This is a genomic window from Streptomyces mangrovi, from assembly GCF_900114215.1.
GTDB lineage: Bacteria > Actinomycetota > Actinomycetes > Streptomycetales > Streptomycetaceae > Streptomyces > Streptomyces barkulensis.
The window spans coordinates 55383-166203 of the sequence record NZ_FOSG01000007.1; the positions used below are offsets into that span (position 1 = coordinate 55383).

General features: G+C 74.3%; 104 protein-coding genes and 2 pseudogenes (1 of these 106 running past the window's edge). 47 read left to right on the forward strand and 59 right to left on the reverse strand.

Going from position 1 to position 110821, the window contains the following annotated elements; all coding sequences use genetic code 11:
• Positions 1-47: 47 nt before the first annotated feature.
• The 6 genes from BM237_RS11885 to BM237_RS11910 all read right to left on the reverse strand — a co-directional run bounded on the left by BM237_RS11885 (position 48) and on the right by BM237_RS11910 (position 8080).
• Positions 48-779, reverse strand: coding sequence for a polysaccharide deacetylase family protein (locus BM237_RS11885; RefSeq protein ID WP_093849730.1), 732 nt, complete (start codon positions 777-779; stop codon positions 48-50).
• Between the two features lie 88 nt (positions 780-867).
• Complete coding sequence (locus BM237_RS11890) at positions 868-2637, reverse strand: lipid II flippase MurJ (protein ID WP_093849732.1); 1770 nt, start codon at positions 2635-2637, stop codon at positions 868-870.
• Positions 2634-4076, reverse strand: a complete 1443-nt coding sequence (locus BM237_RS11895) for an O-antigen ligase family protein (protein WP_425443683.1) — start codon at positions 4074-4076, stop codon at positions 2634-2636. Before BM237_RS11895 ends, BM237_RS11890 begins: the two co-directional genes overlap by 4 nt.
• A gap of 1 nt (position 4077) precedes the next feature.
• Positions 4078-5637, reverse strand: coding sequence for an exopolysaccharide biosynthesis polyprenyl glycosylphosphotransferase (locus BM237_RS11900; protein ID WP_093849565.1), 1560 nt, complete (start codon positions 5635-5637; stop codon positions 4078-4080).
• A complete protein-coding gene (locus BM237_RS11905; protein WP_245793567.1) occupies positions 5634-6890 on the reverse strand; it encodes a glycosyltransferase in 1257 nt (418 codons plus the stop codon). Before BM237_RS11905 ends, BM237_RS11900 begins: the two co-directional genes overlap by 4 nt.
• Before the next feature lie 92 nt (positions 6891-6982).
• Positions 6983-8080, reverse strand: coding sequence for a hypothetical protein (locus BM237_RS11910; protein ID WP_175540976.1), 1098 nt, complete (start codon positions 8078-8080; stop codon positions 6983-6985).
• 294 nt (positions 8081-8374) lie between these two features.
• On the opposite strand from BM237_RS11910, the gene BM237_RS11915 reads away from it, so the two are divergent.
• A complete protein-coding gene (locus tag BM237_RS11915; RefSeq protein WP_093849568.1) occupies positions 8375-8791 on the forward strand; it encodes a chaplin in 417 nt (138 codons plus the stop codon).
• Positions 8792-8857: 66 nt separating this feature from the next.
• Here the strand turns inward: BM237_RS11915 and BM237_RS11920 are convergent, their stop codons facing one another.
• Positions 8858-9268 carry a hypothetical protein gene (locus BM237_RS11920; RefSeq protein ID WP_093849569.1) on the reverse strand — a complete coding sequence of 137 codons (411 nt, stop codon included), beginning with the start codon at positions 9266-9268 and terminating at the stop codon, positions 8858-8860.
• 129 nt (positions 9269-9397) lie between these two features.
• Between BM237_RS11920 and BM237_RS11925 the strand changes: the two genes are divergently transcribed.
• From BM237_RS11925 to BM237_RS11935, 3 genes are all read left to right on the forward strand, one after another.
• Positions 9398-10279: a DUF72 domain-containing protein gene (locus BM237_RS11925; RefSeq protein WP_093849570.1), complete on the forward strand. Its 882-nt coding sequence runs from the start codon at positions 9398-9400 to the stop codon at positions 10277-10279.
• Positions 10280-10325: 46 nt separating this feature from the next.
• A complete protein-coding gene (locus BM237_RS11930; protein WP_093849733.1) occupies positions 10326-10982 on the forward strand; it encodes an HhH-GDP family DNA glycosylase in 657 nt (218 codons plus the stop codon).
• Positions 10983-11254: 272 nt separating this feature from the next.
• Positions 11255-12658 (forward strand): transglycosylase family protein, encoded by a 1404-nt coding sequence (locus BM237_RS11935; protein ID WP_093849571.1) that lies wholly within the window; start codon positions 11255-11257, stop codon positions 12656-12658.
• Positions 12659-12737: 79 nt separating this feature from the next.
• On the opposite strand, the gene BM237_RS11940 is transcribed toward BM237_RS11935, so the two are convergent.
• Together BM237_RS11940 and BM237_RS29265 are read right to left on the reverse strand one after the other, a co-directional pair.
• A complete protein-coding gene (locus BM237_RS11940) occupies positions 12738-14279 on the reverse strand; it encodes an FAD-dependent oxidoreductase (RefSeq protein ID WP_093849572.1) in 1542 nt (513 codons plus the stop codon).
• Complete coding sequence (locus BM237_RS29265) at positions 14276-14938, reverse strand: hypothetical protein (protein WP_175540977.1); 663 nt, start codon at positions 14936-14938, stop codon at positions 14276-14278. Before BM237_RS29265 ends, BM237_RS11940 begins: the two co-directional genes overlap by 4 nt.
• A gap of 321 nt (positions 14939-15259) precedes the next feature.
• On the opposite strand from BM237_RS29265, the gene BM237_RS11950 reads away from it, so the two are divergent.
• A complete protein-coding gene (locus BM237_RS11950) occupies positions 15260-16396 on the forward strand; it encodes a carboxylate-amine ligase (RefSeq protein ID WP_217655844.1) in 1137 nt (378 codons plus the stop codon).
• Positions 16393-17463, forward strand: coding sequence for an iron-containing redox enzyme family protein (locus BM237_RS11955; RefSeq protein ID WP_093849574.1), 1071 nt, complete (start codon positions 16393-16395; stop codon positions 17461-17463). The genes BM237_RS11950 and BM237_RS11955 overlap by 4 nt, the downstream gene beginning before the upstream one ends.
• 29 nt (positions 17464-17492) lie before the next feature.
• Here BM237_RS11955 and BM237_RS11960 read toward each other — a convergent pair whose 3' ends face one another.
• Positions 17493-17777 (reverse strand): CDGSH iron-sulfur domain-containing protein, encoded by a 285-nt coding sequence (locus BM237_RS11960; protein ID WP_281253917.1) that lies wholly within the window; start codon positions 17775-17777, stop codon positions 17493-17495.
• Positions 17761-18426 carry a HemK2/MTQ2 family protein methyltransferase gene (locus BM237_RS11965; RefSeq protein WP_175540978.1) on the reverse strand — a complete coding sequence of 222 codons (666 nt, stop codon included), beginning with the start codon at positions 18424-18426 and terminating at the stop codon, positions 17761-17763. The genes BM237_RS11960 and BM237_RS11965 overlap by 17 nt, the downstream gene beginning before the upstream one ends.
• A 119-nt stretch (positions 18427-18545) precedes the next feature.
• On the opposite strand from BM237_RS11965, the gene BM237_RS11970 reads away from it, so the two are divergent.
• Entirely contained in the window at positions 18546-19727 is a 1182-nt protein-coding gene (locus BM237_RS11970) for a zinc-dependent alcohol dehydrogenase (protein WP_093849575.1), read from the forward strand.
• Positions 19728-19798: 71 nt separating this feature from the next.
• Here BM237_RS11970 and BM237_RS11975 read toward each other — a convergent pair whose 3' ends face one another.
• The 9 genes from BM237_RS11975 to BM237_RS29275 all read right to left on the reverse strand — a co-directional run bounded on the left by BM237_RS11975 (position 19799) and on the right by BM237_RS29275 (position 27393).
• Positions 19799-20101 (reverse strand): DUF6343 family protein, encoded by a 303-nt coding sequence (locus tag BM237_RS11975; RefSeq protein WP_175540979.1) that lies wholly within the window; start codon positions 20099-20101, stop codon positions 19799-19801.
• A gap of 203 nt (positions 20102-20304) precedes the next feature.
• Positions 20305-20760, reverse strand: a complete 456-nt coding sequence (gene mnhG / locus BM237_RS11980; protein ID WP_093849576.1) for a monovalent cation/H(+) antiporter subunit G — start codon at positions 20758-20760, stop codon at positions 20305-20307.
• A complete protein-coding gene (locus BM237_RS11985; RefSeq protein WP_093849577.1) occupies positions 20757-21023 on the reverse strand; it encodes an MrpF/PhaF family protein in 267 nt (88 codons plus the stop codon). The genes mnhG and BM237_RS11985 overlap by 4 nt, the downstream gene beginning before the upstream one ends.
• Complete coding sequence (locus BM237_RS11990; protein WP_093849578.1) at positions 21020-21613, reverse strand: Na+/H+ antiporter subunit E; 594 nt, start codon at positions 21611-21613, stop codon at positions 21020-21022. The genes BM237_RS11985 and BM237_RS11990 overlap by 4 nt, the downstream gene beginning before the upstream one ends.
• The gene (locus BM237_RS11995) at positions 21610-23256 is read right to left on the reverse strand and encodes a Na+/H+ antiporter subunit D (RefSeq protein ID WP_093849579.1); all 1647 of its coding nucleotides are present in this window, start codon (positions 23254-23256) and stop codon (positions 21610-21612) included. The genes BM237_RS11990 and BM237_RS11995 overlap by 4 nt, the downstream gene beginning before the upstream one ends.
• Positions 23253-23717, reverse strand: a complete 465-nt coding sequence (locus BM237_RS12000) for a Na(+)/H(+) antiporter subunit C (RefSeq protein ID WP_093849580.1) — start codon at positions 23715-23717, stop codon at positions 23253-23255. The genes BM237_RS11995 and BM237_RS12000 overlap by 4 nt, the downstream gene beginning before the upstream one ends.
• The gene (locus tag BM237_RS12005; RefSeq protein WP_093849581.1) at positions 23714-26659 is read right to left on the reverse strand and encodes a Na+/H+ antiporter subunit A; all 2946 of its coding nucleotides are present in this window, start codon (positions 26657-26659) and stop codon (positions 23714-23716) included. Before BM237_RS12005 ends, BM237_RS12000 begins: the two co-directional genes overlap by 4 nt.
• Positions 26660-26812: 153 nt before the next feature.
• Entirely contained in the window at positions 26813-27013 is a 201-nt protein-coding gene (locus BM237_RS29270; protein ID WP_175540980.1) for a DUF2180 family protein, read from the reverse strand.
• Positions 27010-27393 carry a hypothetical protein gene (locus BM237_RS29275; RefSeq protein ID WP_175540981.1) on the reverse strand — a complete coding sequence of 128 codons (384 nt, stop codon included), beginning with the start codon at positions 27391-27393 and terminating at the stop codon, positions 27010-27012. Before BM237_RS29275 ends, BM237_RS29270 begins: the two co-directional genes overlap by 4 nt.
• A 171-nt stretch (positions 27394-27564) precedes the next feature.
• Between BM237_RS29275 and BM237_RS12015 the strand changes: the two genes are divergently transcribed.
• Positions 27565-28164 (forward strand): hemerythrin domain-containing protein, encoded by a 600-nt coding sequence (locus BM237_RS12015; protein WP_093849582.1) that lies wholly within the window; start codon positions 27565-27567, stop codon positions 28162-28164.
• Entirely contained in the window at positions 28161-29294 is a 1134-nt protein-coding gene (locus tag BM237_RS12020) for an NAD-dependent epimerase/dehydratase family protein (RefSeq protein WP_245793569.1), read from the forward strand. Before BM237_RS12015 ends, BM237_RS12020 begins: the two co-directional genes overlap by 4 nt.
• A 42-nt stretch (positions 29295-29336) precedes the next feature.
• Here the strand turns inward: BM237_RS12020 and BM237_RS12025 are convergent, their stop codons facing one another.
• Both BM237_RS12025 and BM237_RS12030 read right to left on the reverse strand, forming a co-directional pair.
• Entirely contained in the window at positions 29337-30287 is a 951-nt protein-coding gene (locus BM237_RS12025) for a polysaccharide pyruvyl transferase family protein (RefSeq protein WP_245793570.1), read from the reverse strand.
• Positions 30288-30391: 104 nt separating this feature from the next.
• Positions 30392-30619: a DUF6480 family protein gene (locus tag BM237_RS12030; protein WP_093849583.1), complete on the reverse strand. Its 228-nt coding sequence runs from the start codon at positions 30617-30619 to the stop codon at positions 30392-30394.
• 83 nt (positions 30620-30702) lie between these two features.
• On the opposite strand from BM237_RS12030, the gene BM237_RS12035 reads away from it, so the two are divergent.
• The 12 genes and pseudogenes from BM237_RS12035 to BM237_RS12090 all read left to right on the forward strand — a co-directional run bounded on the left by BM237_RS12035 (position 30703) and on the right by BM237_RS12090 (position 43817).
• Positions 30703-31668: an NAD-dependent epimerase/dehydratase family protein gene (locus tag BM237_RS12035; RefSeq protein WP_425443690.1), complete on the forward strand. Its 966-nt coding sequence runs from the start codon at positions 30703-30705 to the stop codon at positions 31666-31668.
• A gap of 298 nt (positions 31669-31966) precedes the next feature.
• Positions 31967-33604: a carbamoyltransferase family protein gene (locus BM237_RS12040; protein ID WP_093849585.1), complete on the forward strand. Its 1638-nt coding sequence runs from the start codon at positions 31967-31969 to the stop codon at positions 33602-33604.
• Positions 33601-34674, forward strand: coding sequence for a glycosyltransferase family 2 protein (locus tag BM237_RS12045; RefSeq protein ID WP_093849586.1), 1074 nt, complete (start codon positions 33601-33603; stop codon positions 34672-34674). Before BM237_RS12040 ends, BM237_RS12045 begins: the two co-directional genes overlap by 4 nt.
• A pseudogene (locus BM237_RS29575) lies at positions 34671-35096 on the forward strand (D-glycero-alpha-D-manno-heptose-1,7-bisphosphate 7-phosphatase); the annotation flags it as partial. The gene BM237_RS12045 and the pseudogene BM237_RS29575, both read left to right, overlap by 4 nt.
• Before the next feature lie 282 nt (positions 35097-35378).
• Positions 35379-36428, forward strand: coding sequence for a glycosyltransferase family 9 protein (locus tag BM237_RS29580; RefSeq protein ID WP_093849739.1), 1050 nt, complete (start codon positions 35379-35381; stop codon positions 36426-36428).
• Positions 36425-37390, forward strand: coding sequence for a glycosyltransferase (locus tag BM237_RS12060; protein WP_093849587.1), 966 nt, complete (start codon positions 36425-36427; stop codon positions 37388-37390). The genes BM237_RS29580 and BM237_RS12060 overlap by 4 nt, the downstream gene beginning before the upstream one ends.
• Positions 37387-38607, forward strand: a complete 1221-nt coding sequence (locus BM237_RS12065) for a glycosyltransferase (RefSeq protein WP_093849588.1) — start codon at positions 37387-37389, stop codon at positions 38605-38607. Before BM237_RS12060 ends, BM237_RS12065 begins: the two co-directional genes overlap by 4 nt.
• Before the next feature lie 182 nt (positions 38608-38789).
• Positions 38790-39362: a D-sedoheptulose-7-phosphate isomerase gene (locus tag BM237_RS12070; protein ID WP_093849740.1), complete on the forward strand. Its 573-nt coding sequence runs from the start codon at positions 38790-38792 to the stop codon at positions 39360-39362.
• Between the two features lie 16 nt (positions 39363-39378).
• Entirely contained in the window at positions 39379-41010 is a 1632-nt protein-coding gene (rfaE2, locus tag BM237_RS12075; RefSeq protein ID WP_093849741.1) for a D-glycero-beta-D-manno-heptose 1-phosphate adenylyltransferase, read from the forward strand.
• Between the two features lie 53 nt (positions 41011-41063).
• Positions 41064-42023: a glycosyltransferase family 9 protein gene (locus tag BM237_RS12080; RefSeq protein ID WP_093849742.1), complete on the forward strand. Its 960-nt coding sequence runs from the start codon at positions 41064-41066 to the stop codon at positions 42021-42023.
• Positions 42020-42892 carry a glycosyltransferase family 2 protein gene (locus tag BM237_RS12085; RefSeq protein ID WP_093849589.1) on the forward strand — a complete coding sequence of 291 codons (873 nt, stop codon included), beginning with the start codon at positions 42020-42022 and terminating at the stop codon, positions 42890-42892. Before BM237_RS12080 ends, BM237_RS12085 begins: the two co-directional genes overlap by 4 nt.
• The gene (locus tag BM237_RS12090; RefSeq protein WP_245793571.1) at positions 42882-43817 is read left to right on the forward strand and encodes a glycosyltransferase family 2 protein; all 936 of its coding nucleotides are present in this window, start codon (positions 42882-42884) and stop codon (positions 43815-43817) included. Before BM237_RS12085 ends, BM237_RS12090 begins: the two co-directional genes overlap by 11 nt.
• Before the next feature lie 31 nt (positions 43818-43848).
• On the opposite strand, the gene BM237_RS12095 is transcribed toward BM237_RS12090, so the two are convergent.
• On the reverse strand, positions 43849-44250 hold the full coding sequence (locus BM237_RS12095; RefSeq protein ID WP_093849591.1) for a ChaB family protein: 402 nt from the start codon (positions 44248-44250) through the stop codon (positions 43849-43851).
• 175 nt (positions 44251-44425) lie between these two features.
• Here BM237_RS12095 and BM237_RS12100 point away from each other — a divergent pair, with 175 nt between their 5' ends.
• A complete protein-coding gene (locus tag BM237_RS12100; protein WP_093849592.1) occupies positions 44426-44857 on the forward strand; it encodes a DUF2267 domain-containing protein in 432 nt (143 codons plus the stop codon).
• Between the two features lie 179 nt (positions 44858-45036).
• On the opposite strand, the gene BM237_RS12105 is transcribed toward BM237_RS12100, so the two are convergent.
• A complete protein-coding gene (locus tag BM237_RS12105; RefSeq protein ID WP_093849593.1) occupies positions 45037-45387 on the reverse strand; it encodes a DUF8129 domain-containing protein in 351 nt (116 codons plus the stop codon).
• 193 nt (positions 45388-45580) lie between these two features.
• Between BM237_RS12105 and BM237_RS12110 the strand changes: the two genes are divergently transcribed.
• Positions 45581-46396 (forward strand): SAM-dependent methyltransferase, encoded by an 816-nt coding sequence (locus BM237_RS12110; protein ID WP_093849594.1) that lies wholly within the window; start codon positions 45581-45583, stop codon positions 46394-46396.
• Positions 46393-48588, forward strand: coding sequence for a putative bifunctional diguanylate cyclase/phosphodiesterase (locus BM237_RS12115; protein ID WP_425443685.1), 2196 nt, complete (start codon positions 46393-46395; stop codon positions 48586-48588). Before BM237_RS12110 ends, BM237_RS12115 begins: the two co-directional genes overlap by 4 nt.
• Positions 48589-48637: 49 nt before the next feature.
• Here BM237_RS12115 and BM237_RS12120 read toward each other — a convergent pair whose 3' ends face one another.
• Positions 48638-48982 carry a DUF3140 domain-containing protein gene (locus BM237_RS12120; protein ID WP_093849595.1) on the reverse strand — a complete coding sequence of 115 codons (345 nt, stop codon included), beginning with the start codon at positions 48980-48982 and terminating at the stop codon, positions 48638-48640.
• A gap of 118 nt (positions 48983-49100) precedes the next feature.
• Positions 49101-49562: a redox-sensitive transcriptional activator SoxR gene (soxR, locus tag BM237_RS12125; RefSeq protein ID WP_093849744.1), complete on the reverse strand. Its 462-nt coding sequence runs from the start codon at positions 49560-49562 to the stop codon at positions 49101-49103.
• Positions 49563-49616: 54 nt separating this feature from the next.
• Between soxR and BM237_RS12130 the strand changes: the two genes are divergently transcribed.
• Positions 49617-50345, forward strand: coding sequence for a thiamine pyrophosphate-binding protein (locus BM237_RS12130; RefSeq protein WP_093849596.1), 729 nt, complete (start codon positions 49617-49619; stop codon positions 50343-50345).
• A 32-nt stretch (positions 50346-50377) separates the two neighbouring features.
• Positions 50378-51328: a transketolase family protein gene (locus BM237_RS12135; protein ID WP_093849597.1), complete on the forward strand. Its 951-nt coding sequence runs from the start codon at positions 50378-50380 to the stop codon at positions 51326-51328.
• A 90-nt stretch (positions 51329-51418) separates the two neighbouring features.
• Here the strand turns inward: BM237_RS12135 and BM237_RS12140 are convergent, their stop codons facing one another.
• From BM237_RS12140 to BM237_RS12165, 6 genes are all read right to left on the reverse strand, one after another.
• Positions 51419-52009 carry a GAF domain-containing protein gene (locus tag BM237_RS12140; RefSeq protein ID WP_093849598.1) on the reverse strand — a complete coding sequence of 197 codons (591 nt, stop codon included), beginning with the start codon at positions 52007-52009 and terminating at the stop codon, positions 51419-51421.
• Positions 51990-52580, reverse strand: coding sequence for a GTP-binding protein (locus BM237_RS12145; protein WP_093849599.1), 591 nt, complete (start codon positions 52578-52580; stop codon positions 51990-51992). The genes BM237_RS12140 and BM237_RS12145 overlap by 20 nt, the downstream gene beginning before the upstream one ends.
• Entirely contained in the window at positions 52558-52932 is a 375-nt protein-coding gene (locus tag BM237_RS12150; protein ID WP_093849600.1) for a DUF742 domain-containing protein, read from the reverse strand. Before BM237_RS12150 ends, BM237_RS12145 begins: the two co-directional genes overlap by 23 nt.
• Before the next feature lie 3 nt (positions 52933-52935).
• A complete protein-coding gene (locus BM237_RS12155; protein WP_093849601.1) occupies positions 52936-53352 on the reverse strand; it encodes a roadblock/LC7 domain-containing protein in 417 nt (138 codons plus the stop codon).
• Positions 53353-53396: 44 nt separating this feature from the next.
• Positions 53397-55064, reverse strand: coding sequence for a sensor histidine kinase (locus BM237_RS12160; RefSeq protein ID WP_107415226.1), 1668 nt, complete (start codon positions 55062-55064; stop codon positions 53397-53399).
• A 438-nt stretch (positions 55065-55502) separates the two neighbouring features.
• The gene (locus tag BM237_RS12165; RefSeq protein WP_093849745.1) at positions 55503-56144 is read right to left on the reverse strand and encodes an alpha-ketoglutarate-dependent dioxygenase AlkB family protein; all 642 of its coding nucleotides are present in this window, start codon (positions 56142-56144) and stop codon (positions 55503-55505) included.
• Between the two features lie 216 nt (positions 56145-56360).
• Here BM237_RS12165 and BM237_RS12170 point away from each other — a divergent pair, with 216 nt between their 5' ends.
• Positions 56361-57155 (forward strand): tyrosine-protein phosphatase, encoded by a 795-nt coding sequence (locus BM237_RS12170; RefSeq protein ID WP_093849603.1) that lies wholly within the window; start codon positions 56361-56363, stop codon positions 57153-57155.
• Positions 57156-57243: 88 nt separating this feature from the next.
• On the opposite strand, the gene BM237_RS12175 is transcribed toward BM237_RS12170, so the two are convergent.
• The 11 genes from BM237_RS12175 to BM237_RS12225 form a co-directional block, all read right to left on the reverse strand.
• The gene (locus BM237_RS12175; protein WP_412719257.1) at positions 57244-58326 is read right to left on the reverse strand and encodes a polyprenyl synthetase family protein; all 1083 of its coding nucleotides are present in this window, start codon (positions 58324-58326) and stop codon (positions 57244-57246) included.
• A gap of 28 nt (positions 58327-58354) precedes the next feature.
• The gene (hpnE, locus tag BM237_RS12180) at positions 58355-59782 is read right to left on the reverse strand and encodes a hydroxysqualene dehydroxylase HpnE (protein ID WP_093849604.1); all 1428 of its coding nucleotides are present in this window, start codon (positions 59780-59782) and stop codon (positions 58355-58357) included.
• Complete coding sequence (gene hpnD / locus BM237_RS12185) at positions 59779-60750, reverse strand: presqualene diphosphate synthase HpnD (protein WP_093849747.1); 972 nt, start codon at positions 60748-60750, stop codon at positions 59779-59781. Before hpnD ends, hpnE begins: the two co-directional genes overlap by 4 nt.
• 5 nt (positions 60751-60755) lie before the next feature.
• Positions 60756-61679, reverse strand: coding sequence for a squalene synthase HpnC (hpnC, locus tag BM237_RS12190; protein ID WP_245793588.1), 924 nt, complete (start codon positions 61677-61679; stop codon positions 60756-60758).
• 488 nt (positions 61680-62167) lie between these two features.
• Positions 62168-63001, reverse strand: coding sequence for an ABC transporter ATP-binding protein (locus tag BM237_RS12195; RefSeq protein WP_093849606.1), 834 nt, complete (start codon positions 62999-63001; stop codon positions 62168-62170).
• Positions 62988-63935 carry an ABC transporter permease gene (locus tag BM237_RS12200; protein ID WP_093849607.1) on the reverse strand — a complete coding sequence of 316 codons (948 nt, stop codon included), beginning with the start codon at positions 63933-63935 and terminating at the stop codon, positions 62988-62990. Before BM237_RS12200 ends, BM237_RS12195 begins: the two co-directional genes overlap by 14 nt.
• Before the next feature lie 97 nt (positions 63936-64032).
• On the reverse strand, positions 64033-64941 hold the full coding sequence (locus BM237_RS12205) for a glycosyltransferase family 2 protein (protein ID WP_093849748.1): 909 nt from the start codon (positions 64939-64941) through the stop codon (positions 64033-64035).
• Positions 64942-64955: 14 nt separating this feature from the next.
• On the reverse strand, positions 64956-65741 hold the full coding sequence (locus BM237_RS12210; RefSeq protein WP_093849608.1) for a CDP-alcohol phosphatidyltransferase family protein: 786 nt from the start codon (positions 65739-65741) through the stop codon (positions 64956-64958).
• Positions 65719-66780, reverse strand: coding sequence for an iron-containing alcohol dehydrogenase family protein (locus tag BM237_RS12215; RefSeq protein WP_093849609.1), 1062 nt, complete (start codon positions 66778-66780; stop codon positions 65719-65721). The genes BM237_RS12210 and BM237_RS12215 overlap by 23 nt, the downstream gene beginning before the upstream one ends.
• On the reverse strand, positions 66768-67517 hold the full coding sequence (locus tag BM237_RS12220) for a phosphocholine cytidylyltransferase family protein (RefSeq protein WP_093849610.1): 750 nt from the start codon (positions 67515-67517) through the stop codon (positions 66768-66770). Before BM237_RS12220 ends, BM237_RS12215 begins: the two co-directional genes overlap by 13 nt.
• Positions 67514-69427 carry a DUF5941 domain-containing protein gene (locus BM237_RS12225; RefSeq protein ID WP_093849611.1) on the reverse strand — a complete coding sequence of 638 codons (1914 nt, stop codon included), beginning with the start codon at positions 69425-69427 and terminating at the stop codon, positions 67514-67516. Before BM237_RS12225 ends, BM237_RS12220 begins: the two co-directional genes overlap by 4 nt.
• A gap of 289 nt (positions 69428-69716) precedes the next feature.
• Between BM237_RS12225 and galE the strand changes: the two genes are divergently transcribed.
• The 8 genes from galE to BM237_RS12265 all read left to right on the forward strand — a co-directional run bounded on the left by galE (position 69717) and on the right by BM237_RS12265 (position 78715).
• Positions 69717-70724 (forward strand): UDP-glucose 4-epimerase GalE, encoded by a 1008-nt coding sequence (gene galE / locus BM237_RS12230; RefSeq protein WP_093849612.1) that lies wholly within the window; start codon positions 69717-69719, stop codon positions 70722-70724.
• 177 nt (positions 70725-70901) lie between these two features.
• On the forward strand, positions 70902-71840 hold the full coding sequence (locus BM237_RS12235) for a cation diffusion facilitator family transporter (RefSeq protein WP_093849613.1): 939 nt from the start codon (positions 70902-70904) through the stop codon (positions 71838-71840).
• A gap of 156 nt (positions 71841-71996) precedes the next feature.
• Entirely contained in the window at positions 71997-72557 is a 561-nt protein-coding gene (idi, locus tag BM237_RS12240) for an isopentenyl-diphosphate Delta-isomerase (RefSeq protein ID WP_093849614.1), read from the forward strand.
• Positions 72558-73110: 553 nt separating this feature from the next.
• Positions 73111-73905, forward strand: a complete 795-nt coding sequence (locus BM237_RS12250; RefSeq protein ID WP_093849616.1) for an enoyl-CoA hydratase/isomerase family protein — start codon at positions 73111-73113, stop codon at positions 73903-73905.
• A gap of 9 nt (positions 73906-73914) precedes the next feature.
• Positions 73915-74778, forward strand: coding sequence for an SCO6745 family protein (locus BM237_RS12255; RefSeq protein WP_093849617.1), 864 nt, complete (start codon positions 73915-73917; stop codon positions 74776-74778).
• 62 nt (positions 74779-74840) lie between these two features.
• Positions 74841-74966 (forward strand): LPFR motif small protein, encoded by a 126-nt coding sequence (locus BM237_RS30285; RefSeq protein ID WP_281253918.1) that lies wholly within the window; start codon positions 74841-74843, stop codon positions 74964-74966.
• A 90-nt stretch (positions 74967-75056) separates the two neighbouring features.
• A complete protein-coding gene (locus BM237_RS12260; RefSeq protein WP_093849749.1) occupies positions 75057-77501 on the forward strand; it encodes a Tex family protein in 2445 nt (814 codons plus the stop codon).
• A 233-nt stretch (positions 77502-77734) separates the two neighbouring features.
• Positions 77735-78715: an acyl-ACP desaturase gene (locus BM237_RS12265; RefSeq protein ID WP_093849618.1), complete on the forward strand. Its 981-nt coding sequence runs from the start codon at positions 77735-77737 to the stop codon at positions 78713-78715.
• Positions 78716-78797: 82 nt separating this feature from the next.
• Here the strand turns inward: BM237_RS12265 and BM237_RS12270 are convergent, their stop codons facing one another.
• A complete protein-coding gene (locus tag BM237_RS12270; RefSeq protein WP_093849750.1) occupies positions 78798-79493 on the reverse strand; it encodes an ester cyclase in 696 nt (231 codons plus the stop codon).
• A gap of 319 nt (positions 79494-79812) precedes the next feature.
• Between BM237_RS12270 and BM237_RS12275 the strand changes: the two genes are divergently transcribed.
• Positions 79813-80574, forward strand: a complete 762-nt coding sequence (locus BM237_RS12275; RefSeq protein WP_245793572.1) for a DUF1206 domain-containing protein — start codon at positions 79813-79815, stop codon at positions 80572-80574.
• Positions 80575-80674: 100 nt separating this feature from the next.
• Here BM237_RS12275 and BM237_RS12280 read toward each other — a convergent pair whose 3' ends face one another.
• From BM237_RS12280 to BM237_RS12295, 4 genes are all read right to left on the reverse strand, one after another.
• A complete protein-coding gene (locus BM237_RS12280) occupies positions 80675-81328 on the reverse strand; it encodes a hypothetical protein (protein ID WP_093849619.1) in 654 nt (217 codons plus the stop codon).
• 225 nt (positions 81329-81553) lie between these two features.
• On the reverse strand, positions 81554-83407 hold the full coding sequence (locus BM237_RS12285) for a vWA domain-containing protein (RefSeq protein ID WP_093849620.1): 1854 nt from the start codon (positions 83405-83407) through the stop codon (positions 81554-81556).
• A 381-nt stretch (positions 83408-83788) separates the two neighbouring features.
• Positions 83789-84439 (reverse strand): nucleoside/nucleotide kinase family protein, encoded by a 651-nt coding sequence (locus tag BM237_RS12290; protein WP_093849621.1) that lies wholly within the window; start codon positions 84437-84439, stop codon positions 83789-83791.
• Entirely contained in the window at positions 84436-85122 is a 687-nt protein-coding gene (locus BM237_RS12295) for a nitroreductase family protein (protein WP_093849752.1), read from the reverse strand. The genes BM237_RS12290 and BM237_RS12295 overlap by 4 nt, the downstream gene beginning before the upstream one ends.
• A gap of 418 nt (positions 85123-85540) precedes the next feature.
• Between BM237_RS12295 and BM237_RS12300 the strand changes: the two genes are divergently transcribed.
• Complete coding sequence (locus BM237_RS12300; protein WP_093849622.1) at positions 85541-87172, forward strand: ABC-F family ATP-binding cassette domain-containing protein; 1632 nt, start codon at positions 85541-85543, stop codon at positions 87170-87172.
• Between the two features lie 113 nt (positions 87173-87285).
• Positions 87286-88008 carry a MerR family transcriptional regulator gene (locus tag BM237_RS12305; RefSeq protein ID WP_093849623.1) on the forward strand — a complete coding sequence of 241 codons (723 nt, stop codon included), beginning with the start codon at positions 87286-87288 and terminating at the stop codon, positions 88006-88008.
• A gap of 391 nt (positions 88009-88399) precedes the next feature.
• Here the strand turns inward: BM237_RS12305 and BM237_RS12310 are convergent, their stop codons facing one another.
• The 6 genes and pseudogenes from BM237_RS12310 to BM237_RS30290 all read right to left on the reverse strand — a co-directional run bounded on the left by BM237_RS12310 (position 88400) and on the right by BM237_RS30290 (position 97991).
• Positions 88400-90610, reverse strand: coding sequence for a 3-hydroxyacyl-CoA dehydrogenase NAD-binding domain-containing protein (locus BM237_RS12310; protein WP_093849624.1), 2211 nt, complete (start codon positions 90608-90610; stop codon positions 88400-88402).
• Between the two features lie 90 nt (positions 90611-90700).
• A complete protein-coding gene (locus BM237_RS12315) occupies positions 90701-91927 on the reverse strand; it encodes an acetyl-CoA C-acetyltransferase (RefSeq protein WP_093849753.1) in 1227 nt (408 codons plus the stop codon).
• 48 nt (positions 91928-91975) lie between these two features.
• Positions 91976-93118, reverse strand: a complete 1143-nt coding sequence (locus tag BM237_RS12320; protein WP_093849625.1) for an acyl-CoA dehydrogenase family protein — start codon at positions 93116-93118, stop codon at positions 91976-91978.
• Complete coding sequence (locus tag BM237_RS12325) at positions 93115-94260, reverse strand: CaiB/BaiF CoA transferase family protein (RefSeq protein WP_093849626.1); 1146 nt, start codon at positions 94258-94260, stop codon at positions 93115-93117. Before BM237_RS12325 ends, BM237_RS12320 begins: the two co-directional genes overlap by 4 nt.
• A 418-nt stretch (positions 94261-94678) precedes the next feature.
• Positions 94679-97349 (reverse strand): annotated as a pseudogene (locus tag BM237_RS12330) (RHS repeat-associated core domain-containing protein); the annotation flags it as partial.
• A gap of 510 nt (positions 97350-97859) precedes the next feature.
• On the reverse strand, positions 97860-97991 hold the full coding sequence (locus BM237_RS30290) for a hypothetical protein (RefSeq protein WP_281253919.1): 132 nt from the start codon (positions 97989-97991) through the stop codon (positions 97860-97862).
• 168 nt (positions 97992-98159) lie between these two features.
• Here BM237_RS30290 and BM237_RS12335 point away from each other — a divergent pair, with 168 nt between their 5' ends.
• Together BM237_RS12335 and BM237_RS12340 are read left to right on the forward strand one after the other, a co-directional pair.
• Complete coding sequence (locus tag BM237_RS12335) at positions 98160-99035, forward strand: helix-turn-helix domain-containing protein (protein ID WP_093849627.1); 876 nt, start codon at positions 98160-98162, stop codon at positions 99033-99035.
• Positions 99032-99277, forward strand: coding sequence for a DUF397 domain-containing protein (locus BM237_RS12340; protein ID WP_093849628.1), 246 nt, complete (start codon positions 99032-99034; stop codon positions 99275-99277). Before BM237_RS12335 ends, BM237_RS12340 begins: the two co-directional genes overlap by 4 nt.
• Before the next feature lie 83 nt (positions 99278-99360).
• Here BM237_RS12340 and BM237_RS12345 read toward each other — a convergent pair whose 3' ends face one another.
• The gene (locus BM237_RS12345; protein ID WP_093849629.1) at positions 99361-99777 is read right to left on the reverse strand and encodes an MmcQ/YjbR family DNA-binding protein; all 417 of its coding nucleotides are present in this window, start codon (positions 99775-99777) and stop codon (positions 99361-99363) included.
• Between the two features lie 73 nt (positions 99778-99850).
• Here BM237_RS12345 and BM237_RS12350 point away from each other — a divergent pair, with 73 nt between their 5' ends.
• Positions 99851-100345 carry a DUF3515 family protein gene (locus BM237_RS12350; RefSeq protein WP_093849630.1) on the forward strand — a complete coding sequence of 165 codons (495 nt, stop codon included), beginning with the start codon at positions 99851-99853 and terminating at the stop codon, positions 100343-100345.
• A gap of 99 nt (positions 100346-100444) precedes the next feature.
• The gene (locus BM237_RS12355) at positions 100445-101635 is read left to right on the forward strand and encodes a saccharopine dehydrogenase family protein (RefSeq protein WP_093849631.1); all 1191 of its coding nucleotides are present in this window, start codon (positions 100445-100447) and stop codon (positions 101633-101635) included.
• A gap of 37 nt (positions 101636-101672) precedes the next feature.
• Here BM237_RS12355 and mmpA read toward each other — a convergent pair whose 3' ends face one another.
• Entirely contained in the window at positions 101673-101837 is a 165-nt protein-coding gene (mmpA, locus tag BM237_RS29285; RefSeq protein ID WP_175540984.1) for a morphogenic membrane protein MmpA, read from the reverse strand.
• A gap of 136 nt (positions 101838-101973) precedes the next feature.
• On the opposite strand from mmpA, the gene BM237_RS12360 reads away from it, so the two are divergent.
• Positions 101974-103416: a CoA transferase gene (locus BM237_RS12360; RefSeq protein ID WP_093849632.1), complete on the forward strand. Its 1443-nt coding sequence runs from the start codon at positions 101974-101976 to the stop codon at positions 103414-103416.
• A 16-nt stretch (positions 103417-103432) separates the two neighbouring features.
• Here BM237_RS12360 and BM237_RS12365 read toward each other — a convergent pair whose 3' ends face one another.
• Both BM237_RS12365 and BM237_RS12370 read right to left on the reverse strand, forming a co-directional pair.
• Positions 103433-104134, reverse strand: a complete 702-nt coding sequence (locus BM237_RS12365) for a DUF1707 SHOCT-like domain-containing protein (RefSeq protein WP_093849633.1) — start codon at positions 104132-104134, stop codon at positions 103433-103435.
• A gap of 64 nt (positions 104135-104198) precedes the next feature.
• The gene (locus tag BM237_RS12370; RefSeq protein WP_093849634.1) at positions 104199-105686 is read right to left on the reverse strand and encodes a glycine hydroxymethyltransferase; all 1488 of its coding nucleotides are present in this window, start codon (positions 105684-105686) and stop codon (positions 104199-104201) included.
• Between the two features lie 221 nt (positions 105687-105907).
• Between BM237_RS12370 and BM237_RS12375 the strand changes: the two genes are divergently transcribed.
• Both BM237_RS12375 and BM237_RS12380 read left to right on the forward strand, forming a co-directional pair.
• Complete coding sequence (locus tag BM237_RS12375) at positions 105908-106123, forward strand: dodecin (protein ID WP_093849635.1); 216 nt, start codon at positions 105908-105910, stop codon at positions 106121-106123.
• Positions 106124-106219: 96 nt separating this feature from the next.
• Positions 106220-106627 carry a GNAT family N-acetyltransferase gene (locus tag BM237_RS12380; protein WP_342746229.1) on the forward strand — a complete coding sequence of 136 codons (408 nt, stop codon included), beginning with the start codon at positions 106220-106222 and terminating at the stop codon, positions 106625-106627.
• Positions 106628-106679: 52 nt separating this feature from the next.
• On the opposite strand, the gene BM237_RS12385 is transcribed toward BM237_RS12380, so the two are convergent.
• Positions 106680-107930 carry a glycoside hydrolase family 16 protein gene (locus BM237_RS12385; protein WP_093849637.1) on the reverse strand — a complete coding sequence of 417 codons (1251 nt, stop codon included), beginning with the start codon at positions 107928-107930 and terminating at the stop codon, positions 106680-106682.
• A 705-nt stretch (positions 107931-108635) separates the two neighbouring features.
• On the opposite strand from BM237_RS12385, the gene BM237_RS12390 reads away from it, so the two are divergent.
• Positions 108636-110318 (forward strand): ABC transporter substrate-binding protein, encoded by a 1683-nt coding sequence (locus BM237_RS12390; RefSeq protein ID WP_093849638.1) that lies wholly within the window; start codon positions 108636-108638, stop codon positions 110316-110318.
• Between the two features lie 161 nt (positions 110319-110479).
• A protein-coding gene (locus BM237_RS12395; protein WP_093849639.1) for an ABC transporter ATP-binding protein crosses the window boundary here: on the forward strand, positions 110480-110821 show its 5' portion. The gene runs 822 nt beyond the window's last position; the window shows 342 of its 1164 coding nt (coding positions 1-342); the start codon lies at positions 110480-110482; its stop codon lies off the right edge, out of view.

The following is a 110821-nucleotide window of genomic DNA, read 5'->3' on the forward strand; positions in this document are numbered from 1 at the left end:
GGTCCGGGCCCGCCTTCCGGGCGGGCGGCCCGTTCCGCGCGCCGCCGTCACCGTCCGGCCCCGGTGAGGGATCCGGCGGCCGGGGCGGTGGGCCCGCTGGGCAGGGCCCGGCGCCGCAGGGGGTGCAGCAGTCTCTTGGCGTACAGCCGCGGCGAGGTGTCCTCCTCGCCGATGTGGACGCGGGGCAGGGCGTGCGGACCGGTCAGCGGGCCGGGGTCGATGGCGCAGGCGTACGCGTAGCCCGCCGCGCGCACCGCCCGCACCGCGCGGTGGTCGACCGTGCCGTAGGGGTAGCAGAAGCCCTCCGCCCGGCGTCCGGTGATCTCCTCCAGCAGCTCGCGGCTGCCCCCGGTCTCCCGGCGCAGGGTCTCGTCGTCGGCGGCCGTCAGGTCGAGGTGGAGCAGCCCGTGGGAGCCGACCTCCATTCCGGCGCCGACCGCGGCGCGGATCCCCGCCTCGGTCAGCAGCGGCTTGCGCGGGCCCAGCGGGTCCCACTCGTTGTCGCCGCCGAGCCTGCCGGGCAGGACGAACACGGTCGCGGTGCAGCCGTGGCGGCGCAGCAGCGGCACGGCCTCCCCGATGAAGTCCGCGTACCCGTCGTCGAAGGTCAGGCCCACCAGGCCCGCGCCGCGTCCGGCCGCTCTCTCCCGCAGCAGCTCGCCCACCCCCACGCCGCGCAGGCCGCGCCGCCGCAGCCAGCGCAGCTGGCGGTCCAGGCGGCCCGGCGAGACGGTGACGTTGTAGGGGTCCTCGGTGTGTTCGGCCACCGAGTGGTACATCAGTACCCAGGGGCGCACCGGCCGCAGCCGCGGCAGCGAGGCGGGGGGCGCGGTCGGGTCGGGGGCGGGTGTGGTCGTACGGGCCGGATCAGCGGGCATGGCGGAACCTTCGTGTGACGGCGGTGAGGAGCTGCGGTACTTCGGGCGCCCGGACGGCGAGCGCGGCGGCGGTGAAGGCGGCCGGGACGGCCAGCGCCCCGGCGGCGGCGGTGGGGAGCGGGGAGGGCAGGAGCGGTGCGGCGGCCAGGCCGGCCGCGGTGGCCGCGGCGGCGGCCAGCGTCAGCCGGACCAGACCTGCCGCCACCGTGCGCACCCGGACGGGCAGGACGCGGGTGCGCAGACCGCACAGGAGCAGCAGCGCGGTGGTGGTGATCCCGGCGGCGTTGGCCGCGGCGATGCCGTGGACGCCCCAGCGGGGGGCCGCCAGGGCACCGGCCACGACGGTGAGCAGCAGGCCGGCGGCCATCGCGGCGGCCGGGTACCAGACGGGCCGGGCGGTGGCGAAGAACGGCCGGACCAGGGCGCCGGCCAGGCAGTGGCCGAGCAGTCCGGTGGCGTAGACGCGCATGACCGAGGCGGTGGCGGCGGTGTCCGCGGCTCCGAAGGCGCCCCGCTCGAAGAGGAGCTGGACGATCTGGGGGGCGTAGGCGATCACGTACGCGGCCCCCAGCAGCACCACCGTCGCGGCCAGCACCAGATCGCGTTCCACGCGCCGCCGGGCCCGCTCGGTCCGGCCGTCGGCCATGGCCCGGGCGACCAGGGGGAAGGTGACCGTGCACAGCAGCAGGGAGAAGGTCATGGGCAGTTGGGCGATCTTCTGCGCGTAGTTCAGGTGCGAGATCGCGCCGGGCGGCAGCCCGGAGGCCAGGAAGCGCTCGACGAGCACCTGCGACTGGCGGGAGAGGGCGAAGACGGCCACCGGCGCGACCACGCCCCAGCCCACCAGCGCCGCGGCGCGCGGGACGCCTGCGGTGCGCGGGGCGCATACGGCACGTGCGGCGCGTACGGACCGGCGCGCGCGCAGGATTGCGACGGCGCGGAGGTGCAGGTGCCGCCAGAACGCCGGGAGCTGCACCAGGACCATCGCCAGGCTGCCCGCGGCCACCCCGAACGCGGCTGCGCGCACCCCCCACCGGGCGTGCAGGCCCAGCACCACGGCGATGACGGTGATGTTGTACGCGCAGTAGATCGCCGCCGGGGGCGCGAAGCTGCGGTGGGCGCGCAGGGCCGCGCTGAAGTACCCGGCGGTTCCGAAGCCCAGCACGGTGACGGCCGTCAGCCGGGTGCAGTCCGCCGCCAGGCCGGGGTCGGCCAGGCCGGGCGCGAGGGCTCCCACCAGCGGCGGTGCCAGCAGCGCCACGGCCGCGGCGGCGCACGCCAGTGCCAGGAGCAGCCGGGGAAGCGTGGCCGCCAGCAGCGCGCGCACCGGGTCGGCGGGGCCCGCGGGATCCTCCGGGAGGGCGCGGGCGTCCTTCCCGGTCTCGCGGACGGCGGCGCGGCGCGACAGCGCGAGGCTGAACGCCGGGACCAGCACCAGCGCCATGGCGTCCTCGATGAGGATCGTCGAGGCGAACTCGGGGACGGTCCAGGACACCAGGAACGCGTCCGTCTCGCTGCCCGCGCCGAACAGATGGGCGATGGTCTGGTCCCGCACCAGGCCGAAGAAGGAACCGGCGGCGGTGAGGACTGCGGTCGCCGCGGCGGCCCGGGCGACGAGCCGCCTGCCCGGCGCGGAACCGGAACCGGGCGCGGGTGCGGGTGCGGGTGCGGGCGGGGAGGCGAAGGGCCCGGAGGGCGGTGGGGGCGCGCCGGTCACGCCGGTCGCGGTGCTGGTGCTGGTGCTGGTGCTGGTGCTCACCGTGCGCCCGCCTCCTTCGCGCCCCGCGCGCTGCGGCCGGCCGCGCCGCCGACCGCCGCCGCGGGGGCCAGTGCCCACCAGGCGGCCAGGCCGAGTGCCACGGCGGTCAGCACCGTGGAGGGGCCCCCGATGTCGGCGTAGAGGAAGTCGACGCAGACCAGGACGAGCAGGCCGGTCGCGGCCGGGCCGCAGTCGGCGTCCCGCCCCGCCGCCCGCGCCCGCCGCAGCCGCCGCAGGCCCAGCACCAGCAGCGCGGCCCAGCCGCCCACGACGGCGACGGCGCCGGCCAGCCCCTGTTCGGCCAGGAGGAGCAGGTACATGTTGTGCGGGGACAGCAGGGGCTGGCGGTGGAAGTCCTGTCCGGCCCCGGCGGTGTCGCTCGCCGAGGACAGCGCGAGGGAGGCGTGGGAGTCGCGGTGCTCGGCGAAGCCCCTGGGGCCCACCCCGGTCAGCGGGTTCTCGCGCCAGATCCCCGCGGCGGCGGCCCACATGGTGTAGCGGTCGGTCACGGACCGGTCGGGCTCTCCGGCGACCTCGGTGATGCTGGCGGCGCGCTCGGCGACGAGGTCGCCGCCCACGCCGAATCCTCCGACCAGGACCACCGCGGCGGCCGAGGCGACCGCCAGGGTGCGCAGGGCCGCCCGCAGCCCCGTCAGGAGCAGCACGGTCGTGCAGGCGGCGGCGGTGGAGATCCACGTCCCCCGGCTGAAGGAGAGGGCCAGCGGCACCAGGAGCGCGGCGGCGGTGCCCAGCGCCGCCGGCCGCAGCCACCGGGGGGCTCCGGCCGGCGGGGCGAGCCCTGCGGCCAGGGCGACGACGACGCCGCAGGAGACGGCGGAGGCCATCCCCATGACGTCCGTCGGCCCGAAGGTGCCCACCGCCCGGACGTTCTCCCCCTGGTACGAGGCGCCGGTGCCGGTGAGGTACTGGTGGACGCCGACCGCGCCCTGCACCACGGCGACCGCCACCAGCGAGGCGGCGACCGCCCGGGTGTGCCGCGGCGAGCGCAGCGTGAGCACCAGGGCGGCCGGCACCAGGACGAACACCTGGAGCAGACGGACGAAACCGGTGAGGCCGGCCGCGGGGTCCTGGGCCGTCACGGCCGCCAGCGCCAGACCGGCGGCCGGGGCCGCCAGGACGACGGCGGCCGGGGCCGCCAGCGGGCGCGCGCGGGTGCGCAGCGCCCACGCGGCGCAGCACACGACCAGGACGCCCGAGGCGGCGTCGGCGAGGGTGGGGCCCGCGCCTCCCCCGCCGGGTTCGCGGTACGCGGGCACGCACACCAGCAGGACGGTGGCGAGTGCCGGCAGCACCGGCCGGTGGGCGGCCGCCGCCTTCGCGAGGCGGGCCCCGGGCTCTGCGGGCTCCGTGGGCTGTACGCCGGCCGCGCCGGCCGTGATGGCCGTGGTGACCGTGGTGACCGTGGTGGCCGTCGTCACCTCAGCTGCCCCCGAGCCGGAGGACGGAGCCCGCGGTGCGCAGCAGGATCGAGACGTCCTGCCACAGCGACCAGGTCTCGATGTAGTGGTTGTCGAACCGCACCCGGTCCTCGATGGAGGTGTCGCCGCGCAGTCCGTGCACCTGGGCCAGCCCGGTGATCCCGGCGGGCATCCGGTGTCGGGCCGCGTAGCCGGGGTGGAGCCGGCTGAAGTGCTGGACGAAGTAGGGGCGTTCGGGTCGCGGCCCGACCAGGCTCATGTCACCGCGCAGCACGTTCCACAGCTGGGGCAGCTCGTCGAGCGAGGTGCGGCGCAGCACATGTCCGACCGTGCTCATCCGGTGGTCGTCCGCGACGTTCCAGCGCGTCGCCGACTCGTGCTCGTCGCGGGGGCGCAGGGTGCGGAACTTCAGGACGGTGAACGGGCGTCCGCCCAGCCCGATCCGCTCCTGACGGAAGATCACCCCGGGCCCGTCGGCGATCCGGACGGCGAGCGCGCAGGCCAGCAGCACCGGGGCGGCGGCCAACAGAGCCACGGCGGCCACCGCGACGTCCAGGGCGCGCTTGCCGCGCGGTCCGGCCCGGTGGTGCCGGGGTCGCGGGTCCAGGCGGCGGCAGGGGAAGCCCCACAGGTGCTCGACCGTACGTCCGGCGGCGCGGGCGCCGGTGACGGCGGCGGCCGGGTGTGCGGCCGGGGACGCCGCGCCGACCACCCACACGGTGCAGTCCAGGTCCGTGAAGACCGGTACGAGCGCCGCGGCATCCGGGTCCGTGCCGGGGTCGCGGGTGAACACCGCGTCGCGCACGGCGTTCTGGATGGCGGCGCGGACGATGTCCTCGCGTCCGGTGAGCACCGGCACCGAGACGCCCTCGGCCAGTGCCGCGTCGGCCGGTTCTCCTCCCGGCTCGACCACCCCGACCGGGCGCATCCCGTACTCGGGGTGCTCGTACAGGGCGGTGGTGATGCGCCGTCCCGCCTCCCCGGCACCGACCACCAGGGCGGAGCGCGGTCTGCGCCGTCCGGCACGGCGGCGCGCCAGGTGGACGGCGCCGCGCGCGGCGCAGGCCAGGGCCGTGTGGGCGGCCACCGCGGCCACGAGGAGCGTCCAGCCCGGGGCGTTCCCCTCCCGGATCGCGGCCGGGACCGCGGCGGCCGCGCACCAGGCTGCGGCCGTACGGCCGAGCAGGGCGGGCAGTTCGCCGAGCGCGGTCGGCGCCAGGGCGGTGCGGTAGAGGCCGGCACGGGCGTTGAGCGGCACCAGGACGGCCAGCAGGACGGCACACAGCACCGCGGCCGCGAGCCCCCCCTCGTCCCCGCCCGCTCCGGGCGCCGCTGTCGCGGCGGTCACGGCGGCGGCCGCCGCGACGGCGGCGAGGCAGTCGGCCGCCGCGAGGAGAGCGGCGGCGCGGCGCCGGTGCGGGTTGCCGCGCAGAGCCGGCGGCAGCGGCCGGCGCGCCGGCGAGCGCGGCGGGCCGACATGGGCCGCCGCGGTGCGGGACTTGGGCTCCGGCAGGGGCAGGACCCGGCTCGGGTTGGATGTCCCGGTGTTGTCCGTGGTCATCGCCTGATGTGCTCCCTGGTATCGGGGTGGAGATCGGGATGGGGACGGGATGGGATTCCGGCGGCCGGCCGGGGAAGGCGGCCGGCAGCGGCGGGGGCCGGCGGGCGGATCCGCCGGCGGACGGGCGCGGCGGCGGACCGCTCGGCCAGCACCTCGGCGTACAGCCGCGCGACCCGCTCGGCCGTGTGCCGTACGTCGTGGAAGGCCCGGACGTGTTCGGCGGCCAGCAGCCCCAGGTCGTGCCGGAGCGGCGGGTCGGCCAGCAGCGAGGCCAGCGCGCGGGCCAGGGCGCGGGGGTCCTCCGGCGGGACCAGGAAGTCGGCGGCGCGGCCCGGCGGGAGGCTCTCGGCCGCGCCGGTCACCGCGGTCGTCACCACCGGGCGGCCGCAGGCCATCGCCTCCAGCGGGACGAGCGCCATCCCCTCCCAGCGGGAGGGCAGCACCACCGCGTCGGCCGCCGCGTACCAGGCCGCCGTGTCCTGTGCCGCTCCGGCGAACAGCACCCCCGCGGGCGCCGCCGAGGCCAGTTCCCGGCGCGACGGGCCGTCGCCGACCAGGACCAGCCGGGCGCCGGGGACGCGGGCGGCGACCTCGGGCCAGGCCCGCAGCAGCACGTCCTGCCCCTTCTGCCGGCACAGCCTGCCGACGCAGACGGCCAGAGGGGCGTGCGGCGGCACCCCGGCGAGCGCGGGCAGGGCGGTACGCGCGCGGGCGCGGGCGGCTTCGTCCGCCGGGCGGAAGCGGCCGGTGTCCACGCCGTTGTGGACCACCGCCCAGCGGGCGCGCACCCCCGACGCCTCGCCGTGCCGCAGTTCGTCGTCGGCCACGCACAGCACGCGGTCCGCCCAGCGGGCCGCCAGCCGCTCCCAGTACAGGGCCAGCCGGGCGGTCGTCCCGCCGACGGCGTCGAAGGACCAGGCGTGCGGCTGGTGGACGGTGGGGACGCGGCCCCGCAGGGCGAGCCGCAGGACCAGCCCCGCCTTGGCGCTGTGCGTGTGCACCAGATCGGGGCGGAGGCGCCGCACCAGCCGGGCGGCCCGCACCGCCTCGCCGTACAGGCCCGGTCCCGGTTCGCGCAGCGCCGGCCAGTCGGCCACCTCCGCGCCGGCCGCGGCGGCGTCCCGGCCCAGCGCGCCGCCGGGCGGGCAGGCCACCACGGCGCGCGCTCCCGCCGCGCTCTGGGCGCGGACCAGATCGGTGACGACCCTGGCCACTCCTCCGTCCACGGGCTGGGACAGGTGCAGCACCGTCATGGGAACCGCTTCCTGATCGCTGTGGGACACGCCTGAACTCCCCATTCGCCGAACCGTTCCGACATCGCGCCGAGGGCGCCGGCCCGCTGCCCTCAGCGGCGCGCGTCGACCTGCAGGAAGAGCGCTCCGAGCTGGTAGCCCTCGTCACGGGTGGTGAAGCGGAACGTCAGCGAGTCGCCGCCGCGCACCAGCGCGGGGGCGATGCCGTGGACGTCGGAGTCGTAGCCCAGCGTGTCGGGGTACGCGGGCACACGGCGGGGCGCGGGGCGGCCGTGGTCGGTGATCGTGGAGTTCATGGGGTCGTCGGCGGGGTTGGCCGCGTCGCGCACCCGGTGGGCGGGTGCGGTCCCGGTGCCCACCGTCAGCGTCTCCCCGCCCCGGCCGCGGTCGCCGTCGTAGGCCACCACGCCCGCGGCGCCGGACGCCCCGGGCGGCACCGGCAGGGCCTCGGCGGTGATCTCGAGGGCGCCCCTGGACGGGGTCATGGCCTCGTAGCCGTCCATGAGCAGCAGATGGCGCAGCGGCTCCCCGGGGTGGGCGTAGGCGGCCACCAGTGTCCAGCCGCCCCAGGCGCCGGCGGGCGAGCGGCCCGCGGCGACGTTGAGCTGGGCGACGGTGTAGGAGCCGCCGCCGGACCGCGCGACCAGACCGGTGACGTCGGCGGACGCGGTGTACCCGTCCATGACGCCGGTGCGGCGGTGGCCGACGACGGTGTCGGCGAGGACCTCCTTGTACCGGCCGCCCGGCTCGGCGATCAGCACCCGTCCGTTGTCCTCGGGGGGCTTCTGCTCGCCGACCCGGAGGTTGCCGCCCCAGTACAGCCGGGCGTAGGTGACGCGCGCCCCGGCGGGCAGGCGCAGCTCCGCGCCGCTGGAGTTGTAGGTGTTGGGGTCGTCGTCGATGTCGACGTAGGTCATCTCGTAGTCGCCGTTGTTCCCCTTCGCCGCTCCCTTCCGGGCCTGTGCGCACGGCGGCGTGCCGGTGGTGGCGGGGGTGAGGCAGGTGGCGGCCGAGTTGGCGGCGCGCACGATGCCGCCGTGCTGTGTGGCGCGGTACCGCTCCCCGAACGGGATGCGCGGCGCCTCGCCGGGCGCGGGCGCGGCCGCGGTCGGCGGCAGCGCCATCGCCAGGGCCGCGGCTGCCAGTGCGCACAGCACTCCTCGGCTGGTGAGCCCCAGGGAAACACGCATGGACTTTCTCCGATCGATACCGTTCAAATCGGAGCAAACCATGGCAGACGCGTGCACCTCCGCCGAGGGTGACGCGCGGGGGTTGCGCCGAGCGTGTGACCGCCCGGATCAGCCTCCGGCGCGTACGGCATCCGCTTGCGGCGGTACGGCCCACAGGAGAGCACCGGAACGGTGATCCCGCTGGGCCCTCCGGGTGGTCCTGCGCATCACCCCCGTTGGACCGCCTCCGGACAGGACAACCCATTCACAGCCCGGATCGACCACGGTTCGAAGAATCCCGAAAGGAGAACGGCGATGATCCGTATCGCCAAGACCGCCGCGATCACCGCGGCCGCCTGCGCCCTGGTTCTCGGCGGCGCGGGAGCCGCCTCCGCCGGCGGAGACCAGCCCGGCGGTCACAAGGGCGGTCACAAGAAGGAGCAGAGGAAGGACGGGAAGAAGGACGGCGGCAAGGGCCACAACAAGGGCCAGGGGAAGGGCCACGAGAAGGACCGGAAGAAGGACCACCGCAAGGGCGGGGACGACCGCCGCGGCGGTCATGGCGCAGACGGCGGTGCCTCCGCCGAGGCGGTGGCCTTCGGTTCCCCCGGTGTCCTCAGCGGCAACGTGGTGCAGGTCCCGGTCGACTTCGGCCTCAACTTCTGCGGCAACCAGCTGACCGTCCTGGGCGCGCTGAACTCCTCCTCCGGGAACGTCTGCGTCAACAGGTGACCCGGCGCCTCCGCCCCACCGGCGGGGCGGAGGCCGTCCGGTCCCGGGGGCGGCCCGCGAGGCCGCTCAGGGGCCGCCTTCCTCCTCCTGCTCCCGCACCGCGTCCCGCTCCCCCGCCGCGTCACGGGGCAGGTTGCGGCCCGCCGGCGGATCCACCTCCACCGGCGGGGTCCAGGGGCCGCGCTCCACGGTCTCGCCCGGCTGCATCCCCGGGGTCGGCCCCGCGGCGATCTCGGGCTGCTCCATGTCGTCGGCGGCCACGGCGTGCACATCGCCCTTGCCCAGCGGGGAGGCCCCCGGTTCCTCCTCGCCGCCGGGCTCCCAGTGGTCCTCGCCCGTGCCCGTGTCCTCGCCGCTCCGGGGCCGCCCCTGGCCCGGACCGTAGGTGGCGTTGCCCGGGTTCCGCGTCCGCTCGGCCTCCTCGGCGATCTCGCGGGCGCGCCGTTCCCTGTCCGTGCCCTCGTCCTCACCGGACATGGCCTCGCTCCTCTCCTCGGATCCCGGGGCCCCGGGATCCGAGGCGCGCCGCGCGCCCCGGGCGCCACGAGTGCCCCGAATGCTTCCTGACGGCGGATCTCGCCGACGCGGCGCGGGTACCCGGCGACCATGGGAAACATTCTGGTCGGCACCTGCTCGTGGACGGATCCCGCGCTGGTCGGCAGCGGGTGGTACCCATCCTCGGCCAGGGGGGCGGAGGGACGGCTGCGGTACTACGCCGGGCGTTTCGGCCTGGTCGAGGTGGACTCGACGTACTACGGACTGCCCAGTACGCGCAACAGCCGGCTGTGGGCCGAGCGCACCCCCGACGGGTTCGTCTTCGACGTCAAGGCGTTCTCCCTGCTCACCGGCCACTCCACCCGGGTCGGCTCGCTCCCGGCACAGCTGCGCCCGGCCGGCGCCACCGCGGGCGCCCGGGTGCGGGCCGGCGCGCTGGGGCCGGCCGCCGTGGAGGAGGTGTGGCGGCGCTTCGCCGGCGCGCTGGAGCCGCTGCGCGCGGCCGGGCGGCTGGGCGCGGTGCTGATGCAGTTCCCGCCGTCGCTGCGGCCCGGGCCCGGCGCGGAGGCGTTCCTGGAGCAGTGCCTGGGGCGCGCGAGCGCACTGGGGTGGCGCACGGCGGTGGAGTTCCGCGACCCGCGCTGGTACGCACCCGAGCACCGCGCGGACACCGCCGACCTGGCCAAGCGCCACGGCGCGGCGCTGGTCGCGGTGGACACCGCACGCGGCCTGCCCGCGTCCGTGCCGCCGGTCGCCGCCGCGACCGCGCCACAGCTGTCGGTGGTCCGCTTCCACGGCCGCAGCCCGCACTGGGGCACGGGTTCCAAGGAGGACTCCTACCGGCACCGCTACACCGGGGAGGAGTTGGCCGAGTGGGTTCCGCGGATACGGGCGCTGGCGGAGCGGACCGACCGGGTGCACGTGCTGTTCAACAACTGCTGCGGCGACGCGGCCGTCCGCGCCGCCGAGGCGATGAGCGAGCTGTTGGGGTGATGCGGCCATGACCGAGCCGGGCGGGAAGAGGAACACGCGGGCGGGCATGGGCCGGAGCGCGGGGGCGCGGGAGCGCGACGCCTCCGTGGTGCGCGCGCTGCTGGAGCTCCACGGACGCACATACGCGCGGGAGGCGGGCATCCGGCTGCGGAACACCCCCGTGCCGCTGTACCGGCTGCTGGTGCTCTCGCTGCTGCTGAGCGCCCGCATCCGGGCGGACACCGCGGTCTTCGCGGCCCGCGCCCTGTTCGACGCCGGGCTGGGCGACGCGCGGAGCATGGCCGAGTCGGCCTGGCAGCGGCGGGTGGACGCGCTGGGCGCGGGCGGCTACCGCCGGTACGACGAGCGGACGGCCACCCAGCTCGGTGACGGCGCGGAGCTGCTCCTCCAGCGCTACCGGGGGGACCTGCGCGGGCTGCGCGAGGAGAGCGGGGTGAGCGAGCGGCTCCAGCGCTTCCCCGGCATCGGGCCGGCCGGGGCCGACATCTTCCTGCGCGAGGCGCAGGGCGTCTGGCCGGAGTTCGCCCCGTACCTCGACCGCAGGACCCGCGAGGGCGCGCGGCGGCTGGGGCTGCCCGCCTCGTCCCGGGAGCTGGCACGGCTGGTGCCGCGGGAGGAACTGCCCCGACTGGCCGCGGGGCTGGTGCGCGCCGCCCTCGACCGGAAGGCCGCCGACGAGGTGCTCGCCGCGGCGGAGGCGTGAGTTCATTTCCCCGTTCTCACACCGTTCGCACACCTTTCTCGCCCCGTTCCCACGCCGCTGCGCGCCGTTTCCGCGCCGTTGTGCGCGGTCCCGTACGACACCGTGCCGTGCCGTGCCGCGCTGTGCCGTGTCCGGGGTTTTCACGGTGAGCGCCGAAGGCGGGCTCTTGCCGTCCTGCGGAAAGCGCGTCTATCTTTGGCGCGCTCGCCAACGGAATTGCGTGAAAGCTCAACTGACGGATCGCCGGATACGGCGTAGGGGAGGGACCGGCTGTGGCCGGAAGAGGGCGTCATCGCCGATACAAGCCCAACGCGGTTTCCCGCGCGTCGCTGACCGTCACCGCGGGAGGGGCCGGAATCGCCATCCCGTTGATCGGGGCCACCGCCGCTCACGCCGCGCCCGAGGAGATCTGGAACAAGGTCGCCGCGTGCGAGAGCAGCGGAAACTGGAATATCAACTCCGGTAACGGTTTTTACGGCGGATTACAGTTCAAGCAGAGCACCTGGCAGGAATTCGGCGGTACCGCCTACGCCCCGCGCGCCGATCTCGCCACCAGGGACGAGCAGATAGCCGTCGCCGAGCGGGTGCTCGACGGGCAGGGCCCGACCGCCTGGCCGGTGTGCTCGCCCCGAGCCGGTCTGACCTGGGAGCACCGGGGCTCCGGCACCACCGCGGACAGCGCGGCCGGGACCGCCTCCGATCCGGAGGGCAACCAGCCCCGCGTCCAGACGCACGCACAGGCGCAGGTGCGGGCACAGCCGCGGGCCGGGAACTCGAAACCGGACGCGAAGCCCGCCGACAAGCCCTCCGACAGCGGTCGGACGTACGTGGTGGCGGGCGGTGACACCCTCTCCGGGATCGCCGACGAGCACGAGGTGCGCGGCGGCTGGCAGGCGCTGTACGAGCGCAACCGCACGGTCGTGGGAGGCGACCCGGACCTGATCTTCCCCGGGCAACGGCTCAGCCTCCAGCAGGGCGGTGCGGCCCGGGCCCCGCAGGACGACGCGCCCGGCCGGAGCACCACCGTGCCCCGGCAGAAGGACGCGCCGAAGGCCGAGGAGAAGCCGAAGGAGCAGGGGAGACCAAAGGCGCAGGCCAAGCCCGAGGTCCGGGAGAAGCCGAAGGAACAGGCCAAGCCCGAGGAGAAGGCGGAGTCCCGGGAGAAGGCGGAGTCCCGGGAGAAGCCGAAGGAGAAGCCGCAGGAGAAGATCAAGGCGCAGACCGAGCCCGAGCGGGCCGAGCGCAAGAGCTCCAAGGCACAGGCCTCCCCCGGCTACGCCGCGCCCATCAGCGGCGTCTCGCCCACCACCGCGTACCGCCAGTCGGGCAGCGGCTGGTCCAGCGGCTACCACACCGGCATCGACTTCCCCGTCTCCACGGGCACCTCGGTGCAGTCCGTCAGCCGTGGGCAGGTCGTCTCGGCCGGCTGGGGCGGCGCGTACGGCTACCAGGTGGTCATCCGGCACTCCGACGGCCGCTACAGCCAGTACGCCCATCTGTCGGCGATCTCCGTGCGCTCCGGCCAGCAGGTCAACGCAGGCCAGCGGATCGGGCGTTCGGGATCCACCGGCAACAGCACCGGCCCCCATCTGCACTTCGAGATCCGCACCGGCCCCGGCTACGGCTCCGACATCGACCCGCTGGCCTATCTGCGCGCCAACGGCGTGCGCATCTGATTCACGCGCATCCGCCCTCCGCCCCGTCCCGCCCGGCATCGCGCCGGACGGGGTGGGGCGGGGCGGGACGGGGTGGCCGTCACCCGATGTCGCGCCGCTCCAGCGGGTGGGTCGCGGGGCCCTGGATCACCGAGCCGTCCGGGGCGAAGCGCGAGCCGTGGCACGGGCACTCCCAGGCCAGTTCCGCGTCGTTGAAGTGGACCAGGCAGCCCAGGTGGGTGCAGCGGGCCGAGACGGCGTGCAGCTGCCCGTCGGCGTCGCGGTGGACGGCGCAGCGGCTCCCGCCGACCCGTACGACCGCGCCGCCGCCGGGGACGATGTCGTCGACGGAGTCGGCGTGGGAGGGGCGCAGCCGGTCGCCGACGAAGTGCTTGGCGACGCCCGCCTGCAGGCCCAGTAGTGAGGGGGCGTCGCGGAAGCCGGGCAGCCGCCGGGGGTCGTACAGCTTCGCCCAGGCCGGCAGGTCGCCGCCGGTGACGTACCGGGCGAGCAGCCGGCCCGCCAGCACCCCGCTCGCCATCCCCCAGCCGCCGAAGCCGGTGGCGACGTAGGTGTGGCGCGCGCCGGGGTGGAAGGGCCCGATGTACGGCACGCGGTCGGTGGAGCTGTTGTCCTGGGTGGCCCAGCGGTGGACGATCCGGGTGCCGGGGAAGCGCTCGCGCGTCCAGTCCTCCAGCCTCCCGAAGCGCTCGGTGACGTCGGCCGTGCCGGGCGGGAACTTCTCGCCGGTGACGATCAGGAGCCGCTGCCCCTGGCCGTAGGGCGCGGTGCGCACCGAGCGGGTGTCGTTCTCGGGGGTCAGGTACATCCCGGCCGGGTCCCGCTCGGCGGGGATCGCGGCGGCGACGACCAGTTCACGGTGCGGCTCCAGCCGGGAGAACAGCAGCGCGCGGTCGAAGACGGGGTAGTGGGTGGCCACGACGACGGCGTTCGCGGTGACCGTGGCGCCGTTCTCGGCGGTCACCGTGCACGGCTCGCCCTCCTTCAGGTTCACCACCCGGGTGCGCTCGGCGATCCGCCCGCCGCGCCGCACCAGGTCCCCGGCGAGTGCCAGGAGGAACTTGCGCGGGTGGAACTGCGCCTGGTCGGCCACGCGTACCGCGCCCCGGACGGGGAAGGGCAGACCGGTCTCGGTGACGTAGGCGGCGGGCAGGCCGGCCTCGGCGGCGGCCTCGGCCTCGGCCCGCAGCTTCCGGGCCGTCTCCTCGGACTCGGCCCAGGTGTAGGCGGGCACGCGCTCCAGCTCGCAGTCCACGTCCAGCTCGGCGGCGGTCGCGGCCAGGTGCCCGATCGCGTCCTGCTGGGAGAGCGCGTACATCCGGGCGCCTTCCGCGCCGTGCTTGCTCCGCAGCTCGTCGTAGACCATGCCGTGCAGGGCGCTGACCTTGGCGGTGGTGTGGCCCGTGACCCCGGCGGCGATCCGGTCGGCCTCCACGACGGTGACCCGGCGGCCGGCGCGGGCGAGCTCCCAGGCGGTGCACAGGCCCGCGATGCCCCCGCCGACCACCACGACGTCGGTGTCGGTCCCGCTGCCGGGCTCCAGCGGCGGGTGGGCGGCCTCGGGGGTGACGGGGGCGGTCGCCAGCCAGTACGACTCGTTGTCGGCGGGGGAAGCGCTCACGGCCGGCGGCTCCTTCCGGGCTCGGGACGTACGCCGGTCCCCTCGCCCTCACCGGACGGGCCGACCTCGCCCACGCCCTCGGGCGGGCCCGTCCGCCCGGCCTCCTCCTCGCCCCTGAGCTGGCCGATGTCGCGGTCCTCCTCGACGGTGTGGACGGCCGACTCCTCCGGGGACAGTCCCTCGGCCGCGGACTCGTGGGAGAACACGTCCTGGTTGGCGGGCCGCTCCCCGAGGGGGTCGTCGCTGAGCTGGCCGGTCTCGTCCTCCGGGGGGCCGGAGGCCCGGGAGGTCTCGCCCACGTCGGGCTCCTCCTCGGCCAGCCGGTCGTCCAGGGGCTTGCCCTCCAGCTGCTCGGAGTAGGTGGTGCCCCACTCCTCGGCGGCCACCGGGCGCTCGCCGGGCACGGGCATCTGCTGCGGGTCGTTCGCCCGCTCCTGCCCGGGCATGCCGTTCTGCAGGTCGGGGATGCCCTCGTCCTCGGGGCGGCCGCCCGGGTCGTAGGGGGCGTCCAGTGCCGAGTCGCCGGGGCTGGGACCGGTGGCGGGTTCCCCCTCGGGCGGCAGGCCGGGGGTCTCGTCGTCGTTGACGGTGGCGTCCTCTTCGGCCAGTTCGGGCCTGCTCTCGTCGCCCGCCGCGGTGGGCTCGTTCTCGTCAGCCATGGTCGGTCTCCCTCCGGGTCCCGGTGTCGGTCAGGGGCGCGCACGCGTCGGTGATCCGGTCGGCTCTCATCGACCCGCCCGGTACCCGCCGGTACCGGGCGGAAACGCGCGGTGTGCCCCGGCTGCGCACCGATCGTGCTGTTTCCGGGACCAGGGCGCGGGTACCCCGGCGTATCGCGTCCGGTGCGGGAGAGGTGCGGGATACGGGAAACGCCCAGGGGGCCGCGGCGGCGCCCGGTGCGAGCGGTCGCGGTACCCGTGGCCTGGTCCCGGAAGACCCCCGCCCGTTTCGCCGGACGGGCCGGGGGTACCCACACTGCCGTGACCAGGGATGGAACCGCCGGGGGGCTGACCATGGGGGTCGAGGAGGAGTTCCTCCTGGCCGACCCGACGACCGCCCGCGCTGTGCCCGGTGCCCGGGCGGTACTGCGCCGCGCCCACCACGAGGCGTCCGCCGCCGACGGCTCCGGCTACAAGGCGGAGTTCCTCTCCAGCCAGGTGGAGTCCGCCACCGGGGTGTGCACCTCGCTGGAGGAGATCCGCGGGGAGCTGGCGGAGGACCGCGCCCGGCTGGTGGACGCCGCCCGGGAGGAGGGTCTGCTGCTGCTGTCCTCCGGGACGGCGGTGCTGAGCGACGGGCGTCCTCCGGTGGCCGAGGGGGAGCGCTTCCGCCGCATCTCGGAGCTCTTCGCCGACATCGTGGACGACTACCAGGTGTGCGGCTGCCACGTCCATGTGGGCGTGCCGGACCGGGAGACGGCGGTGGCCGTGGTCAACCGGGTGCGCCGCTGGCTGCCGACGCTGCTGGCGCTGTCGGTCAACTCCCCCTTCTGCGAGGGCCGCGACCGCGGTTACGCCAGCTGGCGCATGATGGAGCAGTTGCGCTTCCCCGCCGCCGGGATGCCTCCCCGCTTCCCCGACGCCGCCTTCCACGACGCGGAGGTGGCGCGGCTGGTGTCCTACGGGGCGCTGATCGACGACCGGATGAGCTTCTGGCTGATGCGCCCCTCGCCGTGGCTGCCCACGGTCGAGTTCCGGGTCGCGGACGCGGCGGCCACCGTCGACGACGCGGTGCTCCAGGCCGCGCTGGGGCGGGCCCTGGTGCGCCGGGCCCTGGCCGAGCTGGAGGCGGGGGTTCCGGAGCCGGAGCTGGACGAGCGGGCGGCCAGGGCCGCGGTGTGGTCCGCGGCGCGCTACGGGCTGCGGGGCGACGGCGTCGATCCGGTCACCCGCGCCCGCGTGCCGGCCGGCGAACTGCTCCAGGCGCTGCTGCGGCACGTCGCGCCCGCCCTGGAGGAGACCGGGGACACCGAGGCCGTGCGGCGGCTGCTGGAGACGGTGCGCGAGGACGGCACCGGGGCCGAGAGGCAGCGGCGTGCCTGGGCGCGGGGCGGCCCCCGGGCGGTGGTGGAACTGCTGGCCGCCCAGACCGACGCGAGGGAGCACAAGCGCGCATGACGACCACCACAGGTTCGGCCGCCGGCGCGGCCGGCTCCGCCGCAGGCGGCCCCTCGGGCGCCGTCACGGCCGACCTTCCCTCCGAGCGGGGTGAGGTGAGCGCGGCGGTGCTGGCGGCCCTGGCCGCCCCGCCGCCCGCGCGGCTGCCGTCGTCCCTCAGGGCGGCGGTGGAGAGGGCCGACCCGTACGGCGAGGACCTGCAACTGGCCCTGTACGTCTGCTACGAGCTGCACTACCGGGGCTTCGCGGGCGTGTCGGCCGAGTGGGAGTGGGATCCGGACCTGCTGCGGCTGCGCGCCGGTCTGGAACGGGTCTTCCTGAACGCCCTGCGCCGCGACACCCTCACCGGCACGGCCTCGGACTCGGACGTGAGCGCCGCGCTGGAACCGCTGCTGGTGGAGCCGGCCGAGGGCGGCGGGGTGTCGGACTTCCTGCTGCGCGAGGGCGAGTGGTGGCAGCTGCGCGAGTACATCGCGCACCGCTCGGTCTACCACCTCAAGGAGGCCGACCCGCACGCCTGGGTCATCCCCCGTCTCGACGGCCAGGCCAAGGCGTCGCTGGTGGCGGTGGAGTACGACGAGTTCGGCGGGGGCCGCGGGGAACGGGTGCACGCACGGCTGTTCGCGGACCTGATGGCGGGCGCGGGCCTGGACCCGTCCTATCTGCGCTACCTCGACGACGTGCCCGCCCCGATCGTCGCCGGGGTGAACCTGATGTCGCTGTGCGGGCTGCACCGGTCCCTGCGCGGCGCGCTGGTGGGCCACTTCGCGGCGGCCGAGATCAGCACCGCGCCCAGCGCCCGGAAGATGGCCAGGGCGCTGGAGCGGATGGGCGCCGCGCCCGAGTGCGTGCTGTTCTTCACCGAGCACATCGAGGCGGACGCCGTGCACGAGCAGGTGATGCGCCGGGACGTCATCGGCGATCTGCTGGCGCGCGAGCCGGAGCTGGCCGCCGACGTCGTGTTCGGCATCCGCGCCACCGAGCTGCTGGAGGAGCGGCTGGCGGACCGTCTGCTGGGCTCCTGGCGCGCCGGCGCCACCTCGCTGCGGCGCCCGCTGGAGGTCTGACGGGTATCCGGGGGCGGGGGAGGACCGGGTCAGCCCCGGCCCTCCCCCGCCTCCGGGTCCGTGTTCGGTTCCGTGTTCGGTTCCGTGTCCGCGGGCCTCGGGCGTCGCTCCCTGCGGCGGTGGCTGGTGTCGCACCACGGGTAGCGGCGGCTGCGGCGGCAGGTGCACAGGGCGACCGTGAAGCGGTCCGAACGGGCGATACGGCCGTCGGGGAGGACGACCTCCACCGGCCCCTCCATCAGCACCGGGCCCTCGGGGTCGATCACCACACGCCGGGCGCGGCCCTCACCGGCGGGTTCAGGGGCGGTCGGCACGGACCACCACCAGTTCCTCGGTGCGCTGCCCCGGTGCGATCAGACCCCGCTCCTCCAGCCAGGCGGCGCGCCCGCGCAGCACCGGGCCGAACGGGATGGTGGTGCGGGCCACCACGGAGGACTTCAGCCCCTGCCCGCGCAGCAGGGCCAGTGTGGCCCCGGTGCCGCACAGCCCGGAGTGGACCATCAGCATGGTGCCGCCCGGCGCCAGCAGCGCGGGCGCGTACGCGCACAGCCGGTCCAGCACCGCGCGGCCGTCCGGCCCGCCGTCCCAGCACATCGCCGCGCCCCCGCGGGGCGGTTCGCGCCGCGGGGAGGGCACGTACGGCGGGTTGGTGAGGACCACGTCGAAGGGGCGCCCGTGCTCCGCCTCGGTCAGGGCGTCGGCGAGGTCGCCGCGCCGTACCGCCAGCGGCAGCCGGTGCAGCCAGGCGTTGCAGCGGGCGGCGAGCACGGCCCGGGGCGAGGCGTCCAGCGCCACCGCCTCGGCCGCGCCCATCCGCAGGGCGGTCATGGCGAGCACTCCGGTGCCCGTGCAGAGGTCCAGGACGCGGGCTCCGGGAGCGAGCGCGGCGTCGTGCAGCGCCTGCCTCAGCAGCCAGGTGTCGTCCTGGGGCGCGTACACCCCGGGGGGCCTGAGCAGCAACATGAACACCGGATACCTCGTTTGCCGCTCCCCTAACGCACCCGTCCCGGGCCCGCGGGGCGGGACTGGCCGGCCCGCACCGGGGTACCCGGCCGGTCCCCCGCGAGGAGAGGTGGAGAACGATGAAGGCAGTGGTCTGGCACGGTCGGCGCGACGTACGGGTGGACGAGGTCCCCGATCCGGCGGTCCGCGAGCCGACGGACGCGGTGGTGCGGATCACGTCGAGCGGGCTGTGCGGCTCGGACCTGCACCTGTACGACGTGCTGACCCCGTTCATGACGGAGGGTGACATCCTCGGGCACGAGCCGATGGGCATCGTGGAGGAGGTCGGCCCCGAGGTGCCGGACCTCTCCCCCGGCGACCGTGTGGTGATGCCGTTCCAGATCGCCTGCGGCACCTGCTTCATGTGCTCGCAGGACCTCCAGACCCAGTGCGAGACCACCCAGAACCGCAAGTTCGGCACCGGAGGCTCGCTCTTCGGCTACACCAAGCTCTACGGTCAGGTGCCCGGCGGCCAGGCCCAGTACCTGCGGGTGCCACAAGCGCACTACGGGCCGGTCAAGGTGCCCGAGGGGCTGGCCGACGACCGCTTCCTGTACCTGTCGGACGTGCTGCCGACGGCCTGGCAGGCGGTGGCGTACGCGGACGCGCCCAAGGGCGGATCGCTGGTGGTGCTGGGCCTGGGCCCCATCGGCGACATGTGCTGCCGGATCGCGCTGCACCTGGGCGTGGAGAAGGTGATCGGCGTCGATCTGGTGCCCGAGCGGCTGGAGCGGGCCCGGGCGCGCGGCGTGGACGTGCTGGACCTCACCGAGCACGACGATGTCGCCGACGTCGTCCGGGAGAAGACCGACGGGCGCGGCGCGGACGCGGTCATCGACGCGGTGGGCATGGAGGCCCACGGCAGCGCGGTCGCCGAGGTGGCGCAGAAGTCGACCGGGCTGCTGCCGAAGAAGATCGCCGAGAAGCTGATGACCACGGCGGGCGTGGACCGGCTGGCCGCCCTGCAGCTCGCCATCGACGCGGTGCGGCGCGGCGGCACCATCTCGATCATCGGCGTCTACGGCGGGATGACCGACCCGCTGCCGATGCTCACCCTGTTCGACAAGCAGATCCAGCTGCGCATGGGCCAGGCCAACGTCCGTCGCTGGATCCCGGAGATCATGCCGCTGCTGACGGACGAGGACGTGCTGGGCGTGGACGACTTCGCCACCCACCACGTGCCGCTGGAGAAGGCCCCCCAGGCGTACGAGATGTTCCAGAAGAAGGCCGACGGCGCGGTGAAGGTCGTCCTGCGGCCGTAGGCCCGGCGCCCCCGGGGTCTTCACGCCCCCGGGTCCTCCCGGCGGGGCGGCGCGGGCCGGGGACCGGACCCTCACGGCCCGCGCCGCCCTCCTCCTCCCCCGATCGCCGCGCGTTCGCGCCTGCGGCGCACCAGGACGACGATCAGGTCGATCACGCCCACCAGGGTCAGCGCGGCGCAGATCCAGGCGATGGTGCGCAGCGAGTCCGCGCTGGGGGCGTCGCCCGGACCCGAGTCCGCCGCCCAGAGGGCGAAGAACACCGTCCCGGCCAGGAAGACCGGGATGTACACGACGGACAGCAGCAGCCGCAGTCCCAGCGGACTGCGGGCCGTCACGGGTTCGGTGCCGGTACGCGACCGGCCGGGGATCCGCATGCGGGTGCACCTCCTCGGCTCCGGTTTCTCATGGTCCTCCGGGTCCTCCGGCCGCGCCGGGTACCCTCCGCCGCTCCCGGCCATGCCGCCGCGCCGGTGTCGCGGGCGCGGGCGGGCGGCGCGGCGGGGGTTCGGCGGGGGGGTACGCCCCTCCCGCCGTCAGGGGCGCCGGTGCGGGGCTCCGGAGGACGGCCGGGACCGCGTCAGGACTCCCGGCGCCGTCCGCCCCCGGCGCCGTCCTCCGGCTCGTCCGCGCTCCCGTTCCCGGTGTCGTCCGGCTCCGCCGCGGCCTCCGGGTCCGGGGGCCCCAGCCGCCCGGCCAGTTCGTCCACCACCAGGGTGCTCCGGTCCACCGCGCCGGTGCGGTAGGCGACCCGGCCGACGACCTGACCGGCGACGGGCACGGTGAACAGCTGGAAGAGGGCGACGAGCAGCAGCAGGCCGGCATAGGGCAGCGGCACCCGCAGGGCCGCGCCCAGCAGGGACAGCAGCACGCCCAGGGTCTGGGCCTTGGAGGAGGCGTGGAGCCGGGAGGCGGTGTCGGGGAAGCGCAGCAGCCCCAGCGCCCCCAGCAGACAGAAGAGTGCGCCGGTCAGCAGCAGTACGGCCGAGGCGGTGGCCACCACGACCGCGCCGCCGTCGGCCGCCAGCCGGGTCATCGCAGCTCCTCCCGTTCCTCGATGAGCCGCGCCGCCGTCATCGCCCCGATGAAACCGAGCAGCGCCAGCACGACCAGCACGGGCACGAACGTGGTGTACTCCCACACCGCGATGGCCACGCAGGCCCCGGCGACCAGCAGCGTCACCAACACCTCCACCGCCACGATCCGGTCCAGGGAACGCGGGCCGCGCACCAGCCTGACCAGGACCAGCACCGCGGCGGCCGAGAGCAGGGCCAGGGCGGCGACGGCGACCGCGTTCACCGCCGCACCCCCTTCGCGTGCCCGTCCCGCCGCAGCAGGCGCTCGCGCGCCTCGGCGGTGCCCAGGGCCCGCACCACACGGCGTTCGTCCTCGGACGTCTCCGCGCGCCGCCCGGGGACCTGCGAGGCGTCGCGCACCGGCAGCGCGTGGACGTACAGCCTGCGCCGCACGCGGTCGATCTCCAGCACCAGCGTGCCCGGTGTCAGCGTGACCAGATGGGAGGTGGCGGTGATCAGCAGGTCGGTGTCCGCCTCCAACTGCACCTCCAGCACCGCGGCCCTGGTCCGCGGCCCGCGCAGCACCGCCTCCCGGGCCACCACGAGGGCCGAGCGGACCAGGTCCGCCAGCATGTTCCCGGCCATCACGACCAGTCCGAGGGGATGGACCGACGCCCGGTGGCCGATCGGCGGCAGCGGGAAGACCACCGCCACCGCCAGCGCCACCACCGCGCCGCAGACCAGCACGACGGGACTCACCGACCCCCACAGCACGATCCACAGCAGCCACAGCCAGAGCACCACCGGCCAGCGTCCCCGCAGCCGGTTCCCGGCGGGGGGCGCGGCGGTGGTGGTGTCGTCCGTGTAACTCATCGGCGCTCCCGCTCCTCGGTCCGGTGGGTGCTTCGGTCGTTCTCGCCGCCCGGGCCTTCCTCGCCGACCCGGATCCGCCCGGTGCTCCGTGTGTGCTCGGGTTCCTCGGCCTCCCGGACGTCCGTGGGGATCGCACCCCGCCCTCCGAGCACCGCCTCCAGGTAGGCGTCGCGCTCCAGCAGGTCCACCGCCGCGCGCTCGCCGACCCGTGCCACCGGTCCGGCGCCCAGTGCCAGCGCCACACCGATCAGCACGGTGCCGGCGGTGGCGCCCACCATCAGCCGCGTCCCGGCGCCGCGGGGCCGCGCCGGGGGCGGCCGTCCGGATCCGGTGGCGAACGCCGCCCGCCACACCTTGGCCATCGCGTAGAGCGTCAGCAGGCTGGTGAGCAGGGCCGCGGCCAGCAGGGCGAGGGCGGCCGCGCCACCCTGCTCCGTTCCCGCCTGGAGCAGGACGAGCTTGCCGACGAAACCGGACAGCGGCGGGATCCCGGCCAGGCTCAGGCCCGAGATCAGGAACAGCGCCGCCAGGATTCCCGGCGGCGGAGCCGCACCGGCCAGTCTGCTCAGCGACGCGGTGCCGCTCCAGGCGACCACCAGGCCCGCGATCAGGAACAGCGCGGCCTGGACGGCGATGTGGTGCATGGCGTACAGGACGGTCCCGGTGAGTCCGGTGACGGAGTACAGGGACAGCCCGAAGAGCATGTAGCCGATGTGGCTGACCAGGACGAAGGACAGCAGCCGGTTGAGGTCCTGCTGGGCGATGGCGCCCAGGATGCCCACCAGCAGGGTGACCCCCGCCGCGACCAGCAGCGGCGTCCACGGCTCGGTGCGCGGGAAGAGCAGCGTCTGGGTGCGCACCATCGCGTACAGGCCCACCTTGGTCAGCAGCGCGGCCAGTACGGCGGTGATGGGCGCCGGGGCGGTGGGGTAGCTGTCCGGCAGCCAGAAGTGCAGCGGCACCATGGCCGCCTTGATGCCGAAGACGATCAGCAGCAGCAGACTGAAGACGGTCCGCAGCCCTTCGGGGAGGCCCGGCATCCTGTCCCCGAGGTCGGCCAGGTTGACCGTGCCGGTGGCCGCGTAGACCACTCCGATGGCCGTGAGGAAGAGCAGCGACGACAGCAGGCTGGTGATGGTGTACGTCATCCCGGCCCGGATGCGGCTCTCGTCGGCGTCCAGGTTGATCAGCACGTAGGAGGCGGCGAGCATCAGCTCGAAGGCGACGAAGAGATTGAACAGGTCCCCGGCCAGGAAGGCCAGGGAGACCCCGGCCGCCAGCAGCAGGTAGGAGGGGTGGAAGGGGGCGTGGACCGGGTCGCCGCTCCCGCTCCCGACGGTGCCCTGCCCGATGGCGAAGACCAGCACCGCCAGTGCCACCGCCAGCGCCACCGTCAGCAGCAGTGCCGAGAGCCGGTCGGCCACCAGGGTGATGCCGGCCGGGGCCGGCCAGCCGCCGACGTCCAGCACCTGCGGGCCGCGCCGGTCGCTGAGGACCAGCAGGACCACGGCGTCCACCAGCGCCACCAGCAGCCCGCCGGTGCCCAGCAGCCGCTGCGCGCCGGCGCTGCGCCACACGGCCAGTGACAGACCCGCGGCCAGTACGGGCAGCAGGACGGGTGCGATCAGCAGCCAGTCGGTCACCGCTCCTCCCCCTTCCCCGGTGTCTCCCGTGTCGTCTCCCGTGTCGTCCGTTCGGGTGTCTCTCCCGGTTCCCCGGCCGCGTCGCCGGGACGCCTGGGGTGCTCGCTCTCGCCCAGCCTGCGGTCCTCCACGTCGTCGCGGACCTCGTCGTGGCCGAGCATCAGCCAGCCCCGGTAGACCAGTGCGAGCAGCAGGATGGAGATGCCGAAGGTGATGACGATCGCGGTCAGGGCCATGGCCTGCGGCAGCGGGTCGGCGAACGAGGCCTTGTCCTGCCCGTGTCCGGTGACCGGCGGTCTGCCCGGCGGCCCCGCGGCCAGCAGGATCAGCAGGTTGGTGCTGTGCCCGAGCACGAGGAAGCCGAACAGCAGGCGCATCAGGGAGCGCTGCAGCAGCAGGTGGAAGCCGACGGCGAACAGCCCGCCCACCACCACGGCCGATGTCAGGTCCAGAGTCGTCATCGGCCGCGGCTCCCGGGTGCGTCGGAGGGTACGGACTGCCCGGCTCCACCGGATTCACCGCCGGATTCACCGCCGGGCTCACCGCCGGACGGCCGCGGCGCCTCCTCGACGGGCGCCTGGGCGGGGCCCATGGCCGCCAGGAGTTTCAGGCACACCCCGACGACCAGCAGGTAGACCCCCGTGTCGAAGACCACGCTGGTGCTCAGCTCCAGATGGCCGAAGACCGGCAGCGTCACGCTCGGCAGCGCGGTGGCCAGGGGCTCGCCGCCGAAGGCGATCGGGGCCAGGCCCGCCGTCGCGGCCAGGGCCAGTCCGGCGCCCGCGATGACGCGGGGATCGACCCGTCCGGCGAACGCGACGTCGATCCGGCCGCCCACCAGATAGCGCAGGGTGAACGCCTGCCCGGCCACCAGCCCGCCGGCGAAGCCGCCGCCGGGCCGCAGATGGCCGGAGTAGAGCAGATAGACCGAGAGCACCAGGATCGACGGGAACAGCAGCCGGGTGACGACCTCCAGCATGATCAGGCGGTCGTGGGCGGGCATGTTCTCCGCCTCCGGAAGCCATCGGTCCTGCGGCACGCCCCAGCGCGCGGTGTCCGGATACCGGTCCGCGGCGGGGGGCCGGGAGCGGACCGGCGCCCCGGCGGCCTCCCTGGCGCCCGCCGGAAGCAGGATCAGGGCCCCCACGCCGATGGCCGCCACCAGCAGCACGGCGATCTCCCCGAGGGTGTCCATGGCGCGGAAGTCCACGATGATCGCGTTGACGACGTTGTGGGCCCCGGCCTCCTTGACGTGCTCGGTGTAGTAGGCGGACACCGCCGGGTCCCGGCGGGCGGCGGAGGCGGCCACGGCCAGCAGGGCGACGAGCGTGCCGGCGGCGGCGGACAGCGCCAGGCGCAGGCGGCGCGTACGGGGACGCGCGCGCCGGGGGCCCAGATGGGCCGGGAGACCGCGCAGCACCAGCACGATGATCACCAGCGTCAGCGTCTCGACCAGGAGCTGGGTCAGCGCCAGGTCCGGTGCGCCCTGCACCAGGAAGAGGCCGGCGACCCCGTAGCCCACCGCCCCGGCCAGCAGGGCGGCCGACAGCCGCCGGCGTACGCGGGCCAGGGTGACCGCCGCGGTCAGCACCACCACGCCCAGCGGCACCTGGATGGCCGAGGCCCACAGCGGCGGTGCGGTGAAGGGGGTGTCGCGCAGCAGCAGGGCGGTGCCCGGCACCACCAGCACGGTGGTCAGCAGCACGGTCAGATAGACCGGCAGGGAGCCGACCTGGGTGCGGCGGGTGAATCCCAGCGCGGCCCGGTCCAGGCCCTGTTCGGTGCGCCGGTAGCCCTTCTGCGCGTCGGGGGCGCGGGGCGCGCGCTCACGCAGCGCGGCCAGGGCGGGGCGCAGGCGGTACAGCAGGAGACCGGCGGCCAGGGCGGCGGCGGAGAGTCCGAGAGCGGGGCTCAGCCCGTGCCAGAGCGCGAGGTGGTACGGCTTCTGGGGGGACGGCAGCCGGTCGGCGTAGGGCTCGGTGAGGGTCTCGGTGCCCGGGTACCACACGCCCAGGGCGACGGTGGCCGTCACCAGGGCGGCGATGGGTACGGCCATGCCGGGCGCCCGGTCGCCGGGGTCCTCCTGCGGTGTCGGCTCCGCGCCGGGCCGGCTCGCGAAGGCGCCCCACAGATAGCGGACGGCGTAGGCCACGGTGAGCGTGGAGCCGGCCACCAGGGCGGCCAGCACCCACTCCTCGCCCGCCCCGGGACCCTGCCGGGCCGCGTTCCAGAAGGCGTCGAAGTACGCCTCGTGGCCCAGGTAGCCGACCAGCGGCGGCAGTCCGGCCATGGAGGCGGCGGCGAGGGCGGCCAGTGCCAGCAGGACCGGCCTGCGGCGGCCCAGGCCGGAGAGCCGGCCGATCTCGCGGGTGCCGGTGTGGTGCTCGACCAGGCCGGTGATCAGGAACAGCGACGCCTTGAAGGTGGCGTGTGCCAGCAGCATCACCTCGCCGGCCAGCGCGGAGTTGCGGGTGCCGTAGCCGAACAGTGCGATGAGCAGGCCGAGTTCGCTGATGGTTCCGTAGGCCAGGACGCGTTTGAGGTCGCTCTCCCACAGGGCCCGCCAGGCGCCGAGGACCAGCGACAGCAGGCCGACGGTCAGCACCAGGGGGCGCCAGGGCTCGGTGTCGGCGAAGCCGGGCGCCAGCCGGGCCGTCAGATAGACGCCGGCCTTGACCATGGCGGCGGCGTGCAGATAGGCGCTCACGGTGGTGGGCGCGACCATCGCGGCGGGCAGCCAGCCGTGCAGGGGGAACTGCGCCGACTTGGTGAAGACGCCCACCAGGACGAGCACCAGCGCGGCGGGGACGTATCCGCCGTCCGGGGGGTCGGCGACCAGTTCCGAGATCCGGTAGGTGCCGGCCGTCTCCCCCAGCATCACGAAGCCGAGCAGCATCGCCAGGCCTCCGCCGGTGGTGACGACCAGGGCCTGCTGGGCCGCCTGGCGGTGCTCCCGCGTTCTGCCCCGGCCCGCGATGAGCAGGAACGACACCACGGTGGTCAGTTCCCAGAAGACGTACAGGACCAGCAGGTTGTCGGCGGTGACCAGGCCGAGCATGACGCCGGCGAAGGCGAGCAGCAGCGCGGACTCGCGGCCGTGCCCCTCGGAGGTGTAGCGGGCGCCGTAGAACAGGACGGCGGCTCCGACTCCGCTGACGATCACCGTCATCAGCAGCGAGAGCGCGTCCAGCCGCAGGACGACCTCCAGGCCCAGCGAGGGCGCCCAGCCGAAGTGCTCCACGGGTGTGTCCCCGTCGAGCACGCCAGGGGTGAGCGCCGCCGCCCAGACCAGCGTGGCCAGCGGCACCAGGGCGGCCACCCACCACACGGCGCGCCCGGCGCGCGGTGCGAGGGCGGGGAGGAGGGCGGCCACGGCGGCGTGGGCGGCGATCAGAACCAGCAAGGACACTCCCGGATGAACCGCGCATGGGCGAACAGAGCGTACATAAAGGGACGTGTGTCGTGTGGCTGTACACCCGTCCGTGGCACGGTCGCGCCGGGGGCCGGGGCCCGGGCCGGGGGTGGGGGTGGGGGCGCTGGCCCGGGTGACGCGGCGTCAGCCTTCGGCCTGAGCACACACCTCGCACAGCGCCCGGCGGGCCTCCGGCGTCTGGGTGACCTGGCCCATTCCCCGCGGCTCGCTGACGAGTTCGGCCTCGATCCGCAGGTGTTCGGGGCACAGGCCGACATGGCAGCGTGAACACACCGCGACGGCGGTGGTGGTGCGGTCCCGCGTCAGGCACTCGTAGCAGTTCATGGCCTCGGTCCGTTCTCGTCCAGTGCGTGGCCGCGCAGCCCCAGCGACTCCTCCAGTTCGCGGATGCGCGCGTCCAGCCGTTCGGCCCTGTCGGCGCGCTCGCAGGGGGCGGGCGGGGGCCTTCCCGTGATCACCAGTGCGGCGCAGCGGTAGAAGAGATACGCCGGTACGACGACCGGCCAGGCCATTCCGTACAGGAACGCCGTCGACGCGGTGGCCGACTGGCCCTGCCGCCGGAACCGCTCGACCGGGTCCTCGTCCGCATGCCAGTCCCGTTCCAGCTCGATGACCCGGACCCGCTCGATGCCGTACACCACACGGGCCGTCAGAAGGGCCACCGACACATAGACCGTCAACAGCAACAGCAGGCCGACCAGCACGCCGCACCATCCCTCCTTCCGCACTTCGCGCAGTACCCGGGGCGAGGGGACGGAAACACCGGGTGTGCGCCGGTTCGCGCCCCCGGCGGGCGGGACGGGACGGGCCGTTTCCCTCCCGGGAGGACGGGTACTTCGCGCCGGGCCACAGCGCATGCCGTGAGGAGGAGCGAGATGGCTGGACGGGACACATCGCCCGGCGCCGTCGCGGAGGAGGACGTGGTGGCCCTGCTGACGCGGCGGCACGACGAGATCCGGGAGCTGTTCGCCGCCGTGGAGAACGCCGCCGCCGGCGACAGCAGCGGTGACGAGTGCCGGGCGGCGTTCCGGCGGCTGGTGCGGCTGCTGACCGCGCACGAGACCGCCGAGGAGGAGATCGTCCATCCGTACGCGCGCGGCGCCGTCGAGGACGGTGAGGAGATCGTCGCGGCGCGCCTGGAGGAGGAGCGGCGGACCGGGCGGGCGCTGCTGCGGCTGGGGTCGATGGACTGCGCGGGGGACGGCCGGGCGGCCTTCCTGCGGGAGTTCGCGGCGCTGCGCGAGGAGACGGAGGCGCACACACGCGCCGAGGAGCGCTACGAGTTCCCCCCTCTGGAGGCCGGAAGCGACCCCGAGTGGCGCAGGGCGATGGCCCGGGCCGTGCGGGCCGCGGAGTCGGTGGCTCCCGCCCGTCCGTACCCCGCGGCCGTACCGGGCGGTGCGGACTCCGCGGCGGGCCCGTTCGCCGCCGTGGTCGACCGGGCCCGGGGCGCGCTGCGCCGGGAGGAGCGGTGACCGGGGCGCCGGCCGGGAGCGGCGGGAGCGCCGGGGACGGTCTGCGCGTGGTCGTCCTGGGCGCGACCGGCAATGTGGGCACCTCGGTGGTGCGGGCCCTGGGCGACGCCCCCGAGGTCGGCTCGGTGCTCGGTGTCGCCCGCCGCACACCGCTGTGGACGCCGCCGAAGACCGAGTGGGCGAGCGCGGACATCGGGGCCGGCGGCGACGGCGAGGACCCGGCCGGGCGGGCCGCCGAGGAGCGCCTGACGGACCTGTTCCGGGGCGCCGACGCCGTGGTCCACCTGGCCTGGCTGATCCAGCCCACCCACGATCCGCTGGTCACCTGGCGCACCAATGTGCTGGGCACCGCCCGGGTGCTGCGCGCGATGGCGGCGGCCGAGGTGCCCGCGCTGGTGTACGCCTCCTCGGTGGGCGCCTACTCCCCCGGCCCCGTCCACCGCGCCGTGGACGAGACCTGGCCGACCCACGGCGGGCGGCCGGACGCCGCGTACTGCCGGGAGAAGGCGTACGTGGAGCGGCTGCTGGACGGCTTCGAGCGCGACCACCCCGGGGTGCGCGTGGTGCGGATGCGGCCGGGCTTCCTCTTCAAGCGGGAGGCCGCGAGCGAGCAGCGCAGGCTGTTCGCCGGCCCGTTCCTGCCGCAGCGGCTGGCCGGACTCGGCGTGGTGCCGGCCGTGCCCGCCCTTCCGGGGATGCGCTTCCAGGTGCTGCACACCGACGACGCCGCCGAGGCGTACCGGCTCGCGGTCCTGAAGCCGGTGCACGGCGCCTTCAACCTGGCCGCCGGACCGGTGGTGGACGCCTCCGTGCTGGCCGGCGTGCTGGGCGCCCGCGTGGTGCGGGTGCCCCTGGGGCCGGTGCGGGCCGCGGTGGGCGCGGCGTGGCGGCTGCGGCTGGTGCCCGCGCCCGCGGAGCTGCTGGACGCGTTCCTGCGGCTGCCGGTGATGGACTGCGAGCGGGCCGCCGGGGAGCTGGACTGGCGGCCGCGGCGGTCGGCGCAGGAGACGCTGCGGGAGCTGCTGCGCGGGATGCGCGAGGTGGCGGGTGCGCCCACCGCCCCGCTGGCGCCCGTCGTGGCGGGCGGGCGGTGGCACGAGATCGCCACCGGGGTGGGCGGCCGGGCCTGACCCGGCCCGCCGGCACCGGTTCCGGTCTCCGGCCGCCGCGGGCTACCGCCGTACGCGCCCGGTGCCGGGCGTCGCGGACCCGGCACCGGTTCCGGTCTCCGGCCGCAGGAGCCGCGCCAGCGCGCCGCCCTGGTCCCGGTCGGGGGCGCGGCGGAAGGCGTGCCGCCGGAGCCGGGCGGCGGCCCGGCCCTCGGTCAGGCACCACCGCCACCAGCGGTCCAGCTCCTCCCGGGCGCACCGCTCGGCCGGGACCAGGGCCGGCCAGCGGTGCACCCGCGCCTGGGCGGTCACCTTCGCGCCGCCGGCCACCGGATCGACGGCCAGGGCCGGGACCCCGGCGCGCAGGGCGAGCACCAGGCCGTGCAGCCGGTCGGTGACCACGACGTCGAGCCGGGCCAGTACGGACTGGAGCTGGGCGGGGGTGCCGCACAGCCGCCAGTCGCCGTCCGCCAGACGGGTGTCGAGCTCCACCCGGGCGCAGTCGCTCCGCGCCAGCCACCCGGTCACCCGCTCGGCGACCTCCTCGTGGCGGCGGCGCCCGCCGTACTCCCCCTGCCCGCGGGTGAGGATCACACCGGCCACCGGGGCGGCGGGCGCCTCGGGCGCGGCGGCGGCCAGGTCGGCGGTGGGCCGCGCCTCCTCGGCGTCGCGCGGCAGCACATGGTGGAAGCCGCGTACGGCGGGGTCACCGGGGTCGATGACCGACACGCCCACGGCGACGCGCACGCAGTCGGGGTAGCGCTCGTGGAGCTGTGCGACCTGGGGCCCGTGCAGCGGGCCGCAGACGAAGACCACATGGGTGTACCGCGCCGGGTCCGCGTCCCCCAGATGCGGACCGTCCGGCCGGAAACCCGGGCTCCAGGCGGTGTCGTGGGGTATGCCGGAGCGGTCCAGCACCTCCCGGACGCGCTCCAGCGCCAGCACGTCGCCGGCCGTGACCTCCCCGTGCAGGAAGGTGAACCAGCCGGTGAGCAGCGCTCTGGACGCTCCCACCGCCCCGACCGCTGCGCCTGCCCCGGCTGTCTCGGCTGTTCCGGTCGCTCCGGCCGCCCCGGACGTTCCGGGTGTTTTCGGTGTCGCCATCCGGGGACCCGGGGTCACAGCGCCACCGCGTAGGCGATGAAGAACCCCGCGACGACCACGGCCAGGACCAGCAGCAGGATCAGTGGCACCGGGCCCCAGCCGCTGGGCGTGTTGGCGTTCTGGTCCGGGGCGCCCGCGGGCGTGCTGCTCTCGCCGGGCGGCGTCTCGCCCGGCGGCACCCCGCCGCCGCTCTCGAGGCCGGGCGACCGCCTGGGGTCAGGGTCCGGATGCGTTTCGCTCATGGTCTCCGAGTACGCAGCGGGACGCCTCCTTACACCGGCTCCGGCGGACAAAAGCGGGGAACGAGAGGAAGAGGTTGCCGATGATGGGTGAACGTGACCGGCGGCGGGCCGTGGTGACCGGCGGCGCCGGGTTCGTGGGTTCGCACCTGTGCGAACGCCTGCTGGACGACGGTCTGGCGGTGACGGCCGTGGACAATCTGCTCTCGGGGTCCGAGAGCAATCTCGCGCATCTGCTCGGCCGGGACGGCTTCGCCTTCGTACGGCGCGACGCCTGCGCGCCGGGCGCCCTGGCGGATCTGCCCGGCGGCTCCTTCGACCTGGTCTTCCACCTGGCCTGCCCCGCCTCGCCCGCGGACTACCTGCGGCTGCCGCTGGAGACCCTGGAGACGGGCAGCAGCGGCACCCGCAACGCCCTGGAGCTGGCCGCGCGCGACGGCGCGCGGATGGTGCTGGCCTCCACCTCCGAGGTCTACGGCGACCCGCGCCAGCACCCGCAGCGCGAGGACTACTGGGGGCACGTCAACCCCGTCGGCCCGCGCAGCGTCTACGACGAGGCCAAGCGGTACGCCGAGGCGCTGGTCACCGCCCACCGCGGGGCGCGCGGCACGGACACCGCGATCGTGCGGATCTTCAACTCCTACGGCCCCCGGATGCGCGCCGGGGACGGCCGCGCCGTGCCGACCTTCGTCCGGCAGGCCCTGGCGGGCGAACCGCTGACGGTGGCCGGGGACGGCGGCCAGACCCGTTCGCTGTGCTACGTCGACGACACCGTGGCGGGCATCGTCGCGCTCGCCGGGAGCGATCTGCCGGGGCCGGTCAACATCGGCGGCGAGGAGGAGACCACCGTCCTGGACATCGCCCGCCGGATCGTCAAGCTCACCGGCTCGGCCTCGCCGGTCACCTTCGTCGAGCGGCCCGGCGACGATCCCGCCCGGCGCTGCCCGGACACCTCCCTGGCCAGGGGGAAACTGGGCTGGGAACCGCGCGTGGGCTGGCAGGAGGGGCTGGAGCGGACCATCGACTGGTTCGCCCGCCGGGCCGCCGCCTGAGCCGCCGCCCGGACCGGGGTCCGAACCGGGGCCCGAATCGGGGTCCGAGCCGGGGTCCGAGCCGGGTCCGAACCCGGGCCGGACGCTGTCCCGCCCACCCGGGCCGGAACGCGCCCGGCCCCTCTCCGCGCTCTTCCCGGGCGCGCTCTTTGTCACCCATTGGAGTCAGTTCCCCCGTACAGAGTTGACCTACGGCGTTTGGCATCACCGCCGGAGGTAACCACGGACGCCACGGCATTCCCAGGGGCACCTGGACGCACCTGGGCGCACCGGGACCGACACCACGGAGGCATCCCTCATGCGCATCCTCGGCATCAACGCCGTCTTCCACGACCCGGCGGCGGCACTGGTGATCGACGGCCGCACCGTCGCGGCGGCGGAGGAGGAGCGGTTCAGCCGGCGCAAGCACGGCAAGCGGCCGGTGCCGTTCTCCGCCTGGGAGATGCCCGGGCTGTCGGCGGCCTGGTGCCTGAGGCAGGCCGGCCTCACCCCCGCCGACCTGGACGCGGTCGCCTACTCCTTCGACCCCGCCCTGTCGGTGCCGGCCGAGTCCCTGGGCCTGGACGACCCCTGGGACCACCTGCGCCAGGAGTACGCCCGCCGCGCCCCGTCCTTCCTGGCCGAGGCGCTGCCCGGTCTGGACCCCTCCGTCGTCCGCTTCGTGCCGCACCACATGGCGCACGCCGCGTCCGCCGGGATCGCCGGGCCGCACCGCGACAGCGCGGTCCTGGTCCTCGACGGGCGCGGCGAGTGCGCCTCCCACCTGTCCGGCCGCTACCACGGCGACCGGCTGGAGGTGCTGGCCACGCAGAAGCTGCCGCACTCGCTCGGCCTGGTCTACGAGGAGCTGACCGAGCACCTGGGTTTCCTGCGCTCCAGCGACGAGTACAAGGTCATGGCGCTGGCCTCCTACGGCAAGCCGCGCTTCCTGCCCCAGCTGCGCCAGTGGGTGCACAGCGACGGCAGGGGCGGCTTCACCGCCCACGGGGTGGAGTGGGCGGCGCTGGCCCCCGCCCGCGAGGCGGGCGCCGAGTGGAACCAGGACCACGCCGACCTGGCCGCCAGCGCCCAGGCCGTGCTGGAGGAGACGCTGCTGGACCTGGCGAGCTGGCTGCACGCCGAGGGCGGGGGCCGGGAGCTGGCCCTGGCCGGCGGGGTGGCGCTGAACTGCGTGGCCAACTCCCGGCTGGCCGCCGAGGGCCCCTTCGAGCGGGTGTGGGTGCAGCCCGCGGCCGGCGACGCGGGCACCGCGCTGGGCGCGGCCCTGCACCTGGCCGCCGCGCACGACGCGTCCCCGTCGCCGATGCCCGGTGCCGACCTGGGCCGCGGCTGGTCGGACGAGGAGATCGAGGACTTCCTCAGGGACGCGGCCGTCCCCTACGAGCGGCCCGCCGACATCGCCGAGACGGTCGCCGAGACGCTGGCCGGCGACGGGATCGTGGCCTGGTTCCAGGGCCGCGCCGAGTACGGTCCGCGTGCTCTGGGCCACCGCTCGCTGCTGGCCCACCCGGGCCGGGCGGAGAACCTGGACCGGCTCAACCGGGTGAAGGGCCGCGAGGAGTTCCGCCCGGTGGCGCCCATGGTCGCCGAGGAGCGCGCCGCGGAGATCTTCGACGGGCCGCTGCCCAGCCCGTACATGCTGTTCGTGCACGACGTGGCCGAGCGGTGGCGCGGCCGCATCCCCGCGGTGGTGCACGTGGACGGCACCGCCCGCGTCCAGACGGTGAACCCCGGCGACGAGCCGCTGGTGGCGCGGATGCTGGAGGCCTTCGAGCGCCGCACCGGGCTGCCGGTGGTGGTCAACACCAGCCTCAACACCGCCGGACGCCCGATGGTGGACTCCCCGCGCGACGCGCTGGAGTGCTTCGGCTCCTCCCCCGTGGACCTGCTGGCCATCGGACCGTTCGCGGTCCGCCGCGGAAGGTCCTTCGCGTGAGCGCCCCGCGTCGGGCCGCCGTCGACTACTCGGTGGTCATACCCACCGTCGGCCGCCCCTGTCTGGCCGACTGCCTGGCGTCGCTGGGCGGGTCGGCCGGCCCCGAGCCGCGCGAGATCGTGATCGTGGACGACCGGCCGCAGCCCGAGCCGCTCCGCGAGGACCTGCCGCTGCACGTCCTGGGGCCGCTGCGCGGGCGCGCCACCGTGGTGCAGACCGGCGGCCGGGGCCCGGCCGGCGCCCGCAACATCGGCTGGCAGCTGGTCACCGCCCCCTGGGTGGCCTTCCTCGACGACGACGTGCGCGTCGGCGCCCGCTGGCGCGAGGCCCTGACCCGCGACCTGGGCGAGGCCGACCCCACCGTCGCCGGGGTGCAGGGCGTGCTGGACGTGCCGCTGCCCACCGGGCGGCGCCCCACCGACTGGGAGCGCAACACCGCCGGACTGGCCCGCGCCCAGTGGGCCACGGCCGACATGGCCTACCGCACCGAGGCGCTCAAGGCGGTCGGCGGTTTCGACGAGCGCTTTCCGCGCGCCTTCCGCGAGGACGCCGACCTGGCGCTGCGGGTGCTGGACGACGGCTGGCGCATCCGGCGCGGCAACCGGCTGACCACGCACCCGGTGCGGCCGGCCGGCCGCTGGGCGTCGCTGCGCACGCAGCGCGGCAACGCCGACGACGCGCTGATGCTGCGGCTGCACGGCCCCGCCTGGTGGCGGCGGGCCGCGGCCCCCCGGGGGCGCATCCGCCGCCACGCGGCGGTCACCGCCGCCGGGCTCACCGCGCTCGTCTCGGCCGCGGCGGGACGGCGGTGGGCCGCCGTCCTGGCCGGGGCGGGATGGCTGCTGGGCACGGCCGAGTTCGCCCGCGCCCGGATCGCGCCCGGGCCCCGCACCCGCGAGGAGGTCACGACCATGCTGGTGACCAGCGCGCTCATACCGCCGCTGGCGGTGTACCACCGGCTGGCCGGGGCGCTGCGCCACCGCGCCGCCGTCCCCTGGGAGGCAGGTCCGGGCGGCGGGCACGGCGGCGGGGAGCACGCCGGGGACCGTATCGGGGGAGGCACGGCATGACGGCGGTGCGCGCGGTGCTCCTCGACCGGGACGGGACCCTCGTGGAGGACGTTCCCTACAACGGCGACCCGGCGCTGGTGCGCCCGGTGCCGGGCGCCGCCGAGGCGATGGCGCTGCTGCGCTCGCGCGGTGTGCCGGCCGCGGTGGTCACCAACCAGTCCGGCATCGCGCGCGGCCTGATCGGCTGGGACGACATGGGCCGGGTGCACGCCCGGATCGACGAGTTGCTGGGGCCCTTCCACGCCTGGGCCGTCTGCCCGCACGGCCCAGGCGACGGCTGCGCCTGCCGCAAGCCCGCCCCCGCCCTGGTACTGGACGCGGCCCGGCGGCTGGGCGCGGCCCCCGCCGAGTGCGTGGTGATCGGGGACATCGGGTCCGACATGGCCGCCGCGCGTACCGCCGGCGCCCGCGGCATCCTCGTTCCCACCCCCGTGACCCTCGCGGAGGAGGTGCGGGAGGCTTCCGCGGTCGCCCCCGACCTGCTCACGGCGGTGCGCGCCGCGCTGGACGGGCCGTGGCCCGGCCCCGCCGGCGAGCGGGCCGGGGAAGGCCGCGCTCCCGTGCGGACGTTCGCGCCGGCCGCCCAGGCCGCCCGGGCCGCCCAGGCCGCCCAGACCTTGGGGCCCACCCGTGCCGCGGCCCGCACGGCCTCCCGTGCGTCCACCCGCACAGCCGCCCGTACCGCCAACCGTCCGGAGGCCGTCATGAGAGCACTCGTCGCACGCCTGGACAGCTTCGGGGACGTGCTGCTGGCGGGCCCGGCGGTACGGGCCGTGGCCGCGCGCGCCGACCATGTGACGCTGCTGTGCGGTCCGCGCGGCGCGCCCGCCGGGCGGATGCTGCCCGGAGTGGACGAGATCCTCGTCTGGGACGCCCCCTGGGTGGGCCTCGACCCGCCCCCCACCGAGCGGGACGGCGTCCAGGAGGCGGTGGAGCTGGTCGCCGGGCGGCGCTGCGACACCGCCCTGATCCTGGCCTCGGCCCACCAGAGCCCTCTGCCGACCGCCCTGGTGCTGCGGATGGCGGGGGTGTCCCGGATCGCCGCCGACAGCGTCCACTACCCGGGCTCGCTGCTGGACGTCCGCCACCGGCGCGACGAGCACGCGCACGAGGCCGAGGCCGCGCTGGCGCTGGCCGAGGCGGCCGGCTTCCCCCTGCCCGAGGGCGATGACGGGCGGCTGCGGGTGGTGCCGCCGCCCGGGGTGGAGGAACTGGCCGGGCCGCCGGGCTATGTCGTACTGCACCCGGGCGCGAGCGTGCCCGCCCGCCGCTGGAGCCCCGGGCTGTCGGCCGAGGCCGCCCGGGCCCTGGCGGAGGCCGGGCACCGGGTGGTGGTCACCGGCGTGCCCGAGGAGCGCGAGCTGACCTCGTACGTGGCCGGCCGCGCGGGGCTGGATCTGGGGGGGCGCACCTCGCCCGCCGAGCTGGCCGGAGTGCTGGCGGGCGCGGCGGCCGTGGTCACCGGGAACACCGGCCCGGCGCATCTGGCCGCCGCCGTGGGCGCGCCGGTGGTCTCGCTGTTCTCGCCGGTCGTCCCGGCCGAGCGCTGGGCCCCCTTCCGGGTGCCCCTGGTGCTGCTGGGCGACCAGCGGGCCCCGTGCGCCGGGACCAGGGCCCGCGTCTGCCCCGTCCCCGGGCACCCCTGTCTGGACCGCGTGACGCCTCAGGACGTGGTCACCGCCGTGGAGAAGGCCGCCGCCGAAGGCGGTCGGCAGAGCACAGCCGCCGAAGGCGGTCGGGAGGGCGCCGCATGAGGATCCTGTTGTGGCATGTACACGGCTCCTGGACCACCGCGTTCGTCCAGGGCCCGCACACCTTTCTCGTGCCCGTCACCCCCGACCGGGGCCCCGACGGGCTCGGCCGCGCCGTCACCTTCGACTGGCCGGACAGCGTGGTGGAGCTGACCCCGCAGGAGCTGCGGGAGACGGACGTCGACCTGGTGGTGCTCCAGCGCCCCCACGAACTCGGTCTCGCCGAGCAGTGGCTGGGCGGCCGGCTGCCGGGCCGCGATGTGCCGGCCGTCTACCTGGAGCACAACGCGCCGGACGGGAACGTGCCCGACACCCGCCATCCGATGGCCGGGCAGCCGGGCCTGCCGATCGTCCACGTCACGCACTTCAACCGGCTGTTCTGGGACTGCGGCCCCTCCCCCACCGCCGTCGTCGAGCACGGCATCGTCGACCCCGGGCCGCTGTACACCGGCGATCTGGAGCGGGCGGCGGTGGTGGTCAACGAGCCGCTGCGCCGCGGCCGCACCACCGGCACCGACCTGCTGCCGCGCTTCGCCGAGGCCGCGCCGCTGGACGTCTTCGGCATGCGGACGCGGGGGCTGGCCGAACGGCTCGGCGTCCCGGAGGAGCGCTGCCGCTCCCACGAACTCCCCCAGCACGAGCTGCACCGGGCCATGGCCCGGCGGCGGGTGTACGTGCACCCGATCCGCTGGACCTCGCTCGGCCTGTCGCTGCTGGAGGCCATGCACCTGGGCATGCCCGTGGTCGCGCTGGACACCACCGAGGCGTCCGCGGCCGTGCCCGAGGGGGCCGGGGTGCTCTCCAACCGGCTCGACGTCCTGACCGAAGCCGTCCGCGGTTTCCTCGCCGACCCGGCCTACGCGCGCCACGTCGGCGAGCAGGCGCGCACGGCCGCACTGGCCCGCTACGGGCTGCCGCGCTTCCTGGACGACTGGAAGCGGCTGATCAAGGAGGTGGCCCGATGAGGATCGCCATGGTGTCCGAGCACGCGAGTCCGCTCGCCGCGCTCGGCGGCCCCGACGCCGGAGGCCAGAACGTGTACGTCGCGCAGCTGTCGAAGGAGCTGGCGCGGCGCGGCCACCAGGTCACCGTCCACACCCGCCGGGACTCCCCCGAGCCGCCCGACCGGGTGCCGCTGGCGCCGGGGGTGACCGTCGAGCACGTACCGGCGGGGCCGCCCCGGCCGGTGCCCAAGGACGAGCTGCTGCCGCACATGACCGCCTTCGGCGAGCATCTGGCGCGCCGCTGGGAGGCACGGCGGCCGGACGTGGCGCACGCGCACTTCTGGATGTCGGGCACGGCCGCGCTGCTCGGCGCGAGGGGTCTGGGCGTCCCGGTCGTGCAGACCTTCCACGCGCTGGGCACCGTCAAGCGGCGCCACCAGGGCGCGAACGACACCAGTCCGCCCGAGCGGACCGGGCTGGAGCGGCGGATCGGCCGCGAGTGCGCCCGTGTCCTGGCGACCTGCGCCGACGAGGTGTTCGAACTGGCCGCGATGGGCGTGCCGCCGGAGCGGACGTCGGTGGTGCCCTGCGGTGTGGACACCCTGGAGTTCAGCCCCGCGGGCCCCGCCGGGCGCGGCGCCCGACGCGACGGCCCGCACCGGCTGCTGGCGATCGGCCGCCTGGTGCCGCGCAAGGGCTTCGACCGGGCGATCACGGCGCTGGCCGAGATCCCCGGCGCGGAGCTGCTGATCGCCGGCGGCCCCGAACCCGCGCTGCTGGAGACCGACCCCGAGGCCGTGCGACTGCGGCGGCTGGCCGGGGAGCTGGGGGTGGCGGACCGGGTGCGGCTGCTGGGCGCCGTACCGCACGAGCGGATGCCCGAGCTGATCCGCGGCGCCGACCTGGTGCTGTCCACGCCGCGCTACGAGCCGTTCGGCATCGTCCCGCTGGAGGCCATGGCCTGCGGGGTGCCGATCGTGGCCACCGGCGTCGGCGGGCATCTGGACTCGGTCGCCGACCGGGTCACCGGGCGGCTGGTGCCGCCGGACGACCCCGGCGCGCTCGCCCGCGCCGTCAACCAACTGACCGGCTCCCCCGAGCTGCTGCGCCGCTGCGGCGAGGCCGGTCGTGAGCGCGCCCTGGCCCGCTTCTCCTGGGAGCGGGTCGCCGACGGCGCCGAGCAGGTGTACGCCCAGGTGGTCGCGCGCCACCGCGTTCCGACGGGGGCGATCCGTTGACGACACCCAGGACCACCGCGAAGAACGGCTCCAGGTCCGCTGCCAAGTCCACTGCCGGGACCACTGCCAGGACCGCCGGAGCCGCCGCCGGGGCTGCCGGGAACGGCGCGAAGGTCCGCCGTGTCCGGGCGGCCCCGGCCCCCGCCCCGGCGACGGGGCCGGTCGCCGGACACTGCGACGAACTGCTGCACGCGCTGGCGCCCTTCCGCGACCAGGCCGGCACGGCCCAGGGCTGGGGCGAGCGCCTGGCGCGGGTGCTGGCGGGCGGCGGGAGGCTGCTGGCGGCCGGGAACGGCGGCAGCGCCGCCCAGGCCCAGCATCTGACGGCCGAGCTGGTGGGCCGCTACCGCGACGACCGTCCGCCCTTCTCCGCCATCGCCCTGCACGCCGACACCTCCTCCACCACCGCGATCGCCAACGACTACGGCGTGGACGAGGTGTTCGCCCGGCAGGTGCGCGCGCACGGGCGCGAGGGCGATGTGCTGATGCTGCTGTCGACCAGTGGCGCCAGCGCCAACCTGCTGTCGGCCGCCGAGGCCGGGCGCGGGGCGGGGATGTCGGTGTGGGCGCTGACCGGGCCCGCGCCCAACCCGCTGGCCGCGGGCAGCGACGAGTCGCTGTGCGTACGGGCGGGCTCCACCGCGACGGTGCAGGAACTCCACCTGGTGACGGTGCACATGGTGTGCGCCGCCTTCGACGCCGCCCTGGAGGGCGTCCTGGAAGGGAGGAGCGCGGACGATGCCGCCGACGCCTGATCCCACGCGCGACCCGATGTCCGGTTCGCTGTACGGCCCGGCGCCCGGCGCCTTCGACGCGCCGGGCGGTGCCGTACCGCTGGTCGTGGTCGGCGACGCCCTGCTCGACCGCGATCTGGTCGGCCGCGCGGACCGTCTGGCCCCGGACGCCCCGGTGCCGGTGCTGGAGGACTGCGAGGAGCGGCTGCGTCCGGGCGGCGCCGCCCTGGCCGCCTACGTGGCGGCGCTCGGCGGCCGCCCGGTCACCCTGGTGACCGCCCTGGGGGAGGACCCGGCGAGCGCGCGGCTGCGCGAACTGCTGGCTCCCTGGGCGTCGGTGGCCGCCCTGCCCCTGGACGGCGCCCTGTCGGAGAAGACCAGGGTGCTGGCCGGCGGCCGCCCGGTGGTCCGGATGGACCGGGGCGACGGCCGGGCCCTCTTCGGCGGGGGTCCCGGCGGGGGCGGGACCGTGCCCGGGGAGGTCCGCGAGGCGATCGCCTCGGCCCCGGCCCTGCTGGTCTCCGACTACGGCCGGGGCACGGCGGACGCCGTACGCGGGCTGCTGGCGCAGCGGGCCGCCCGCGTGCCCCTGGTGTGGGATCCGCATCCGCGCGGCCGCGAGCCGGTCCCGGGCGCCCGTCTGGTGACCCCGACGGCGGCGGAGGCCCGGCTGTTCGCCGGGCGGCTGGAGGGCGGGCCCGGCGGTTCGTCCGGTCCGGCGGCCGGTGCGGACCCGGCGAGGACCCCCGGGGCTTCGAAGCCCCCGAAGCCACCGAAGACCGCGCGGGCGGCGGGGCCGGCGGGGTCGGCGGGGCCGGCGGGGTCGGCGAAGCCGTCCGGCGAGCCGGAGAGCCTGCACACGGCGGCCCGCCACGCCCGGGCGCTGGCCGAGGCCTGGGGCGCGGCCTCGGTGGCCATCACCCTCGGCGACCGCGGCGCGCTGCTGTCCTACGGCGACCACCCCCTGCTGGTGCCCGCGCCCGCGCGGCACAGCGGCGACTCCTGCGGCGCCGGCGACCGGTTCGCGGCCGCCGCGGCCGGGCTGCTGGCCGACGGCGCGCTGCCGGAGACCGCCGTACGCGGCGCGGTGGCGGCCGCCACCGGCTATGTGGCGGCCGGGGGCGCGGCGGCGCTGGCCTTCCCCGGCCGGGCCGCGCCCCGGCCCCCCTCGGCCGCACACGGCGAGGACGCGGAGCACCTGGTGGCCCGGGTCCGGGCGGCGGGCGGCACCGTGGTGGCCACCGGCGGCTGCTTCGACCTGCTGCACGCAGGCCATGTCGGACTGCTCCAGGCGGCCCGCCGCACCGGCGACTGCCTGGTGGTCTGCCTGAACTCGGACGCCTCGGTGCGCCGCCGCAAGGGGCCGGGCCGGCCCATCAACCCGCTGGCCGACCGCGTCCGGGTGCTGCGCGCCCTGGAGTGCGTGGACGCGGTGGCGGTCTTCGACGAGGACACCCCCGAGGAACTGCTGGAGCGGCTGCGCCCGGACGTGTGGGTCAAGGGCGGCGACTACGCGCTGGCCGATCTGCCCGAGGCCGCGCTGGTGGAGGGCTGGGGCGGGCAGGCGGTGCTGCTGCCGTACCTCGACGGCCGCTCCAGCAGCCGTATCGCCGAGCGTGCGGCGGTGTCCGTGTCCCGAGACCCCGTGTCCCGGAACGGGGCGCGGTGAACGCGGTGAACGGCCCGGGAGGGGACGCCGCGGACGCCCGGCCAAAGATCCCCGTGAACGGTTCCGCGGGCGCCCCCCACCGGCCCCGGCTGCTGGTGCTGCGCGCGCTGGGTCTGGGCGACCTGCTGGCCGGGGTGCCCGCGCTGCGGGCGCTGCGCCGGGCCTTCCCCGGCCACGAGACCGTACTCGCCACGCCGGCGGAGCTGGCCCCCCTCGTCCGCGCGAGCGGCGCGGTGGACACCCTGCTGCCCGCCTCGGCGCCGGGCCGCGCCGTACCCCGGATCACCGGCTGGCACGGGCCGCCGCCCCAGGTCGCCGTCGATCTGCACGGCAGAGGGCCGGAGAGCATGCGGGCGTTGGCGGCGCTGAGCCCCGGCCGTCTGCTGGCCTTCGCCTCCGGCGACGGCCCGCGGTGGTACGCCGGGGAGCACGAACGCGACCGCTGGTGCCGCCTGCTGGCCTGGTACGGCATCCCGGCCGACCCCGCCGACCTCCGTCTGCCGCCGCCCGCCGCGGCCTGTCCCGCGCCGGGTGCGGTGCTGCTCCACCCCGGCGCGGGCTCCCCGGCCCGCCGCTGGCCCGTCGAGCGGTATGCGGAGGTGGCGGCCGAACTGCGGCGTGCCGGGCGCCGGGTGGTGGTCACCGGCGGCGCCCACGAGTACGACCTGCTGGCGCGGCTGGCCGAGTCGGCCGGCCTGCCCGACGCCGACGTCCACGGCGAGCCGCCGCTGGAGCGGCTGTCGGCGCTGGTCGCGGGCGCCTCGGCCGTGGTGAGCGGCGACACCGGTGTGGCCCATCTGGCGGTGGCCCACAAAACCGCGTCGGTGACCCTGTTCGGGCCGGTGCCGCCCGCGCTGTGGGGCCCGCCGCCGCTGGAGCGCCACCGGGTGCTGTGGAACCCGGGCCCGCCCGGAGACCCCCACGGCCGCCGCCCCGATCCCCTGCTGCTGCGCATCCGGCCGGAGGAGGTACTGGAGGCGCTGTCCCTGCTGCCGGAGGTGCCCGCCACTTGAACGGCTCGCCGATCGGCGTGGTCATCGCCACCCGCGACCGCGCCGACAGCCTCGCGCGCACGCTGCGCGCGCTGACGTCACTGCCCGAGCGCCCGCCGGTGCTGGTGGTCGACAACGCCTCGACCGACCACACCCGCACCATGGTCACGGCCCTCTTTCCCCAGGTGGCGCTGTTGCCGCTGCCCGAGAACCGCGGGGCGGTCGCCCGCAACCTGGGCGTAGCGGCGATTCGGACGCCGTACGTGGCCTTCAGCGACGACGACTCCTGGTGGGAGCCCGGAGCGCTGGCCGGGGCCGTCTCGCTGCTGGACGCCCATCCGCGGCTGGGGCTGATCGCCGCCCGCACCCTGGTGGGCCCCGGGGAGGACCCCGACCCCCTGAACGACCTGCTGGCCGGCTCCCCGCTGGGCACGGCCCGGGATCTGCCGGGCCCGCAGGTGCTGGGTTTCCTGGGGTGCGCCTCGGTGGTGCGGCGGTCGGCGTTCCTGGACGCCGGAGGTTTCCATCCGCTGCTGTTCTTCGGGGCCGAGGAGACCCTGCTCGCCTACGACCTGGCCGCCCGGGGGTGGGGGGTGGCGCACTGCCCCGAGATCGTCGCCCACCACCATCCGGACCCCTCGCCGCGCTCCGGGCGCGGCTCCCGGGTGCTGCGCAACGAACTGCTCACCACCTGGCTGCGCCGGCCGCTGCCGCTGGCCGCGCGCCGCACCGGGGCGCTGGCCGCGCGGGCCCGCCGCGATCCGGAGGCCCGCCATGCCCTGCTCGGCGCGCTGGCCCGGCTGCCGTCGGCGGTGCGCGCCCGCAGGCCCCTGCCGCCGTACACCGAGGAAGCCGTACGCCGTGTGGAAGGACAGCTCCGTGGCCCCTGAGCACTCCGGAACCGCCGGAGCCAGCGGGAAGACCGGCTCCCGGGTCTCGGTCGTGGTGATCACCCACAACCGCCGCGAGGAACTGCTGCGCACCCTGGGCCGACTGGCCGAACTGCCCGAGCACCCGCCGGTGTTCGTCGTCGACAACGCCTCGCGGGACGGCACCGCCGAGACCGTCGTGCGCGTGCATCCGTGGGTGCGGCTGCTGCGGGCGGAGCGGAATCTGGGGGCGGTGGGGCGCAATGTCGCGGTCGAGCGCGTGACCACGCCGTACGTGGCCTTCTGCGACGACGACTCATGGTGGGAGCCCGGAGCGCTGGCCGGGGCCGCCGAGCTGCTCGACGCCCGCCCTCGCCTGGCGGCGGTCACCGCGCGCATCGTGGTGGAGCCCGGTGGCGCCGAGGACCCGGTCGTCGCCGAGCTGCGCGACTCGCCCGTCCCCGGCCCCGAGTGGCTGCCCGGTCCGGCCCTGGGCTCGTTCCTGGCCGCGGCCACGGTGCTGCGCACCGACGCCTTCCGGGAGGCGGGCGGTTTCTCGCCCCGGCTGTGGCTGGGCGGCGAGGAGGAACTGCTGGCCACCGATCTGATGGTGCGCGGCTGGTGGCTGGCCTACGCCGGGGAGCTGACGGTCCACCACGCGCCCTCGGCGGCGCGGGACGCGACCGCGCGCCGGGAGGACGGGCTGCGCAACACGCTGTGGTTCGGCTGGCTGCGCCGCCCGCTGCCCGCGGCGCTGCGCCGCACCTGGCGTCTGGCGCGCACGGTGCCGCGCGACGCGGCGTCGGCGCGGGCCTTCGGCCGGGCGCTGGCCGGACTGCCGTGGGTGCTGCGCGAGCGCCGGGCGGTGCCGCGGGAGGTCGAGGAGCGGCTGCGGCTGCTGGAGGAGGAGCAGCGCCGCTCCGCCGCCCGCCGCTACGTCGGCTGAGACGGGCGGCGGCGCTCCCAGCGGCGCGGCGCTAGGAACGTGCCTCGCTGGTCTTCGAGCGGTTGGCCTTGCGGATGGCCCGCAGCAGCTCGTCCTTGTTCATCCGGGAGCGTCCACCTATGTCCAGTCGCTGTGCGATGGAGTACAGGTGCTCCTTGCTGGCGTTCTCGTCGACGCCCTCGCCGCTGCGTCCGCCCCTGCCGCGCGGGCGGGCGGCCCGCTCGTCGGAGGGCCCCTTGCGGCCGCCCTCCTTGCGCTCCCAGTGGTCGCCCACCTTCTCGAACTTGTGCTTCAGGGCGCTGTAGGCGGTCTGGTGCGCGCGCCGGCCCTCTCCGTACTCCTCCACGGCGGAGTCGTGGGCCTTGATCCAGGTGCGCTGTGCCTCCTGGGGGGAGCGCTCCAGGGTCGACGGAAGCTCCTTCCGTGCGGGCACGTTCCTCACCTCCGATCGGTCGGGTCCGTTACGGGTTCCCGGCCGACGGTCACGGAAACGGCAGGTGTCGATGCGCACCGGCAGGGTCACCCGCATCCGAGGGGCCCCGGCCGGCCCCCTTGCGAGATCCCGACCGGACGCACCGGACGCCCGGACGCAGAGAGGAGTGCCGACCATGCGGTACGAGGAGCTCACCGGCCAGGTGCAGGCGCACGCGGACCTGCCGGACCGGCAGACGGCCGAGCGGGCCCTGCGGGCCACGCTGGAGACGCTGGCGGAGCGGATACCGGACGGCGTGGCCGATCATCTGGCCGCCCAGCTGCCCGGCGAGGCGGCGGAGTCGCTGCGCCGGGTGGTGGCCGGGCACGAGACCTCGCCGCAGCGGCGGGCCGACGCCCGCACCCACGGCGAGCCGTTCGACCTGATCACCTTCGCCGGGCGGGTGGCCTGGCGGTCCCGCGCGACGGAGGACACCGCGGTGCGGGAGGCCACGGCGGTGCTGGAGGTGCTGGACGCGGCGGTCTCGCCCGAGCTGATGCTCAAGGTGGGCCACGTTCTGCCGCCGGACATCCGCGAACTGCTGCCGTCCACCCGCGCCGGGGAGTGACGGCCCCTGTCCGTGTCCGGCCGCCCTCCGGAGGGCGGCCGGACACGGACAGGACGGGCCCGGACGGCACTGGCACTGGCACTGGCACTGGCACTGGCACTGGCACCGACGGTACGGGCACGGACAGGGCCCCCGGGAGCGGGGACATGCTCCCGGGGGCCTCGCCTGCGGGGCGGCCTCTACCGGAAGCGGTTGCCCACCGGCTTGGCGCGCTGGTCGGGGGTGCCGTGCGGGGGCGGGTTGTACGGCTCCGGCGAGGTCGCCGGGCTGACGGGGGATCCGCCGGGCTCGCCCTGCGGCCCCGAGGGCGGCTCGGCGCCGCCCGGGGAGCGCGGGCTGCCCTCCTCCAGCTGGTGCGCACGGGCCGTCAGCAGCGCGATCACATGGGTTCGGCCGGCGTGTTCGCGCTCGTAGTGGAGCAGCCGCTCCAGGTCGTCGTGCGACAGGGCCCGGATCCGGTGCTCCAGCTCGCCCGCGGAGAGGTGATCGTAGTCGGGGAACGGGAGTTCGTCGTGATCGGTGGTACTCATCCACTCCGGGTGTCCGGTCCGGGGGTCGCGAAAACCCGGTGGCCGCCACGATTATCCCGACGGAGGAACCGGGGCAAGCTATACGTAGCGGCCCGGTACCCGAACGTCGGCATTCCGGATCCGTGTACCTGTCAGCCTGGGATCAGTAGCCTCAGGAGTCCCTGTCATATTCACCGACCGGTTGGAGAGTTTGATGGAGCGTCCCGCCTGGGCTCCACAGGACATAGACCTGTCCGTGCCGAGCGTTTCCCGCATCTACGACTACTACCTGGGCGGGTCGCACAACTTCGAGGCCGACCGGGAAGCCGCCCGGCGGGCCATCGAGGTGTTCCCGGGGCTGCCGAAGATCATGCAGGCCAACCGCGCGTTCATGCGCCGGGCCGTCCGCTTCGCCGCGCGGCAGGGCGTCACCCAGTTCCTCGACGTCGGCTCGGGCATCCCGACCTTCGGCAACGTCCACGAGGTCGCGCAGGCCGCCACGCCCGAGGCGAGGGTGGTCTACGTCGACAACGACCCCGTCGCCGTCGCCCACAGCCGGGCCGTGCTGGAGGGCCGGGAGGAGCGCACCGGTGTCGCCGCCGCCGACTTCCGCAAGCCCGAGGACATCCTCGGCAGCCCTCAGGTCGGGCGCCTGCTCGACCTGGAGCGCCCGGTGGCCCTGCTGCTGGTGGCGCTGCTGCACTTCCTGGAGGACGGCGACGACCCGTGGGCGAAGGTCGCCGAACTGCGCGACGCGCTCGCCCCCGGCAGCCTGCTGGTCCTCACCCACGCCTCGGTCGAGGGCGGCCCGCGCAGGCCCGAGCAGGGGGACGAGGTGGAGGGCGTCTACCGCAACATCGGCTCGCCGCTGATCATGCGCTCGCGCTCCGAGGTGGAACGCTTCTTCGACGGCTTCGAGATGGTCGAGCCCGGTCTGGTGTCCATGCCGAACTGGCGCCCGGACGGACCGGTGGACCAGGAGGACCCCGTGATCTTCACCGGCTTCGGTGGAGTGGGACGCAAGGCGTGAGCCCCACTCCACGGGGGCCCGCCGCCTCCGGCCGCCCCCTCGCGCCGGAGGCCCCCGGCGACCCTCACGACGGATACCGCCGCTTCGCCCGGATCTGGAGCCGCGCGGTCTACCCCACCACGGCCACCTCGATGACCCGCACCGAGTTCGAGGACTACCTCCTCCCCCTGGCGCGGACCCTCGGCGAGGCGCTGCACGCCCGCCCCTTCGACCCCTCGCCGGGGCGCGAGGTGGGGGCGGCCCTCGTCGAGGCGCACTGCACCTCGCCCGAGGCCCTGCCGCAGGTGCTCGGCGTGGTGGACGCCTACCTGCTGCTGTACTGCAGCGACCCGGCGGTGCTGCCGACCGAGGACGGGCGGGCCCGCTGCGCCCGCCTCCAGCACGCCGTCTCGGCCGGGTTCGCCCGCGCGCTGCAGGAGCGCACCCGCTTCGAGCAGGAGACGCTGGCCCGGTCCGCGCTCGCGGCGCGGGAGAGCGCCGAGAAGGCCCTCCACGAGAGCGAGACCCGCTTCCGCGCGGTCTTCGAGGGCGCCGCGGTCGGCATCGGGATCGCCGACATGGACGGGACCATCCTCGACATCAACAGCGCGCTCGCGAAGATGTTCGGCGGCTCGGAGCAGCATGTGCGCAGCCGCCGCGTCTCCGACTGGGTCCACCCCGACGACGCCCCGGGCGTCTGGCGGGTCCACGAGGAGCTGGTGCGCGGCGAGCGCGACCACTACCGCGTGGAGAAGCCGTACACGCGCAGCGACGGCACCGTGCTGTGGACCAACCTGACCGTCTCGCTGCTGCGCGGCCCCGACGGCGAGCCGCGCTACATGCTGGCGCTGATGGAGGACATCACCGAGCGGCGCCTGCTGAACCTGCGGCTGCGCTACGAGGCCACCCACGACGCGCTGACCGACCTGCCCAACCGCACCCTGTTCTTCGAGCGGCTGGAGCACGTCCTGTCCCCCGGCTCCGGCACCACCCGGATCGGCCTGTGCTACCTGGACCTGGACGGCTTCAAGACGGTCAACGACAGCCTGGGCCACGCGGTCGGCGACCAGTTGCTGGTGAACGTGGCCGAGCGGCTGCAGAGCTGTGTGGCCTCGCCGCGCCACATGGTCGCGCGGATCGGCGGCGACGAGTTCGTGGCCCTGGTCAGCGACCCCGCCTCGCGCTCGGAGGTGACCGACCTGGCCCGGCGGGCGCTGGACGCGCTGTCCGGCCCGATCCCGCTGGCCGGCCGGGAGTTGCCGGTGCGCGCCAGCATCGGTGTGGTGGAGGGCCCGGTCGGGGAGCTGACTCCGGCGGAGGTGCTGCGCAGCGCCGACATCACCATGTACCGGGCCAAGGCCGGGGGCGGCAACCGCTACGAGCTGGCCGACCCCGACTGCGACGCCCGCACCATCAGCCGCCACATGCTGACCACCCATCTGCCCGCGGCGCTGGAGGGCGAGGAGTTCTTCATCGAGTACCAGCCGCTGGTGCGGATGGAGGACGGCAGCGTGGAGGGCGCCGAGGCCCTGGTGCGCTGGGCGCATCCGCTCCACGGGGTGCTGGGCCCGGACCGCTTCATCCCGCTGGCCGAGCACACCGGGCTGATCGTGCCGCTGGGCCGCTGGGTGCTGGAGCAGGCGGTGCGGCAGGCGTGCGAGTGGCAGGTGCGCGGCATCGGCGGCACCCAGCCGCTGCGGGTGAACGTCAACCTCTCGCCGCGGCAGCTGCACCACCCGGAGCTGGTCTCCGAGACCGTGGCGGTGCTGGAGAACGCCGGGCTGGACCCGGCCTCGCTCTGCCTGGAGGTCACCGAGAGCGCCCTGATCCGCGCCGACGACGCGGAGCTGAAGCCTTTACGCCGACTCGCCGACCTGGGGGTGCGGATCGCCCTGGACGACTTCGGAACCGGCTACTCGAACCTGGCCAGTCTGCGCAGGCTGCCCGCGACCACCCTGAAGCTGGACCGCTCCTTCACCCGGGGCCTGCAGCAGGACCCGGCCGACCCGGTCGACCTCAAGGTCGTGGAGGGGATCGTCTCGCTGGCGCACGCCCTGGAGCTGGCCGTGACCGTCGAGGGCGTGGAGACCGCGGCCCAGGCCGACCAGTTGCGGAAGCTGGGCTGCGACTCCGCCCAGGGCTGGTACTACGCCCGCCCCGGCCCGCCCGAGCGCCTGTCGTCGCGGGCGCTGCCGCTGGCCGCCGGGCAGTGAGGGACGGGCCGGGCGCACGGCACCGCGCCCGGCCCGGACCGCACCGCGGTCAGGACGCCCTGACGGGATCGTGTCCCAGCGACATCATCCGGTGGCGCCAGTCCGAGTCCCGTACCGCCTCGGCGACGCGCACCCGATCGCGTTCGGCGCCGACGGTGTCGACGACGTCGCGCATCGCCGCGACGTCGTCGTCGGTGAGGTCCGTGCGGCGCTTGCGCAGGATCGCCAGCACCTGCCGTCCCCGCTCGGAGCCGGCCTGCTCGGGCAGCTCCTCGGTCCGCTCTCCGGCGACGCTCGTCCTGAGCCATGCCTCCAGTTCGTTCGACGTCATGTTCACCACGGCGTGGAACTCGTCCCACAGAGCGTCCAGTTCCAGCTCGGAGATGTCGGCCATCGTCAACCTCCCGGTTCTCTCGCGCCGCGCGAGTGCCCGCACCCCGGCACCCGGAAACCCGGGCCGGTGCGCGGGCACTCGCGCGGCGGCCCCGGCGCCCGCGCACCGGCCGCTTCCCTCAGGACTCCGGCAGGGGGTCCCCCTCCAGATAACGGGCGCCGGGGCCCTGCGAGCCCGCGGCGTCCCCCGGGTTGTACAGGCGGCACTTGCGCAGGCTGAGGCAGCCGCAGCCGATGCACCCGGTCAGCCGCTCCTTCAGCCGCTCCAGCTCGCCGATCCGCGCGTCGATCCGAAGCTGCCAGGTGCGGGCCACGGCGTTCCACTCGGTGGCGCTGGGTGCCCGGTCCACGGGCAGCCGGTCCAGCGCGGCACGGACCTCCTCCAGGGAGAGGCCGACCTGCTGGGCGGCCCTCACGAAGGCGACCCGGCGCAGGGCGGTACGCGGATAGCGCCGCTGGTTGCCCGTGGTCCGCTCGGAGTGGATCAGGCCCATCTCCTCGTAGTAGCGCAGGGCGGAGGGGGCGAGCCCGGAGCGGGCGGCCAACTCCCCGATGGCGAGGCGTCCGTCTCGGTCGGTCATGGCGGCGAGCATACCGCTTGACCTCAAGCCTCCTTGAGGTTGCAGCCTCTTGGCATGACGACCGCGACACCACCGCACACCCCCGCCCCCCGATCGCCGGAGAACCTCGGATTCGAGGCTCTCCCGGCCCTGATGTCCCTGATGACCGGCGACGAGAAGCACGACGCCGCCGCCACCTCCACCCTGGACGCCCTGTGGGTCCTCTACGACCGGGTGCTGCGCGTCCGCCCCGACCGCCCCGGCGACCCCGGCCGGGACCGCTTCCTGCTGTCCAAGGGGCACGGCCCGATGGCGTACTACGCCGTGCTCGCCGCCCGGGGCTTCTTCCCGGCCGACTGGCTGCCGGGCTTCGGCTCCTACGAGTCGCCGCTGGGGCATCATCCGGACCGAACCCTGGTCCCCGGCGTGGAGATCGGCAGCGGCTCGCTCGGGCACGGACTGCCGCTGGCCGTGGGGACCGCCCTCGGGCTGCGCGCCCGGAGACCGGCCGGGCCGCGGGTGTGGGTGCTGGTCGGGGACGCCGAACTGGACGAGGGCAGCAACCACGAGGCCATCGACTTCGCGGGCGCCGCCGGACTCGACGGCCTGCACACCCTGGTGATCGACAACTCCTCGGCCTCGCACCCCCCGCCCGGCGGCATCGCCTCCCGTTTCACGGCCGCGGGCTGGTCGGCGCTGACCGTCGACGGCCGCGACCACGAGGCGCTGTACGCGGCGTACACCCGCCCGCATCCCGGACGCCCGCACGCCGTGGTCGCCCGTGTCGAACCCAAGCACGCCTGACCGGCGCGGAGAACACGAGGAGAACCCTGGACATGGACACCATGCGCGAACGCTTCGCCTCCGTCGTCTCCCGCCTGCTGGACGAGGACCCGCGTCTGGCGGTCGTCCTCGCCGAGATCGGCGCGGACGGCTTCCGCCGGGCCGCCGGACGCCACCCGGACCGGGTGGTCAACGTCGGCATCCGCGAGCAGCTCCTGGTCGGGGTCGGCGGCGGTCTGGCCCTCACCGGGATGCGCCCGGTGCTGCACACCTTCGCCTCCTTCCTGGTGGAGCGTCCCTTCGAGCAGCTGAAACTGGACTTCGGGCACCAGGGGACGGGCGGGGTGCTGGTGAGCGCCGGAGGGTCCTACGACTGGCCGGCCGGCGGCTTCACCCACATGGCGCCCGGCGACGTGGCGCTGCTGGACACCCTGGACGGCTGGACCGTCCACGTGCCCGGCCACCCGGACGAGGCCGAGACGCTGCTGCGCCGCGCCTGCGCGGGCGGCGCGGGCGGAAACGGGGGCGGGGACGGAAACGGGGAAGACCGGGTGTACGTCAGGCTGTCGGCGCAGACCAACGCCCGCCCCCGGCCGGTCACCGGCGAGGGCTTCCTCACCGTGCGGCGCGGCGGGCACGGGGCGCCGGCGGTCGTCGCGGTCGGCCCGCTGCTCGACCCCGTCCTGGAGGCCGTGCGGGGGCTGGACGCGACGGTCCTGTACGCCGCCACCGTCCGTCCCTTCGACGCGGCCGCGCTGCGGGCGGCCGTCGCCGGCCCCGGCGCCCCCGAGGTCGTCCTGGTCGAGCCGTATCTGGCCGGCACCTCCACGGCCGCCGCCGCCGAGGCCCTGGCCGACGTCCCGCACCGGATCCTCGGGCTGGGGACGGCGCGGGCCGAGCTGCGCCGCTACGGCACGGCCGCCGAGCACCTGGCGGCCCACGGTCTGGACCCCCGCTCGCTGCGGGAGCGGATCACCTCTTTCACGGCCCGCGCCGCGGTCTGACGGCGCGGCGCGGGGGGCCGGGCGCGGAGGGCGGAGGGCCGGCGGGCAGCCCGACCGCCGGGCGGGACCGCTCCGTGGGCGCGGGGGCGCTCACGGAACGGGCGTCGCCCGGACGCCCCGCTCACGCCGGTGGATCCGCTCCACCAGTTCGGCGGCCGTCGACTTGATGGTCTCCAGCCCCTGCCGCCCCCACGGGCGCGGTTCCTGCGCCACCACGCAGACCGTCCCCAGCACCATGCCGGTGCGGTCGATGAGCGGCGCGCCCAGGTAGGAGCGGATGCCGATCTCGTCCACGACCGGGTTCCCGGCGAAGCGGGGGTAGTCGCAGACGTCCTCCAGGACCAGCGCCTTGCGCCGCACGACGACATGCGGGCAGTAACCGTGGTCACAGGCCATCACCCGGCCGGCCCGGGGGGAGGCCTGCGCAGGCCCCGGCTCCACGGCCCGGTCGGAGCCCGGCGTGTACAGGCCGGCGAAGTACTGGCGGTGCTCGTCCATGAAGTTGACCATCGCGTAGGGGGCGCCGGTGATCCGCGCCAGCCTGCGGGCGAAGTCGTCGAACTCCGGAACGGGAGCGTCCCCGATACCCAGCTCGCGCAGCCGTGTCACCCGCGCCGGGGCCTCCCTGTCCTCAGGAGTGAGGAGCAGATGGCCGGTGGGGTCATACGACGTGGGGAACATGGCCGCTCCTTGAGTCGATCAGGTGCTGGACGAGGGAGACGAGGACCTGCGTGCCGGAACTGGCCTGCCGCGCGTCGCACATCACCACCGGCACCTCGGGCTTGAGGTCGAGGGCGATCCGGATCTCGTCGGGGTGGTAGCGGTGGGCGCCGTCGAACTCGTTGACCGCGACGACGAACCCCATGCCGCGCCGCTCGAAGTAGTCCACGGCCGCGAAGCACTGGTCCAGGCGCCGGGTGTCGGCGAGCACCACGGCACCGAGCGCGCCGCTGGACAGCTCGTCCCACATGAACCAGAAGCGCTCCTGGCCGGGGGTGCCGAACAGGTAGAGCACATGCCGGGCGCCGAGGGTGATCCGCCCGAAGTCCATCGCGACGGTGGTGGTCGTCTTGTCCTCCACCCCCTCCAGACTGTCCGTGGCGGCGCTGACCTGGGTGAGCAGCTCCTCCGTGCTCAGCGGCTCGATCTCGCTGACGGCTCCCACGAAGGTCGTCTTGCCGACCCCGAACCCGCCCGCCACCAGGACCTTCAGGGCGGTCGGAAACGGATCAGAGTCGTTTACGAAGTCCATGCAGCACCGCCTCCAGCAGTCCTCGGTCGGTCGGGTCCGCCCCCATCTGCATGGGGGCCCGTGTGGTCACCGCGCCGCAGTCCACCAGGTCGGAGAGCAGCACCTTGGTCACCACGGCGGGCAACCGCACATGGGCGGCGATCTCTGCGACGGTCATCGGCCCGTCGCACAGACTCAGCACCTGGGCGTGGTCGGGTCCCAGATAGCTCTGCGGCTCGGTCCCGGTGGACCGCACCATCGTCAGCAGGTTGAAGTCGGCCGTCGGGCGCGTACGCCCGTTGCTGACGGTGTACGGCCGGACCAGGCGTCCGGCCGCGTCGTCCAGCCACAAGCCCTCCTCGGGTTCCGGCATCCGTCAGTGCCCCGACGGCTGCCGCGCCGGTGTGGCCAGATACGGGCGGACGCTCTTGACCAGCATCGCCATCTCGTATCCGAGGACGGCCGCGTCCGCCTCGCTCCCGGCGAGGACGGCCAGGCACGCGCCGGAGCCCGCGGTCGAGACGAACAGCAGCGCGGTGTCGAGTTCGACGACCACCTGCCGCGCCTCTCCGCCGCTGCCGAAGCGGATGCCGGCGCTGCGGGCCAGCGAGTACAGGCCCGAGGCCAGCGCCGCCAGATGGTCGGCGGTGTCGGTGTCCAGTCCGTGGGCGGCCTTCACCAGGCCGTCGGAGGACAGCAGCAGGGCGCTGCGGGTGTGCGGGACGCGCTGGACGAGACCGGTCAGCAGCCAGGACAGGTCGGTCGTCCGGCCGATGGGGGCATCGCTCACCATGATCGCGTTCTTCTCCTTGGGGGGGGTGAGAGCCGTGCGCGGGGCTAGCCGGGCCGGCTGGGGGTGTCGTCGTCGGTTCCCTCCGCGAGGCCGGCGCCCCGGCGGAAGGCGGCCATCAGGCCGGGAGTGTGCTCGGCCTCGGGCTCGTCCGACACCCCGGGGCTCCGCTGAGACCGACGCAGTTCGGGAACGAGGTGCTCCTGGCGGCGGCGGCGCGGGAGCTGCGGACGGTCATCACCCTGCGCGCCCTGCGCGCCCTGCGGCCCGCCGTGGCCCTCCGGGGGCGGTGGTGCCGGTGCCGCCCGGGGGGCGGGCGCGGACTGCGGGGCGTGGGCGGCGGGCTGTGCGGCGGAGGGCAGGGGCCGGGCCGCCTCCTGCCCGTGCGCCTGCTGTCCGTGGTCCTGCTGTCCGTAGGCGTGCTGCCCGTAGGCCGGGCGGGCGGGCGCCTGCCGATGCGGCGCCCCCTGCCCGGGCATCTCCTGACGGGACGTCTCCTGGCGAGGTGTCTCCTGGCGGGCGGTCCCGGGCGGCATCGGGCGGTGCCCGCCCGCTTCCGCCGCGGCGGCGGCACGCCGCCGCGGTTCCTCCCGCTCGTCGCCCAGGAGCGCGTCCGGCACGACGAGCACCGCCTGGATGCCGCCGTAGATGTTGGTCCGCAGTTGCACGGTGATGCCGTGCCGCCGGGCGAGCGAGGAGACCACGAAGAGCCCGATGCGGCCGTCCTGCAGCAGTTCGGCGACGTCGATCCCGCCGGGGTCGGCCAGCAGTCCGTTCATCCGTTGCTGCTCGGCGGCCGGCATGCCCAGTCCGCGGTCCTCGACCTCGACGGCGAGGCCGGCGGTGACGCGCTGGGCGCGCAGCAGGACCTGGGTGTTGGGGGCGGAGAACACCGTGGCGTTCTCGACCAGTTCGGCGAGCAGGTGGATGACGTCGGCGACGGCGTGGCCGCGCAGGGTGCCCTCGATCGGCGGCACCAGCTTGACGCGGGAGTACTGCTCGACCTCGGCGATGGCCGAGCGCAGCACCTCGGTCAGGGTGACCGGGCGGCTCCACTGCCGGCGGGAGACCGCGCCGCCGAGGACGGCGAGGTTCTCCGCGTGCCGCCGGATGCGGGTGGCCAGGTGGTCGACGTGGAAGAGGCCCTTGAGCAGGTCGGGGTCCTCGACCTCGTTCTCCAGCTCGTCCAGCAGCTCGATCTCGCGGTGCACCAGGGACTGGAGTCTGCGGGCGAGGTTGACGAAGACCTCGACCTTCTCCTCGCTTCCGCCGGCGTTGCCGCGCACCAGCGCGACCGCCTGGACCAGTGCCAGTTCGGCGGCGCGCTGGGCCTGGCCGACGTCGTGGACGACGAGGCCGAGCGAGTCGTCCTCCGGTTCGGGCGACGGGCTGTGCACGGGCGGCCGCGGCCACTCGCCCTTCTCCAGCCGGTGGAGCATCGACTGGAGTTCGCTCCGGCCGTGGGCCACTGCCTGCCGCAGCCGGGCGTGGCGCTCGGCGGTGGAACGCGCCTCGGAGGAGGCGGAGAGCGCCGCGCCGACCACCACGGCGCAGCCGAGCAGCAGCGCGCCGCCGAGCACACCCCAGACGGTGGCGCTGTCCGGCCCGGCGGAGATCCCGTCCCGCACACCGTCGAGGGCCCGCAGCACATAGGCGACGACCGCTGCGGCGATGACCGCGACCAGGGCCGCGGGCAGGACGGCGAGGCGGATCATGCGGTGCCGCAGGGCGGTGTCGGCGGCGGTGTCGCGGGCGGGGCCCCCGCGCTGTCCGGTGCCGTGCGGGGCGCTCGGAGTGTTCGGGGTGCTCGGGGTGTTCGGGGCGCCGCCGTACGCGGGAGGGGCCGGGGGGCCGGGAGGAGAGGAAGCGGGCGGCGGGGAAGCGACGGGCAAGGGAGCGGAACTTCCCCTTCCTTGTCGCACCGCGCGGCTCGGGGGCTCAGGCATCGCAGTCCTCGGAACGTTGAGGTCGTCTCAGCGGGCCGGTGCGCTCACCGGCTCTCGTGGCACCGCCGCAACGCTGATCGTCACCCGGCGGGGGCACGGGCGAGGTCGGCTCGTTCGCCCCCTTCGCCGGCCCCCAGCGGGTGAAAGCATCGTCACGCCTCGTGGGGAAGGGCGGCACGATCATAACCCTCGTTTGCCGGGTGCGAGTTACCGTGCCCGGACCGTCACATTGACCCGCCCTCGCAGTCCGGTTCCGGGCGGTGCGGTGCCCGGGCGGACGCGCGGGACGCCGTGGTAGGCCAGCCTGGAGGGGCCCGCGAACACGAAGGCGTCGCCACTGCGCAGCTCGACGTCGGTCCACGGCCGGCCGCGACCGGACGGGGTCCCGAACCGGAAGACGCAGGTGTCACCGAGGCTGAACGAGACCACGGGGGCGCGGGATCGCTCGTCGCTGTCACGGTGCATCCCCATACGGGCTCTTCCCTCGTAGAAGTTGACGAGCGCGATGTCGTACGGGACCGTACACGGCCCCTTCCCGTACGCCTCCTCCACCGCCCGCCGCGCCCACCGGCCCAGCCAGGCCGGGAAGGGCTTGACCGGCGCCCCGTCGCCGTCCACCGCGGTGCGGGCGTAGCCGTACGGGTACCAGTGCAGGCCCAGACAGACCTGGCGCACCGACATCCGGCCGCCCCGGGGCATGCGCACGGTGCGCAGCCCGGCGGGCGGACGGGACCAGGCACGGCAGGCGTCCAGGAGTTCGCGCTGCGCGGGCCCGTCCAGATGGCCGGGCAGGTGCATCGCGCCCGGCGCCACCTCGGCCGCCGGGAGCCGGAACAGTCCGTCGTCCACGCCTTCCACCCCACCTCCCGGCACCGGGCCGACACCGGTCCCGGCACCACTGTTCCACCGGATCTCCACGCCTCCGCCCCTTCCTCGGGCGGACCCGGCCCTTCCGCGCGCCCCCATGCCGTAGGGTCGCAGTGGCCGGTGCGGGACCGCGCGGCGGGCGGTGCACCGCCCGCGCCGTCCCGGCCGCCCGGAGCGAGGCCGGAACAAGGAGTGCCCATGACATCCGAAACCGTGGAACCCGCGCTGACGGGGGTGCGCAACTTCCGCGAGGTCGGTGGTCTGCCGACCGCCGACGGCCGGCGGGTGCGCCAGGGTCTGCTCTACCGCAGCGGGCACCTGGCACACGCCACCGAGGAGGACGCCGCCTTCCTCTCCCGGCTCGGCCTGCACACGGTCTTCGACTTCCGCAACTCCGCCGACCAGGCGCTGGAGGGCCCGGACGTGGAACTGCCGGGCGTGCGGAACGTGAACATCCCCCTGTCGGACCCGGCCGAGGGCGCCGAGTTCTGGACGATGGTGCGCGAGGGCGACCTGGCCCTGCTGCGGTCCCTGCTCGGCGACGGACAGGCCGAGGCCCGGATGGTGGCCTCCTACCGGCTGATGGTCAAGCAGCGCACCGCCGAGCACGGCCGGCTGCTGAGGGAACTGGCCGAGGAGAGCGTGCCCGCCCTGATGCACTGTGCGGCGGGCAAGGACCGGGCCGGGCTGTCGATCGCGGTGACGCTGCTGGCGCTGGACGTGGAGCAGGACGCGATCGAGGCGGACTACCTGGAGTCCAACGCCCCGCACCACCGCTACCGGATCCACCGCTCCCCCGACGCGGGCGGCGGGATGTCCCCCGAGGTCGGAGAGCTGATCGCGCCCCTCTTCGAGGTCCGCCCCGCCTATCTGCACGCGGCGTTCGACACCATCACCGACACCTGGGGCGGGGTGGAGTCCTACCTCTCCGAGGGGCTCGGTCTCACTCCCGGTCTGCGCGAGCGGCTGCGCGGCCGCCTGCTGGATCTCTGACCGCCGGGCCTCACGGCTGTCCCACGGCCGCCTCAGGGCTTCCCGGGACCGGCGGCCCCCGCCGGTCCCGTCGGTCCCGCCGGCGGGATCAGCCCTCGCGGACGACGACGAAGTCCGCGAGGGCGGCGAACCGCTCGCGCACCCGGTCCGGCATGTCCACGCCGTCCAGGGCGGCGAGGGCGGTGGCGTGCCGGCGGTGGGCCTCCTGGGAGGTCCACTCGCGGCCGCCGGCCTCCTCGATCAGCCCGGCACGGGTCGCGAACTCCTCCTCGCTGAAGTCCTCGAACTCCCGCTGGCTCTTGGTGGCGTCCGCGGCCAGCAGCTCCCCGAGCCGCTCGGCGGCCGGCCCGCCCCCGGCCAGGGCGGCGACCACCGGCAGGGACTTCTTGCGCTGCCGCAGGTCGCTCCAGGGCAGCTTGCCGGTCGACGCCGGGTCGCCCCAGATGCCCAGCAGGTCGTCGACGGCCTGGAAGGCCAGGCCCAGGTGGTGGCCGTACGCCTCCAGCGCGTCGGCGGTGGCCTCGTCCGCCCCGCCGAGGACCGCGCCGATGGAGGTGGCGCAGGCCAGCAGCGCGCCGGTCTTGTTGCCCTCCATCTCCAGGCACTCGGCGACGGTGACCTTCTCCCGGTGCTCGTAGGAGATGTCCTGCGCCTGCCCGTCGATGAGCTTGCGGGTGGCCAGGGTCAGGCGGCGGGTGGCGTGCGCGGCCTCGGCGGTGCCCAGTTCCAGCAGCACCTCGCCCGCCAGCGCGAACAGGGCGTCGCCGACGAGGATGGCCTGTGCCGGGCCGTGCACCTTCCACACGGTGTCGCGGTGGCGGCGCTGCTCGTCGCCGTCCATCAGGTCGTCGTGGAGCAGGGAGAAGTTGTGGACCAGCTCCACGGCCACCGCCCCGGGGACGCCGGTGGCGGGCTCGGCGCCCGCGGCCTCGGCCGACAGCAGGGCCAGCGCCGGGCGCACCGCCTTGCCGCCGTCGCCGCTGGCCGGGTCGCCCTGTGCGTCGATCCAGCCGAAGTGGTAGGCGGCGACGGAGTCCATGGGCGGCGCGAGCCGTGCCACGGCGGCGCGCAGCATCGGCGTGGCGAGGGTGCGGCCGCGTTCCAGCAGCTCGATGACGCTCGCGGTGTCGACGGCTGTGTCCGTCAGGGTCCTCGGGGTCGCCGGGGTCACGGGGTCTCCTCTGCGTTCGGTGTCGTGCTCACGCCGCCTCCTGGAAGACGTCGTCGTGCGGGCGGCCGAGGGCGGCCAGCGCTTCCCGGGCGGCGGTCAGCCCGCTGCGCACGGCGCCCTCCATCGTCGCGGGCCATCCGGTGGCGGTCCATGCCCCGGCCAGCCACAGCCCCGGCGCACCGGTGCGGGCGACGGGGCGCAGGCGTCCGACGCCGGGCACGGGGGCGAAGGTGGCGGCGCGCTCGCGGGTGACGAAGAAGTCGCGCACCTTCGCGCCGCGTGCGGCGGGCATCAAGCGGGCCAGTTCGGGCAGGTAGCGGTCGCGCAGGGCGGCGACCGGCAGGTCGATCTCGTCCTGCGCGGCGGACTGGGACACCGCGATGTACTGGCTCCCCGCCCCTCCGGGCGCGTCCCGCAGCCCAGAGGCCGCGGTGCGGTCGAAGACCCACTGCACGGGGGTGCCGAGCGCGGCGAGGAAGGGACGGTGCAGCACCTTGCGGTCGTAGACCACATGGACGTTGAGGATCGGCGCGTCACCGATGCGCAGCAGCCGCTCCGGTTCCTCCAGGGCGCCCTCGGGCAGCAGCCGGTGTGCCTCGCGCTGGGGTACGGCCAGGACGACCGTACCGGCCCGCAGCGTCCGGCCGGTACGGCGCGCGCCGCTGTCCACCGCGACCCGCCAGCCGCCGTCCGGCTCCCGGTCCAGCTCCCGCACCCGGCCCTGCCGGACCACGCGTACGCCCGCCTTCTCCAGCACGGCGGCGGCGAGTGTGTCGTGCAGGTGCCCCAGCGGGACGCGGGACCAGCCGATGTCGGCCGCGCCGGGTTCGCTGAGCAGGCCGGTGCCGATGACCATCGCGGCCAGCCCGAGCGAGACGTCCGGTGCGCGGGCGTTGAGGGTGGCGACGCCGATCAGGTCCCACAGCGCCCGTACCGCACGCGGGGACTGGCCGTGACGGCGCAGCCAGCTTCCGAAGTCCTGACCGTCCAGGGCGGGATCGCCGGGGTCGATCCGGCCCAGGCGGCCGAGCGCCAGCGCGGCCCGCCCCACGCGCAGCCGCTCGGCCGGGGAGAGGTGGGGGTAGCGCGCCAGGGAGGCGCCCAGGTGCAGCGGCACGGGCAGGGCCGCGCGCCGCAGCCGGCCCGTCCTGCCGCGCGCGGCGTCGTGGACGGGGATGTCCAGGCGGGGCTGGAGCGGTGCCAGCGCGCTCGCGCCGATGCGTTCCAGAAGCCAGCGGTAGGCGGTGCAGCAGCGCAGATGCACATGGTGGCCGTTGTCGACGGTCAGCTCGCCGGCCGCGCCGGAGCGGCGGAAGGAGAAGGCGAGCCCGCCCAGCCGGGGCCTGCTCTCCACCAGGGTGGTGGCCACCCCGGCGTCGGCCAGGCGCAGTGCGGCGGCGGTGCCCGCCAGCCCTCCGCCGACGACGACGGCGCGCGGATCGGGTGCGCCGGTCACGTCGTGCTCCCCCCGGGGGCCGTGCGGGCGGCCAGCCGGGCGTCGAGCCCGGACAGGCCGCGCAGGGCGACGTAGGCCTTCTCGCGCGCCGGCAGGGAGACCCGGCCGCGCAGTACGGCATGGGGGTCGCGGGCGATGCGGGCCAGCAGGCGGTGGTAGATGCCCGCCATGGCCGCCACACAGGCGGCCGAGCGGCGGTCCAGCAGCGGCAGCAGCCGCAGCCCCTCGGCGAACAGCGCGCGGGCGCGGCCCACCTCGAAGCGCACCAGTCCGGCGAAGTCCCCGCCGGCGGGCGGCGCGTGGCGGTCCAGCGAGGTGTCGCAGCCGAACGCGGCCAGATCCTCGCGGGGCAGGTAGGTGCGGCCCTCCGCGGCGTCCTCGCGCACGTCGCGCAGGATGTTGGTCAGCTGCAGGGCGAGGCCGAGGGTGTCGGCGTAGTGGGGGGCGCGTTCGGCGCCCGGGGCGCCCGGCACGGTGCCGAAGACTCCCAGGGAGAGCCGTCCGATGGCGCCGGCCACGCAGCGGCAGTACTCCCTCAGCTCGTCCCAGGTCCCGTAGGCGCGGCCGCGGACGTCCATCAGGACGCCGTCGATCAGCTCGTCGAGCCCGCCCAGCGGGATCGGGAAGCGCTCCGCGGCGTCGGCCAGGGCGACGGCGACCGGGTCGGTGGCGTCGTCGGGGACCTTTCCGGCGCGGACGAGGTCGAGCAGGTTGCGGGTCTCCTCCAGCCGGGCGCGCTTGACCTCCGTCTCCAGCGGGCCGTCGCCGATGTCGTCCACGCGCCGCGAGAAGGCGTACAGGGCGGACATCGCCCGGCGCTGCGCGGTGGGCAGCAGCCGGATGCCGTAGGCGAAGTTGCGGGCCTGCCCCGCGGTGACGGCCTCGCAGTAGTGGTAGGCGGCGAAGACCTGCGGGGAGGGCGGCGCCTGGCGCGCGGCCCGCTCCGCGTTCGCGCTCCGCCTGAACACCGGGCTCACCTCGCCGCTCCCAGGACGGCCGCGGTCTCGCGCAGCACACCGGCCTTCCCCGGGCGCGGGGCGCCGCCCAGGACGTCGTACCGGGCGGAGCGGAGGGCGCGCAGGGCCGCCCGCCCTCCGCCGGTGAATCCGGCGATGAGGATCTTCGGTATGCCGGGGACGCTGGCCACCAGCGGGACTCCTTCGTTCAGCAGTTCGTGCGCGCGCCGCGCCTCCCAGGCGACCAGGGCCCGCACCGAGGCGTTCGCGGTGGGCGCGGCGAGATCGGCCTCGGTGACGCGGAAGCGCTCCAGGTCCTCGGCGGGGAGGTAGATCCGGTCGCGCAGCGCGAGGTCCTCGGCGACGTCCTGGAGGTGCTCGGTGATCTGCAGCGCGGTGCAGACGGCGTCGGAGCGGCGGACGCGCTCGGGGGTCGTGGTGCCGGTGACGGCCAGGACGAGCCGCCCGACGGGGTTGGCGGACAGCTCGCAGTAGCCCAGCAGCTCCTCCCAGGTGCCGTACCGGCGGACCTTCTGGTCCAGCCGGTTGGCCTCGACCAGGGCGAGGAACGGCTCGGGGGTCAGCGCGTGGCGGCGCACGGTCGGCACCAGGGCGTACAACAGGGGGTGGCGGGGGACGTCCCGGCCGGCGGCGCCCGGGTCCCGGGCGGTGCGGAAGACCCGGTGCAGCTCGGTCTCGAAGGCGTCGAGCAGCGCGCCGCGGTCATCCGCCCGGTCAGGATCCACTCCCAGCAGCGCGGCGTCGGCACCGCCGGGCGGCAGGTCGCCGTCGCCGATGTCGTCCAGGAGGCGGACGCAGCCGTACACGGCCATCAGGTCGTCCCGCCGGGCGCGGGGCAGGAAGCGGGGGGCCACGGGGAAGTTCTCGCGCGCCGCCTTGTCCAGGACGGTGCGGCTGCGCGCGTCCCGCGCGGGGGTCACCGGGGGCCGCCCGCTGCCATCTCCGTCACCTCTGCGTCTCTCCAACCGACAGTCCCGTCCTTCCCGAAGCGGCGGCGTCCACGGCATCCGTGTCCAGCGTGTGCGGCCCGCCCTGTGTCCGCATGCCACCGACGGCGTCCGCGACACCACGGAATCCGGGAGGGCCTGCGGTGCCGGGGTGCCCGCGGCGTCGGCGACGCCTCTTCCCCCGCGGGCGCCGCCCGCGGGATCCGCGTACGGAACATCCTATTTCGGGCACGCCCGGGGCATGGTCCGCTGCTCGTCCGACCGGGTGCCGGACGTCCGGCGCACCGCCCACCGGCACCGGCTCAGCTTACGTCGTGCGGGCGGGCGCCCCGCCGCACGGGTGGGCACGTGGCCGGACACGGTCCGGCCCCCGCGCCCGTCACGGGCGCGGGGGCCGGGGAAGCCGCCGGGAGGCCGCCGGGAGGCCGCCGGGAGGCCGCCGGGAGCACCGGCTGCCCGGGCTACTTGCGGGTGAACTCCTCGTACGCCTTCATCACGTCCTCGGTCGGACCGTCCATGCGCAGCTCGCCGCTCTCCAGCCACAGCACCCGGTCGCAGGTGTCCCGGATGGACTTGTTGTTGTGGCTGACCAGGAAGACCGTCCCGGCCTCCTTGCGCAGCTCCCGGATGCGGGCCTCCGAGCGCTTCTGGAACTTCTTGTCGCCCGTCGCCAGCGCCTCGTCGATCATCAGCACGTCGTGGTCCTTGGCGGCGGCGATGGAGAACCGCAGCCGGGCCGCCATGCCGGAGGAGTAGGTCCGCATCGGCAGGCTGATGAAGTCGCCCTTGTCGTTGATGCCGGAGAAGTCGACGATGCCCTGGTAGCGCTCCTGGATCTGCGTCTTGGACATGCCCATGGCCAATCCGCCGAGTATGACGTTGCGCTCACCGGTCAGGTCGTTCATCAGGGCGGCGTTGACGCCCAGCAGCGAGGGCTGGCCGTCGGTGTAGACCCTGCCGCGCTCGGCCGGCAGCAGACCCGCGATGGCGCGCAGCAGGGTGGACTTGCCCGAGCCGTTGGATCCGATCAGCCCGATCGCCTCGCCGCGGTAGGCGGTGAAGCTGACGCCCTTGACCGCGTGCACCTCGCGCACGTTCCCGCCCGGCTTGCGGCGGATGATCCGGTTGAGGGCCGCCGTGGCGCTGCCCCTGCCCCGGGCGCCGCCGTTGACGCGGTAGACGATGTGCAGGCCGTCGGCGATGACGGTCGGCCGGCGTTCGGCGGAGACGGCCTCCGCGTCCTCCGTGTCCTTGTCCGCCGACGCGGCGGCTGCGCTCTTCTCAGCCACGGCCATAACGCTCCTCCGCCTTCCAGAAGTACACGAATCCGCCGACGCCGATCACCACGGCCCACCCCGCGGCCAGCGCCCAGGCGTACGGCATGAGGTCGGCGGGGGTGTAGCCGTCGATGAGCGCGAAGCGCATGAGGTCCATGTAGACGGCCGCGGGGTTGGCCTGGGCCGCGAGGACCAGCCACTCCGGAGCGCTGGTGCGTTCCCTGATCATGTACTCCAGGGAGAACATCACGCCCGAGGCGTACATCCAGGTGCGCATCACGAAGGGCATCAGCTGGGCGAGGTCCGGGGTCTTGCTGCCCAGCCGGGCCATGACCATCGCCAGGCCGGTGTTGAAGACCAGCTGCAGGGCCAGGATCGGCACCACCAGCAGCCAGGTCCACTTCGGGTAGTGACCGAAGCCGAGGAGGATGGCCCCCAGGACGATCATCGAGTAGAGCAGTTGCTGGAGCTGCTGCAGGGAGAAGGAGATGGGCAGCGAGGCCCTCGGGAAGTGCAGGGCCCGCACCAGACCGAGGTTGCCGGAGATGGAGCGGACGCCCGACATCACCGAGGTCTGCGTGAAGGTGAAGACGAAGACGCCCGTGACCAGGAAGGGGACGTAGTTCCCCTTGCCGCCCGGCACTCCCTCGCGGCCGCCCAGCAGGACGCCGAAGACGAAGAAGTACACCGCGGCGTTCAGCAGCGGCGTGGCCACCTGCCACAGCTGGCCCAGCTTGGCCTGGCTGTACTGGGCCATGAGTTTCGCCCGGGAGAAGGCGAGGATGAAGTGCCGCCGCGCCCACAGCTGCCGGACGTACTCCGTCAGGGAGGGCCGGGCGCCGCTCACCGTCAGCCCGTACTTGGCGGCGAGTTCGGCCGGGGACAGGCCGTCGTCTGGTGAACGCGGGGGCTCGCCCGTCGCGATCGCACCACCGTGCGTTGTCTCGCTCACGTTGAAACTTTCGTCCTCACAGTGCGCAGCCGGGATGGAATGAGCGCAGCGGGGCCCGGCTGATGTCACCGGACCCGATGCTCTCAGACAGAGCTTGTCAGATGACGGGAGGGCGGCCCAGTCGGGTCAGGCGCCACACCGTACGCCACTTCATGGGACGGCGGGCACCGCACGGGGTCGTCCAGCCCTCCCGGAAGCCGCCCAGCCAGGCGCGCAGCGCGGGGCGCGAGGGGCGGCGGGCGAGGGTCAGCAGCAGCCATACGCCCAGGTAGAGGGGGATCAGCGGCAGCGGCAGGTTGCGCCGGGCCAGCCACACGCGGTTGCGGGCGACCATGCGGTGGTAGACCGCGTGGCGGCTGGGGAGGGTGGTGGGGTGGTGGAGCACCATGTCCGCGCGGTAGTCGATCATCCATCCCGCGTCCAGCGCCCGCCAGGCCAGGTCGGTCTCCTCGTGGGCGTAGAAGAACTCGTCCGGCAGCCCGCCGACCTCCTGGAAGACCGCCGTCCGCACGGCGTTGGCGCCGCCGAGGAAGGTCGTCACGCGCGAGGAGCGCATCGGGTCCGAGGCGCGCAGCCGCGGCACGTGGCGGCGCTGGGTGACTCCGGTGTCCGGGTCGGCGATGCGGAAGCTGATGATGCCCAGCTCCGGGTCGGCGGCGAACGCCCGCCGGACCAGCTCGGCGGTGTCGGTGTTCGGCAGCAGCCCGTCGTCGTCGAGGAAGAGCAGGGCGTCCACCTCGCTCCCGCCGGGCCCGAACGCCTCGATGCCGACGTTGCGGCCGCCGGGGATGCCCAGGTTCTCCGGCAGCTCCACCGTCCGCACCCCCCGCGGGAGCTCCGGCAGCGGGGCGCCGTTGCCGACGACCACCACCTGGACCGGGTCGCCGTCCTGCTTGGCGACCGAGTCCAGCAGGGCGCGCAGCTCCTCGGGGCGGTTGCCCATGGTGAGGACGACCGCGCCCAGCGTCAGAGGCCTGCCGGAGGAGGATCGCGCGCCCTCGGTCATGTCGTTCACCACCCTCACCTCAGCCGGCTCGACGCCAGGATGGACACCAGGTGCAGCAGCGTCTGCAGGACCGCGACGGCCGCCAGGACGGCGACGCCCAGCCGGGTGAAGAACAGGCCGCCGTGCACTGCGTCGGCCACCGCCACCGCCAGGATCAGCAGGGACGCCTCGACGCCGCCGACCAGCCGGTGGAACTTCAGCGCCGCGGCCGCCCGGCGGGCCAGCGCCAGCCCCGAGGAGCGGGGCACGGCCGCCTCGTCCTTCACCGCGGGCAGGCCGCTGCGGGAGCGGGCGACGTCCACCAGGTCGGTCTCGGCCTTGATCAGGATCGCGCCCAGCGCGGCCACGGTCCCCAGGAAGGCCCACAGCCAGTTCGCGGAGGCCCCCTCGGCGCGGAAGACGTCCGCGGCCCGCACCCCGAAGCCGACCAGCAGCGCCGCCTCGGCCAGGTAGTGGCCCACCCGGTCGAGGTAGACGCCGGTGATGGAGGTCTGCTTCCGCCAACGGGCGACCTCGCCGTCCACGCAGTCCAGCAGCAGGTAGAACTGGATCAGCAGGGCGGCCAGGACGGCCCCGGCCGGGCCGGGCACCAGCAGTACGGCGCCGGCCGCCACACCGGCGACGACCATCAGATAGGTGAGCTGGTTGGGCGTTATCCGGGTGTTCACCAGATGCCGGGTCCAGCGCAGCGAGATCTCCCGCATGTACAGGCGCCCGGCCCAGTGCTCACCGCTGCGCCGGTCCTTCACCCCGGCGGGGTGGACGACCGGGCGGAGTTCAGCTACTGACGGCTTTGACATAGTCGGCGTACGCGTCCCTGATCTGGTCGGTGGACAGGTCCAGGTGCTCGATGATCGTGTAGCGCCCGGGCCGGGTCTGCGGCGCGTACTCCACCGCGCGCACGAACTCGTCCTCGTCGAAGCCGATCTCGCCGGGCAGCACGGGCAGGCCGTGGCGGCGCAGCACCTCGACGATCAGCGCCGTCTGCTCCTCGGCTCCGCGCAGGTGCATCGCGAAGGCGGCGCCGAGCCCGCACTGCTCGCCGTGCGCGGCGGCGCGCTTGGGATAGAGCAGGTCGAAGGCGTGGTTGATCTCGTGGCAGGCGCCGGAGGCGGGGCGGCTGTCGCCGGCCACCGACATGGAGATGCCGGTGAGCACCAGCCCCTCGGCCAGCACGGTGAGGAACTCGTCGTCGCCGCAGCCGCCCGGATGGCGCAGCACCGCCTCGCCGGCCTGGCGGGCCATGGCGGCGGCCAGGCCGTCGATCGACTCACCGGTGACCTTGTGGGAGAGCTCCCAGTCGGCGACGGCGGAGATGTTGGAGATCACGTCGCCCACGCCCGAGCGCACGAAGCGGATCGGGGCCTCGCGGATGACGTCGAGGTCGATCACGATCGCGATCGGGTTCGGCACGCCGTACGAGCCGCGGCCGGCGTCGTTGTCGAGCGTGGCGACCGGGGAGCACAGGCCGTCGTGGCTGAGGTTGGTGGCGACGGCGACCAGCGGCAGGCCGATGCGCGCGGCGGCGAACTTGGCGCAGTCGATGATCTTGCCGCCGCCCATGCCGACGACCGCGTCGTAGCGGCCGGACTTCATCGCGTCGGCCAGCTTGATCGCGTTGTCCAGCGTCCCGCCGCCGACCTCGTACCAGTCGGCGCCCGGCAGGGCGGGCGCGAACCGCTCGCGCAGGGCCGCGCCCGAGCCGCCGCTGATGGCGATGGCGAGCTTGCCGGAGGCCGAGATGCGCTGGTCGACCAGGAGGGTCGCCAGGTCGTCCAGCGCACCGGGCCTGATGTCGACGACGACCGGCGAGGGGATGAGCCGGGTCAGTACTGGCACGCGATCTCCCGCGCCTTGTTCAGGTCGTCGTGGTTGTCGATCTCGACCCACTTCACGTCGCCGATGGCGGCGGTGTCGATGGTGAGGCCGCGGTTCACCATCTCCTGGTAGCCGTCCTCGTAGTACAGCTGCGGGTCGCGCTCGTAGGTGGCCTTCAGCGCGTCGGCCAGGTCGGCGGCGGCGTCGCCCTCGATGAGGGTCACGCCGATGTACTCGCCGGTGGCGTCGGCCGGGTCCATCAGCTTGGTGATGCGGCGCACGCCCCTGGCGGGCTCGGTGACGACCTTCATCTCCTCGTCGGCCAGCTTCTTGACCGTGTCGAGGGCGAGGATGATCCGCTGCCCCTTGCCGCGGGCGTCGAGCAGCGTCTGCTCGACGGAGACGGGGTGGACGGTGTCGCCGTTGGCCAGGATCACGCCCTCCTTGATGACGTCCCGGGCGCACCACAGGGAGTAGGCGTTGTTCCACTCCTCGGCCTTGTCGTTGTCCACCAGGTGGAGCTTGACGCCGTACTTCTTCTCCAGGGCGGCCCTGCGCTCGTGGACGGCCTCCTTGCGGTAGCCCACGACCACGGCGGCCTCGGTGAGGCCGACCTCGCGGAAGTTGCCGAGGGTGAGGTCCAGCACGGTGGTGGTGCCCTCGCCCGCCGGGTCCACCGGCACCAGGGCCTTGGGGAGGGTGTCGGTGTAGGGGCGCAGACGCCGTCCGGCGCCGGCGGCCAGCACGAGGCCGATCATGCGGGTTCTCCTGTTTCGTCGTGTACGGCGGGTGCGTGTGAGGACACCCAGAAACGGACGCTCTCGGTGAGCACCGTGAGCGCCAGGGCCCCGGCCAGGGCCGTGAGCGCGATCGTGAAGCCCTGCCCGGCGGCCCAGAGGGCGGCGGCGGCCGTGACCGCCACAACGCGTCCCTCGTGCCCGCCGATCGCCAGCACCAGCCGGTGCGGCGGGGCGCCGGTGCCGCCGCGGATGCGGTACACCGTGTCGTAGTGATGGTAGGCGACCGCCGCGACCAGCCCGAACGCTGCGGGCAGGGCCCCCGCCGCGTCCGACCGGGCGGCGAGTACCAGGACCGTGGTGTACTCCGCCGCGCGGAAGAGGGGCGGCACCAGCCAGTCCAGCGCGCCCGCCGGCGGGCGGGCGACGGCCAGCCCGGACAGGACGGCGTAGCCGAGCGCGGCGGCCGGCAGCCAGGGGCCGACCGGGGCCCACAGCGCGGCGGCCACCAGGGCGGCCGAGCCGAGCAGGGCCGGGGCCGGGGCGGTGAACGCGGACGGCCGCCCACCGCGCACCCCGCGCGTCCTGGACGCGGCGGCCCGGGCCACGCCCTCGGCCAGCGGCCCGGAGTCGGCCAGCTCGGCCAGGGCCCGCACGGCGCGGTCGGTGCGCACGCCCTTGCGGGTCAGGGAGCGCAGCACCCGCCCGGCGGTGGTGTAGCAGGCGGCGAACGCGCAGCCGATCAGCAGCACGGTGAAGGTGGTGCGGGGGGTGGTGAGGGCGGTGAGGACGGCGATCAGCGCCCAGCGCTCGCCGATCGGCAGCACGATCATGCGGCGGGCCCACACCGTCCAGCCGACCCGGTCGAGTCTCCCCGACAGGGCGGCGGCGGGGTCGGCGCTCCCGGCCGCGGGCTCCCCCTCGCGCTCCCGGCCGCCGTCCCTCCTGTAGTGGTCGGCCTCGTTGAAGGAGAAGTCCACCACGTGGCGGCAGGTCTGGAGCACCATCGCGCCCAGCGCCAGGGCCCACACGTCGTCGCCGCCGCGGGCCGCGCCGAGGGCCAGGCCCGCGTAGTAGGCGTACTCCTTGGCCCGGTCGAAGGTGGCGTCCAGCCAGGCTCCGAGCGTGGAGTACCTCAGCGCGTAGCGGGCGAGCTGGCCGTCGGCGCAGTCCAGCACGAACGAGGCGATCAGCAGCACCCCGGCCGCGACGAAGCCGCCGCGGGTGCCGGTGGCCGCGCAGGCGGCGGCGATCAGCGCGGTGAGCAGCGAGGCGGTGGTCACCTGGTTGGGGGTCAGCCCGCGCCGGGCGCACCAGCGGGCGAGGTGGCGGGAGTAGGGGCTGACGAGGAAGGTGGTGAAGAAGCCGTCGCGGGACTTCACCGCCGAGCGCAGCCGCACCCGCTCCTCGTCGACGGCCGCCACGGCCCGCTCGGCCTCGGCGCGCTCCGCGCCGTCGGCGGGTACGGCGGCGACGAGGACGCCCAGCTCGGGCCGGTGCACGGCCGGGCCCCGGCCGTCCTCCTCCAGTGCGGCGGCCGCCCGGTCGGGCAGGACGGCGGGCTCGGGGGCGGCGGTGCGCGCCACGCCTCCCGACGCGGACGGCGCGGTCCGCGCGGACGGTGCCGCGGCGGCGGACACGGCGGACACGGCGCGGGCCAGGGCGGCGCGCGCGGTGGGCTGGACGGCCAGCGCGCCGGGGATCGCGGCGGCGGGGAAACGCGGGTCGGTCAGGGCCAGCCGCAGGCTGTGCGTGTGCCCGACGAAGCGAGGGTCGACGAGGGCGACGCGCTCACCGGCCGGGACGGCCGCCAGCGCCGCCTCCACCCCGGCGGTGTCCTCCGCCACCCGCACGTCGAAACCCAGCGACCGCAGACCGCCCTCCAGGGGCGCCCCCGCGACCGGCGGACCGGTGAGAATGGCGGTCGACAAGAACGAACTCACTCCTTGAAAGCCGTACTGTCCGCGACGCGGTCCGTGAGCGAGCGGCATCCGGGCAGCGGTCACAGTGCGCCATCACCCGTTCGGGGCAGGCAGCACGTGGCCAGAGGTTATCGGATAGGTGGAAGCGTCCGTTCACCCCGCATTCACCGGGGGGAAGCGCCCCACCGTCACGAAAGGTGACAGAACACCACGGACCGCGTTCCAGGGTCCTCGATCCCGGCGGCTCGCACAAGGAGCGTGTCCGCGACGGTCCGCGACCGGTGGTTAGGCTGCGGCCATGACGTGGCTGGTGACCGGAGGAGTCGGATACGTCGGCGCACATGTGGCGCGGGCGATGGCGGAGGCCGGCGAGGAGGTCGTCGTACTCGACGACCTCTCCAGCGGCCTGCCCGAGCGGCTGCCGCCCGGGGTGCCCCTGGTGCGCGGCTCGGTCGCCGACCGCGGGCTGCTCGACCGCACGATCGCCGGGCACGGGGTCACGGGCGTGGTGCATCTGGCGGCGAAGAAGCAGGTGGGCGAGTCGGTGGAGCATCCGCTGACGTACTACCGGGAGAACCTGTACGGGCTCACGGTGCTGCTGGAGGCCGTGGTGGCCGCCGGGGTGCGGCGCTTCGTGTTCTCCTCCTCCGCCGCCGTCTACGGCATGCCCGACGTGGACACGGTCACCGAGGACACCCCCTGCGTCCCGATGAACCCCTACGGCGAGACAAAGCTGGCGGGCGAGTGGCTGGTGCGCGCCGCCGGGCGGGCGCACGGGCTGTCCACCGCCTGCCTGCGCTACTTCAACGTGGCGGGGGCCGCGCGGCCGGAGCTGTCGGACGTCGGCGTGTCCAACGTCATCCCGATGTTCTTCGACGCCCTCACCCGCGGTGAGGCCCCGCGGATCTTCGGCGACGACTACCCCACCCCCGACGGCACCTGCGTGCGCGACTACATCCACGTCGCCGACCTGGCCGAGGCGCATCTGGCCGCAGCCCGCCGGCTGGCCGGGCTCCCGGCCGGCGAGGACCTGACGGTCAACGTGGGCACCGGCGAGGGCGTGTCGGTGCGGGAGCTGGCCGGTCTCGTCGCCGAGACCACCGGCATCCGCGAGCCCGCCCCGGTGGTCGCCCCGCGCCGCCCCGGGGACCCCGCGCGGGTGGTGGCCTCGGCCGGGCGGATCGGCGTGGAGCTGGGCTGGGCGCCCCGGTACGGGGTACGCGAGATGGTGGCCTCGGCCTGGGCGGGCTGGCGCCCGCGCGGCGCCGACGGCCTCCAGCGGGAAGGGGCCGCGTTCCCCGAGTGATCCGGGCCGGTCCTCCGAACGGGCGGACGCCATCCGCCAGGTGAATGGAAAGCGCAGGTCAGAGGGGATGACAACGGTGTTCAGTGCCGCGTTGCCCCATACCCCCCACCCGTAGTTCACTGGGATCGTCCGCACCGGTCGCAGGCGGCACCGGCCGCCATACGGGAGGCATCATCCATGGGCGCAGGGCACAACCACGGCGGGCCGCGGCCGGCCGGGCCGGGTACGGCGGGAGCCGCGTACCGGGGGCGGCTGCGCGCGGCCCTGGCCATCGCGGTCGTCCTGCTGCTCGCCGAGCTCGCGGGCGCCGCGCTGACCGGTTCGCTGGCGCTGCTGGCGGACGCCGGCCATGTGGCCACCGACGCGGTCGGCATCGGGATGGCGCTGCTGGCGATCCACGTCGCCAACCGGCCCGGCAGCGAGCGGCGCACCTTCGGTCTCGCCCGCGCCGAGATCCTCGCCGCGCTGCTCAACGCCCTGCTGCTGCTCGGGGTGGGCGGCTACATCCTGGTGGAGGCCGTCGAGCGGCTGCGCCACCCCGAGGAGGTGCCCGGGGGGCTGACGGTCCTGTTCGGCGTCGTCGGCCTGGCCCTCAACGGCCTGTCCCTGGCCCTGCTGATGCGCGGGCAGCGCGAGAGCCTGAACGTGCGGGGCGCCTTCCTGGAGGTGGCGGCGGACGCCCTGGGTTCGGTGGCGGTGATCGCCGCCGCGCTGGTGATCATGCTCACCGGCTGGCGGCAGGCCGACCCCGTCGCCTCGCTGCTGATCGCGGTGCTGATCGTGCCGCGGACGGTACGGCTGGCGCGCGAGGCGATCGACGTCCTGCTGGAGGCCGCGCCCCGGCATGTGGACATGGCCGGGGTGCGGGCGCACATCCTGGGCGTGCCCGGGGTGGAGGAGCTGCACGACCTGCACGTGTGGACCATCACCTCCGGGATGCCGGTGCTCTCCGCGCACGTGGTGGTCGGCCGGGAGGCGCTGGAGGCCGAGGGGGGTCACGACAGGATCCTGCGGGACCTCCACAACTGCCTGGGCCGGCACTTCGACGTCGAGCACTGCACCTTCCAGCTGGAGCCGCACGGGCACGCGGCGCGCGAGGGACGGCTGTGCCACTGACGCTCCCCGCCGCACCCGCACCGGCACCCGCCGGCTCCGCGGGGCCCACGCACGGTCCGCCCGGCGAGCGGCCCCCGTCCGTGTACGGCACACTGGAGCGGACAGTCGGAACATAGGAGAAACGCCGTTCCGACACATGCACGGTGAAGGGCGGACATGACCAACGGCACGGCGGACCCGATCATGCTCGAACTGGTCGACGAGGACGGCAGGACGATCGGGATCGCGGAGAAGCTCTCCGCCCACCAGGCCCCGGGCCGACTGCACCGGGCCTTCTCCGTCTTCCTCTTCGACGACATGGGCCGGCTGCTGCTCCAGCGCAGGGCGCTGGGCAAGTACCACTCCCCCGGAGTGTGGTCCAACACCTGCTGCGGCCACCCCTACCCCGGCGAACGGCCCTTCGCCGCCGCCGCGCGGCGGGTCGGCGAGGAGCTGGGCGTGGCCCCCCGGCTGATGCGGGAGGCGGGAACGGTGCGCTACAACCACCCGGACCCGGCCTCCGGCCTGGTCGAGCAGGAGTACAACCACCTCTTCGCGGGGCTGGTGCGGGACACGCCCCGGCCGGATCCGGAAGAGATCGCCGAGACGGCGTTCGTGACGCCCGAGGAGCTGCTCAAGCGGCACGAGGCGGAGCCGTTCTCGGCCTGGTTCATGACGGTGCTGGACGCGGCGCGGGGCGGCATCCGCGAGGTGACCGGGGTCTCGGCCGGCTGGTGAGGCGCGCGGCGCTCGGCGCGACGGTCGTGCTCACCGCGACGGCGGCAGGGGGGCCAGCGGCAGGACGACCCGGCGACCCGGTGAGCGGGGGACACCGCCCTCGCGTACCCGGACCACGGACACGATCCGCCGGCGCTGGACACGGCAGGAACGCGGTGGACCAGAACGCCCAAGACCGTTCGGGGCGCTCGGCTGAGCACGCGCAACTCATACTCAGCCCCTGGGAACGGTGGCCGTCCTCGCCCCCCAGGCGTACCCGGCCGGCGTCGGGGGAGATCTCGACGCCGATCTCCGCGGAGAGCGGGGCCGAGTGCCGCACGGCGTTGGTGACCAGTTCGGACAGGATCAGCGGCAGGCCGTCCCTCAGCTCGTCGGCGACCGGGCCCCGCGCGGCGGAGCAGGTCCCGCACGGCGTGGCGCACCCGGGGCACGGAGGATTCGCGCCCCGGGACGGTGAAGCGCCAGGCGCCCTCGTACGGCCGACCGGCCTCGCGCGATCGTCTCTGCGGCCCCCGTCGCGGCCTCCGCGCCCCCTGCCGTTACGATCCGGCCCATGTCCGCGCACACCCCGCCGGCCGGCGGTCCGGCCCTGCCGGTCTCCGTCCAGGACGGCGTCGCCACCCTCACCATCGACAACCCGGCCAAGCGCAACGCGATGACACCGGACATGTGGCGGCGGATGCCCGCCGTACTGGAGCGGCTCGCCGCCGATCCCGCCGTACGGGCCCTGGTCCTCACCGGCGAGGGCGGCACCTTCTGCGCGGGCGCCGACATCTTTGCCCTGCGCGAGGGCGACGAGGAGTCCCGCCGCCTGGCGGTGACCGCCGAGGAGGCGCTGGCGGCCTTCCCTCGGCCCACGCTCGCGGCCGTGCGCGGGCACTGCGTGGGCGGCGGCTGCCAGCTCGCCGTCGCCTGTGACCTGCGCTTCGCCGCCGAGGGAGCCCTGTTCGGCATCACCCCGGCGAAGCTCGGCATCGTCTACGGCGCCTCCTCCACCCGGCGCCTGGTCCGTCTGGTCGGCCCGGCCACCGCCAAGTACCTGCTGTTCTCGGGTGAGTTGATCGGCGCCGAGCGGGCCCTGCGCACCGGGCTGGTCGACGAGGTGCACCCGGAGGGCGAACTGGAGGAGCGGGTGGCGCAATTCGCGCGGCTGCTCGTCTCGCGCTCGCAGCTCACCCAGGCGGCCGCCAAGGAGTTCGCGAACGGCGCCGGGGCCGGCCCCGTGCCGCCGGAGCGGGCCGCGTACTGGGAGGAGCGCGCCCGGGAGAGCGGGGAGCGGGCCGAGGGCGTGGCCGCCTTCCTGGAACGGCGCCCTCCGGTCTTCACCTGGCCACTTACCGACGGGTAGCGTGCGGGTATGACGTCCCTCCCCGCCAAAGCCGGACGGCGCTGCCACAATGCCGTCAACCCGCTGCACTCGGCTCTCTACTTCGCCCCCGACCTGGCCCGCGAGCTGGCCCCCTACGGCATCGAGGACCCCTCCGCGGTCTACTTCGCCGGCCGTGCCGCGGCGCTGGGCCGGGTCGGGCCCGGGGTCGTCACCGCGACCTTCCACAACTTCCACCACACCCTCGTCGCCCGCCATCTGCCGGCCGTGTGGGAGCTGGCCGCCCCCGAGACCGTGCTCGCCGCCCGGCTGCGCGCCGCCGACTCCATGCTGCGGCGCCTGCTGGGCGAGGAGGCGGTGGCGTCCGAGGAGATGGCCGAGGCCGCCGGGCTGGCGCTGCGCGCCGCCGAGGGGTGCGTCCGCCCGGGCCGCCCGCTGTACGCGGCGCTCGCCGACCTTCCCGTGCCCGAGGCACCGCACCTGGCGCTGTGGCACGGCGCCTCGCTGCTGCGCGAGCACCGCGGCGACGCCCATGTCGCCGTCCTCCAGCACGCCGGGCTGGACCCGGTGGAGGCGCTGGTCAGCCACACCGCCAGCGGCCGCGGCATGAGCCCCAGGTGGGCGCTGGCCACCCGCGGCTGGGACCGCCGGGACTGGGAGGAGGCCCAGGAGCGGCTGCGCGGGCGCGGGCTGCTGGACGGCGACGGCGAGCTGACCGAGGCCGGCACCGCCCTGCGCAAGGGGCTGGAGGAGGAGACCGACCGGCTCGACGCCGCGCCGTACGAGCACCTGGGCGCGGCGGGCACCGAGCGGCTGACCGAGCTGTGCGGCGCCTTCACCGGCGCGGCCCTCACCTCGGGCGCCTTCCCCGCGGACCTGTTCGGCAAGGGCTGAGGGAATCCGAACGGAAGGGGCGAAACGGGTTTGCCCGGCGCGAAAGCGGCCACGCGATTGGCATGTTCAAAGCCGTAGCAGACGCACTCCGTACCGTCGGCGGCGCCATCGCGACCGTGGTGACGCTGCCCTTCCGTCTACTGGCCCGCCTCTTCGGCGGGGCTTCGCGCACCGGACGCCGCGTCTGACCCTCCGCCTGTCGGTGCGGCCTGTAACAATGCGGGCTACCGGGGGAGCACCCAGCACCGAGTAAGGCGGAACGGATCGTGACACAGTCCATCGGAGAGACGCCCGTCGAGGGCGCGGCACCGGCCGGCACGTCCGGCGCGGCGTCCGTCGAGGGCAGGATCGCCGAGGAACTCGGCGTACGGGAACGGCAGGTCAGGGCCGCCGTCGAACTGCTCGACGGCGGCTCGACCGTGCCGTTCGTCGCGCGCTACCGCAAGGAGGCCACCGGCGGCCTGGACGACGCGCAGCTGCGCGACCTGGAGGAGCGGCTGCGCTACCTGCGGGAGCTGGAGGAGCGGCGGGCGGCGATCCTGGAGTCCGTGCGCTCCCAGGGCAAACTCGACGCCGAGCTGGAGGCCCGCATCCGGGCGGCCGACTCCAAGGCGCGCCTGGAGGACGTCTACCTGCCCTACAAGCCCAAGCGGCGCACCAAGGCGCAGATCGCCCGTGAGGCGGGCCTGGAGCCGCTGGCCGAGGGCCTGCTCACCGACCCGTCCGTGGAACCGGCCGCCGCCGCGGCGGCGTTCGTCGACCCGGACAAGGGAGTGGCCGACGCCTCCGCCGCGCTGGAGGGCGCCCGCGCGATCCTGACCGAGCGCTTCGGCGAGGACGCCGACCTGATCGGCGAGCTGCGCGAGACGATGTGGCGGCGCGGCCGGCTGGTGGCGAAGGTACGCGAGGGCAGACAGGAGCAGGGCGCCAAGTTCGCCGACTACTTCGACTTCTCCGAGCCCTTCACCGAACTGCCCTCGCACCGGGTGCTGGCGATGCTGCGCGGCGAGAAGGAGGAGGTCCTCGACCTCGCCCTGGAACCGGAACCGGAGCCCGCCGGGGAGGCCGCGGAGGGCGGGGCCCTGCGCGAGACCACCGGTCCCTCCGACTACGAGCGGGCGATCGCCCGCCGGTTCGGCGTCGAGGACCGCGGCCGCCCGGCCGACCGCTGGCTGGCCGACACCGTGCGCTGGGCCTGGCGCACCCGCATCCTGGTGCACCTGGGCATCGACCTGCGGCTGCGGCTGCGCACCGCCGCCGAGGACGAGGCGGTCGCGGTGTTCGCGGCCAACCTGCGCGACCTGCTGCTGGCCGCCCCCGCCGGCACCCGCGCCACCATGGGGCTGGACCCGGGCTTCCGCACGGGTGTGAAGGTCGCCGTCGTCGACGCCACCGGCAAGGTCGCCGCCACCGAGACGATCTACCCGCACGTCCCGCAGAACCGCTGGAAGGAGTCGCTGGCCACGCTGGCGCGGCTGGCGCGGGAGCACCGGGTGGAGCTGATCGCCGTCGGCAACGGCACCGCCTCCCGCGAGACGGACCGGCTGGCCGCCGAACTGTGCGCCGCGCAACCGGAGCTGAAGCTGACGAAGGTGATGGTCTCGGAGGCGGGCGCGTCGGTGTACTCCGCCTCCGCCTTCGCCTCCCGCGAGCTGCCGGATCTGGACGTCTCGCTGCGCGGCGCGGTCTCCATCGCCCGGCGCCTGCAGGATCCGCTGGCCGAGCTGGTCAAGATCGACCCCAAGTCGATCGGGGTGGGCCAGTACCAGCACGACGTCTCCGAGGTGAAGCTGTCGCGCTCGCTGGACGCGGTGGTGGAGGACTGCGTCAACGGCGTCGGCGTGGACGTCAACACCGCCTCGGCGCCGCTGCTGTCGCGGGTGTCGGGCATCGGCGCGGGCCTGGCGGAGAACATCGTCGCCCACCGCGACGCCAACGGCCCCTTCCACGGCCGCAAGGGCCTCAAGGACGTCCCCCGGCTCGGCCCCAAGGCGTACGAGCAGTGCGCGGGCTTCCTGCGCATCCGCGGCGGGGACGACCCGCTGGACGCCTCCGCCGTCCACCCCGAGGCGTACCCGGTGGTGCGCCGGATGGTGAAGGCGGCGGGCAGCGACGTCGCGGCGCTGATCGGCAACACCGAGGTGCTGCGCGGTCTGCGGCCGCAGGAGTTCGTGGACGACACCTTCGGCCTGCCGACGGTGACCGACATCATCAAGGAGCTGGAGAAGCCCGGCCGCGACCCGCGTCCGGCGTTTCGGACGGCCACCTTCAGGGAGGGCGTGGAGAAGCTCGGCGACCTGGAGCCGGGCATGGTCCTGGAGGGCGTGGTCACCAACGTCGCCGCGTTCGGCGCCTTCGTGGACGTCGGCGTCCACCAGGACGGCCTGGTCCACGTCTCGGCGATGTCGAGGACGTTCGTGAAGGACCCGCGCGAGGTGGTGAAGTCCGGCGACGTGGTGAAGGTCAAGGTGCTGGACGTGGACGTGCCGCGCAAGCGGATCTCGCTGACGCTGCGGCTGGACGACGAGACCGGTCCCGGCGCGGGCGACGGCGGCCGTCCGGCGCGCGGCCGGCGCGGAGGCGGTCAGCGCGAGGGCGGCCGGCGTGCCTCCGCTCCGCGCCCGCGCCAGGGCGACCGGCAGGGCGGGGGCGGGCGGGGCCGTGACGCGGCTCCGGCCAACAGCGAGATGGCCGAGGCACTGCGCCGCGCCGGCCTGCTCTGACACCTGGACGACCCGGCCGGAGGCGGGGGCGGCGCACAGCGCCGCCCCCGCCTCCGCTGTTTTCCGCCCCGCGGCTCCCGGGGCTCCGGGGGCTCCGGGGCCTGCCCGCCCTCGGGCACACACCGTCTCCCCCTGCTCACAGAAACGATATTGCCTTTTGCGGTCCCACCAACCTACGGTTTCGTAACCTACGCTATCGTAGGTAGTGTTTCCCCCATCCCCGTGGAGCCTTCATGACCCTCGCCACCCCGTACGCCCCCGGATCGGAGCAGTGGACGGACGCCCGTCTGCTCTACGCCCTGGAAGAGGTGGTGGAGAAGGAACTCGACCGTCATCTGAAGGTCGCCAAGGACTGGATGCCGCACGAGTACGTCCCCTGGAGCGACGGCCGCGACTTCGACGGCCCGCTCGGCGGCGAGGCCTGGGAGCCGGAGCAGTCCAAGGTCACCGACATCGGCCGCATCGCCCTGGTGGTCAACCTGCTGACCGAGGACAACCTCCCCAGTTACCACCACGAGATCGCCACCCTCTTCGGCCGTGACGGCGCCTGGGGCACATGGGTGCACCGCTGGACCGCCGAGGAGGGGCGGCACGGCATCGTGATGCGCGACTACCTGCTGACCTCCCGCGCCGTGGACCCGGTGAAGCTGGAGGAGTTCCGGATGGCGCACATGTCGGAGGGCTTCGAGTCCGACAACCGGCACTCGATGCTCCACTCCGTGGCCTACGTCGCCTTCCAGGAGCTGGCCACCCGCATCTCCCACCGCAACACCGGCCACCAGTCCGGCGATCCGGTCTGCGACCGGATGCTCGCCCGCATCGCCACCGACGAGAACCTGCACATGGTCTTCTACCGCAACCTGCTGCGGGCGGCCTTCGAACTGGCCCCGGACCGGACGATGTCGGCGGTGCGCGACGTGGTGGTGAACTTCCGGATGCCCGGCCACGGCATGCCCGGCTTCGAGCGGGCCGCCGCGCAGATGGCGATCGGCGGGGTCTACAACCTGCGCATCCACCACGACGACGTGCTCCAGCCGGTGCTGCGCCATCTGAAGGTCATGGAGATCGGCGGGCTCGGCCCGGAGGGTCTCAAGGCCCAGGAGGAGCTGGGCCTGTACCTGGACGGCCTGGACGGCGAGGCCCGCAAGCTCGACGAGCGCCTGGCCGCCCGCCGCGCCCGTATCGAGGCCCGCAAGGCTGCCGCCGCCTCCTGAGCGGTTCCCTCCCCGTGACGGGCGGATGGTCCGGACGCGTCCCCGCGCGGGTGCGTCCGGGCCGTTCCCGGTCCGGCCCGGATCAGAACCCGACGGCGCCGACCTGCCGCAGCAGTCCGAGGTCGTCCGTGTTCCACCAGCTCTCCGCGATCTTCCCGTCCTCGAAACGGAAGGTGGCGTGGCCGGTACCGGTGATCTTCTTGCCGGTGGGCTCCAGTCCCCGGTAGGCCCCCGAGTGGCGGCCGGTGTAGGACAGCCGCGCGCAGACCCTGTCCCCCTCGGCGAACAGGTCCTCGATGACCAGCACCGGCTGGAACGCCTCCAGGATCTCCTGGTTCTCCTCCTTGGCCTGCGCGAGCCTGACCTCGTAGGAGGAGAGCGAGGGGTCGTGCTCGCGGTAGTCGTCGGTGCACAGCCCGTCGGCCACGTCGAGGTTCCGCCCGTTTATCACCTCCTCGATGAAGGTGCGGGCCACACCGGCGTTGAGCTGCTCGTCCCGGGAGACCTCCAGGTCGGTGAAGGTCGGCTCCTGGTCGCAGGCCTTCACCAGCCGGTGGAAGATCCGGTCGGTCTCGGGCAGGTGGGAATTGCGCATCGCCTCCTCGTAGGAGGGGAACTCCACGATCTCCACCACGTGGTCGGGATCGGAGCGGTCGCGCGCGACGACCGAGTGGGTGGCCGTCCGCTTGCCCTGGGTCGCCCGGACCCAGTCGTCCATCAGCCGGTCCACCTCTTCGGCCTGATGGGTCCTGCAGTCGATGACCTGGATGAACGTCATGGTGCCGCCTCCGCCGTCGGAGAAGTCGGGACACTCCCAGGTTATCGCCGTCATATGAATTATGTCCGGACTGTCCATATCGCCCCTTTCCCTCTTCCCGATGCGGGTCCGGTCACGTACGGAATCCGCCCTTCCGGAGACCCGGGAGGCCCAGGAGAACCCTGGCCCGCGCTCGGTCACCGTGACCGGCGCGGGTCCCCGGCCCCCGCCCACGCGCGTCGGCGCGCCCGCCGGGGGCAGACGGGGCGGTATGAGGACATCGACATCAGCATCGGCATCGATACGCGGGGGCGCCAGACGGGCCGCGCACAGCTCCGCCATGACGGCCGCCGCCCGCTGGGGGCTGGCCGCGTACGGCGTGATCTACCTGCTGATCGGCCTGCTGGCCCTGCGGATCGCCTTCGGGGACGCGGAGCACCAGGCTGACAGCGGCGGCGCGCTGCGGGAGCTGGCACAGCAGCCGTTCGGGAACTTCCTGGTGTGGGCGGTCGGCATCGGGCTGGCCGGACTGGCCCTGTGGCGGCTTTCGGAGGCCGTGCTGGGCGCGGCGCGCCCGAAGGGCCACACACCCAAGGAGCGGCTGCGCTCGGCCGCCCGGTTCGCGGTGCTCGCCGTCCTGGCCGCTTCGGCGATCACCTTCGCCGCGGGGACCGGAAGCGGCGGGACGGCCGGCGACCGGCCCGAGGACCTCACCTCCCGGGTGTTCGAACTGCCGGCGGGACGCTGGCTGGTCGGCGCGCTGGGTCTGGTGGTCGTCGCGGTGGGCGTGTGGAGCGGGGTGCGGGCACTGCGGTACAAGTTCCGCGAGGAACTGGGCCCGGTACCGGCGCGCCTGCGCCGCGCCGTGGACGTGCTGGGCGTGGCGGGCGGCCTCGCGCGCGGGCTGGTGTTCGCGGTGGCGGGCGGCTTCGTGGTCCTGGCGGCCGTGCGGTACGACTCGGACGAGACCAAGGGCCTGGACGAGTCCCTGCGCACCCTGGCCACCGCCCCGGCCGGCCCGTGGCTGCTGGCGGCGGTCGCCACGGGGCTGGCGCTGTACGGGCTGTTCCTGTTCGCGCTGGCCCGCTGGCACAAGGGCTGAGACACGGCCCGGAGGGCGGGGCTGCCGGGTCCGGGACTCGGGCCCGGGCGCCCGCCGGCGGCACGGGAACGTGGGCGGGCGGACCGGCGCCCCACCGTTCTCAGGTCATCGACTTATACAGTCCCCAGGCCGCGAGTCCGGCAGCCACCGTGGCAGCCATGGAGACGCCGACGTGGAGCAGTTGCGGCGGCAGGACCTGTGTTCTCAGCACAGGGCTGCCCGTCTCCTCCACGGTGACGTCGATCAGCGAGTGGCTCCAGGTGTACACGGGGTCGCCGTCGATGAGGAGCAGATAGGTGACGGACTGGTTCCGGCCTATGCGTCCCGGCCCGATCCGCAGTTCGGTGCCGGCCACGGACTTCTGCGGTGGAGCCGCGTCGGCGGGGTCCGTCTCCGTGCCGAGGACCTCGAGGATGGGTTTGCCGATGTCCACCTTGATAGGCTCCCCCCGGTCGAAGGCGGCGCTGGGGACGTCCCGCCGACTGGTGTTGGTTATCCGGATGTGCACCAGCCGGGGGTCGGCGAGCGTCCGACCGTTGCGGCTGACCTGCAGCCCTCCTTCCAGCCTCTGGTGACTTCGCAGGAGCGGGGTGTCTCCCGTCCAGTAGGTGATGCACCGCTTGGGGTTGCTCGCCCTGAGAGTCGCCCACATCGCGCCGATCCCGACTCCGATCGTGGCGAAGACCGCGGCGGCCGCCCAGAGGGCTTCGGTGGCGTCGGACGCGTGGAGGTACTCCATTGAGATGACGACCATGGGTGCGATCCAACCATCAGGGAGCTGTCGGGAGGAGCCGATTCGGTCCTCGCTCCACCAGGGCGGTACCGGACGCACTCGGTCCGGGGCCGGAACCTCTCCGCCCGGCTTCCGTGTCACGGACGTCGGCTCGAGCGATCCGTTCGAGCCGACGTCCGCGTCGTTCCCCCGTCCGGAAGCGGGCGGCGCCCGGACGGCCTGAGGAGAGAGCGGGGAACCGGGTCCTCAGAAGTTCCCGGCGACCTCGCGCAGCACCTTGTCGATGTTCTTCGGGTTACTGGAGTTGTAGCTGTACCCCCCGCTCTCCCCCGCCATCTCCATCAGGGTCTCCAGGGGCGCGTCATTGCTGTAGGCGATGGTGAAAACCCGCACCGGCCGGTCCTTCCCCTCCGCGCTGATATCGGCCTTCAGGTCGTTCAGATCGTATTCGCCCTTGTAGAAGTCGTGTCCGTCGCTGAGGACGACGATGGCGGTGGACTTGTGGTCCGGGGCTTCGGCGAGCTCGCGGTACGCGTCGCGAATGGTGACGTACAGGGCGGTGTCACCGCCTGCTCTCAACTCGGAGAGCTTCTTCTCCAGCCTCTTCTTGTTCTCGCGCATCGGTTTCGGTTCGACGAGTTCCCGGTACGGCAGATCGTCGCTGTACCTGTCCCCCGAGAACTCCCACAGGCCGACCTCGTCCCGGGCCCCGAAATCTTCGAGCGCTCCCTTGAGGGCCTCCCTCACCCGGCCCAGCCGTGACCGCCTGACGTCATCGGCCTTCTCCTTCGAGTGGGGATACCACTCCATCGAGCCGGAGACGTCTACGGCAAGGAGGATCCTGGTCGGTTTACGGACATCATCCCAGGATTCGCGCACCGCCTCGATCACCTCCGCAGACGGCAGGACAGACTCCTTCCGTACGGCGTCACTGGAGATTCTGAGCTGTTCCGCCACCTCGGGAGCGAGGCGGCCGTCCGTTCCCCGGAAGCCCGCCTCCCTGAGTGCGTCCTGCTGTCCGCCCTCGAGCAGGAAGCCGAGGAAATCCTCGGCGATGCGCTTCTGCTGCTCGTCGGCGCTGGAGAGGATGGCGTACGGCGCGTCCGAGAGCAGCGTGCCCTCGCGCGGGTGGACCGGCACCAGCCTCTCCTCGGGCACGTGGTCCTTCAGCCCTGCCTTCTCCTCCTTCTCGCTGACGGGGCAGCCGGTGATGTCCCCCCGGTTGTAGTCGTAGACCGTCTTCTCCTCCAGGGGGACCGCACTGACGTAGTCGAGTGCCTTTCCTCTGAAGTCGGCCCGGAGCAGGTTGCACAGGTAGACCAGAGTGGTCTCGCCGTAGTGGATCGAGGCGGCCTCCACCCTCCTCACCCGCTCGCGTACCGCCTTCTCCTCGATCTTCCCGACGCCGAGATCCGCGGTGGAGGTCTCGCCGGCCGCGGCGTAGGCGTGGAGCAGGGCGGCAAGCCCCGTGGTGGAGTAGTTCGGATCGGTCCTGCCCAGCTTGAACCCACCCGCTTTCCCCCCGGTCGCCTTCAACCACGCCTCCGGGTCGTCGGCCATCTCCTGCAGGGTGGACCACCCGATCTCCCGCTCGGACCTCTCCAGGTCCTCCGCGATGGTCTTCGGCATGGCCAGGACCACAGGAGTCTCGGCGACGGAGGGAACGCGGCCTTCGTCCCCGTTCACGATGCGAACACCGTCCCGGGTGCTTTTTCCCTCCGACTCCTCCAACAGCATGGTTATCCACGAGGTGGACGCGGGACTCCACACCTGGGGGACTTCGTCGAGGTCCTGCTCCTCCGCTTCCCACCCGTACGCCAGGCCTTCGTAGACGGTGCCGGACGCACTGCGCAGGACCTTGATGCCCTTGTCGCCACACTCGCGGTCCCGGTTGTAGCGGCCGGCCAAGTCCTCCAGGAGGGCCGACTTCTCGGGCGAGGAGGCCAGGGTGACCGTCTTCCGGCACTCCGGGGGAGCCGCGTTCCTCTGCCCTTCCTCCCTCGTCAGCAGGTGGAAGCTCGTCAGGACGACGAGGCCGGCTACGACACCGACAATCGATGACTTTCCTCGGCTTAACGACACAAAAAGGATGCCTTTCATGTGAAACGGCTGTCACGGCGACTTCGGCCGCCCGGAGGCCCGCCGGCAGACGCCGGCGGGGTGCGGCGGTTCGCCGTCCCCATGGGCCGCATCGCGGTCCGCGGTGTCTCCACCGGCGATTCCGGATCGTCCCGCAGCGGTGGTGCCAGAACCTGACGGACCGACGACTTCACGAGCGGCCGCCCGGACCACCGGAGCACCACCACCGCCGCCCGGTCCCGGAAAGAACGCGGCGGACCGCTTTCGACCGGAGCGGAATCCGCTCGTACCGCCGTCCCCGATGCCCGCTTCGCCCCGCCCCCGGCCGGAACCGGGGCTCACTCTAGAGCGGAGGGGCGGCCCGCGGAGGATATTCGGCCGAACGCGCCCGTCCGGGCCTGGTCAGCCGGTCCAGGCCGGGTGGCGGGGGTCGTCGGCGCGGACGACCACGTCGGCGGCCCGGCCCGGCCGCACCTCCCCCTCGTAGCGGGCGAAGGCCGGCAGTGTCCAGTGCTCCTCGGCCGGGGTGCGGCGGGCCAGGGCGGCCGGGGTGAGCAGCAGATGGACCGCCAGGTCGAAGGGGAAACCGCGGCCGAGCAGCAGCGGACCGTCCATCACCAGTACGCCGCCGGGCGGCAGTCGGGCGTACTGGCTGCGGGTGGCGCGGTCGGTGGCCGGGTCCCACAGGTCGGGCAGCACCCGGCCGGTGCCGCCGGGGCTCAGCGGGCCGAAAACCTCGCGCCACAGGGCGCCCTCGTCCAGCCACAGGTCGTAGTACGCGTCCGGGTCCCGGTGGCCGTACTCCAGCCGCAGGGAGGCGGGCCGCAGGAAGCCGGCCGCGCTCACCCGGTGCACCGGTCGGCCGCGCAGCCGCAGCTCCTCGGCCAGGCCGTCCGCCCACTCATGAGGCCGGGCGGCCGGGGCGCCGTCCACGGCGGCGCGCAGCCAGGGCGAGCCGTCGGCGGCCTCGGCCGCGGCGAGACGGTCGGCGAGATCGCCGACCGCCCGCTCCCGGGTGACGGGCGTGAACGCGCCCCGGGCCCGGGGGGTCAAAGCCGCACCATGACCTGTTCCAGGTCCTTGCGGCGGATGTCGGGGACCCGTGCGCCGTCGGCCGGGTAGCCGACCGGGATGACGTACGCGGCGCGCTCCTCGGGCGGGCGGTCGCAGACCTCGTTGAGGAAGCGCATCGGGCTGGGGGTGTGGGTGAGGGTGGCCAGGCCCGCCTGGTGGAGGCTGGCCAGCAGCAGGCCGACGGCGATGCCGACCGACTCCTTGGTGTAGTAGGGGCGCGGGGTCTCGGGCCCCTTGTGGACCTCGAAGACCACGATCACCGCGGGCGCGGTCTCCAGGAACGGTTTGCGCCAGTCGGTGCCCAGCGGCGCGAGGGCGTCGAGCCACTCGTCGGAGGCGCGGCGTCCGTAGAACTCCCGCTCCTCGGCCTCGGCGGCCTCGCGCAGCCTCGCTCTGCGCTCGGGGTCGGTAAGGACGACGAAGCGCCAGGGCTGGACGTTCGCCCCGCTGGGTGCGGTGGCGGCGGTGCGGACGGCCCACTCCAGGACGCCGTCGGGCAGGGGACGGGCGGAGAAGTCGCGCACGGTCCGGCGGCGGGCCATCACGTCGTGGAAGGCGCGGGCGCGGCTCTCGGCCTCCTCGGCGGGGACGTGCGGCGGCCGGTGCGGGACGGTGGGGTACGCGGCGGGCGGCTCGTGGGCGAGCCCATTGGTACGGTCCATACGCCGCAGCACAGCACACCCGCGGGCGGCGGTAAACACCGTGGCGCGTCCGGTCGCGTGCCCGTTCGCGCGCCCGGCGGCGCAGCGGCGGAAAACCGTTTGCGGCCCCACCGCGCCCGCCCTAGCGTCTTTCCCGGCCCTGTCGTCGTCGATCGGAGAAGGCCGTTGCTCGCCTGAGGTCATGAGGCACCGGACCGCCGGACGCTTGTACGTCCGCGCGGCATCCGCATGTGCGACGACCTCGGGCTGTGAGCCGCCCTCCGGAGCGACCGGGCCGTATCGGCCGGCCGGACCGTCCCCGTCCACGGGCTTCGGTTCCGCGCCTCCCCGCGCGCCCTCCCCGTCGTCGTACGGCGTCGTCTCCCGGTGCCTCCCGCGTGTCGCTCCCCTTCCGTACCGAGAGCAGCAGGAGGCCCGCATGGCCCATCCCCCTTCCCACTCCCCCGCACCGTCCCATCCGTCCGTCGTCTGTACCGGGGTGCGCTTCGCCTGGCCGGACGGCACCCCCGTGCTGGAGGACTTCCAGTTCTCCGCGGGCCCCGGCCGCACCGGGCTGGTCGGCCTCAACGGCGCCGGCAAGTCCACCCTGCTGAAGCTGATCGCGGGCGAGCTGACCCCGGCCGAGGGATCGGTGCGCACCACCGGCGAGGTGGGCCACCTTCCCCAGACCGTCCATCTGGACACCGCGATGCGTGTGGACCGGGCCCTGGGCATCGCGGAGATCCGCGCCGCGCTGCACGCCATCGAGGCCGGGGACGCGAGCGAGGGGAACTTCACGGCCGTCGGTGACGACTGGGACGTGGAGGAACGCGCCCGCGCCGCCCTGGATCAGCTCGGGCTGGGGCACATCGGCCTGGACCGCGCCATCGGCGAGCTCTCGGGCGGCGAGGCGGTCCTGCTGCGGCTGGCCGCGCTGCTGCTGGCCCGGCCGCGGATCCTGCTGCTGGACGAGCCGACGAACAACCTCGACATCACCGCGCGCGGGCGGCTGTACGAGGCCGTCCGCTCCTGGAACGGGGTGCTGCTGGTGGTCAGCCACGACCGCGAGCTGCTGCGGCACATGGACCGGATCGCCGATCTGCGCGACGGCGGGGTCCAGTGGTACGGCGGGAACTACGACGCCTACCAGGAGTCCCTGGCCACCGAGCAGGAGGCGGCCGAGCGGGCGGTCCGCGCGGCGAAGGCGGACGTCAGGCGGCAGAAGCGCGATCTGGTCGAGGCGCACGACAAGCTCGCCGGACGGATGCGCCAGGGCCGCAAGGCCGCCGCCACCGCGGGCCTGCCCAAGATCGTGGCGGGAGCACGCAAGCGCGCGGCGCAGGTCTCGGCGGGCAAGCACCGCATCCTGCACGAGGAGCGGCTGGAAGAGGCGCGGGAGCGGCTGGACGAGGCCGCCGAGGCGGTGCGGGACGACGTCGAGATCCGCGTCGACCTGCCGCACACCGCCGTGCCGCGCGGCCGTACCGTCCTGACGCTGCGCGCTCTCGAGCTGCGCTGCGGGGCCCGTGCGGAGCTGGAGTTGCGCGGTCCGGAGCGTGTGGCGCTGGTCGGGCGCAACGGCGCGGGCAAGACCACGCTCCTGCGCACGGTCGCCGGGGAGCTGGAGCCGGCGGCGGGCGAGGCGGTGGCGCACGTCCCGGTGCGGTATCTGCCGCAGCGTCTGGACGTGCTGGACGACGCGCTGTCGGTCGCGGCGAACGTGGCGCGCTTCGCGCCGGGGGCGACCGACAACCACGTCCGGGCACGGCTGGCGCGCTTCCTGTTCCGGGGCGCGCGGGCGAACCGCCCGGCCGGGACGCTGTCGGGCGGTGAGCGGTTCCGGGCGGCGCTGGCGGCGCTGATGCTGGCCGAGCCCGCGCCGCAGCTGCTGATGCTGGACGAGCCGACGAACAATCTCGACATGGCGAGCGTGCGGCAGCTCACCACCGCTCTGGAGGGCTACGCGGGCGCGCTGGTCGTGGCCGGCCACGATGTGGCGTTCCTGCGGGAGATCGGCATCACCCGCTGGCTGCTGCTGGACGGCGAGCTGTCCGAGACCGATCCGCTGTAGTCCGTCCGCTTCCGAAGCGGTCACCTCTCCTCCGGTGCCGGGCGGCGCCGTCCGGCAGCGTCCGGCACCGGAAGAGGTTTCGCAACTGTGGTGAGACAGCAATACTGTCCGACATGGATCCGGCTGCCTCCCTGACCGTCGACGAGCTGGCCGCGCGCGCCGGCGTCACCGTCCGCACGATCCGCTTCTACTCCACCCGGGGGCTGCTGCCGCCGCCGGAGATCGGACCGCGGCGGGTGGGACGGTACGGGCCCGGCCATCTGTCGCGGCTCGCGCTGATCGAGGAGTTGCAGCACCAGGGGATGACCCTGGCGGCCATCGAGCGCTATCTGCGGCAGCTGCCCCCCGACCTCAGCCCGGAGGACCTGGCCCTGCACCGGGCCCTGGTGGCCTCCTGGGCTCCGGACGCCGAGGCGGAGGCCACCAGGGAGAAGCTGGAGCGGCGGGCCGGGCGGCCTCTGAACGAGGACGACCTCGACCGGCTGGCCGCGATGAACGTCCTGGCCCGGACCGACGACCCGGACGTCTTCCGGATCGACCCGGTGATCCTGCACCTGGGGGTGCGGCTGCTGGAGGTGCCCGTCTCGCTGAAGACGCTGCTGGCGGCGCGCGAGGTGGTCCTGGAGCACAGCCGCGAGGCGGCCCGCGAGCTGAGCAGGATGTTCAAGGAGGAGGTCTGGGATCCCTACCGGCGGCGGGAGTCCGATCCCGAGCAGGTGGAGACGATGCGGACGCTGTCGGCTCATATGCAGCCCATGATCGTGCAGGCGCTGGTGACCGCCTTCCAGCGCTCCATGCGCGAGGAGCTGAAGGCGTCCTTCCCCGACGAGGGGTGACCCGCGCGCGGCGCGGGAAGCGCCCTCCAGCGGCCCGGGGAAGTCCTCCGGGAGGGGAACGCGCTGTCGCCGCGGGGTCTGCCGACCGCGCCGTGCGGCGGTGCGGGCAGGACGCAGCGGCCGGGGCGACCTCCCCGGCGGTCCGGCGGTCCGGCGGCAAGACCGTCCACGCGCTGTTCACGCCCCCGGCCTCCGGGGCCGTGACGTACGAGTGGCCCGCCCCGCCCCCCTGGAAGCGGATCCAGTGCTCAGGCGGGCTCGATTCCGGAGGCGTCCCCCGCACGATTCCGGCCGGGCCGGGGTGCGCCGGAGGACGGGCGCGGGAGCGGCCGCCCCGAGCGCGCCGGGCGCCCCGGGCGGGGGCCGTGAAGGCGCCCCCGCCCGGCAGGGCCTACGCGGCGGGCGTGTCGGGCGTGTCGGGCGTGTCGGTGAAGGTCTCGCCCTTCTCCGCCTTCTCCACCAGCAGCGCGGGCGGCGCGAACCGGTCGCCGTAGAGCGCCTGGAGCTCGCGGGCGCGCGCCGTGAAGCCGGGCAGGCCGCCCTCGTAGCCGTTGATGTACTGGAGCACGCCGCCGGTCCAGCCGGGGAAGCCGATGCCCAGGACGGAACCGATATTGGCGTCGGCGACCGAGGTCAGCACGCCCTCCTCCAGGCAGCGCACGCTGTCGAGCGCCTCCGAGAAGAGCATCCGCTCCTTCATGTCCTCGAAGGGCACGGCCGCGTCCGCGCGGGTGAAGTGCTCGCGCAGCCCCGGCCACAGGCCCGCGCGCCGGCCGTCGGCGTCGTACTCGTAGAAGCCGGCGCCGCCGCTGCGGCCGGTGCGGCCGAACTCGTCGACCATGCGGTCGATGACCGCGTCGGCCGGGTGCGGCTCCCAGGTGCCGCCCGCGGCCTCCACCGCGCGCCGCGCCTCGTTCCGGATCTTCCTCGGCAGGGTCAGGGTCAGCTCGTCCATCAGGGAGAGCACCTTGGCGGGGTAGCCGGCCTGGGCGGCGGCCTGTTCCACGGAGACCGGGTCCACGCCCTCGGCGACGAGCGCCACGCCCTCGTTGATGAACCGGCCGATCACACGGGAGGTGAAGAAGCCGCGCGAGTCGCCCACCACGATCGGGGTCTTGTTGATCTGCCGCACCAGGTCGAAGGCGCGGGCGGTGGCCTCGTCGCCGGTGCGCTCGCCGCGGATGATCTCCACCAGCGGCATCTTGTCGACGGGCGAGAAGAAGTGCAGTCCGATGAAGTCCCGCTGCCGCTTCACGCCCTCGGCCAGCGAGGTGATCGGGATGGTGGAGGTGTTGGAGCACAGCAGCGCGTCGGGGGCGACGACGTCCTGGATCTCGGCGAAGACCTTGTGCTTGAGGGCGGTGTCCTCGAAGACGGCCTCGATCACCGCGTCGCATCCGGCGAGGTCGGCGGCCTCGGCGGTGGGGGTGATGCGGGCCAGCAGCGCGTCGCGCTTCTCGGGGGTGGTGCGGCCCTTGGCCAGTGCCTTGTCCAGCAGACCGGCGGAGTAGGCCTTGCCCTTCTCGGCGGCCCCGGCGCTCACGTCCTTGAGCACGACCTCGATGCCGGCCTTCGCGCAGGCGTAGGCGATGCCCGCGCCCATCATGCCGGCGCCGAGCACGGCGACCCTGGCCACCTTGCGGGGCTCGACGCCCCGGGGGCGACTGCGGCCGGAGTTGACGGCCTGGAGGTCGAAGAAGAACGCCTGGATCATGTTCTTGGCGGTCTGCCCGGTCGCCAGCTCGGTGAAGTAGCGCGACTCGATGGCCTGGGCGGTCTCGAAGTCGACCTGGGCGCCCTCGACGGCCGCGGCCAGGATGTTGCGCTGGGCCGGGTAGGGGGCGCCGCCGAGCTGCTTGGCGAGGTTGGCGGGGAAGGCCGGGAGGTTGGCGGCGAACTTCGGGTGGGCGGGGGTGCCGCCGGGGATCTTGTACCCCTTGACGTCCCAGGGCTGGACGGAGGCGGGGTTGGCGTCGATGAACGCCCGCGCCCGCGCGAGCATCTCCTCGGGGGTGTCGACGACCTCGTGGACCAGGCCCTTGTCCATGGCCTGGCGGGGGCGGTACTGCCTCCCCTGGAGCAGGACGTTCAGCAGCGCGTCGGTGATGCCCAGCAGCCGCACGGTGCGCACCACTCCCCCGCCGCCGGGCAGCAGGCCGAGGGTGGCCTCGGGCAGGCCGATCTTCGAGCCCGGAGCGTCGAGTGCGACGCGGTGGTGGCAGGCCAGCGCGATCTCCAGGCCGCCGCCGAGGGCCGCGCCGTTGACGGCGGCGACGACGGGCACGCCCAGGGTCTCCACCCGGCGCAGGTTCCGCTTCATGGCCATGCCGCGCTCGTAGAGCTCGCGGGCCTGCCCGGGCCGCACCGCCAGCAGGTCGTTGAGGTCGCCGCCGGCGAAGAAGGTCTTCTTGGCGGAGGTGACGATGACGCCGCGGACGCTCTCGCGCTCGGCCTCCAGGCGGTCGGCGACGTCCGCGAGTGAGGCGGCGAACGCGGCGTTCATGGTGTTGGCGGACTGGGCCGGGTCGTCCAGGGTGAGGGTGACGACGCCGGTGTCGTCCTGTTCCCAGCGGATGGTGGAGGGGGTTGCGGGGGCTGCCATGGTGGGTTTCGGTCTCCGTTGAGGTCTGGCTGCGTCGGGAGGTTCGGTTTGCGCGCCGCCCGGGGCGGGCGCGGGGCCGGCCGGAGCCGGTCAGAGCCGTTCGACGACGGTGGCGATGCCCATGCCGCCGCCGACGCAGAGGGTGGCCAGGCCGTAGCGCAGATCGCGGCGCTCCAGCTCGTCGACGAGGGTGCCCAGGATCATCGCGCCGGTGGCGCCCAGCGGGTGGCCCATGGCGATGGCGCCGCCGTTGACGTTGACCTTCTCCATGGGCAGGCCCATGTCGCGCACGAAGCGCAGGACGACGGCCGCGAACGCCTCGTTGATCTCCACCAGGTCCAGGTCGTCGACGGTCAGCCCCGCCTTGGCCAGCGCCTTGCGGGAGGCGGGCGCCGGGCCGGTGAGCATGATGGTCGGCTCGGAGCCGGAGACGGCGGCCGAGACGATCCGGGCGCGGGGGGTGAGGCCGTAACGCTCGCCGACCTCGCGGCTGCCGACGGCCACCAGCGCGGAGCCGTCCACGATGCCGGAGGAGTTGCCCGCGTGGTGGACGTGGTCGATCTCCTCCACCCAGTGGTACTTCTGCAGCGCCACCGCGTCGAAGCCGCCCGCCTCGCCGATGGTGGCGAAGGACGGTTTGAGGGAGGCGAGGGAGTCGGCCGTGGTGCCCGGGCGCATGTGCTCGTCGCGGTCGAGGACGACCAGGCTGTTGCGGTCGGTGACGGGGACGACCGAGCGGTCGAAGCGGCCCTCCTTCCAGGCGGTGGCCGCGCGCTCCTGCGACATAGCGGCGTACTCGTCCACGTCGCGGCGGGAGAAGCCCTCGATGGTGGCGATGAGGTCGGCGCCGATGCCCTGGGGGACGAAGGCGGTCTCGAAGCTGGTCATCGGGTCCATGGCCCAGGCGCCGCCGTCGGAGCCCATCGGCACCCGCGACATCGACTCCACGCCGCCGGCCAGGATCAGGTCCTCCCAGCCGGAGCGGACCTTGGCGGCGGCCAGGTTGACGGCCTCCAGGCCCGAGGCGCAGAAGCGGTTCTCCTGGACGCCGGCGACGGTGTCGGGCAGTCCGGCGGCGATGGCGGCGGTGCGGGCGATGTCGGCGCCCTGGTCGCCCAGGGGGGTGACGACGCCGAGCACGATGTCGTCGATGGCGGCCGGGTTCAGGCCGGGGAAGCGGCGGCGCAGCTCGTGGATCAGGCCGACGACCAGGTCGATCGGCTTGGTGCCGTGCAGGGCGCCACCGGCCTTGCCGCGCCCGCGCGGGGTGCGGATGGCGTCGTAGATGTACGCGTCGTTGCTCGCGTGGGTCGTCACGGTCGTCACGGTCGAAGATGCCTTCCGGAAAAGGGGTGGGTCGGGAGGTCAGGAGAGCAGGGAGCGGCCGATGATCTCCTTCATGATCTCGGTCGTGCCGCCGTAGATGGTCTGGATGCGCCCGTCGGTGAACGCCCTGGCGACGGGGTACTCGCTCATGTAGCCGTAGCCGCCGTGGAGCTGCAGGCAGCGGTCGGCGGTGCGTTTTTGCAGTTCGGTCGCCCACCACTTGGCCATCGAGGCGTGGACGGCGTCCAGCCCGCCGCTGATGTGCTCCTCGATGCAGCGGTCGACGAAGGCTCGGGTGACGGCGCACTCGGTGGCCATCTCCGCCACTTCGAAGCGTACGTGCTGGAGCCGGGCGAGCGGCCGGCCGAACGCCTCGCGCCCCATGACGTACTCACGGGTGATCTGAAGCAGGTGCTCGGCGCCGGCGATGCCGGCCACCGCGATGGCCAGCCGCTCCTGGGCGAGCTGCGTCATCAGGTGGACGAACGCGCCGTTGAGTTCACCCAGCAGGTTCTCCTTGGGCACGCGCACGTCGTGGAAGAACAGCTCGGCGGTGTCCTGGGACTTCTGGCCGATCTTGTCGAGGTTGCGGCCGCGCTCGAAACCGGGCATGCCGCGCTCGACGACCAGCAGGCTCAGCCCCTTGGCGCCGCCCTCGGGGGTCGTTCTGGCGACGACGATCACCAGATCGGCCAGGACGCCGTTGGAGATGAAGGTCTTGGAGCCGTTCAGCACCCAGTGGTCGCCGCGGTCCTCGGCCGAGGTGCGGATGCCCTGGAGGTCCGAGCCCGCGCCCGGCTCGGTCATGGCGATGGCGGTGACGATCTCGCCGGAGCAGAAGCCGGGCAGCCAGCGCTTCTTCTGCTCCTCGGTGGCCAGGGAGGTCAGATACGGGCCGATGACGTCGTTGTGCAGGCCGATCGCCAGGCCGGGCGTGCCGGCCCTGGTGAACTCCTCGGCCAGCACGGCGCCGTAGCGGAAGTCGTCCTGCCCGCCACCGCCGTACTCCTCGGGGACGGCCACCCCCAGCAGGCCCTGGCGCCCGGCGGCGCGCCACGCCTCGCGGTCGACGGCGCCCTCGCGCTCCCAGCGCTCGTAGTGCGGCAGCACCTCCCGCTCCAGAAAGGCCCGGACCGTCTGCCGGAAGGCCTCGTGGTCCTCGGTGAAGATCTTCCGCTTCATCGTGTGCCCTCCTCGGGCATGGTGGCGGGCAGGTCCCAGTCGCGGGCCACCTCGGCGGCGTCCGCGCCGGGGACGGCGGGCGGGCGGCGCAGCGCGCCGGGGGTGGCGGAGAAGCGGGGGGCGGGGGCGGGCTGGACGGCTCCCGCGTACTCGGTGTAGGTGCCGCGGGCGGCCAGATGGGGGTGGGCGGGGGCCTCGCGCAGGGAGAGCACGGGGGCCACACAGGCGTCGGTGCCGTCGAAGACCTCCGTCCACTCCTGGCGGGTGCGGGTGCGGAAGCGGGCGGCGACGGCCCGGCGCAGCCCTTCCCAGCGGGCGGGGTCGTCGCGGTCGGCGGCGGTCTGCTCGTCCAGGCCGAGCAGGCGGGCGAACTCGTCGTAGAACGGCCGCTCCAGCGCGCCGACCGCCATCCAGCCGCCGTCGGCGGTCTCGTAGACGCCGTAGAAGGGACAGCCGCCGTCCAGCAGGTTGGCGCCCCGGCGGTCCTGCCAGGCCCCGGCGGCCAGCATGCCGTGGATCATCGCCGTGAGGTGGCTGGTGCCGTCCACGACGGCGGCGTCCACGACCTGGCCGCTCCCGCCCTCGGTACGGGCGTGGTGGAGGGCGGCGAGGACGCCGACGACGAGGTAGAGGGAGCCGCCGGCGTAGTCGCCCAGCAGGTTGGCGGGGATCGCGGGCGGCCCGCCGGCCGGGCCGATCATGCCCAGCGCGCCGGTGACGGCGGTGTAGCCGATGTCGTGTCCGGCGCTCGCGGCCAGGGGCCCGTCCTGGCCCCAGCCGGTCATCCGTCCGTAGACCAGCCTCGGGTTGCGGGCCAGGCACGGCCCGGGGCCGACGCCCAGGCGCTCGGCGACGCCGGGGCGCCAGCCCTCGATCAGCACGTCGGCGCGTTCGGCCAGGTCGAGTACGGCTGCGGGGCCGCCCTCGGCCTTGAGGTCGACCACCACCGAGCGCTTGTTGCGGCCGGTGACGTCGCGGGCGGGGTCGATGCCCAGTGGCTGCCCGCCGGGCCGGTCGACGCGGACGACGTCGGCGCCGAGGTCGGCCAGGAGCATTCCGGCGAACGGGCCGGGGCCGATGCCCGCCAGCTCCACCACCCGCACTCCGGCCAGCGGGCCGGGGCCCGTGCCTGCCGCTGCCATCCGGTCTCCAACCGTCCGGGCCGCCGCGCCGCGACCATATGACACCAATGATGTAACACCGGCGATGCTAAGAACACGTTCCACTTTCCACAAGCCCTCACGGGGGGCGCACGCGGAACGCTGTGCCCGTGCCCTGTGCCCGCACCGTCGCCCGGTCCGGCCCGCTCACGGCACTCGAGCAGCAACCGCTGCCGCCGACGCACGAGAGCTCCGGGTCGCTCCGGGCGCCCTTCGGTACGGCCACTCGGGGCGGCTGCACGGACACCGCCCTCAGACTCAGCGGGACCAATGGCACCCAACGAAGCCGGCGTGGACAGACCTCCCGAGCCGAACGCTGAAGCAACTCCGGCCCCGAAAGAGAGCGCTCCGCCGACTACCGAGAACGCGCCTCCGATGCATCCCAGAGCCGACGTTCCCTGGGGTCGGTGCGGTTGACGGGGTCACCGGTGGCGTAGAGGTAGGGGTTGGTCTCCTGCCCGCTGGGGTCGGGCTGGGTGAAGCGGCCCAGGTGCGGGTCGTAGTAGCGCGCCCCCATCTTGTACAGCCCCGTCGGGTCGAGGTAGGTGCCGGTGAAACGGTAGGGCTGGGGCACCGACTCGGTCGGAGTGAAGCGGGGCAGGCCGGTGGGCCCGTAGTCGTAGGTGTGGGTGCGCTCACCGCCGGCGTCGACCAGCCCCATGACCGAGCCGAGCGCGTCGGTGAGGTAGTAGTGGCTCTTCCCCCCGGTCCTCATGGAGTTGAGGGTGCCCGTCGGTTCGCGGACGAATCCGGTGTCCTTGCCCGCGATGGTCCGGGCGGCCAGGCCCAGAGGCCCGTGGTGGAAGGCGGTGGCGCCGAACCGGGTGCGCTCGGCGCCTGTGGTGCCGGCGTACTCGGCGTCGTACTGGGTGCCGTTGACGGTCAGCAGCTTCAGCTGGGAGAAGGCGTTCCACTGCTCCTTGGTGCGGACGGCGGTGGAGGCGGCCACCGCCGAGGTCTCGTGGCCGGCCTTGTCGTGGGACCAGCCCGAGGAGTCGCCGTTGCGGGCGGTCAGCTGGGAGGCGTCGTTGTAGGTGAAGCGGTTGCCCGCCGGGCAGGCGGACGCCGAACCGGACTGGGCCGTCAGGTTCCCGGCCGCGTCGAAGCAGTACAGCCAGGAGGCGGTGCGGGAGCCGTCCTCGGTCTCCAGCGCGTACTGGAGGCGGGCGGCGGAGTCGTACCGGTAGGTGATCTTCTTGCCCGACACATGGTCGGTGCGGGTGCGGATCTTGGTGCCGTCGGCCTTGGTGGAGCCGGAGGTGTAGTCGTAGGTGTAGGCCAGGTCGATCAGGGTCTTCTCGCCGGAGGTGGCGGTGATGCGGGTGGGGCGGCCGGAGCCGTCCAGCTTCACCGACTGTGTGGTGCCGCCGGGGTAAACGGTCTTGGTGCGCTCGCCGTTGTTGTTGTGGGTGTAGGTGGTCTTCGCCCCGGCCGGGTCGGTCAGTTCGGTCAGGCGGCCTGCGGCGTCCCAGGTGTAGTCCACGGTCCCGGTGGGGTCGGTGTAGGTGTCGACCTGGCCGTCGGCGGTGTAGGACAGCACCATGGCCGAGCCGTCGGGAAGGGTGCGGATCGTCTCCCGCCCCAGGGCGTCGTAGGACCAGCCGGTGGTGCCGGTGGCGTCAGTGCGGGCGGTGCGGTTGCCGTCGGCGTCGTAGGTGAAGGTGACGGTGTCGTAGACCCCGTCGTCGACCTCGATCACGTGGTCGCGGTCGTCGTAGGTGTAGTGCAGGGTCCGGCCGCGTCCGTCGGTGACCTGGACCGGGCGGCCGAGGGCGTCGTAGCGGTAGGTGGTGGCGCCCATCGGTGCGGGCGGGGCGGCCTTGGTCAGGTTGCCCTTGGCGTCGTAGGTGAAGTGGGTGGTTTTGCCGCGCTGGTCGGTGGCGGTGCAGCGCTGGCCCTCGAAGCCGCCGCAGTCGGTGCCGCCGCCCTGGTAAGTGAACTTCCGGGTGCCGCCCTCGTCCCCGGTGACCGCGACGGAGAGGGTGTTGCCCGCGTTGTCGTAGGTGTAGTCGGTCTCGTTGCCGTCGGGGGTGGTGAGGGTGCCGGGCAGGTCGGTGCCGGCGATGGTCTGGTAGCCGGTCAGCGACGCCGTGGCCCCGGTGGGCAGCTTGGCGGAGGTGGGGTTGTTGCGGGCGTCCCAGCCGTAGGCGGTGGTGTTGCCCGGCTCGGTGCCCGTGCCCATCGCGTCGGTGGCCGAGGCGACCATGTGGGCGTCGTAGGAGCGGGACCGCTCATGGCCCAGCGGGTCGGTGACCTTGGTGACCTCGCCATCGCCGTTGTGGTGGTAGACGGTCTCGTCGCCGTCGGGGTCGGTCACCGTCGTGGTGCCCGCGTCGGAGGGGTACTCCCCCGAGTACGCGTAGGTCCAGGTGGGGCCGCCGGGGCCGCCGCGGGTCAGCGAGGTGATCCGGTCCTGTTCACCGTAGGTGAAGGACACTCTCCGTCCCTCGGGGGTGGTCACCTCGGTGACGCGGCCGTCGGCGTCGTAGCCGAACGCCGTGGCCCGGCCCTCGGTGTCCACCGTAGTGGTCCTTCGATCCGCTCTTGCGGTCGGTGAGGGTGTGGGTGCCGTCGCTGTTCTTCCGGAAGTCCAGCGAGTGGCCGTCCGGGGTGGTGAAGGTGCCGTCGTCGTTCTCATCGAAGCGGATGGTGCCGGCGGTGTCGTCGTAGACGACCATCGTGTTGGTGAACTCGTCCAGCCGGCGCTCGTAGCCGGCCCACCACCGGTAGGGAAGTTGGCCGTAGGGCGGGCCGAAGGAGTTGTAGGTACGGGTGAGCTGAAGGTTCTGGCCCACGCCCGCGATGTCGAAGTCGGTGGCGGCCAGCATCAGGTTGCCGTTGGAGTAGTTGATCCGCGCCACCAGGGAGTCGGTCAGGCGCAGATCGGAGATCTCGTGCCAGGGCACCTCGCCCTGGCCCTCCGGCACCCACCGCAGTGGGGCCACCTCGCTGTTCTGGATGTCCTGACCACCGGAGCGGCGGGTCTCCTGGGCCTTGGCCCAGGCCCGTTCCTCCTCGGTCGGCTTCGCGGAGCGGGCCGACTTCGGCGGCCGGTTCTCCCCCGCCCTCACCGGCGGGGCTTCGGGTTCGCCGTCCCGGCCCCATGCGGAGGAGGCCGGCTTCGGCTCCATCTCGTCCGGTGCGGCGGTGGCCGGGACCGCCGTCGCGGTGACCGCTAACGCGGCGGCCGTGGTGACCAGGAAGGTTCTGACCGGTCCGAGCGGTCTGCGGGCACGCCGTTTCGGCGTGCCCCAGGCACGCGTGTGCAGCATCTTTCCCCCCTTGGAAAGAAGTCGCCCGGCGGCCCCCTGCCGCCGCGGCACGCACACGCTGTCACAGCAGTTTCACAAATCGAACACCTGTGCCCGTAAAGTCGATGTTCATGGGGGCCGGAAACAGCCAAAGAGGAGCGTCGGGGTTACGCCGACGAACAGCGGCAACACGGCCGCCCACCCCTGCGGAACACGATCAACAGCACCGTTCCCTCACGCGCATACGACTGGTCCCCGCCCCCGGAACCTCCTCCTCCACACCGCCGACGGTTTCGGATACGGGAGGCCCGGGCCGGTACGGCGGAACTCTCAGCGCGGGAGATCCAGTTCTGCGCGGACGGCCTCGTCGACCGGTTCGCGGCGCAGGGCCAGGCGCCGGGTGTGCCCGGCGCCCAGTGGGGTGGAGCTGAACCGCTGCGTGAACACACGTACGGTAGCCACCGCTTGCGGGGGAACGGATTGCGCCCTGGCCTCGATCTGGCCTGGTCAGAGGGGCCCGACCGGCTCCGCGCCCTACGCGGAGTCAGCGTACGAGTATGCCGGGAAGGCCATGCGAGTTACCTTCCGTGACAGCGGATCAGCTGGCCGGGTGTACGGGAGGGATCGGCGATGGCAGCGAACGGTACGGGCGGGAACGGCGACATGGTGGCTTTCCCTCAGGAGGACGGCGACCACACCGAGCCGGAGAGGCTGGACAGCCTCAAGACGTTCGGCGAAGTCGTCAGGGCGTTCCGCAAGCGGGCGGGTCTGACCCAGGAGTCGCTGGCCCCGAAGGTGCGGTACTCACCGGAGACGGTCGCCTCCATCGAGCAGGGCCGTCGCTTCCCGCCACGGGATTTCGTCGAGAGCGCCGAGGAGGTCCTGGACGCGTTCGGCACGATCAAGAGCGCGGCCCGCCATCTGACCCGGCGGCCGGGGCTGGCCAACTGGTTCCACCAGTGGGCCCAGTTGGAGATGGAGGCGATTAACCTCTACACGTACGAGTGCCGCCTGATCCCGGGCCTGCTCCAGACCGAGGCCTACGCGCGTGCGGTGTTCACGAACCGTCTCCCACTGTTGAGTGAGGACCAGATCGAGGCCCAGTGGGCAGCGCGGGCGGAGAGGCAACGCCTGCTGCATGAACACCCCAACACGACGTTCGGCTTCATTCTTGAGGAACACCTGTTTCTGCGGCAGACAGGCGGCCAAGAGGTGATGCGCGAACTGATCGACCACGTGCTGGAGGTCTCGGAGCTGCGGAACGTGGAGATCCAGGTGGTGCCTCTGGCCCAGGAAAACTACGCCGGGGTGGATGGCCCCATGCAACTTCTGGAAACCCCTGACAACAGGTGGTTCGGCTACTGTGAAGGCCAGGAGAGCGGCCTGTTCGTCTCCAACCCGAAGACGGTCAGCACACTCCAGATGCGGTATGCCAGGATGCGTTCGCAGGCTCTCACTCCCGAAGACTCCGTGAGCCTGTTGCGGCGGATGCGAGGAGCAGCATGAGCAGCACGGAACTGTCCTGGTTCAAGAGCAGCTACAGCAGCGGCAGCAGCGGGGACTGCGTCGAGGTCGCCCTCTCCTGGCACAAGTCCAGCCACAGCAGCAGCGGCAGTGGGGCCTGCGTGGAGGTCGCCTCCTGCCCCGGCACCGTCCATGTGCGGGACTCCAAGGACAAGGACGGCCCTCAGCTCGCCGTCGCCCCAAAGGCGTGGAGCGGCTTCCTCGCCTACGCGGCCCGGAGCTGACCGCTCACGCGGACGAGACGCCTCGCACCGGAACGCGTCCAGTGCGAGGCGCGAGGCGTTCCGCTCAGGACTGCGGCGGGCCGTCAGCCGGCCGCTCGCGCGTCGAGCTCCGCCACCAGTCGCCTCGGCGCGACGGTGCGGTAGCTCTCCTCGACCCAGTCGCACAGCAGCTCCGCATCCGGTGCGCCCGGCTCGCCCAGCGGGATGGTCACCCAGCCCGAACGGCCGAGTCCGTAGCCGGTGAGGAGGGTGCCGGGGGCGGACATCGCGTGGGCGTGGGCCTCGGGATCGGTGAGCTTGACGGTGACGGTGGGCGGGGAGTCGCCCTGCCCCGCGACGAGGTGCCCGAGGAAGAGGAAGACGAAGATCTTCCGGTTGACCTTGACCACGGACTCTCCCCAGGGGAAGTCCTCGTACGCGCCCGGCAGTCCGAGGGCGAACTCGCGCACCCGCTCCCGTACCGCCTGCGCGTCTCCGCGCCCCCTCGTCCGATCGCTCATGGCCCCAGCGTAGGGTCGGGCGCCGACAGCCGGTCCCGCTCCGTGGTACAGGCGGAGCCTGAAGGAAACCACGATGAGAAGACAGAGAAGCGGCCTCTTACTCCTCGGTGCCGTGGCCGCCGCCGTCGCGGCGGTCTCCTGCTCCGGGCATCCCCTGCTGTCCCCCGACCATTCGGTTCGCTCCGGTCCGTTCTCCGGTGATCCGCTCTGCGCGGATGTCGTGTCCGGGGTGCCCGAGGAGGTCCTGTCGCGGCGGCGCGACGGGGCTACGGAGACCGGCACCGCATCGTGGGGAGAGGCGTCGGTCGTTCTGCGGTGCGGAGTCGAGCCGCTGCCGCCGACTCCCGATCTGTGCGTGAACGTCAGCGGTGTCGACTGGGTGCTCGACGAGGGCAGGCTGGAGGCCGACGGCGTCCAGGTCCTCACGACGTACGGGCGTACCCCGGCCGTCGAAGTGACCATCAGGGACGCGCCCGGCCGCGCCGGGGACGTGCTGGTCGACATGAACCGTTCGGTCAGGGGCGTTCCCCGGAAGTCGAAGTGCCTCAGCCCCGGCGAGTTGCCGTGACCGCGCCCCTTCGCGCGTTCGCCCGTGTCCTCGCCGTAGGGTCGGGCGACGGCAGGTGATCCTGTTCCGCCCGTTCCCCTCACCCCCAGGAGGTCAAGAGTGCCCCGCGACGACCGCGAGTACGACGTGGTGCTGTTCGGCGCGACCGGTTTCACCGGCGGGCTGACGGCCGAGTACCTGGCCGCCCATGCTCCCGAGGGCTGCCGCTGGGCGCTGGCCGGGCGCAACCGCGACAAGCTGTCGCGGCTGCGCGAGCGGCTGGCGGAGATCGATCCGGCCTGCGCCGAACTGCCGCTGCTGCACGCCGACGTCACCGATGCCGGCTCGCTGCGCGCGGTGGCGGAGAGCGCCGCGGTGGTGGCCACCACCGTCGGTCCGTACGTCGAGTACGGGGAGCCGCTGGTGGCCGCGTGCGCCGAGGCGGGGACGGACTACGCGGACCTGACCGGCGAGCCGGAGTTCGTCGACATGATGTACCTGCGCCACCACGACCGGGCCCGCCGCACCGGGGCGCGGCTGGTGCACGCCTGCGGTTTCGACTCGGTGCCGCACGACCTGGGCGTGCTGTACACCGTCGAGCGCCTCCCCGAGGGGGTGCCGCTGCGGATCGACGGCTATGTGCGGGCGTCGGCTGCCTTCTCCGGGGGTACGTTCGCCTCCGCGCTGACGGCGTTCTCCCGGGGACGGCAGATGCGGGCCGCGGCGCGGGAGCGGCGGCGGGTGGAGTCGCGTCCGGCCGGGCGGCGGGTCAGCGCGCCGCTGGACCGGCCGCGCCGCAGCGGGAAGGCGGGGGTGTGGGCGGTGCCGCTGCCGACGGTCGATCCGCAGATCGTGGCCCGGTCGGCGGCCGCTCTGGAGCGCTACGGCCCCGACTTCCGCTACCGCCACTACGCCGCCGTCCGCACACTGCCCGTGGCCGTGGGCGGCGTGGCCGGGGCGGGGGCGCTCTTCGCCGCCGCTCAGCTCCCGGCCGTACGCCGTGCGCTGTCGGCCCGGCTGGCGCCGGGGGACGGGCCGAGCCCCCGCAAGCGGGCGGAGAGCTGGTTCAAGGTCCGTTTCTTCGGGGAGGGCGGCGGCCACCGGGTGGTGACGGAGGTGTCCGGCGGCGATCCGGGCTACGACGAGACGGCGAAGATGCTGGCCGAGTCGGCGCTCTGTCTGGCACTGGACGACCTGCCGCAGACCTCGGGCCAGGTCACCACGGCCGTGGCGATGGGGGACGCCCTGATCGACCGGCTGGTGCGGGCCGGGATGGGCTTCCGGGTGGTCTCCTCGTCGGAAGACCGCTGAGCGTTCCGCAGGGGCCGGGGAGCCGGGTGGCGGGCGGTCAGCCCGTCACCCAGGAGGCTATGACGTAGAGCATGGCTATCACCCAGCCCACGGCGAGCGTGCCCGCCAGGGCGAGCGCCAGGACGGGGCCGCGCCCGAGGTCCGAGGCCAGGGAAGGGGCGATTTCGGGGGTTCCGTGCATGTTCTCCATGATCTGCTCCATGCCTTTCAGGGTGCCGTCCCACCACGGCTCCCAAACATCCGTACGCGTACTCATCCGCGTAGGGGATCAAGCTAGTCGCGGGTACTGACAACGCGGTCTCCGTGCGGGCGGACGGGACTGCGGGCACAATGCGCCCATGGAGCAACGGTCTTGGGCCCGGCTGTGGACCGCACTCGGCGGTGACTCCGTTCTGTGCGAGCGTGTCCGGTTCGTCCCCCGTACTTCTCCCGACGGAGCCGGCGGTGTGCTGCCGGCCCGGCTGCCGGTGCGGGAGCTGGCGCGTTCGACCGTGGCGGTGTGCGCGCTGGCGGCGGCCGAGTTCGGGGCCCGCTCCGTCACGGGGAGCACGGGTGCGGCCGTGCCCGGGGTCGGGGTGGACGACGGGGCGGTGGCCACCGCGTTCGTCAGCGAGCGGCATCTGCGGATCGACGGGCGCGCGCCGTCCACGTTCGCGCCGCTGTCGCGTTTCTGGCGCACCGACGGCGGTTGGCTGCGCACTCACGCCAACTACCCTCACCACCGCGCCCGGTTGCTGTCCGCGCTCGGTGTGCCGGACACGGGTGACGACGAGGCGCTCGTCGCCGCCGTCGCCGACGTGCTGGCGGAGCGCCGAGCCGAGGAGATCGAGGAGGCGGTGTACGCGGCGGGCGGTCTGGCCGTCGCCGTCCGCACGCCCGGGCAGTGGTCGGCGCATCCGCAGGGCACGGCCGTGGCCCGGCTCCCGCTGGTGGGGACGGAGCGGCTGGACGACGCGCCGGCGCTGCCGCTGCCCTCCCCCGGTTCAGGGCCGGGCGCAGGTGCCGGGTTGCGCGTGCTGGACCTCACCCGTGTCATCGCCGGTCCCGTGGCCACCCGCACCCTCGCCCTGCTGGGCGCCGATGTGCTGCGGATCGACTCGCCGCACCTGCCCGAGAGCGCGGACGCGCACGCCGACACCGGGTTCGGCAAGCGGTCGGCGCTGCTGGACCTGGCGTCCCGTTCCGGCCGCGCCTCCTTCGAGGAGCTGCTGGGGAAGGCCCATGTGGTGGTCACCGGCTACCGCCCCGGCGCGCTGGACCGCTTCGGGCTGTCGGCCGGGGAGTTGGCGGGGCGGCGGCCGGGTGTGGTGGTGGCCGAGTTGAGCGCCTGGGGCGGTCCCGGTGTCGGCCCCTGGGGCGGCAGGCGGGGGTTCGACAGTCTGGTGCAGGCGGCGAGCGGCATCGCCGTGGCCGAGGGCGGGCCGGACGGCGAGCCCGGTGTGCTGCCCGCGCAGGCCCTGGACCACGGTACGGGCTATCTGCTGGCCGCCGCCGTGCTGCGTTCGCTCACCGACCAGCGCGACAACGGGGGTTCGCGGCGCGTACGGCTCGCGCTGGCGCGGACCGCGCACTGGCTGCAGCACGAACTGGAGGGGAGGCGGGAACCGGAGGAGCCGGACGAGATCCGGGAGCCGTACGACCCGGCCGACTGGCTCGACGAGACGGGCGGCCCGCTGGGCCGGCTGCGCCACGCCGTCTCCCCCGTGGCCTACGACGGCGGACCGGAGGGCTGGTCCCGGCCGCCGGGGCGGCCGGGCGGGGACGCGCCCGTGTGGGAGTGAAGAGGCCGGCCGCGGGTCAGTCGTCCCGTTCGTCACGCCGCCGGTCGTGGCCGTGGCCGTACGTGTGCCCGTGGCCGTGGCCGTGGCCGTCCTCCAGGCGCTTGCGCTCCCGGCGCTCCGCGCGCCTGCGCTTGCGCTCCACCCCGACTCCGCCCCAGAAGGCGAAGCCGCTGACCACCACGCGCGGCGCGCCGGGCTCGCCCCGGCCCGCGGCACTGTGGTCGAAGCCGCCCATGACGCCGATGCCGCGTACGTCGACCTCGGCCTCGTCCGGGGCGATCACGTTGACGCCGCCCATGATCGCGAAGCAGCGGATCTCCACCTCGCGGTCCTCGAAGTACGCCTCGCGCAGGTCGATCTCCCCACCACCCCAGAAGGCGAAGCAGGTGAAGCGGCGGGGAGCGGTCCACGGCCCCTTGCGCACGAAGCCGCTCATGATCGCCACCGCGCCGCGTGATGTGGCGTTGCCGCCGAAGCGGTCGGCCCAGCCGCGGCCGGCGCGGGCGGGCTCGGCCGGGGTGGTCGGCGCGGTGGTCCGGGGCAGGTCCCTGACCAGGGGGGCCAGCTCGCCCTGGGTGCGCGCGGCGTAGGCGGAGTCCAGCCGGTCCTGGAACTCCTCCATGTCGAGGCGCCCCTCGGCCACCGCCTCGCGCAGCACCTCGGCCACGCGCTCCCGGTCGGCGTCGGAGGCCCTCATCTCGGGCAGATCGTCGGTCATGGCGGCAGGCTACCGGCCGGGCCCGGTCAGGTCGGGCCCGGCCGGTCGTCGGGCCGCCGGGCCGTCAGGCCAGGTCGATGCCGGGGTAGAGCGGGTGTCCGGCCAGCAGGTCGGCGGCGCGACCGGCGACGGCCTCGGCGACCTTGGGTTCCAGCAGGTACCGGGCCCGAGAGGGTGCGCCGGCCGCGGTGGTGCCCGGCTCGGCGGCGGTGAGGGTGGTGTGGATCAGGTCGGCGACCTCGTCCATCTCGGCCGTCCCCAGGCCGCGCGTGGTCAGGGCCGGGGTGCCGATGCGGATGCCGGAGGTGTACCAGGCGCCGTTGGGGTCGCGCGGCACGGCGTTGCGGTTGGTGACGATGCCGGCGTCCAGCAGCGCGTCCTCGGCCTGGCGGCCGGTGAGGCCGTAGCCGGTGACGTCCACCAGGGCCAGGTGGTTGTCGGTACCGCCGGTGACCAGGCGCGCGCCGCGGCACATCAGGCCCTCGGCGAGGGCGGCGGCGTTGTCCACCACCTGCCGGGCGTAGGTGCGGAAGGCGGGCTGCCGGGCCTCGGCCAGCGCCACGGCCTTGGCCGCCATGACGTGGGGCAGCGGGCCGCCGAGGACCATGGGGCAGCCGCGGTCCACGTGCTCGGCCAGCGCCTCGTCGCACAGCACCATGCCGCCGCGCGGGCCGCGCAGGGACTTGTGGGTCGTGGTGGTGACGATGTCGGCGTGCGGTACGGGGTCGTAGTCGCCGGTGAAGACCTTGCCGGCGACCAGTCCGGCGAAGTGGGCCATGTCGACCATCAGGGTGGCACCGACCTCGTCGGCGATCTCCCGCATGATCCGGAAGTTCACCTTCCGCGGGTAGGCGGAGTAGCCGGCGATCAGGATGAGGGGGCGGAACTCGCGGGCGGCGGCGCGCACCGCGTCGTAGTCCAGCAGGCCGGTGGCCGGGTCGGTGCCGTAGCTGCGCTGGGCGAACATCTTGCCGGAGATGTTGGGGCGGAAGCCGTGGGTGAGGTGGCCGCCGGCGTCCAGGGACATGCCCAGCATCCGCTGGTCGCCCAGCGCGCGCCGCAACTCCTCCCAGTCCTGCTCGCTCAGGTCGTTGACGTGCCTGGCCCCGGCCCGCTCCAGGGCGGGGCTCTCCACGCGCTGGGCCAGCACGGACCAGAAGGCGACGAGGTTGGCGTCGATGCCCGAGTGCGGCTGGACGTAGGCGTGGTCGGCGCCGAACAGCTCGCGGGCGTGCTCGGCGGCCAGCGCCTCGACGGTGTCGACGTTGCGGCATCCGGCGTAGAAGCGGCGGCCGACGGTGCCCTCGGCGTACTTGTCGCTGAGCCAGTTGCCCATGGCCAGGAGCACGGCCGGGGAGGCGTAGTTCTCGCTGGCGATCAGCTTGAGGGAGGCGCGCTGGTCGGTGATCTCGGCGCCGATGGCGTCGGCGACGCGCGGCTCGACGGCACGGATCACGTCCAGGGCGCTGCTGAAGGCGGTCGACGCGGTGGCGGCGGTGTCAGCGGTGCTCGCCGTGTTCCGGGGGGTGCGCGGGTCGGGTGCGGTGGCCATGGGCCCCTCCTTGACGTCCTCGAAGACGGTGCGGGCGGCCCAGGCGCGCGGCTCTTCGGCGCGGCGGGCTCGTACGCCCGGTGCGCGGGCCGCTCCCCGATGGTCGATCCCATCCCTACGCGCCAGTCACGGCCCGCCCGGAGCCTAGCACTCGCGGACGGCCCGGCCCTGGGGCACGGTGGAGACGAGAACCGATCGCCGCACCCTTCGCAGGAGGCACCATGTCCAGCCACACCTACCGTGTGACCGAGATCGTCGGCACCTCGCACGAGGGCGTCGACCAGGCGATCCGCAACGGGATCACCCGCGCCTCGGAGACGCTGCGGAACCTGGACTGGTTCGAGGTGACGCAGGTGCGCGGCAACATCTCCGACGGCCGGATCGAGCACTACCAGGTGGGGCTGAAGGTCGGGTTCCGCCTGGAGGGCGAGGAGTAGGCCGGGAGCGGGCCGCCGCGGTACGCACCCGCCGGAGTGCCTCTCCCGTCCGGTTCACCCGTCCTGCCGGGGCGGGAGGGATAGGAACGCCGCCGTGTGGCACTCGGACGCCCGGAAGGATGCCCCATCATCACTTTCTGGGCGATTCGGACATTCCGAGAGGAACGCAGTATGCCCACGGCAGCCACCAACAGGCAGGTCACGATCACCGACGCCCCGGCCCACGGCCGGTTCGAGGCCAGGATCGGCGCGACCCTCACCGGCTTCGCCGACTACGTACGCGACGACGACCTGGTGACCTATCCGCGGGTGGTGGTGTCCCGGCCCTTCCGCGGCCGGGGCATCGGCGACCGGCTGGTGCGGGCCGCGCTGGACGACGCGCGGCGGCGCGGCCTGCGCATCCGGCCGGCCTGCTCCTTCGTCGAGCAGTGGATCGTCATGCACCCCGGGTACCGGGACCTCGTGGCGGAGGAGGCCCGGGACGGCGGGGAGGCCGGCGGGTAGCGCGCTCGGCGCCGCCCGCCGGGCGCCCCTCAGGGCCCGGACGGGGCCGGGGTCAGGGGGTGTTCCACTTCTGGTTGGCGTTGCCCGAGCAGGTCCGGATCTGCGTCTTGGTGCCGTTGGCGGAGTTGCCGTCCCTCACGTCCAGGCACTTGTCGGCGTTCGGGTTGACGATGTCCCGGGCCTCGGTGACGACCCACTGCTGGGCGGCCGTGCCGTTGCAGTCCCAGATCTGGACGGGGGTGCCGTCGGCCGTGCCCGCGCCGGAGACGTCCAGGCACTTGCCGAGCGCCCGTATGGTGCCGTCCGTGCCGACGGTCCACCGCTGGGCGGCGTTGCCGTTGCAGTCGTGGATCTGCACCGGGGTGCCGTTGGCGGTGTCCGCCCAGGCCACGTCCAGGCACTTGCCCGCCAGGCCGGTGATGGTGCCGGTGCGCTCTCCCCCGCCACCGCCGCCGTCGCCGCTGGTGACGCGGACGTAGTCGACGACGAGTTTCTGCGGGAAGACGGTGCTCGAGTCCGGCAGTCCCGGCCAGTCGCCGCCCACCGCGAGGTTGAGGATCAGGAAGAACGGCTTGTCGAACACCCAGCGGTCGCCGCCCAGGTCGGCCGGGGTGCGGCGCTGGTAGACCTGGCCGTCGACCGACCAGGTGATGGAGTTCGGGGACCAGTCGACGGCGAAAGTGTGGAAGTCGTCGGCGAACGCCCGGCCACCGGGGAGGGTGTAGCCGGCGCCGATGCCCTCACCGCCGGAGTAGCCGGGGCCGTGCAGGGTGCCGTGCACGGTGCCGGGCTCGTATCCGACGTTCTCCATGATGTCGATCTCGCCGCTGTTGGGCCAGCCGACGCCGCCGATGTCGTGGCCGAGCATCCAGAACGCCGGCCACATGCCCTGGCCGCGCGGGAGCTTCATCCGGGCCTCGACGTGGCCGTAGGTGGTGGTGAACTTCCCGGCGGTGTTCATCCGGGCCGAGGTGTACTCGCAGCGGCCGTACCAGCACTGGTAGTCGCCCGGGTTCTCCTTGCGGGCGGTGATCACCAGGTTGCCGTCGCCGTCGAGCGCGGCGTTGGCGTTGCCCGGGGTGTAGTACTGCCGCTCGTGGTTGTTGCCGCTGTTGTCGCCGGTCTCCAGCTGCCATCTGCGGCCGTCGACCGCCGATCCGGCGGGTCCGTCGAAGTTCTCCTCGAACAGCACCGCCGCCGGGGCCGCTTCGGCCCTCTGTGCGGTCTTCTGTGCGGTCTCGCCCGCCGGGCCGGCGACCGCGGTGCCGGTGACCGCCAGGGTCGCGGCCAGCGTCAGCAGCATCGCCGCCGAAGCCCGGCGGCGGGACCGGCGGCGACGGGGCCTCTCGCCGCGGGGAGGGTCGTGGGGGACATGGGGGGCTGTCAGGTGCATGACCATCACATCCGTCTGTCGTCCGGAGGATCCGGCGGTGGGGGCCGCTCCCTCCGCATACGGGCCGTAGAGCGCGGGGCCGCCTCCTACACGGTGAGGGCGCGGTGCGGACGGGAAGGGGCGGGGCAGCGCTCGGCGCGCCGACCGCCCGCGTTCCAGGCTTGGTTCGGACAGTGAGTCAACTCCTGGGGAAACCCGGCCGTCAAGGGATTGGACGAGACCAATCAACTTCAAGAAGTGAACGAGAGAGCGCTCTTGAGAGCGTTCTCAAACAGTGACACCCAATTTTGGCGTGAAGTCTTGACGCCCTTGCCCGCTACCGTTTGACTCCGTGCCCATGCCCGGCACCGGTCCCGGAACCGGTGCCGCCGAACCGAGCCCCACCAAGCCGAGCCCCGCCAGGCCGATCGGCGGCGACCTCCCGGACGAAGCTTCGGCACCCGGCCCGGTTCCCGCCCCCAGAAGCCCCGCACCCCCGTCCAGCACCACCCCGGAACACCGATGAGAGCGCTCTCAGAGATGGAGGCGCAACCGATCTGAGAGCGCTCTCAGAACCGCGAGCGACAACCCCCTCACCCCTCGCGACCGAACAGGAAAGGCCCAGGAGGAGACACCATGAGAACCACGAGCACGGCCCGGACCAGAACCGCCATCGCGGTGGCCCTCGCCGCCACCACCCTGCTCGCCGGCTGCACCGCGGGCGCCCCCGGCGCGGGCGGCTCGCAGGCCGAGGGCGACAAGGGCGTGCTCACCGTCGGCATGCCCAACGGCCCGCAGACCGACAACAGCAACCCGTTCCTGGGCACCTCCGCGGGCGCCTCCCTGGGCTACCGCCACATGATCTACGAGCCGCTGGTGATGGTGAACGGCGTCCGCCCCGCCGAGGAGGGCAAGCCCTGGCTGGCCAGCGAGTGGAAGTGGTCGGACAACTACAAGAAGCTCACCCTGACCGTGCAGGACGGGCCCACCTGGTCCGACGGGAAGGAGTTCGGCGCCAAGGACGTGGAGTTCACCTTCCGGCTGCTGAAGGAGAACGAGGCGCTCAACACCAACGCCATCCCCTACGACGGCATCAGCCGTGAGGGCGACACCGTCGAACTGACCTTCCCCGAGTCCCAGTTCGTCAACCAGAGCAAGATCCTGACCACCTTCGTCGTGCCCGAGCACATCTGGTCGAAGGTGAAGAACCCCGAGACCTGGGCCAACAAGAAGCCCGTGGGCACCGGCCCGTACACGCTCAAGACCTTCACGCCGCAGACCATCACCCTCACCGCCCGCGACACCTACTGGCAGGACGAGCCCGAGGTCGAGGAGCTGCGCTACACCTCCTACAACGACAACAACGCGCAGACCACGGCCCTGGCCAACGGCACCTGCGAGTGGTCCTTCGTCTTCACCCCCGACTACGAGAAGATCTACGTCGCCAAGGACCCCGAGCACCACAAGCTCTGGTTCCCCTCCGGGCTGGGCGTCCACGGCCTGTGGTTCAACACCGCCAAGAAGCCCTTCGACGACCCGGCGCTGCGCCGCGCGATCAACCACGTCGTCGACCGCGAGGCCATCCACGTCCGGGCGCAGGCCACGCTCTACCCGGAGATCGAGAGCGTGACGGGCATCCCGCTGCCCGCCGGCGAGCCCTTCATCGCGCCCGAGTACAAGGGCGAGAAGCTGAAGGTGGACGTCGAGGCCGCCGAGAAGGAGCTGAAGGAGGCCGGTTACACCCTGGACGGAGGCGTCCTGAAGGACCCCTCGGGCAAGCCGGTGACGATGACGCTCACCGACCCGGCCGGCTGGTCGGACTACCTCACCGGTCTGTCGATCATCAAGGACAACGTCAAGAAGATCGGCATCGAGGCCAAGGTGAGGACCCAGACCGTCGACGCCTGGACCACCGCGATGAACGAGGGCGACTTCGACGCCAGCCTCCACTGGACCAACAGCGGCGCCACCCCGTACGACATGTACCAGCACGTGATGGACGGGGGGCTGTACCAGCCGCTCGGCAAGGCCTCCCCCGGCGGCAACTTCGGCCGCTTCCGCGACGAGGCGGCCACCGAGGCGCTCAAGGAGTACGCGGACGCGAGCGACGAGGGCACCCGTACCGAGGCGCTGAACGAACTCCAGCGGATCATGGTCGAGGAAGTGCCGCTCATCGCCACCGCCGCCGCTCCCATCGGCGCCGAGTACAGCACCCGCAACTGGGTCGGCTGGCCCTCGGAGTCCGACCCGTACGCGCCGCCGCAGCCCACCCAGCCCAACTCCCTGGACGTCGTCCTGCACCTGCGCCCCGCCTCCTGACGGCACGCGGGCGCCGGAAGCCGGGCGACCCCCGCCCCGCCGCACACCGCATCCCGTCCCCGCACCGCGGCGGGGCGGGCCCCGTCCGGCGCCTCCGGCACCCCCGCGCACACGTCACAGGCGGCCCGACAGCCATGACCACAGGGACGACAGGAAGAGCCATGTCCGAAGAACACTCCGAAGAACGCGCCGCACCACCGCCCGGCCGCGACCCCGGCACCGCCCCGGAACACGACGGGCGCGTGGTGCTGGAGGCCGAGGGGGTGAGCAAGCACTTCCCCGTGCGGCGCGGCGCCCGCGCGCTGCTGGGCGGGAAGCGCCGGGCCGTCCACGCGGTGGACGACGTGTCGCTGCGGCTGCGCCGCGGTTCGGTGACCGCGCTGGTGGGCGAGTCCGGGTCGGGCAAGTCCACCGTCGCCCGGCTGCTCGCCCAGCTCTACCCGGCGACCGCCGGGGAGATCCGGCTGGACGGCAGACCGGCGCGGGCCGGACGGGGGCGGGCG

What these genes read in the sequence shown, in the direction of transcription:
- BM237_RS12265 (WP_093849618.1), top strand. Translation starts at nt 77,735, where the DNA reads ATGACCCTCGCCACCCCGTACGCCCCCGGATCGGAGCAGTGGACGGAC.
- BM237_RS11965 (WP_175540978.1), bottom strand. Translation starts at nt 18,426, where the DNA reads ATGTTGCTGCTCAGGCCCCCCGGGGTGTACGCGCCCCAGGACGACACC.
- idi (WP_093849614.1), top strand. Translation starts at nt 71,997, where the DNA reads ATGACCAACGGCACGGCGGACCCGATCATGCTCGAACTGGTCGACGAG.
- BM237_RS12120 (WP_093849595.1), bottom strand. Translation starts at nt 48,982, where the DNA reads ATGGCCGACATCTCCGAGCTGGAACTGGACGCTCTGTGGGACGAGTTC.
- BM237_RS12340 (WP_093849628.1), top strand. Translation starts at nt 99,032, where the DNA reads ATGAGCAGCACGGAACTGTCCTGGTTCAAGAGCAGCTACAGCAGCGGC.
- BM237_RS12220 (WP_093849610.1), bottom strand. Translation starts at nt 67,517, where the DNA reads ATGATCGGCCTCGTGCTGGCCGCCGGCGCCGGACGGCGTCTGCGCCCC.
- BM237_RS12250 (WP_093849616.1), top strand. Translation starts at nt 73,111, where the DNA reads ATGTCCGCGCACACCCCGCCGGCCGGCGGTCCGGCCCTGCCGGTCTCC.
- BM237_RS11975 (WP_175540979.1), bottom strand. Translation starts at nt 20,101, where the DNA reads ATGCGGATCCCCGGCCGGTCGCGTACCGGCACCGAACCCGTGACGGCC.
- BM237_RS11955 (WP_093849574.1), top strand. Translation starts at nt 16,393, where the DNA reads ATGACGACCACCACAGGTTCGGCCGCCGGCGCGGCCGGCTCCGCCGCA.
- BM237_RS12150 (WP_093849600.1), bottom strand. Translation starts at nt 52,932, where the DNA reads ATGCCGGAACCCGAGGAGGGCTTGTGGCTGGACGACGCGGCCGGACGC.
- BM237_RS11910 (WP_175540976.1), bottom strand. Translation starts at nt 8,080, where the DNA reads ATGCGTGTTTCCCTGGGGCTCACCAGCCGAGGAGTGCTGTGCGCACTG.
- BM237_RS12105 (WP_093849593.1), bottom strand. Translation starts at nt 45,387, where the DNA reads ATGAGTACCACCGATCACGACGAACTCCCGTTCCCCGACTACGATCAC.
- galE (WP_093849612.1), top strand. Translation starts at nt 69,717, where the DNA reads ATGACGTGGCTGGTGACCGGAGGAGTCGGATACGTCGGCGCACATGTG.
- BM237_RS11915 (WP_093849568.1), top strand. Translation starts at nt 8,375, where the DNA reads ATGATCCGTATCGCCAAGACCGCCGCGATCACCGCGGCCGCCTGCGCC.
- BM237_RS12065 (WP_093849588.1), top strand. Translation starts at nt 37,387, where the DNA reads ATGAGGATCGCCATGGTGTCCGAGCACGCGAGTCCGCTCGCCGCGCTC.
- BM237_RS11930 (WP_093849733.1), top strand. Translation starts at nt 10,326, where the DNA reads ATGGGCCGGAGCGCGGGGGCGCGGGAGCGCGACGCCTCCGTGGTGCGC.
- BM237_RS12235 (WP_093849613.1), top strand. Translation starts at nt 70,902, where the DNA reads ATGGGCGCAGGGCACAACCACGGCGGGCCGCGGCCGGCCGGGCCGGGT.
- BM237_RS12295 (WP_093849752.1), bottom strand. Translation starts at nt 85,122, where the DNA reads ATGGACCGTACCAATGGGCTCGCCCACGAGCCGCCCGCCGCGTACCCC.
- BM237_RS12345 (WP_093849629.1), bottom strand. Translation starts at nt 99,777, where the DNA reads ATGAGCGATCGGACGAGGGGGCGCGGAGACGCGCAGGCGGTACGGGAG.
- BM237_RS12365 (WP_093849633.1), bottom strand. Translation starts at nt 104,134, where the DNA reads ATGACCGACGATCTGCCCGAGATGAGGGCCTCCGACGCCGACCGGGAG.
- BM237_RS12375 (WP_093849635.1), top strand. Translation starts at nt 105,908, where the DNA reads ATGTCCAGCCACACCTACCGTGTGACCGAGATCGTCGGCACCTCGCAC.
- BM237_RS11990 (WP_093849578.1), bottom strand. Translation starts at nt 21,613, where the DNA reads ATGAGTTACACGGACGACACCACCACCGCCGCGCCCCCCGCCGGGAAC.
- BM237_RS12300 (WP_093849622.1), top strand. Translation starts at nt 85,541, where the DNA reads ATGGCCCATCCCCCTTCCCACTCCCCCGCACCGTCCCATCCGTCCGTC.
- BM237_RS12275 (WP_245793572.1), top strand. Translation starts at nt 79,813, where the DNA reads ATGACGGCCGCCGCCCGCTGGGGGCTGGCCGCGTACGGCGTGATCTAC.
- BM237_RS11905 (WP_245793567.1), bottom strand. Translation starts at nt 6,890, where the DNA reads ATGACGGTGCTGCACCTGTCCCAGCCCGTGGACGGAGGAGTGGCCAGG.
- BM237_RS12320 (WP_093849625.1), bottom strand. Translation starts at nt 93,118, where the DNA reads ATGAAGCGGAAGATCTTCACCGAGGACCACGAGGCCTTCCGGCAGACG.
- BM237_RS12335 (WP_093849627.1), top strand. Translation starts at nt 98,160, where the DNA reads ATGGCAGCGAACGGTACGGGCGGGAACGGCGACATGGTGGCTTTCCCT.
- BM237_RS12040 (WP_093849585.1), top strand. Translation starts at nt 31,967, where the DNA reads ATGCGCATCCTCGGCATCAACGCCGTCTTCCACGACCCGGCGGCGGCA.
- mmpA (WP_175540984.1), bottom strand. Translation starts at nt 101,837, where the DNA reads ATGGAGCAGATCATGGAGAACATGCACGGAACCCCCGAAATCGCCCCT.
- BM237_RS12015 (WP_093849582.1), top strand. Translation starts at nt 27,565, where the DNA reads ATGGCTGGACGGGACACATCGCCCGGCGCCGTCGCGGAGGAGGACGTG.
- BM237_RS12285 (WP_093849620.1), bottom strand. Translation starts at nt 83,407, where the DNA reads ATGAAAGGCATCCTTTTTGTGTCGTTAAGCCGAGGAAAGTCATCGATT.
- BM237_RS12145 (WP_093849599.1), bottom strand. Translation starts at nt 52,580, where the DNA reads ATGGACTTCGTAAACGACTCTGATCCGTTTCCGACCGCCCTGAAGGTC.
- mnhG (WP_093849576.1), bottom strand. Translation starts at nt 20,760, where the DNA reads ATGACCCGGCTGGCGGCCGACGGCGGCGCGGTCGTGGTGGCCACCGCC.
- BM237_RS12270 (WP_093849750.1), bottom strand. Translation starts at nt 79,493, where the DNA reads ATGACGTTCATCCAGGTCATCGACTGCAGGACCCATCAGGCCGAAGAG.
- BM237_RS29580 (WP_093849739.1), top strand. Translation starts at nt 35,379, where the DNA reads ATGAGAGCACTCGTCGCACGCCTGGACAGCTTCGGGGACGTGCTGCTG.
- BM237_RS12390 (WP_093849638.1), top strand. Translation starts at nt 108,636, where the DNA reads ATGAGAACCACGAGCACGGCCCGGACCAGAACCGCCATCGCGGTGGCC.
- BM237_RS11925 (WP_093849570.1), top strand. Translation starts at nt 9,398, where the DNA reads ATGGGAAACATTCTGGTCGGCACCTGCTCGTGGACGGATCCCGCGCTG.
- BM237_RS12305 (WP_093849623.1), top strand. Translation starts at nt 87,286, where the DNA reads ATGGATCCGGCTGCCTCCCTGACCGTCGACGAGCTGGCCGCGCGCGCC.
- rfaE2 (WP_093849741.1), top strand. Translation starts at nt 39,379, where the DNA reads ATGTCCGGTTCGCTGTACGGCCCGGCGCCCGGCGCCTTCGACGCGCCG.
- BM237_RS12160 (WP_107415226.1), bottom strand. Translation starts at nt 55,064, where the DNA reads ATGATCCGCCTCGCCGTCCTGCCCGCGGCCCTGGTCGCGGTCATCGCC.
- BM237_RS30285 (WP_281253918.1), top strand. Translation starts at nt 74,841, where the DNA reads ATGTTCAAAGCCGTAGCAGACGCACTCCGTACCGTCGGCGGCGCCATC.
- BM237_RS12255 (WP_093849617.1), top strand. Translation starts at nt 73,915, where the DNA reads ATGACGTCCCTCCCCGCCAAAGCCGGACGGCGCTGCCACAATGCCGTC.
- BM237_RS12370 (WP_093849634.1), bottom strand. Translation starts at nt 105,686, where the DNA reads ATGGCCACCGCACCCGACCCGCGCACCCCCCGGAACACGGCGAGCACC.
- BM237_RS12325 (WP_093849626.1), bottom strand. Translation starts at nt 94,260, where the DNA reads ATGGCAGCGGCAGGCACGGGCCCCGGCCCGCTGGCCGGAGTGCGGGTG.
- BM237_RS12060 (WP_093849587.1), top strand. Translation starts at nt 36,425, where the DNA reads ATGAGGATCCTGTTGTGGCATGTACACGGCTCCTGGACCACCGCGTTC.
- BM237_RS11900 (WP_093849565.1), bottom strand. Translation starts at nt 5,637, where the DNA reads ATGACCACGGACAACACCGGGACATCCAACCCGAGCCGGGTCCTGCCC.
- BM237_RS12100 (WP_093849592.1), top strand. Translation starts at nt 44,426, where the DNA reads ATGCGGTACGAGGAGCTCACCGGCCAGGTGCAGGCGCACGCGGACCTG.
- BM237_RS11885 (WP_093849730.1), bottom strand. Translation starts at nt 779, where the DNA reads ATGTACCACTCGGTGGCCGAACACACCGAGGACCCCTACAACGTCACC.
- BM237_RS12155 (WP_093849601.1), bottom strand. Translation starts at nt 53,352, where the DNA reads ATGGTGAGCGATGCCCCCATCGGCCGGACGACCGACCTGTCCTGGCTG.
- BM237_RS12350 (WP_093849630.1), top strand. Translation starts at nt 99,851, where the DNA reads ATGAGAAGACAGAGAAGCGGCCTCTTACTCCTCGGTGCCGTGGCCGCC.
- BM237_RS29270 (WP_175540980.1), bottom strand. Translation starts at nt 27,013, where the DNA reads ATGAACTGCTACGAGTGCCTGACGCGGGACCGCACCACCACCGCCGTC.
- BM237_RS12360 (WP_093849632.1), top strand. Translation starts at nt 101,974, where the DNA reads ATGGAGCAACGGTCTTGGGCCCGGCTGTGGACCGCACTCGGCGGTGAC.
- BM237_RS11920 (WP_093849569.1), bottom strand. Translation starts at nt 9,268, where the DNA reads ATGTCCGGTGAGGACGAGGGCACGGACAGGGAACGGCGCGCCCGCGAG.
- soxR (WP_093849744.1), bottom strand. Translation starts at nt 49,562, where the DNA reads ATGACCGACCGAGACGGACGCCTCGCCATCGGGGAGTTGGCCGCCCGC.
- BM237_RS12030 (WP_093849583.1), bottom strand. Translation starts at nt 30,619, where the DNA reads ATGAGCGAAACGCATCCGGACCCTGACCCCAGGCGGTCGCCCGGCCTC.
- BM237_RS12280 (WP_093849619.1), bottom strand. Translation starts at nt 81,328, where the DNA reads ATGGTCGTCATCTCAATGGAGTACCTCCACGCGTCCGACGCCACCGAA.
- BM237_RS12170 (WP_093849603.1), top strand. Translation starts at nt 56,361, where the DNA reads ATGACATCCGAAACCGTGGAACCCGCGCTGACGGGGGTGCGCAACTTC.
- BM237_RS12110 (WP_093849594.1), top strand. Translation starts at nt 45,581, where the DNA reads ATGGAGCGTCCCGCCTGGGCTCCACAGGACATAGACCTGTCCGTGCCG.
- BM237_RS12210 (WP_093849608.1), bottom strand. Translation starts at nt 65,741, where the DNA reads ATGTCAAAGCCGTCAGTAGCTGAACTCCGCCCGGTCGTCCACCCCGCC.
- BM237_RS12000 (WP_093849580.1), bottom strand. Translation starts at nt 23,717, where the DNA reads ATGACGACTCTGGACCTGACATCGGCCGTGGTGGTGGGCGGGCTGTTC.
- BM237_RS12140 (WP_093849598.1), bottom strand. Translation starts at nt 52,009, where the DNA reads ATGTTCCCCACGTCGTATGACCCCACCGGCCATCTGCTCCTCACTCCT.
- BM237_RS12205 (WP_093849748.1), bottom strand. Translation starts at nt 64,941, where the DNA reads ATGACCGAGGGCGCGCGATCCTCCTCCGGCAGGCCTCTGACGCTGGGC.
- BM237_RS12035 (WP_425443690.1), top strand. Translation starts at nt 30,703, where the DNA reads ATGGGTGAACGTGACCGGCGGCGGGCCGTGGTGACCGGCGGCGCCGGG.
- BM237_RS29265 (WP_175540977.1), bottom strand. Translation starts at nt 14,938, where the DNA reads ATGGCTGACGAGAACGAGCCCACCGCGGCGGGCGACGAGAGCAGGCCC.
- BM237_RS11970 (WP_093849575.1), top strand. Translation starts at nt 18,546, where the DNA reads ATGAAGGCAGTGGTCTGGCACGGTCGGCGCGACGTACGGGTGGACGAG.
- BM237_RS12385 (WP_093849637.1), bottom strand. Translation starts at nt 107,930, where the DNA reads ATGCTGCTGACGCTGGCCGCGACCCTGGCGGTCACCGGCACCGCGGTC.
- BM237_RS12130 (WP_093849596.1), top strand. Translation starts at nt 49,617, where the DNA reads ATGACGACCGCGACACCACCGCACACCCCCGCCCCCCGATCGCCGGAG.
- BM237_RS12195 (WP_093849606.1), bottom strand. Translation starts at nt 63,001, where the DNA reads ATGGCCGTGGCTGAGAAGAGCGCAGCCGCCGCGTCGGCGGACAAGGAC.
- BM237_RS12310 (WP_093849624.1), bottom strand. Translation starts at nt 90,610, where the DNA reads ATGGCAGCCCCCGCAACCCCCTCCACCATCCGCTGGGAACAGGACGAC.
- BM237_RS12135 (WP_093849597.1), top strand. Translation starts at nt 50,378, where the DNA reads ATGGACACCATGCGCGAACGCTTCGCCTCCGTCGTCTCCCGCCTGCTG.